Genomic DNA, 114,374 nt, shown 5'->3' on the forward strand with positions numbered 1-114,374 from the left:
CAGGCCGCGCTGTCGGTCGCTTATGGCGCGGGCCTGCGCGTGGCGGCGGTGGCGACGCTGAAGGTTGCTGACATCGACAGCCAGCGCATGCTGTTGCGCGTCGAGCGCGGCAAGGACGGGCGATACCGCAACGCCATGCTGTCGCAAGACCTGCTCTTGTTGCTGCGCCAGTGGTGGAAGGGCGGACGCCAGCAGGGGGGTGATGCATCGCGACGGCTGGCTGTTTCCTGGGCAGCATGCGATGAAGCCCATCAGCACGCGGCAGCTCTATCGCGTGGTCGTCGAGGCAGCGCAGGCGGCCGACATCGCCAAGCGGGTCGGGCCGCACATGCTGCGTCACAGCTTCGCCACCCACCTGCTGGAGGACGGCACCGACATTCCGGATCATCCAGGTCTTGCTCGGGCGCGCCAAGCTAAATAGCACCGCCTTCTACACCAAGGTTGCAACCCTCACGGTGCGCACCGTCACGAGCCCGCTCGACAAGCTTGGCCTCTTCAAGCTGGAAGAGATCTCGCCCGACGGCTGAGCGTGCGCGCCTCGATTGAGGTTGCCGACATCTTCCGCACTGCCGGGCCCGCCTACCGGGCCGTCCATGCAGGGCATCTGACACTGCAGCAACTCAAGGTCATGTCGGCGATCGAGCACTGCCGCACCGCCGCCCTTGGCGGTCACGTGGAGGCCTGCGAGGACTGCGGCCAGTGGCGCATCGCCTACAACTCCTGCCGCAACCGGCACTGTCCGAAGTGCCAGGGTGCCGCGGCGCGGACATGGCTTGCCGAGCGCGAGGCCGACCTGCTGCCGGTCGGCTACTTCCACGTCGTGTTCACGCTGCCGGCCGAGGTCGCCGACATCGCCTTCCACAACAAGGCGGCGGTCGACGACCTGCTGTTCAAGGCGGCATCGGAGACGATGCTGACGATCGCTGCGGATCCGAAGCATCTCGGCGCGCGCATCGGCATCACCGCCGTCCTTCAAACTTGGGGCTCGGAAATGTCGCACCATCCGCATGTGCACATGATCGTGCCGGGCGGCGGCATCGCGCCAGACGGAAGCCGGTGGATATCGTCGCGCCCGGCCTTCCTGCTGCCGGTGCGCGTGCTCGGCAAGCTGTTCCGCCGCCTGTTCCTCTCTCGGTTGGTTGCGCTGCACGATGCCGGCCGGCTCACCTTCTTCGGATCGATGGCGCACTTCACCGACCGGCGAGCATTCCTGCGGCACCTGGCGCCGGTCCGGAAGAAGCGCTGGGTGGTTTATGCCAAGGCGCCCTTCGCCGGGCCTCAAGCCGTACTTGCCTATCTGTCCCGCTACACCCACCGCTTTGCGATCTCGAACCGCCGCCTCATCCGATTCGATGAGGCCGAGGTCACGTTCCGCTACAAGGACTATCGTCGCGACGGCACAGACCGGCAGCAGATCATGACGCTCGCCACCGACGAGTTCATCCGCCGATTCCTGCTCCACATCCTGCCGCGTGGCTTCCACCGCATCCGGCACTACGACCTGCTCGCCGGCGGCTCCCACAAAGCCAGCCTCGCACTCGCGCGCAAACTGTTGAGCGTCGCGCCGCTGCCCGAAGACGGCACTCCGGAAGAACCGACTGACTTCCGCCCGCCATGCCCGTGCTGCGGCGGACGGATGATCATCATCGACGTGTTCGAACGTGGAGGCAGCCGCGCGGGCCGCCGGACGCGTCGGCGACGAACCGGGAGAGCGTCCCATGACGCGGCATGGCGAAGTCCAGCCTTCAGCCACAGGCGCTCAGCCTCCGGCGACGAACCCACGCGCGTCCATGGAGATCATCGGCCTCGACAGGGCTGCGTCCGACCGCACGCCGAGCCGAGGAGGCCGCACGGCCGGAAGACAAGGCGGTCCGTGCATCAATCCCGCCGCTTCTCGCCGGCGGTCGCGCTATCCCCGACACCAGCCAAAAATCGAAATCCCCATAACCCCTCGCCTGTGGCTCGAGGGTTCCTTCTTCGGAGACTTTCGTACGCCTGCCGGCGCCCGAAACTCTTCACGGAATCGGACGGCTGGCTTCTAGGCTCAGATCATCAGAAGCGGACTTAACAGGAGGTCTGTGCGCCTCAGCTGAACTGATCCGAACGCGAACAGCGAAATCGAGAAATTGAAGAGAATAGGTCCGCTCGCCGGGAGCAGCCTTTACGTCTAGGGCTGTCGAAATCCCACGCGCGCCCTGTAGATTCTCCCAAGGTAAGCCAACCGCGCGGGTTTAAGCTCCTCTCGCTTCAATCCCGATGACGTAGCGCGTCGAGCCAATATCTTAATATCATAATTACAGCACTGGACCATTCCTCGGGGGCCTTCAGTAGCGCGGCTTCCCGATCAGCCCACCAGCTGTCTGTCTCACGCTCCAGCAAGATACGGACAAAGCGATGTCCTTCTGGTCGGTGCTTCTGACCTTGATCTTCAGCACCGAACCCGCCCGCAATGCGGCTACTGTTCCTTCATCGAGGGTGAGCGGCACGATGCAGCCGGCCGGCAAGCAGGTTGAGAAGCGCAGCGCCTCAAGGGGCTGGCTGTCATCGATCTGCAATGCGGCGCCGGCGTCGAGCATAAGCCCAAACGGAAGCACGACATTGCCCGCGAGCGTGGCGTCGCTGTTTCGCCTAAGCTCAACAGCCAGGACCCGCTGGCCGTTCTGCTGCGTCTGTTGCTGGGAGACACCGCACGTTACCGTTGATGTGCTGCTTTGACAGGTCAGGCTCCAGTCTTGATAGCTTTCCTGGAGCGAAGTCGCGCCGCCTGGCAGCTTTGAAGTCACATCTTGAGACAAAGCCGCGGTGCCCATCACCATCAAGCCGAGCGTCGCCGCTGCACTGGCCAGCGGGAATTTCCACATGCGCAATTCGATCACCTTTCTTGCGGGTGAGATTTATGCTCAGGAACTCCTGCAGCTTTCGCGCGGACTGCCTGGAAAGGCCGCCCTTGAACTGCTCCGGTCGGCTGGTTCGTGAGGCATAGGCGTAAAGCACGTGAATGCCCATGATTGCGATCAGCTGCTCGATATGGACGTGGCTGACGCCCTCCTTCTTCGTAAGCTCCGCCTTGAGCAGTTTGGCGATGCGCAACGCATTAAAGTCCCGCGTGCCAAGGGGCGGAGGCATCAACTCCGTCTCCACCGGGCCGAATTGCTGCCTGGCCAGTTCCTTCAGGCTGTCGTCCGGGTAGACGATAATTGCGCTCTCCCGCGCCTTCGACAGCCGCAAGCGAGCTTCAAGATGTGCCGGCTTGACGATGATGCTCCCTGCCGCCGCGTCGTAGCGCTCAGCCTTGGCTCCCCCGAGGGAGGCACACACGCCTGGTGCGGCCTCGAGACCGACATAGACAACGTGATCACTTGCCTCGAAGGTGTGTAGACCAGGTGCCATGACGGAACAAGACGCCCTGCCCCGCTGAGTCGCTATCGTCCGCTCATCGGTTGTCGAAGAAACAGATTGCAAGTCCAGTTCGGGTGGATCGAAGCCGGCATCCAGATCGTGCTCAGAAGAAGTCATATCAGTCGGCCTGTGTCACAGCGCGAGGCAGGAAGACATTCACGTTTCAATTAGTGAATCCTAATTTAGAAGACGAACACTCCCATTCACCTTAGTGAGCGCCGTCAGACGTCCCTGGAATGTAAACTATCCCCCGAATGAACCGGTTCCCGATCATTCGCTTTTGATTCAACTCAACAATGGAACAAGGGTCGTGTGCCACACCCGCAGCGGTTGTGGACCAGAGTTGAGCGGCTTGTCATTGACCAGACCCCAACCGCAAAAAAGTGAGCTCGAAGGGTTGCCATGCACTCACGGGGGCGCATATCGGGTCGCGGGGATGCACTGCGGTTCGCTGGGTGCGCGGGCCACAACCTTGATGATGGTGACGGAACATTGAAAAATCCCGAACTTCGCCCAATCGATCTTCCACAGAGCAGCAGCGGCCTCGGAGCCTTGTGACCAGACTATTCGGAGTGCATGGGAATGCGGGGCCGAGGCTGGATTCGGGAACTGCGGCTTGCTGACGCTCAACAGCTCAGAAAGCAAATCGCCCAGTTCGAAATGGAACTACTTACGGAAAGAGAGTCATTCAAACTAAGAAGGCTCGCGGAGCTCGGCTATCACATCCATTCCCGCAAGTTGCGACTTCAACGCCTGGAGCGCTGCATCTCTGCGCTGAAGTGACTGATCTCTAGGAACCGCCGGCGACCGCCGAGTGGTCCGCTCGCGAAAAATAAGCTTTGGGGAGCACGATCCTGCATTCCATGCGCAGCGATCGGAGGCGGCGAGGTTGTAATACGAGTGTCCCATTCCGTTTCTCCTTCGGCCATGATTGGCCACCGGAGAAACGCGGGTACCCCTCGGGGCGTGATCCTGGCTAACCGCAATCTGATCGGTCCCGACATCGTGATCGCGGCGACGGCTATAGTACGGGCCTCGAATCGATGGTGGGCAAGCTTGGCGTTCTGGACGGCAGGGCGTTCCGCTTTTTAACGGCGGCGATCATGATCCGACGCGGCCGGGTCTGTGGTTCACGGGAATGCAGCCAAATGTCCGCGGCTGCTTCGCCGACGCCAGGATTCAGGCGCGCCATCGCAAAGGCCATTGTCAAATCATCGCGGCGCGAAGCGCGCCAGCAGCGGCAAGCAACGCCACAACAACCCACGACGGCATCCGCCATACGACCAGAAGCAGGAACCCGGTTACAGCCAGAGCAAAATCCCCTGGCGTGACGACTGCGCTCTTCCATACCGGATCGTAGAGAGCCATCCCAAGGATGCCGACCACAGCCGCATTCGCACCGCGCATCGCAGCCTGGGCGCCTGGACGCGAGCGCAGGGCGTCCCAAAACGGCAACATGCCGTAAACAAGCAGCGTACCGGGCAGGAAGATGGCGATAAGCGCGATCGCCGCGCCGGCCAGGCCGTTTGGAACGGGGCTTGCCACGCTCCCCAGATAGGCAGCGAACGTGAAGAGCGGCCCCGGCACTGCCTGCGCCAGTCCATAGCCCTGCAGGAAGGCTTCGTTCGTCACCCAGCCCGTGTTGACGACCTCCGTTTGCAGCAGCGGCAGCACCACATGGCCTCCGCCGAATACCAAGGCCCCAGAGCGGTAGAAGGCGTCAAAGAATGCGATAGCGTGACTACCCGTGGCCCGTTCCGTCAGCGACGGAACGACAAGGAGGACAGCAAAGAGTGCTAGCGAAACAGCGCCGCCGCGAGCCGAAACGGGAAAACTCAAATGTCCAGGCACCTTGGTTTCCTCGCCAGGGCAAAGCCATAGCCCGGCGAGGGTTCCAAGGACGATCGAAGCTATTTGCGCGAACGACCCGCCGACGACGACGACAACCGCAATCGCGAGTATCGCAATGGCGGCGCGCTGCTTGTCGGGCGTTAGCGTTCGCGCCATGCCCCAGATTGCTTGTGCTACCACGGCAACAGCCACGAGCTTGAGCCCGTGAAATACGCCGTCCGCGACTGGGCCATGAAGCCCTGCCGCACCAAAAGCGAAGGCCACAATGATCAGTGCCGATGGCAGGGTGAAGGCGAGCCATGCTGTAAGGCCACCTGCCAGGCCACCACCTCTGAATACGCCGAGGGCGAAGGCCACCTGGCTGGACGCCGGACCAGGAAGAAACTGGCAAAGGGCGACGAGATCGCCATACGCTTGCTCATCGAGCCATTTGCGACGCAACACCAGTTCGTTGCGATAGTAACCGAGATGCGCGATGGGTCCGCCAAACGATGTGAGGCCAAGCCTCAGGAATACACGAAAGACTTCGCCTGCGGACCCGCGTATCGGCGCGCCTAGCTGTTGGTCCATTGCGTTGCCCATACGAAATCGCTTCTAATAAACTTGCCGGGGGTCGTTTGAAAGGTGATCCATAATGACGCCAGCCAGTGTTCGGTACATTGTCAACGATGTCGCAATCTCCGTCGCCTTCCACACGCAGCACCTTGGGTTCACCATCGAGCAGGACGCACGGCCAGCGTTTGCGTCGGTGACCCGTGGTCCCTTGCGGCTGATGTTGAGTGGCGCTGCAAGCTCCGGCGCACGGCCGATGCCGGACGGTCGCCGTCCAGTGCCCGGCGGGTGGAACCGCATCCTGCTGCTTGTCGAAGATCTGAAAGAGGAAGTCGAACGGCTGAAAGGCGCCGGGTTGCCATTTCGCAATGAGGTCATCAGTGGAGTCGGTGGCTCGCAAATCCTGCTCGAAGACCGTCGGGGAACGTGATCGAACTGTTCCAGCCCGCCGCTCACTGACAGGTTCTCAACCTTGCTTTTGGAACTGACCGAGGTTTGAAGCTCGTCGGAACGGCCGAATCGGTGCAAGCGGCCGTAGACATGGTCGGAGTTCTGACGGCGTGTATAGGCGCCGTCTTCCGACACGAGGCTTTCAGGGCCAGGCGGCGGGCCTAAATGCCGCCCATTCCTCAGGCTAACAGAATACGGCACCATCAAGCTGCGCATGGGGTTGAACGCGCATCGTCGGAAACTTGGAACCCCCGCTTAGTCACTCGGAGCCGCGTGCGCCGTGGCGGAAGAGCTGTACTTCTAACTCGCCTCCCTATTGACAGACGGGCTGCATGCCGGGCCGCTCCGGCGGGAGCGCAATGTAGCCTTACTCGGCGACGGCAATAAAACAAAGCAGGTGTGCGACATCCAAACATTTGGATTCAACGTCCGGCATAATATGGCTTGAACGAAGTGCAAATGCTATGACCGTCGGATCGACAGAGTTCGGAGACCCATTCGCGGACGCAAGCGGTCCGTAGGCGGAGATGATCCGGAGGCTGCACCAAAGGGGCGATGATGATGGAAGCAGCGCCGCATTCACAGATTGCTGACCACTACGCGCGAGGCAGCCTGGTCGCAGGTATTCGCGATGGTCTTGCCGCCATGGGGAAGACCGAAAGCACGGTCACCGCCGAGGACCTCTCGCCCGTAGACGAGTTTCACATTGGCGGCCGCGCCGCCACGGGAGAGTTGGCAGGGCAACTTGCGCTCACCGCTGCGGATCGAGTGCTCGACATCGGCTGCGGCCTCGGTGGACCAGCGCGACAGATCGCAGCGAAGTATGGCTGCCACCTCACCGGCATCGATCTCACTCGCGACTACGTCGAAGCCGGCAATGTCCTTTCCGGCTGGCTCCATCTAGGGGAGCGCGTCTCGTTGCAGCAGGGCGATGCTTTGCGGCTGCCCTTCCCAGATGGATCGTTTACTGCCGCATACATGTTGCATGTCGGAATGAATATCGCCGACAAGAGCGCACTATTTTTCGGACATTGCGCGGGTCCTATGCCCCGGGGCGCGTTTCGGTGTCTTCGACGTCATGCGCACTGGACCCGGCGAACTGTCTTATCCGCTGCCATGGGCGAGTACGGCAGATACGAACGCGATCGCCGCTCCAGAGCAGTACCGCGACACACTTTCCGCGGCAGGGTTCGAGATCTTGTCGGAACGCCAGCGGCGTGATGCTGCGCTCGAGTACTTCGCACGGCAGCGCGCCCAAGTGGCCATGGGGCGGGCAGTACTGGGCGTGCAAACTCTCATGGGAGCGCGGCGGCCCCAGATGGTCCGAAACATGAGCGAAAGTATTTCAGCCGGCCTGATTGGGCCGGTCGAGATTATTGCCCGAAGGCGGTAATATCTGTTGTCGATTTCAACTGATTCTGGCGGGAAACGCAATGTCTGCTTCGGGTCAGGAATTGAACTAACGCGCCCGCCCCGTGCAAGTCCGCTTTGGTGAGCAGCAGCGCTAACTTCAACGGCCGGAATTGGGCGCATTGCTGCCCATCATTTCGGCTGAAAGCGAAGAGACATGGTCGTCGCGCTGCATCGTGTCACGCGGGTTCTCGAATCGGACCCGAGGTCCGCATCCCGACTACCTTCTGGAATCACCTCTCCGAGACTCTCCGGCGCAAGCGGGGAATGCTTGTGGGGTTGGGACGGGTGACCCGCGGTCGCCTCATTCCAGCCGTATCGCCGAGGAGCGATCTGAGCCCAGGTCGAGTGTGGCCGACCGGACAACGTCCCGACGCTCGTCGAATGGCCCTCACTGACGAGAGAAGCAGCAGGACGATTGGCTTCGACACCCACGCCTAGAATAAAGCGTTGATGACTACCGTGCCACGCAACGACACCATGTCCCGGGGTATCACCAAGGTTTGCTTGCGCGTTCTACGTCGAGGGAAGCGCCAGCCGCTTCTGGCCAGCAACGATACGGCGGAAGAACCACAGAATGGCTGGGCAAACCAGGAGCACGACGGCCCCGAAGTCCAGCGCGGCGCTGGCGGAGCCGATCGAGGTGGAAAGCTTTCCGCCGATCGCCGCTCCAACCGGGCTCCCGGCATAGAAAGCCGTATAGAATATTCCCATTCCGATCGCCCGCGTTTTCCGCTCGAGCACACGTGCTGGAAGGCTCATGATCGCACCGGCGGGGAGGCCGCAGACGGCACCGACGGCAATGACGATGGGAAGCACGTGGCCGCTTCGCGACAGGAGAACCGTTAGCAGGGCAAAGGCGATGCTGCCTGCGACAATGATGGCTTCGCCGCGTTTGGTCTGATCAGCGAGGAAGCCACCAAAGGGAACCGAAATCGCCGCGAGCCAGAGGACGATGCTGATCGTCGATCCAGCCGCAGCCATGGACCATCCTCGCTCAACCAGCATCGATGGCCCGAAACTGAAGATCATCGACAAACCGAGATTGTAGAGACACCAGATTGAGCTAGCGGCAACGACTGCATAGACCGTTTCCGAGGTCAGACTGCCTCGTTCGCCTTCAAGAGAGACCGCCGCCTCCGGCGCGCGGTAGACGAAAGCCATGAGGCCGAAGCCGATCAGAATCCACCCCGCGACGGCAAGGTTGACGAGATGAAGCCCGAACCTCGCTCCGATCCATGGCAGGAGCATGAGCGAGATTGCGATGCCCACCGGCCACGAGTTGACGAAAATGGCCATCGCGGTTGCGATTTCGCGACCAGTGAACCAGTCGGCCACCATCTTGGTCATCAGGACGCTCAAGAGAATGCCGCCAGTGCCCGCAATCAGTCGGCCCGCGATCTGCACGCTCCATAATGCCGACGTAGTCATAAGCAATTCGCCGGCCAGCATCGCCAGGAGCCCCCCGAGGACGGTCGCCTTGTCGCCATAGCGGCGTCCGATCGTGCCACCGGGCAGAGCAAGCAGGACGCCGGGCGCAAAGTAAACTCCTATAAGGATACCGATGTCGGCCAGGCTCGCATCGACGCTTTGGCTAAGCTGTGGTGCGACGGCCCCTACGCTCCCGAACTGAAATGCGAAGGCGGTGCGAGCGACAAACAAGACAGCAAGAATGGTCCAGCGGCTTGGCACTTGAGTCCTCCCGTGGGACTGACAATCCGCGCATGGTTTTCACCAAATGCCTGGCGCACTCAGTCCTATCAATGATGTCTCAGCGCTTGCAGATCATGTCGGCCAGCGGCCCAGGCAAGCGCCTCTTCGAGCCTGTCGTCACCCCAAAACGTCTCGCCATCCACGACGAACGCTGGAGAGCCGAAAATGCCGTAGTTGCGGGCCGCGTCGGTTTCAGCCTTGAGACGCTCATGGGCACCGGGCTCATCGGCCCTTGCAATCGCACGACCGACATCTTGACCGAGGGGGGCTAGCACATGCTCCAGATGGGCACGGCTACCCAGATCCATGCCTTCTAGGTACCACGCCCTGAAGCTTGCGACGGTATAAGCCTCGCACCAGCCCTCTTCGGCCGCCACCATGGCGACTCGGTTGGCCACAAGGTCCGGATCGGTCGGCCAGATGGGTGGCCTGACATAAGGCACCCCGTGCGTCGCCGCGCGTCGCTCCACATCGCGCCACATGTACTTCACCTTTGCCGCCTGGGTGCGGAGGGCGATGTTGTTCTCGGCCATGACGGTGCGGACATTGAAGGGCCGCCATCGAACGGCAACACCCGACCGTTTTGACACCGCATCAACGCGCATCACGGACAGATACGAGTAGCCGCTTCCGAAGAAATAGAAGAAGTCGAGTTGCTGCATTCCCGTCGCCTCCCATCCATGGATGCCGACACTCAGCCAACTCGGCAACAAACCTATGCCTCAGTCGGTGCTGTTAAGGCTGCACATCCGTATCAGCCATGATCCGCCGGCCTGCTGCTCGAAGACGTTGACAGACGTACCGCTGCCAACCTCCAGGCCCTCGGTATACGTCGCCAGACACCAAGCCAGGTCACCAGATCTGCCCGCGTGTATCACTGTCATCTTCTTTTCAGGCGCCTCGTCGTGGCCGTGCGTCCAGGCTGTATGGAGAGCTTCGATAGCATCCCGGCCCCGAGCAGGAGGCGCGTAGGGCGAAAGTAATTCGGCATCGGCCGTAAACATGGCGCCGCATGTTTTGGCGTCGCCAGCACGATAGGCAGCCACATAGGAATTCCAGAAAACCTGCAGTTCCTCGTGAATCGACATCGGACGGCCCTCCGGAAGCCAGTTTGCTATATTAGCGGTTTCTTAGATGTACGACAATTCTCCAATGCTGGTCCGCCGCTGGCCATCTTCCCACCTAGCCGTTATCGCGGTGACCCCGGGGGGTCGGTCTCCGCTTCAGGTAGTATGCGATCTCACACCGCGCGCACGGGTGCGCTTATGGGATATCGCAAAGGCGGGCTCTACGTCGGAGTTGAAGGCGAAGAGCAGCCGTTCACTCCAGAATCTGCCGACAGCGCATAAGTGGACCAGGCGCCGGACGGACCCCCTTCAGGAGAGGCGCCTTCGTGCGCGCAGCAATTGGCGGTAGCCGCGCTCGACCATCTTCAGGCCGTCGCGCACGAGGCGATACGTCTGGTAGCGGAAAGGCGAGTCCTGCCAGTCAGTGGCACTGACCAACTTCCGACCAAACAAGGCCGTCGCGACTTCGAAATGAGATGCCTGCTCCTCACGGCCGTCAAGGCACTGCAGCATATGGCCAAGACGCCGCCGCTGGGCCGAGGTCAAGCGGGCATCGGGAAGGTGTTGCCTGTGGATCGAGCGGACGAATCTCTCGATCGCCTGTAGCCTGTCATGCGCCATGTCATCGAGTGGAATTATGGCAGCCAGCGGCTCGCCTGGTCGCGCGCCGCCGAGAAGCGCCAACTGCACGCCGGCCGGCGAAGATCGCACGTGAAGGCCGACTTCGTCACGCTTTCCCGCGGCCAACCGAACATCGCGGGCGCTGTCTTCCCGCGCGAGCATATCCGCCGGAACCTCGACCAGGTTCACGACCCCAGGGTCGATCTGAGGCGCCCAATAGACCGGCTGCTCGACCGCGGACTGATCAGGCCTGGCGGCGAAACTGCAAGCCCCAGCGCTTGCGCAGCGCACGCATCGCTTTAGCCGAGCGGGAGGCCGCGAAGTCCCGCTGATACTGGGGATTTCGTCGCAGGAACTCCCAGGCAATCTCATCGGCCGCGGCGCCTTTAACGAACGCGTATGCCTGTGGGTCACACCACTGCGATGTATCGGGCTTCATCCGTATCCTTCCCTTCTCATGGATTTGATACGGAGACGCAGCGTTGAGCGAAATCCTTGGATTCCGTCATTGACGAATGAACGAGAGAGATCTCGGCGCCGAGCATCAGGCCGAGACTTTGCGATGCCTACTGGCTGGCCCCTTCCAGTGTCTTGAATGTGTCCGTCCAGGCGCGATAGGCCTCCTCATCGCCCTGGCTCCACGCGCTGAAGGCGCGCCAGGCGGCGAAAGAGGATGCAGACTGCTCGAACAGCGCGCCGATCGACTGGTCGCCTGCAGGCCAGCCGGCAGGCTCGCTGTTTATCGCTTCAGGCGTGAGGCGCCGCAGATCGGCCAGGGCCGAGCGGATGTGGGGCAACGGAAATTCGCACAGGTCTGTGTTGTCAGCCGCTTCTCGAACGATGACTGCAAGCTTGGCGATAACGCCCGCCAGCGATTGGGCAGACGTCACTGCAATCTTATCCAACAAGGCATCGGCCTTTTCAGCCTCGCTCTGCTCCGCCGTCCGGGCATCGAGATAGCGGTCGGCGTCAGCGCCCTCCCCGCGCCCAGGGACTTCGCCGACGGAGAAGAGCGCGCCGCGCTCCAAGAGCCCCTCCTCGGCCTGCTGCTGCCTGACACAGGAGGCTAGCATTCCAACATGAGCGTCGATCCAGGCAAGGGACAGGACGAGTGCTGGATCGGCCGACGGCGGGTCTACGACCGCATGGTCGGCCGAACGCTTAGGGTGTTCTTTGGTGCATGGCGATTGCCTCTCCCGTCCCAGCGTGACGGGAGGCAAAGTCGTGGTATTGTCGGAATCAGCCATGATCCGAGCTCCACACAGCTTGGCTTTGGTCAGGTCGAAAAGGGTGTTCGCGCACCCTCTTCGACCGCAAGTTCGAGACAGGGGTAATATACAAATTGATTGAGGTCAATCATAATATTGGAGACAAGGCGGCGAATTTCAGCGCCGAGCAGTGCCGCGGCGCACGTGCAATGTTGGGTTGGAGCCAAGATGATCTGGCCCGCGCGGCCACCGTCGCACGGCAGACAATCGCTGATTTCGAACGCGGCGCGCGGACTCCGATTGCAAATAATATATTAGCGATCGTGAATGCGCTTGAAAGAGCAGGCATTGAAGTACTTCCCAACAATGGGATCCTCTTGCGTAAGAGCAGCTGATCGCGATTTCTGGACCACCGTCGAATGCGAAAGCCCGTCCGACCGGGGTCGAACGGGCTCGATTGAGAGTTACTCGCCGTTGCGGCGGTTGGGGCGGGACCAGATGAGGCTGTGGCCCTCGCCTTCCTCGTCGGCGAAGAGGTTGGCGTAGATCGGGGCGGTGAAGCTCGGATCGTCGAGCTTGAGCCCGAGATAGTCGCGGCCCTCGTTGGAGCGCTTGGACCAGGCGGCGCCGATTTCGGCCTTGCCGACCACCACGCGGTGGCTTGGAGCGTTCTCGCCGTTGGCCCGGGTGTCGGGGACGATGCGCACGCCCTTGGCCTGGACGCTGAGGGTGACGATCTCGCCGGTGAACTCGTTCGCATTGGTCTTCTTGAAAGTGCCGATGGTAGCCATTTTCAGTCTCCGTTTCTTCGTTTCCGAGCCCGCACCATGCGGCCTCGATGGCGATCGCGGGGCCGGAGGCGACCGCCGCCGCATCGCTTGCGACCGCAGCAAAAGCGGAGGATGGCGGAGGCGCGCGTTTCTTGGTTCCGCGAGGAATGGGCTTTGCCCAGGGGAAGAAACGCGCAACGCGCCCTTGCGGCATAGGCGGTCGAGGCTTCAGCCGTCCTTCGGCCAGATCAGCCGGCTCGAGAGGTCGTTGGTGCACTCTGTGAAATGAAGAGGGAGGAAATGGCGGCACATGCGATTAGAAGACCAAGCCACCGGGTCTCCAAGATGTCTCTCGATCGGCTTGGCATGGGCTGTATCAAGCCCTTATCACGTCGGCATGAGGCGACCGCCACCTCGTCCGCAGTGGCGGCTCGGGACCCGATCCGCGCGAACTGCCGCCCAAGGAACTGCGCAAGCCGCGACATCTACATCCCGGGTCTGCATATTGACAACATTAAGGTCAAGACGGCGGGAGTTCAGGTGAATCGAATTTCTTGCCCGGCTCAGGATCGCAAGACGACCCGAGGCGTTACACGTCGACACCGTGACTCCGCGCCCTGGCAAGAAGGAAGACGATAATGGCAGACAACAAGTCGAAGCGAGGCGCCGCCGACCGTCGGCAAGTCTCCGGCGGTGAAGGCTACGAGGTCAATTACTTTGCCCGCAAGCACGGCATCAGCAAAGAGCAGGCCGAGGCGCTGATAAAGCGGGTCGGCAACGACCGCGACAAGCTCAATGCCGCCGCGCAGAAACTAAAGAAATAGGCCGCGCGCCGGAATGGCGCGTCGGACAATTCGGTTTGGTGAGAGTAAATTCTGTGAGCAAGTCAGCGTCGCGTCGCCTCACAATCAGAGGATCTTCAACTCCCCCTACGAAGCCAGCCTCGCGACGCGCGGCCAAACTCGCGCCACCTGCCTTCCGGCCGGTCCAGCTCGCAAAACTGGTGGACACAGTTCCCCCCGGCGATCGCTGGATTCACGAGATGAAATACGATGGCTACCGCATCCTCGTCGCTGTGGGTGGCGGAGAGGCGCGCGCCTATACGCGCTCCGGTCTGGACTGGTCCGACCGTTTTCCCTCGATCCTGTCCGAGGCACGCAAGCTCAAGATTCGCTCGGCGCTCATCGATGGAGAGGCCGTCGTCACCGACACCGAGGGACGATCCAGTTTCCAGGCGCTTCAGAACGCATTGAAGGGTGCTCCGGCGAGCATTGACTATTTCGCCTTCGACCTGCTGCAGCTCGATGGCGAAGACCTGACCAGGCTTCCGCTCCTGGAGCGCAAGAAGAAACTGGAGGCAATTCTGCCGGCCAGGAACCCCATCTTTCGCTACTCCGATCATATCCAGGGCCGTGGAGAGGAATTGCTGAACCGCTTCTGCGACGCCGGCCTGGAAGGGGTAATCTCGAAGCTCGCGGATTCCGACTATGTCGGCGCCCGGGACGGCAGCTGGCTGAAGATCAAGTGCATCAAACGTCAGGAATTCGTGCTCGTCGGCTGGACGCCGTCAGACAAGGATCGCGCGTTTCGATCGCTGATTCTTGTTTTCAATGATGGCGGAAAGCTGCGCTATGCCGGCAAGGTCGGGACCGGTTTCGATACCGCCGAGATGGCCCGGCTGATGAAGATCATGGCGCCGCTCGAGCAGAAAGCCGCCACGGTCGAGGCGCCGCGCGCGGAGGTTCGCGGCGCCCACTGGCTGCGTCCCAAACTTGTAGCCGAGATCGCCTTTACCGAGATGACCAACGAAGGAACGCTGCGTCATCCAAGCTATCTTGGCCTGCGCGAGGACAAGAAGCCGGAGGCCGTCGTGCTCGAGACGGAACACCGCACAGCAACCCTGCCGTCACCGGCAATCAGCACGATTGCGATCAGCAATCGCGGCCGCGTCATCTACCCGGAATCCAACATCACCAAGGGACAGCTAGCCGATCATTACGCCGAGGTCGCCGACATCATGCTTCCGTGGGTCGGCAACAGGCCGATCAGTCTGGTCCGCTGCCCGCAGGGCCGCGCGAAGAAGTGCTTTTTCCAAAAACACGACGCCGGCAGCTTTGGCGACAAGGTCCATCACGTCGGGATCACCGAGAAGGACGGACACGAGGAGCCTTACCTCTATGTGGACGATGCCGACGGGCTGATGACCTGCGTCCAGATGGGAACGATTGAGCTGCATGGATGGGGAGCCCGCATCGAGGACGTCGAAAAGGCCGACCGGTTGGTGTTCGATCTGGACCCGGACGAGGGCTTGGATTTTGAAGCCGTCCGCGCGGCTGCCTTTCAATTCCGCGACATCCTCAAATCGTTGGGACTGACGACTTTCCCGATGCTGACGGGCGGCAAGGGGGTGCATGTGATCGCTCCGCTGACCCCACAGGCAGAATGGCCGGAGGTAAAGGATTTCGCGTCCCGCCTGGCTCAGGCGGTCGCCCAGAGCGATCCGGCCCATTTTACCGCCGCGTTGTCGAAGGCCCGCCGCAAGGGTCGCATATTCGTAGACTATCTGCGCAACCAGCGCGGAGCGACCGCGATCATGCCGTACAGCGCGAGAACCCGGCCGAGTGCTCCGGTGGCGGCGCCGATCACCTGGGCGGAGATGAAGACCATCAATGCACCCTCGCATTTCCATGTCGGCGACGCTCCCGAATTGAAGAAACGAGCGGCTTCCAAGGCTCTGGCGGGCTGGGGGCGCGCTGATCAATCCCTGCCACATCTGTAGCGCCAGCGGGCAGAGGAGAAGCCACGCCGTTTTTCCAACCCGGCGCCATGGCCCGCCAGGATTCTTTGGAACCTGCCAAGACCGGCCTCGTTTGCCTGAAGCCATGGCAAAAACCGACACGAGGACCATCGCCAATCTTCTGAGGGAATACGCGCATAGGACATCCCTGCGCGGCGGTAATCCCTATCGCGCAAAGGCGTATCTACGTGCCGCTGACAGCCTGGCGGCACTCTCCCAACCACTTGATCGCATCATCGCCGCCGGCGCCCTCACCAGTATCCCGGGGATCGGGGACGCCATCGCGGACATCGTGACGAAGCTCCATCAGACCGGCACGCACCCAAGCCTCGACAAACTGCGGGAAGAGGTGCCGGCAGGCGTGATGGAGCTGTTTGCAATCCCTGGTCTTCGGCCCGACAAGATATTGAAGCTTCACCAGGCGCTCGGCGTGAGTTCGCTGGCGGAGCTCAAAACCGCGGCGAAGGAAGATCGCATCAGGCCGGTCAAGGGGCTTGGTGCCGCGCTTCAGACGAAGATCCTGGAGAACCTGGCTATCGCGCGAAGCGGTCAGATGCAGCTTCATCTCCACAAGGCTGCTGCTCTCCTGGAGCATGCAATGGCATCGTTGCAGCAAGAACATCCGGAGTTCTCCCGCGTCGAGATCGCCGGTGACTTCCGGCGCGGGTGCGAGCTCGTTTCCGCTTTCGCGCTGGTAGCGCAAGGCACGGAGCAGGCCGAGCTCGCGGATGCGACCCTGCGGGTTGTCATCACCGACAAGAAGCACTTTGGCGCCAGGCTCCTCGACGCGACCGGTTCGGCAGATCACCTCAAGCAGCTGAAGACGCTCGCGGCCGTCAAGGGATTTGTCCTGAAGGGTGACGGGCTCTATCGCGGCCGAAAGCTGGTCGCCTCAGCGACAGAAGAGGATATCTACGAGACCATAGGCCTGCAGTTCGTCGAGCCCGAACTGCGCGAAGGCAGGGATGAGATCAGACGGGCGGCCAGCCACGAGCTGCCCGCACTTGTTCGAGACCAAGATCTGTGTGGCATCCTGCACTCCCATACGACAGCGTCCGACGGCACCGAGACGCTCGAGACGATGGCCGAAGCCACGCGCAAGCGCGGGTTCGAATATTATGGTGTCGCCGATCATTCGCAGTCCGCTCACTATGCGGGTGGCCTTTCGCTGCAGGAGATAACTGAACAGCATCGCGAGGCCGACCGGTTGAACCGGCGGTATGGTGGGAGATTCCGTATCCTGAAAGGCATTGAGGCTGACATTCTGGCGGACGGCTCGCTCGACTATCCGGATCATGTCCTGGAGCAGTTCGACTTCGTCGTCGCCAGCGTGCACAGCCGCTTCAAACTGCCCAGGAAGGAGCAGACTGAGCGCATCATCGAGGCGATCGGCAACCCCCGGACGACGATCATCGGCCACATGACAGGCCGCCAGCTGTTGCGGCGCCCGGGCTACGATCTCGACATCGCCAAAGTTCTTCGGGCCTGCGCCAAATTTGGCGTCGCCGTCGAAGTCAACGCACATCCATGGCGTCTCGATCTCGACTGGCGCTGGCATCAGGAGGCACTCGAATACGGCTGCATCTTCAGTGTCAATCCGGATGCTCATTCAATTCGCGAGCTCGATCACATGCACTGGGGCGTTGAGATGTCGCGCAAGGGCGGCGTCCCTGCGCAGCGAGTCCTCAATGCGATGCGCCTGCCGGCTCTGCTTTCCTATCTGGAAAAGCGCAAGCGCGCATCCAAGAGGATCGGTCGACCACGCCTGATGGCGAGGGACGCTATGCTGTAATTCAATTGGCTGGTCTGGTGCGGCCTCCTTCAACAGGTGCACGCTGCGTATATGATATTGGAATCGAGCCAACGGTCCAGCTGACCGAGCTGTTCGACCGACAATGTCCCTGCCGGCAACGGTCTGGTCAATGATTTGGCGGAGACCGACGGATCGAGCCACGCGGCCCAATCCTTGAATGACGATTTGACGGTCATGATAAGGGGCGATGTCCGGAACTGAAGATTGTAGGATCCGGCAGCACGAAGCTTATATCCTGGCGGAATGACATTGCAGGCAAATGGCCCCTGCCGCGGCGCTGACCCGCGCAAGATAATCCATGTCGACATGGATGCGTTCTACGCGTCGGTCGAACAGCGCGACAATCCAGAACTCCGCGGCAAGCCGCTTGCCGTCGGTGGAGCGGCCGCCCGCGGCGTGGTGGCTGCCGCAAGCTACGAGGCCCGCGCCTTCGGCGTTCGCTCCGCCATGCCTTCGGTCACGGCAAAGCGCAAATGCCCCCAACTCATCTTTGTGCCGCCTCGTTTTGACGTCTACCGGGCAGTCTCGGCTCAGATCCGCGAGGTGTTCGCCGAACATACCGATCTCATCGAACCGCTCTCGCTCGACGAGGCTTATCTCGACGTGACGCAGAACCGGCTCAATATTTCGTCGGCCACGACGATCGCCGAGACGATCAGGACAAAGATCCTGATGGTGACCGGTCTCACCGCTTCCGCCGGAATCTCGTACAACAAATTTCTCGCCAAGATGGCGTCCGACCAGAACAAACCGAACGGCCAGTTCGTCATCACGCCACGCCATGGGCCGGCGTTTGTCGAGGGTTTGCCGGTCAAGAAATTTCATGGTGTCGGTCCTGCGACCGCCGCGAAGATGGAGGCGCTCGGAATTGAGACCGGCGCCGATCTCAAGGGCAAGTCGCTCCCTTTCCTGCAGCAGCATTTCGGAAAGGCGGGGCTCTGGTACTATCAAATCGCGCGCGCCATCGACGAACGCAAGGTCGAACCAGATCGGCCGCGCAAATCAATCGGCGCCGAGGACACGTTCGCAGTCGACATATTCGACCTCAATGCATCAATCGCCGAACTCAAGCCGCTGGTCGCCAAGGTCCGGGGCTACTGTGAGGGCAAAGGCGTTCGGGGCCGGACCGTCACGCTGAAGATCAAGTTCGCCGACTTCCAGCAGATCACGCGCAGCCGCACGGTGGCGGTGCCGATCGAACTTCCGGATTTCGAACATCTCGCAGCCGATCTCCTTCAATCGGTGTTTCCGGTGCGGAAGGGAATCCGCCTGTTGGGCGTCACGCTTTCCTCCCTAGGCGATGTGTTGCCGCCGGATCAACGTCAACTGCGCTTCGAGCTTTAGCACTGCCCTGGGGCCAGGACGGAAAGGACGTCCGGCCGCATCTTGTCCGGATCATCGCTCGGGTGGATCGATCGTCGCGGACGATCTGGGAAACCTCTCCTTCATATTCGTCGGCCGCACGACCGTGAGTGTACCGTCGCCGGCGCCTGGTGGCGAGGCTGAAGGCGAAGGCGTTGGCTTCGACGAGGGACATTTTCCCGGCTCCTGTTCTGGAAGCGGGGAGCGATCCCCGCGTGACAGACGCCCGATGTATCCGGCCGAGGGCCGCAATCACCGTGAAGGCAAAGCCGAAACGGCGGCACGCTTTGCGTAGTCCGACCCTTTATGGATTGATGGCATCAGGCCCTCGGACCGGACCAAGGAATTGCGCCGACAAACGCGGGGATAGGGTCCCTGTTCTCCATTCCAGGACGGGATGGGATGTGAACCTCATGGTTCGCCACTTCGCATTCACCGCCGCCAAATCGGCAGGAGCGATCGTTCGATCAACGCGCCGGGAGCGACGAAAAACAAAGCGAATGACTGGAGGCGACTGGCCTTGTGGCGCCGTCATGTGGCGCCGAACCTCATCACCGGAATGCCGAGCCTGCGGGCCTTGTCGGCGAGGTTGTCCTGAATGCCTGAGCCGGGGAAATGAATGACGCCAATCGGCAAGGTGTCGAGCATGGCGTCGTTGCGCTTGAAGGGCGCGGCCTTGCCATGTTTGGTCCAGTCCGGCTTGAAGGCAATCTGTGGCACCTTGCGGCTGTGAGCCCATTTGGCCGCGATCAACTCGGCACCTTTGGGTGACCCGCCGTGCAGCAGGACCATGTCCGGATGCTTGCCATGGACCTGGTCGAGCTTGGCCCAGATCAGCCAATGATCGTTGAAATCGAGCCCGCCGGTGAAGGCGACTTTCGGGCCCGGAGGCAACAGCACCTGACTGTCTGTATGCTTCCTCGCGGCAACGAAGTCCCGGCTGTCGATCAGAGCCGCGGTCAGGTTGCGATGGTTGACGACAGAGCCCGAACGCGGGCGCCAGATCGAGTGTGTGTGGCGCTCGTAATGCTCGGCGGCCTGATCGCGCATCAATTCGAAGGCGTTGCGGCGTTCGAGCAGCGTCTGACCTTGGGCGATGAGGCGCTCGAGCTCGACCGACTTGACCTCGGATCCGTCTTGTTCGCGCTGTAGCCGTTGCTGGCCAAGCTCGTTTTCATCGAGCTCGCGTTCGATCCGCTTGGTCGCGCGATGGAACAGATTGACCGTCCCCCACAGCAACTCCTCGAGGTCGGGCTCAAGGCGTGTGTCGGCCATCGCCACCAGGAGAGCGTCGAAGATGTCGGCGATGCTGGCGGCTATGACCCGGCCTTCGGGAAGCGGGCGCGGATCGGGTTCATCGTCGAAGGGACGGTAGCCGTAGAGCTGAAGCTCGTGCAGGATGTGGTCGATGGATGATGATGCGGGTTGCGGCTCGAAGTCGGTATCGTGCTCGGTGCTCATGGCGGCTTGCCTTCGTGGGACCGGCCGCGCCCATCGCGGCCTTCATGGCGACGAAGGCGATGGACGATCCGGACTTGCACCCGAAGCGCCAGCGCAGGGCCGGAACGGGAGTGAAGGATGGCGAAGCCCGGCTATTTTGGTTCGCGATGGAAAGGCCCGAAGACGAGGTCCCGGGCGGCTCGCCGCACGGGGTGGCAAGGGCCGCCGGAAAATAACGGGGCGCAGCCATTGCCTGTCCGGACCGGCTGGTGCCCGATCGCCCTCTGGAAGGCCGGTGGGCCGGCCCTCGCCTCAGCGAAGGCCCCCCTGCGCACCGAGGTACGCCTAGCAAATGCCACCCCTCCCTTCCCCTTCCGGTCAGGCCGCCAGCTTCACGAAGCGCTCGACATCCTGTGGCGCGATCTGAACCCGCAGGATCCCCCTCAGCGCATTGACGCCGAGTAGACGCAGATCCTCGTTGAGGTCGCCAAGTTTCGGCGTCAGAACCATGGCCTCGATACCGGCCGCGCTGGTGCGTTCAATCAGGGTTGCCACTGCTGCGTCGCCTGCCGGATCATTGTCACGGGCGATGTAGAGGCGCCGCAATGTGTCAGGAAACAGGATTGCGGACAGATGCGCCGCCGACAAGGCTGCGAGTGCCGGCATGGCGGGCAGGACAGTGCGTTGCGACAGCATGGTCTCGATGCCCTCACCGGCGGCCATGACATCGCAGCAGCAGCCGAAGCGGACAGCGTGTCCGAGCAGTTCGCCCATGGCCCGTCTCGGTGTCTCGAGCGGAGCGCGGCCGAGATGGGCTTCGCTAAATCCGCCCGGATCGAGCCAGGTGCGGTGGGCCCCGGTAAGCTTGCCTTTGAGGTCGGTGACCGCCGCGACCATTGCCGGCCAGGTTTCAGTCCGGCCGCGGTCTGAACGGTAGTAGCAGCGAGGATGAAACCGTAGGCTCCCAGTCTCATGCACGGCTGTAATCGCGCGTGCGCGCAAATACGTCTCCACAAGAGTTCCCCGTATCGGCTGCGACATGGAGACCAGCCGCCGCGCCGCTTCAGGGGAACCGCCGGCAGCGGGAACGGCTTGCTCCCACTGGCCCTTTGGTTCGTTCGTGGGCGGCATGGACAGAAAGCTGCGCGCCTCGCCGGACACATCCTTGAAGTCCGTCAGGCCAAGCGATTCACGGATGACGTCCAGAAGGTCGCCGTGCTCGCCGGTGGCGGCGTCGGTCCATTTCCCGGCGGCACCCTTGCCGCAATCCGGTCCCTTGAGACGCACAAACATCGAGCGCCCCGGCGCATTGCGGGCGTCGCCAACCAGCCAGTAGCGGCCCTCACGGCGACCGTTGGAAAGGTAACGGCGGCAAACAGCCTCAGCCTGCCGAGCAAGATGGCTTGCCAGTTCGGATGCATCGCGAGGCAGCATCAGCGGGCCTCCCTCTCACTGATGCGCTGCACTGGCCAACACTCGATAACCTTGGCCGGCACCGCAGGCCCGCTGGCGTCCGCCGGCACAAACATGCGCAGCTTCCAGGATATGATTTCATGGAAGAGTCCGTAGGCGGTGAGCCGCTCGCGCATGGTATCGGTGATGCGACGCACATTGGACTGGCCGAGCACCAGCTTGTTGAAAGGGATATCGCGCGAGGACGACAGCGTGATCTTTTGAACGGCAGTGGTCATTTGAAGGTCTCCGCGACGGGCCGCCGAGAGCCTCTCTCTCAGCCTTGAACCCGTCACAAGATCCCTCCAACCCTCTCCCTCTCCTGCCTGCACAATCCGGCACACCGTTGCTCGACTGCCGAGCGCGCACGCATGTCGGCCTGTACGTTGTCTCCGCGTGAGCCGATGGTTGGAGCGGACAGACGAAGTGCGGCTGGCACTTGATACCTATGCCGATCGGCGGAACGGTGCATGCGCTGTTCGGGTCAGCGAAATTATGCCGCCCATTTGTCGTTGCCTGCGCTCAGCCCGATGGATGCTTCGGCCTCCACCGGCACGTGGCCAAGAAGCCAATCGGCCGCCTTGCTGGCCAGGCTGGCGGCGCGAACGATGGCGCGATTGTCCTCGCGCAAAACCTCCAGCCATGAGCCGATGTAGTCGGCATGCCGAACCGTGGGCACTATGCCCAAGGCGGCGCAGCAGAAGGCCGCGTTGATTTCTGCCACGAGTTCCTCGAACGCATACTTCCTGGAGGCGGTAGAGCCGGATAATTTGCGATCGAGACGTGAACTGTGGCCGGTGGCATGACCGAGCTCATGCAAGGCTGTCCGATGCCAATTGATCGGCTCGAAGTAGGCTTGGGGCGGAGGCACCTGTATATAATCGTGGGCCGGCACGTAAAACGCCCTATCGCCGCCGATACGAAAGTCGATGCCGGTGGCCTTGATCAGCGCCTCGACACGCGGTTCGATCGGGCTAGCCACCGGCAGTACAGCCGAAGCTGCGATTTCGTCAGGTAGCCCTTTACATTGTTCAATGTTGAAAACGGTGAAGCGCTTGAGGAACGGGATGGCTTGAGCATCCTCACCCGTCTCGCGAGCGCGCTTCTTCTCGTGATCCGGGACAAAACGATCGGCATAAACGACCGTTGTCCCGCGCTCGCCTCTACGGACATTCCCGCCGAGCGCGAAAGCCTGTCGATAAGTTATCCAACTCTGCGTTGGGAACCCGCATTCAACGACCGCGCCCCAGAGAATAAGCACGTTGATCCCGCTATACGCGCGATGCGTCCTGGCATTCTTCGGCAGGGAAAGCGACGCGTTTGCGGCGGAAGTTCCCCATGGCTGAACCCAGGGAAAACGACCCCCTTCCAGCTCGGCAATTATCTTGCCGGTGATCTCGTCGTAGAGGTTCGACCGGTCGGCGGCGTGGGTTCGTTTGGTCCGGACATACATCGCGGTTCTCCGCGACGGGCGCCGAAGGCCTCTCCTTCCGCTTTCAACCCGTCGCGAAAAACCCCTCCCATCCTCTAACTCTCCGTCGGGAGAGCTCTGCTTTCCCGACCAAATGAAAAACGGCGTACAAGGCGGAGGCACCGAAATGTCCGTCATTGCGACCAAGTCAGTTCGGTGCTGGAGCAAGTTCGTGGCCCTGAGACCGGTTCAACAGAGGCGGCCGAAGGAGCATCAGCATAGCGCCGCCGCCAGGCGGGATGCGGGACCGACCGCCCCCGGCGAAGGGCGCCGGATCAAAAACGATTGGTGCCATGCCTGCGTAAAATAAGACACTCTTCGAAGAAGGGGGCACCGTTTTTACCGGTCGTCGCGTGATTCCGACGGTCTATTTCCAGTACACCAACTCGGCGCTCAACCAGCAAACCATCCTATTTACACGCCCTGACCGCAATTCACCGCACCGTTTGATCGGATCCCTTCCGGCAGTGGCTATACAATCCAGATCTTGATCCATGAATGGGAAGCCCACGCACAAGGGCGGACACATACCGGGGCGAGGTTATGAAAAGCGACTCCCTTTCCTATCCTTCTCGGGGTCTCTCACGCGAAGAAGCTGCCCGATATGTTGGCGCGGCCATGACAAAATTCGACCAGATGGTTGCTGACCGGCGCATGCCGAAGCCGAAGAAAGTTGACGGCCGCGTGATTTGGGATCGCCTTAAACTCGAAGCGGCGTTTACCGAACTACCTGGAGACGATGACGAGAATATCGTCGACTTCCTGTTTGCAAGGGAATCACCGCAGGGAATAGATTCATTCCGCCATGATCGACAAATGTCCCGGCCTCTCCTCTTACACCGACCTCTCGGCGTTTCGTTCATGGCAGCCTTGCCGGCTCTGCTTGGCTAGGTTGACTCGCCTAGGTGTAGTATTTTCGGCATGTTTTGGGAAAAAACATGTGGCTTGTAGAGGGAAATAAACTATTTGTCTCGCTGGCGGTATGGCAAATCAAAGCTCGATCAATTCGTCCGATACGGTAAGAGGAAACTATATGACCACTGCTCTCGAACATGACGGCCAACTGGATACTGTGTCGATAGCGGCCGACATCGTCGCCGCGTATGTCTCGAACAATCCGCTGCCGGTTGGCGAGTTGCCGAAGCTGATTGGCGATATTCATGCCGCTCTGAAAGGCATCGGCACGACGGCGATAGAGCCTGTGGTCAAGCAGGAACCGGCAATATCGATCAGAAAGTCGGTGACGCCAGACTTTATTATCTGCCTTGAGAATGGGAAGAAGTTCAAATCGCTCAAGCGCCATATCCGAGTTCACTACAATCTGAGCCCTAATGAGTATCGCCTGAAGTGGAACCTTCCAGTCGACTATCCTATGGTCGCGCCGAACTATACGGCCACGCGCTCGGCATTGGCGAAATCAGCAGGCCTTGGACGAAAGGCGGTGGTGCCCGCACCAACCGCGAACGAGAAAACAAAAAAACCAGCGCGCTTAGCAGCCGCAAGAACACCTGCGGCGTCAATCAAGTCACCGCTGAAGAAGACGCGCAAGGCATCCGTCAAAGCCTGAGGGACTGCCCTGGCAAGGTGCCAGGCTGTAGCGGCCTGACCTTGATGAAGCCCCGCCGCGTGGCGGGGCTCAGTTGCATGTCGGTTCAGTCTGCGGCACAGCGGAACCGGATGAGGGAAGAACTGCCCCGACCAAGAAGGTAAAGAAGAGAACTAAGGACCTGGGTCTTGGATCACCGAGGTCGCTGGCACGGAGCCGGGGTGTCGTAGGGAGGCGCAGTTATGTTTCGGATTATCGCCGCATTGGCGATCGGCGGCGTTTTCATGCCGGTGGATCCTGCGTCGGTCGTGCGGCGCCCACAGGCGCCGGTGCCCTGGTCGACGGTTTATGTCGAGGGATGTTGCAAGACTTGTTCGGCCGGTCAGGCATGTGGCGATAGCTGCATCTCGCGAGAGAAGCGATGCCACAAAGCGCCCGGCTGCGCGTGCGATGGCTGAGATGCCGCGATTTCCCGCCCTTGGCGTCTGCCGCTTGTCGGCCGCCTTGCTCTGCCTCACCTTGCCTTCCGTGGCCGAACCACTGGTGGGCATTCCATCAGTCGTGGACGGCGACACGATCGAAATTCATGGACAGCGGATTCGCCTCAATGGCATGGACGCGCCGGAGAGTGCTCAGATCTGCGCCATCGCCTCTGGCAAGAAGTACCGTTGCGGCCAGCAGGCGTCTCTGGTGTTGGCGGATTTCCTCGATGCGCATCGCCCAACATCGTGCATTGGAGTCGACCGCGATCGCTACAGGCGCATGGTCGCTGTCTGCACCGCCGCAGGCGTCGATATCGGCGAATGGATGGTCAGGCAGGGCTATGCGCTTGATTGGCCGAAATACAGTGCCGGCTTCTACGTTGGAGCCGAGCAGGAAGCCAGGACCGCAAAGCGCGGCCTGTGGGCCGGCTCATTCGACAAGCCCTGGAATTGGCGCAGGCAACACTAGGACCTTCGCCGTTCCCTCAGGAGCCGGTTCAATTCCGCGGCAGCTTGTGAATCTCCAGTCTCACCGGACCGCCTCGATCGCAGCTCGTGCAGACAAGCGCCCTCTCAACGGAGCTGAACAGCGCGTCCTTGCCGTATCGCCGAATAAGCGCGGCTGGCTTCACCTCGGCATAGTGCGAGCAGCGTTTGCACCAAGCTCGCAACGTGTGCCATTCGCGCAGATCGCCAAGTGAAACGTCCAACCCGGCATGAATGCTGCCGTTGATGACAGTCTGCGGTGGAACCTTCACCTCGCCCGGAGTGATAATCTTCTCCATGACATGGCGGCTGTTGTAGTGAATCAGCAGCATTCCGGGCCGACGCCGAATGGCCGCCTGCCAAGCTGCCTGGCTGACCACCGCGTCCGGAGATCGGCATATGGTTTCTAGATGGGTTTTCTCCTCTCGATCCCAGACTTCGATCCGGAAATTGTCTTCCGCCGTCTCGGTCATTGAACCCGCGCCTTATGCCAGCCGCGAGAATAGCCGTTCGAGACTGCGGCCCGCGACAAGCCCAGTTCCCGTTCAAGGTCGTTGTTCCTGGCAAGGACATTCAGCAACGCGACCAAGACATCGCCGCCGGCTGCGGCTATGGCCTGCTCAGCCACCTCTTCCAGTTCGGACATAGCTTCGCCGGCCGGCGCGTTCTGGCGCGTTCCCATGCCTCTTTCCTGCTCAGATGTCATTCAGGAATAAGGAACATATTCCTTCCTCGTCAAGAGCAGTCTTGACTCAATGTTCTCTTTTCGTTCACTGTAGCTAAAATAGTTACCGGAGACAGACATGGACCTGGTTTTGACCGTCCCAGGCGCATCGCCTGAGGAGATTTCGCGCGGCATCGCGGCCGCCGAGACGGCTTTGGAGCGCGCCGGTTTCACAGCCGAGGAAGCGGCACAAGGCGCCTTTGCACTCGAAGGCTGGGATATAAACGGCTTTCCGGAAGATGGATTGGACGGTCGAGCCGGCGCCTGCGCACAAGCCTGGGGCCAAGCCCATACCGCCGCCCTGGAGGCGTGCTGTGCCGGCTGGCCTGAAGAACGCAAGCCTCTAAGCGTGGATCTGGAGCTACTGATCGATCCGGAAACCCAACTCGTCGACCGCGTCACCGCGTTGGCGATGCTTCGTGCAGATGTTGAGCGAGGCGGCAAAGACACGCTTAGCGGAAGGGATTCCATCTTGGCCTGGCGCATTGCGGCCGATGTCGAAGATCGGTTCAAAATGCGAGACCTCATCGGCGACCTAACCGTCGTCTTCACCACTCTTTCGCTTTCTCATTTCCACCCTGACGAGCCGGTCGAACCCAAGCGCCAAGCCGTCTGTGATGCAATAAACGCGCTTGAAGCGGCGACGGAAAAGCAGGCCTCGCGCTGATGCGAAGGAGAGATGATGTCCGACCATGTCCTGCCTGGCCAGAAGAAGCCAAAGCTGATCGTCGTCATTGCCTTTGATCGCGGCAACGAGGGCGATCTGTTTGCCGCCTACGGCCCGGCGGATCAGCAAAGCGAGGAAAGGGCAGTTCGCATAGCCAAGGCGCTGGCTACCAGGCATGTCGGCGTCATCGCATGGAGCCGCGATGCCGATCCAGCGCTTGGGGACTACGGCCCGCCTACAACGCTTTTCGTCAGCGGTGACGTACCCGACATGGAATGATCGTCAGGATCGGCCTCGTGTTACGCGCTTTGCGGGCGCACCGTTTCCACTCTAAGCGACCCCGCCGGAAGCGGCCGCAAGAGTTCAGATTCGGGCTTCGTCAGGTTGATCCAGGCAGCCCAATTCTGCGGCTGAAGAACAACGACCTGCCGATTATGAAATGGTGCGACATCGGGCCCGGGATCAGTCGTCAGCATGGTGAAGGTAGGCGGCTTGTTGCCGGCGGCCTCACGCCAAAGCCCTGCGATGGCCATAAATGGAGAGCCGTTGAGCGTAAAGCGATGTTTCGCCTTCGGATATTTCGCACCAGTGAACTCGAAGAACCCGGAGGCCGGAATGAGGCATCGATTGCTGTTTGCGAATTGCCTCCCTTCGGAGCGAAAGTTGAACACCGGTCCCCCCTTTGGGCCCGCCGGCGGAAATCCGAACGTCATCGATGCCAATTCAATCGCATCGCCGGCGCCGCGCATTATTGGCGCCGGGTCATTAATGCGGATGTCATCCGCCTGCGGCAAATCGAGTTCGGTTTGGTGCGCCGGGATTTTGAGCGCCAGCGACGCCATCATCCGACAGTATTCACCCCACAGGACATGCTGTTCATAATCGTTGCACATGGAAGGCTCCGGGCGACCTTCTTAGAGTAAGCCTATCTGGCTCTCGATGAAAAGGCGGCTGCCGCTCAACTCAGCGGGCCCCATTTAGCCAGAATATCCCCTTCGTCGCGGCCTCAATGAATAGCCTGCGGGCGTGATGGGCCTCTTTCAGCCCTTCGAGAACACGCGGTAAGGCTTTCCGGGCCGCAACATCTTTCGAACTGGTCATCGCCGGCCATCGGGCTCCCCCTGGGAGTAGATTAATGATCAGGCGATAGGTTCCGGTTCGCCGGCGAGATCCGTTGCGGCGGGATGCCGATGACAGATACCACGGCCTACCTCGACCATCGTGCAGTGTGCGGACCGCCTTGGCGGGGACAGTCAGTCCCGCGTCCAGGCTTTCAGCCGTCGCTATGCTGACGCTCCTTAGGCTGTCCCGTTCACCACCGCGGCCGAGGCGGAATTCCTCCATCCCACGCGCGAGGCTTGTCCGCCGTTGCGGACGCGCGCGGGATTTCGGTTTATACGCCCTTTGTCTTTTTTGGCGGCGGCCGCCGCTGGACTCGAATTTGCCGTAGAGGGAAGCACGGACCGGCCGCCGGCATGTTTGCTGCGACGCCAAGCTCGTTTTTGGGCTTTGTTGTTTTGGGTGGCTTGTTCTGGCATGCTGGCCTTTGGGAATGCGGGATTCGAATATAGCCAGCCCGTCTTGATGGCAGCTGAAAGATCCTAACGCTGCGCATATGAAGCCATTGATAGTGATCTGCTCGAAGGACGCGGAATTTTATCTGCTCCTCAGCCACATTCTCGAGGTCGACGGCTTCGCCAGTACGCTGGCCGGTTCCATCGATGAAGTGCTGGAGCTTGCAGCGGGCATGCCGGTTCGGGCCGTGGTGCTGGATTGTCGACCGGACAACCAGCTGGGGGCCAAAAGTGCCGGGCTCAAGCAGGATGCTCGCACAGGCGCCCTCCCCTGTGTCGCTCTGGTGTCGCCCGGCGCGGAAGCTCAGCACATTCAGCTGCTGAGGTCTGGCATTGACGAATGCTTTGTCCGGCCGTTTGCCCCGGCCAAGCTGCTCGAATACCTGCGGGCCAGGCTGGCGGTGGGCCAAGCATCGGAACAGGGATCCCGGCGTGGCAAGTCGCTGGCATATAGCGATATCGAGATGCAGCTTGATACCCATCGCGTGCGCTGCGCCGGCAAGGAGATATCGCTCGGGCCAATCGAGTTCAAGTTGCTGCGCCACATGCTGGAAAATCCGGAAAAGGTGCTCAGCCGCGATGAGCTGATCGCCGTGGCCTGGACAAATAGCGCCAGTGTAAGCACGCGCGTGGTCGATGTTCACATGAGCCAGTTGCGAAAGTTACTCAGGCGGTCATCACGAAGCGTTGCCATTCGCACTGTAAGGCTCGCCGGATACGCGCTCGAAGACCAGTCGGCCTGATCATTCCCGCAGCACATATCGAGGAACGCCGGCAGCCGCCCCTGCCCGCCTGGTCGGGCTCTACATTTGTGACCAATATGTAAGAGGAAATAAATGCGCGTCATGTACTCGCAACGTTTTGGAATACAAAAGATTATCAACTTGGTTGTTGCTGTAGACGATCCGGCCTGCGAAAGTATTCACCGAGTAACTTAAGTGGTTGCTAAAGTATATGGAGGAATGCCCATGTCTGAGGGCTCGGGATACGCTGAAGCCATTGGCCATCACGGGGAACTGGTTCAAGGCGTTTTCGAGGATGAGGGCGCGCGGTTGCGACGCGCGCTGGTCTCGCTGCCCTGTCGTCATCTGAGGTCCAAAGCCAGGTTCAGCGCAAACGATAGCGATCACGTGACTGTCTGGCCAGCCTCGCGGGAGAAGGCTCGACGCGCGGCCGAGTTGACCATCAATGCATTCGGCCGGCCCGGCAGCGGCGGCCATCTCTCGATGGATAGCAACATCCCCATTGGCCGTGGCATGGGCTCCTCCACCGCCGACGTTCTGGCAAGCATCCTGGCGGTATTGAATTGGTTGGAGATCGATGCGGCGTCGGATGAGGTCATGCAGCTCGCGGTCAGCGCGGAAACGGCCTGTGACTCCACTTTGTTCAGGCAGCAAGCGGTGCTGTTTGCGCACCGGGACGGCATCGTGATGGAGGCATTCCGCAAGCCGCTGCCGCCGATCGACTTCATCAGCATCGATACCACCCCCCAGCTCACGGTCGATACGCTTGAATTCGAGCCGGCGCGTTACGGTCACCTGGAGATCGAGACCTTTCGGCCGCTTCGAAGCCTGTTGCGAACAGCCATCAAGAATGCGGACGCCCGCATGCTGGGCAGGGTTGCGACGGCGAGCGCGCGGATCAACGAGCGGTTTCTTGCCAAACCACGGCTGAGAGAGATCGAAACCGTCGGTGACCGCTTCGGCGCCATTGGCGTTCAGGTCGCTCACAGCGGCACGGTCGTCGGACTGATGTTCGACGCTAGAGACCAGAATGCATCCGTAAACATCGATCGCGCGGCAGGCGCTCTGCGTCAGTCCAATTTCGAGCCGACGATCTTTCGCCATTGAACGCCTGGCACGCAGGAGTAACCCATGTCGACCCGTGCGCTGATGCGAAAGCTGGAAGATTTCGAGGGCCCGCGCCTTGTGGCGCTCGGCGGAGCTCTTTTCGGCGCCAGCTTCTTCCTGATGAAGCTGCTGCCAGCCCGGTTCATGCTCGAGCGGGCTGTGGAACGCGATCAGTTGAAGCCTGAAGCCACGATCTGCGAATCCTCGTCGGGAACGGCGGCAACGGCGGCAACAACGTCGGCTGCTGCTCGACGCAAACGATCCCGGTGCTCGGCGGTCATGGCGGCAATGGAAGCGCCGGCGTTTCGCTTGTCTCCGGAGCCACATTCACTAACCTCGGGACGATCACCGGCGGCAATGGCGGCAGCGGTGGCAACGACAATGCGGCTCCCACCACGGGCGGCAATGGCGGCAATGGCGGGATAGGCGTCACGCACAGTCAGCGGATGTTAAAAAGCCCGCCACTGCGGAAACAGTGACGGGCTTCATCGGAGCCGGCCAGCGGAGGACGATGCTGGCCAAGGGTAGCAACGCTCCCCAAACCATCAGTTGCATCTAAGCGAACAAGGCCGCCCATCTTTCGAATAGCCGCCTTCGTGCACCAGCACCTTAGCAAGCAATTCCTGTTCACCAGCAACAGCCACGACAGTTCCGTTCGAATTCGGACTTGGCTAGGATCGCCTCGGAGAGATCGGGCCGATGGCAAGTTTCAAAGTTGAGGCGATGAACGGCACGAAGGTGATCAGCACCACCTCAGTGGAAGCCCACAGCCATGTTCATGCCGTTGTGAAGGTCGTCCAGCGACCACTGAAGCCCGGGCGAACATCCGGCAAACCCTGGGTGCGCGTCACCGATCTCGGCACGCGCAAGATCAGTGAGTTCGAATTCGCAAGTTACCGGAACCTCAAGTCTCCAGAATAATTTGCAGCACTAGAGGCCGAGCACTGGATCCAGAAAACCGCGGGATACGGCTGACGCGCTGGGCGGGCTTTCAGGAGCCATCGATGGCCGAATTTGTCGTGGAGGAGTTGACAAGATTGGGGCGCCAAGCGCCATTCAGGCGGCGTCCTCATCGAAGGGTCGACGGTGACGACCGGACGCCAACCCGGTATGATGTCGATACGCGTCACACACGACCAAGGTCAGGTCAGCGACTTTCGCTGATGACCGAATATGATGAAACAGCACGGCAACCGGGCTGCGCCGCTCCTGCCGCGAAATGCGGACCGGCGGTTCGCCGCCGTCAGCATCGTGGAGCGCGCGACGGACATCCGCGTCGCCAGCGTTCGAGATGCGGCCCCTGAACGTCGATTGAAGTGCAGGACTGCCTGCACCGCGACGTGAAGCCGAATTAGGCCGCAATTTCGAGGCTTTGGCGCGATCTTCTGGTCGCCTGGCTTTGCATCATCTTGAGAGTATGAAACACCGGGACACCCGCCAGCGCGGTCGTATACGATCGCGCCAATCTACAACCGCAGAACGTTTTGCTCTTTCGCGAATTGCGAAGAGGCAAATCCCAAGTAGAAGGTGCCGAAGCAATAGGAGTTCCAATAATTGCCGGAGCGGACCAATAGTGTCACTGAGATTGTCGAGCTAACCGCGGGTGTTGTCGCCGCATATGTCAGCAACAACCCCGTGCCGGCCGGCGAACTGCCAAACCTCATTGCGTCTCTACACGCTTCCCTGCCTGGTCTGAGCAAGCCTGCCGCGCCGGCAGTTGAGATGCAGGTCCCCGCGGTCAATCCAAAGAAGTCGGTTACTGCGGACTTCATCATCTGTCTTGACGACGGCAAGAAGTTCAAATCGCTGAAACGCCACCTTCGTTACCTTGGCATGACGGCCGATGAATACCGTGCCAAGTGAAAATTGCCAGCCGACTACCCGATGGTGGCGCCGAACTATGCGGAACAGCGGTCCGCTTTGGCAAAGGCGTCGGGTCTGGGGCGGAAGCCGGTCCCTCGGAAGAAACCTCCTGCCAAACCCACGGCCAAAGTCGCCTGACGCGAACTAAATCCTGCCCTTGTACTGGGCAGGCCACCGCCGGTGTGGCAAAAATGGAGCCATGACCCGCGCATCCATTGCCGAAGAGCTTGAGCGTGCCGCCGACCGCATCGCGGACATGCCGCGGCCGGATCTTCAAGTTATCCTTCGCCGCGCCGCCTTGATGCTGCGAAACGTCGCTGGCGTTCCCCTGGAGCCGGCAACAGAAGACGCGCTGAACTCGATCGCCGGAGAGATGAAGATCGGCCGGTCAGATCTCATTCAGATTGTGTTGCGCGAGTGGCTGGAAACCAACGCCTACCTGCCGGTGCGCCAAATCGATGAGGATAGCGAAACGGATGGGAGCGCTTAGAAACTTCCGCAATGATCATCGCGCCGATCAAACCAACGTGCGCCACCATCTTCCCAGCCCGCCTCTCCCGATTATAGCGGAACTCGAGGGCGATTTGTCCGTTCTTCCGATGTGTGATTCGAAGGAGAAGCCACGATGGATTGGAACCGCGTCGAAGGAAATTGGAAGCAGGTCAAAGGTAAAGTCAAGGAACAGTGGGGCAAGCTCACTGATGATGATATCGACCGCATTGGCGGCAAACGCGATCAGCTCGAGGGCCTGATCCAGGAACGCTACGGCATCGAGAAGGATCGCGTACGCCGAGATGTCGATGACTGGTATGGTCGGCAGGGCTGGTAGATACCAGGTTATGGAATTAGGTTCCGCTTGTCTCAATCGATCTAGATGGACTTCCGGGATCGAACCAGGGAGACTGGCCTGCGCTTCGCCGCATGCCGCTGCTGGCCCTGTACGGTGCGTCGAGCCGCGCACCACGTCGACCCTTTGCCTCCGCCGAAGCTGAAGCTCTGGAGATCCCAATGGGTTGGTTCTTCCTGCGCCCCTGCCAAGCTTGCGGCGCGCCTTGCGGCGGTAAAGGCCAACCAAATTTCAGCCAGCCAGCGGAAGCCCGCATCCAGTCACGCATCGAGCGACGTGCAATGGCCCGACGCTTATGTTAACGCTCGACACGCCGTCCTCCATCTCCTCGCGCCCAGCCGCCTTCCAGCATGCAGCCTAAGCTTCGCGTATAACCTTGCCCACCCGCGCCTGCGCCGGCGTTAGATGCCGGCATTTCTTCATGACGGTCGTAAAGTGGCTTTGGCTAGAGAACCCCGCTCACATGGGCGATCTCCGCAATGGCCATGCGCTTGTCGGCAAGCAGTCTCTCCGCCAAGTCGAGCCGCAGATTGAGAACGTAGTGATGCGGCGGCGCCCCGACTGTCCTGGAGAAAGCCCGCACAAAATGAGAGGATGAAAGCCCGCAAACCGCGGCCATATCGGCAAGCGCTAATTTGCGCGAGAAGTTCGCGCTCAGGAATTCCTGCACCCCGGGCATTGCGGGCAGAAAGCCCACCTTTTTCGTTCATCTGTGGATGCGGCGCTGCATCAGTTACGGAAATCCATTCCGGAAAATCATCATTGCGCCGCATCTTCGACCTTGTTACCTCCCGGTGGGAACACCCTGTGGCGCCTCTCAGCTCCCTCACGAAAAACAATTCGTTATTGTTCGATAGTCCGCGCATAGCATACGCACATTGGCGATCCAGAGAACCCCGCGCGGTAGCCTTCTCGAAATCAGGTCGAAGAGATATCGACCGCCTCACATCCAAGATCCAGATGCTTGCAACGGTACCTCGGCCGTTACGATAGGCGATCTTTCCCTCTGCGTTGTTGTCGCTATGGCCCTCCGACGTTTCTTTGCAGGAAAAGTCTCGTGGCCGGGCTGCTTCTGATTACAGAACCGTTCAAGGACCGCACCGGAGAACGAACCCGCAGCTTCGAAATACAGATCAGTCCGGGGAGAACGTTGAGGTGCCCGGTTGCATAGTCGGGACCGATCCGATGCAGACCGTTGGCTGCGTCGCTCGAGCGTCAATTTTTAATGTGCAGGTCAGACGCAGGCAGATCCCGTCATATCAACTGGACCTGCCTGTGATGTTTTCATCGCTATTGATTCGACCTAGGCGGCACGTTGGAGAAGAGAGCTCCTAGTCCCTCTGCGATCGTCAGGTGCGTGATGACGGCATCGCGAAGCTTCGGGTACGGCAGCTTCGCCAGCATGGCAGTCTGGATGGCAGCCAAGACCTCGCCGGCTTCGGAACCGATCATCGTGAACCCTAGGATACGGTCATCATCCCCGCCCACGACAGCCTTCATGAACCCCTGGGTTTCCTCAGTTGCTTCGGTGCGCAAGACGCTGCTCATCGGCAACTTTGCGACGCGCACGCTGACATCCTGGCGTTGTGCTTCGCCTTCGCTTAGCCCGACACGGGCAAGCGGCGGGTCGGTGAACATCGTGTAGGGCACCAGCCGATCGCGCGTGCTGCGGTTGCCGCCTGCCAGATTGTCCCTGACGATGCGGAAGTCGTCGACGGAGACATGCGTGAACTGCGGGCTGCCGGCGCATTCGCCTAGCGCCAGAACATCAGGCGCGCTCGTCTCCAGCCGCTCGTTGACCCGAATGTAGCCGCGTCCGTCGATTTCGACGCCAAGTTTTTCGAGACCAATTCCGGCAGTGTTCGGCACGCGCCCCGCCGCAACAAGGAGATGGCTGCCCTCCAACGTCGGCTCGCCTGATGAGGTGCGCACGGCCACGCTGATGCCTTCGCCAGAGCGGCCATGCACATTGAGAGGCTCCGCCCCTATAAGGAACTCGATACCTTCGCCAGCAAGAAGCCGACGCATCTCATCGGCGGCGTCAGGATCTTCGCGGCCGACGAGTTGAGGACCGGCTTCTATTACGGTCACGCGGCTGCCGAAACGGCGGTAGGCCTGCGCCAGCTCAAGGCCGACATAGCCGCCGCCGAGCACGATCAGATGCGGTGGCAAGACATCGAGCTCCAGGGCTTCGATGTGTGTAAGCGGTCGTGCCGCCTCAAGGCCGGGAATGCTCGGAATGGCCGCATGCGTCCCGACATTGATTGCGACTTTATCACCAACGAGCAGTCGCGTGCCGCCGCCGTTCAAAGCCACTTCGAGCGTCTTTGGCGCCACAAAACGGCCGCTCCCCATGATTAGCTCCGCGCCGCTGGTTTCGTAGGCGTTGAGATGGAAGGCGACCTCCCGGTCGATCATGTCCTGCTTGCGGCGGCGGACCTGCGCCATGTCGGTCACAGCGGGTCCGATGACCGTTCCGAACTCCGCGGCGTGACGGGTGAGGTGTGCGACCCGCGCGCTCCAGAGTTCATTCTTACTCGGCAGGCAAGCGACGGCTGGACAGGAGCCGCCGATCCATCGGCGTTCCACGACCGCAACCTTCTTTCCCGCGCGGGCCAGGTGCCATGCGAGCAGCTTGCCGCCTTGGCCGCTGCCGAGGATCACCACGTCATATTGTTCGGGCTCAGACATGAGTTCTCTCCGTCAGTTCTGGATGAAGGATATGAGGGAGGCCGACTCCAAGACGCTCCCGCAGTGCCGTCGAAGAAAGGCCGGCCGCCTAACGCTGGCCGCCGGAGGCCGTGATGCGTTCGCCTGTCAGCCAGGCGGATTGGTCCGAAGCGAGGAAGATTGCGACGCGCGCAATGTCATCGGGCCGTCCCAGTCGGCCCATCGGCAAGGTTGCTCCGATATTTCTGGCAGTCTCACCTTCGATGCCTGCCACCGCCAGACCCTCGGTCTCGGTCATGCCGGGTGCGATCGCGTTGACGCGGATATTGCGGCCCACGAGCTCGTTGGCGAGCGCCTTGGTGATTGTATCCACCGCGCTCTTCGAGGCGGAATAGATGACCGAATTCGGCACAGGATTGGTGCTCGAAATCGTACTAAGATTGATTACGCTGCCGCCGGCAGGGCCAAAGGCGTTTACGGCTTCCTGCGTCGTTAGGAGGATGCTCAGCACGTTGGTGTCGAACTGGCGATGGAATTCTGCTTCCGTCACCTCCTCCAAAGGGGCGAAGCGGTACACGCCCGCATTGTTGACGAGGATACTGGGCCTTCCGAACGCGGTCTTCGTTTCGGCGAACAGCCGCTTAACGTCGGCGCTCTTGCTTACGTCCGCCTGGATCGCAACGGCCTTGCCGTGGCCGCCCAGGATCTCGCCCACCACCTTGTCGGCATCGCTCTTGTTCGACGCGTAGTTGACGACAACGGCCGCGCCCGCCTCGGCGAACTGCCGGGCGATTTCCGCGCCTATGCCCTTCGATGCGCCGGTCACTATTGCTACTTTGCCCCTGAGATTGTCCATGGTCTTACTCCTTTCAGCTTTGTGAACCGCCGTTGAGTGGCGTGTTGCTCAGGAGTTAAATCATGCGCAAATCGGCGAGTAGCGCTGCCGATCTCATATAATGTATACGTATTCCGTATGAATGATCGGCTCCAGCAACTCGCGATGTTCGTTCGCACGGTGGAAACCGGCAGCTTCTCGAAAGTGGCCCGAGAGTTCGGATTGTCGCAACCCTCCGTCTCGCGGACGGTCGCGGCGCTGGAAGAACGGCTGGGCGTCAAGCTACTCACGCGTACGACCCGCGAACTTTCGCTAACTGATGCCGGCGAGGCGCTGCTTTCCCGGGCGCGCGAGGCACTTGCTGGGATCGAAGAGGCGGAGAGCGCAGCGCGTGGGGCGGATCAGTTGTCGGGGATATTGCGGGTGGCTCTGCCGGCGACTTATGGGGTGCGGCAGATCGTACCGCTGCTGCATGGTTTCTTGGAGCGGCATCCTTTGCTCAAGGTCGATCTCATGATGTCCGACCGCTACGAGAATCTCGTCGCAGAAGGCGCAGACATGGCGCTCCGCCTGGGCAACCAGCCGGACTCCAGTTTCGTGGCGCGTAAACTTGCCGCTAGCCGCCGTTTGTTCGTGGCCGCGTCTACCTATCTCGCACGACGCGGCACACCGACAAAACTCGCCGAGCTTAGTCAGCACCATCTCATTGGCGGTCCCAGTGATACGGGCGATCAGAATTGGACCGCCCATCGCGAAGGCGTTACCGAGGTTCAGCCCGTCAGCCCGCGCGTGCGAACCCGCTCTGCCGCAGGTGCTATCGCTTGTGCGAGCGCCGGCCTCGGTATTGCGATCGCATCGAGGTGGATGTGCGCGGACGAGCTTGTCTCGGGAGCTCTGGTTGAAATCCTTCCTGACTACAGCCTCGAGCCGGTGACCGCCTTTGTCGTGTTCCCCGCCGGGCGACGCCCTTCGCAGAAAGCCCGCGCCTTCAGCGACTATCTGGAGCAGGCACTGCGCTAAAAGGCAGAGTGCAGCCGCTACGCTGAGATCGACTGTTCGCCTGGCACTTTGCCGCCATTGAGAGCCGCTTCTGGCGCGCGTTCAGCACGCGCTGGAGCCTAGGAGCAGATCCGGCGCCTTCATGATAAATCGAGGTCAACCGGCCGAAACGCTGAACTCCTCTTGGCGGCACTTCACGGCCGCTACTGACCCAGCGAGACCTCCTCGCCGGCCTGCATAGGAACCGGTGAACAGGCCGGCCTTCAAGAAGGCCAGAAGCTCGCCCTGCGGTGTCTCGACGAAGATCGGCAAGCTCCGCACGGTCCTTCAGTTTTTTGGACATTCAGCGCTTTCTGAGGACGTCGCGCTCCATCGCGCTGACGCAATGTGGGCGAGCCACTCCTCCGGCAAGAGCGACACGATGAACGGTGGCAAGTTGCCTGGGATCGTCTCGCGAATGAGCAGCGTGCCGCCTGTTCGGTGAGCAGGCTTCCACCGCCTCTCGAAACCGTCATGGATCAGCTGTCCAAGCGAGATCCCGTGCCAGGCAACGAGAAACTCCAATGCGGACTTGTTGCCGGCGATTTGCCGGCGTCGGCCCGCGCCGAAAGATAGCGTTCTGCCCCTGCCCTTCCCGACACCAGCTGTTCTCACGGGCGAGCGCCCAAACCGCGTCCGCGGCTGCTTGCGGCGATCCAAACTCACCGATGAGACGCACAGCAAGTTGTGCCCGCATCTGCCCGGGTATCGCACTCGCATGGTCGCCGCGCAGCCGGAACGCTTCCAAAAACCCCTGTCGTGGGGACGAAGCATCGGTGCGCAACTCCCCCATGTCATCTCCAACAACAACGCCCATCGTCGACGGGTGGGCTGGCGCCTCATTTTGAATAATCTCGAGGGTGCGTAGGCGGGTGCGCTGGTTGCGTCGCCCGCTGATAAAAAGCCGCCCGTCCGGCGTAGGTCCGAGCAGAATCGCACTTGCCGATGACAGATACGCCGTTGGATAGAGATAACGTGCGATCCGAACGGCATGGTTCAGGATCGTGGTCTCGATGTCATCGGCAGCATCGACATAGATACCGCGAACGAGCTGAACCAATTCGCCTGCTTGCGAGCGCAGATGGGCATCGTGCGACTTCACGAGGCCTTCAGAAACTTGGCTCCTCTGACGTACAGCTGTGGCATGGGCCGTTTCAATTGGTCGTGCGCGCATTCGAAAACGCCGAGGCATGTTTGCAAGGCGGGCGGCGGTGCCCGATCCGTGGTCCAGCCCTGACTTGGCTTCTCGTACCGATCCAGCGCAGTCTCGGCAGGCAGACGCAGAGTGCTCCACCGGCGGGGCAACCCCACCTCGCTATCCTCTGCCAATTCGAGAGCCATTCATATCGGCACGTCTAGAGTGCAGGCTGCTCAACGCAGCCGTTCAACTCCTTCTCTCAACGCAACACCGGTCGCGCCGCGATCGACGATTGCGGCCTCTTGAAGTTGCTTGTCACGGCGCCCTTGCGCCTGCGTCGCCATCCGGGTTTGCGGTCGGCAATGGCAGGCAGACTCGACCGGCATCGCTGAAGTCGCAAGGGCAGCCGCCCTGCCCTACCAGGATCGCTGCAATGTGAGCTGCCCAATGATCTCAGTGGCTCGATTTCCGACAGAGCCCTTTACGACATGTAAAACTGGATTCCCGTGGATCGATCGCAATCGGGCGCGCCAATGAGGATCAAAAATTGCAGCGCCCCTGTGCGGTTTGAGCAGCGCTTGGCGGATGGCGTCCGTCAGCGCTGGGCGGGTTGGAACCGCCCTGCCAGGCACCGGTCCGCTTGTGCCACCCTCGACCTTTGACTGGCGCGATCTTTACTGCGGTAAAAACTTGCCCTTGTCGCAGAGAAAACATGCATTTAGCCACGCAGCGGCAGAGTCCTGGGTTCAGACGACAAGCAGCCGCTATGATCTCGCTATTCGGCAGTAAGACGCCTGCTGGTGGCGTTAACCTTCTGTTAACCCAAAACTTCTTGCCGGGCTGTCCGAATCGGAGCTTAATGGCGCTTGTTGAATAGTTTCTTCGCAAAAAGCGCCAATTCAGGTTTCGACAAGAATGAATATCGCCATGCGGCTACCACGCTTCGAGTTCGATGACAAAATCCTCGAGCAGGGTGCTGAGATATCGCGACGCCTCAATCAGTTGCGCATGGAGAAATTTCCACCCAACGCGACCAAGACGCTGCGTTCATTTTCGATGGCAGAAGTCGCCCACTATCTCGGTGTGTCGCAAAACAATCTGAAGCGGCTACACCTTGAGCGCAAGGGTCCTTTGCCGGAACAGATGCCTTCCGGGCGCCGCTCCTACACGGCCGCGCAGATACTCGAACTTCGCCATTTTCTGGACCAGCATGGCAGGACCGAGGTCAAGAAGTATGTCCCGCACCGCAAACCCGGCGACAAGCTCCAGGTCGTTGCGGTCGTCAATTTCAAAGGGGGCAGCGGCAAGACAACGACTGCCGCCCACCTTGCCCAGCACTTGGCTCTGACAGGTCACCGGGTCCTCGCGATCGATCTCGACCCGCAAGCCTCGCTGTCTGCTCTGCATGGATTTCAACCGGAACTCGACCGCAACCTCTCGCTCTATGAGGCGATCCGTTACGATGACGAGCGCCGGCCGATCTCCGATGTGATCGTGCCGACGAATTTTCCTGGCCTGGATATCATTCCGGCCAATCTCGAGCTGCAAGAGTACGAGTATGACACGCCGCTCGCTATGCAGGACAAATCCTCCGCTGCCGGCCGGCAGTTCTTCGTCAGGATTGCAAACGCCTTGTCCGAGGTGGACGACCGCTATGACGTGGTCGTCGTCGACTGTCCTCCGCAACTTGGCTATCTGACTCTAACGGCCATGTCGGCGGCGACGTCCGTTCTGATCACCGTTCATCCCCAAATGCTCGACCTGATGTCGATGAGCCAGTTCCTTTTGATGCTCGGCGGCATCTTGAAGACCATCAAAGCCGCTGGCGCGGCGATCGAACTCGATTGGTTCCGCTATCTGATCACGCGGTACGAACCGACAGACATTCCGCAAGCCCAGATGGTCGGCTTCATGCAGTCCATGCTTGCTGGCCAGATCCTCGAAAATCCCATGCTCAAATCGACAGCGATCTCGGATGCGGGCCTGACGAAACAGACGCTCTATGAGGTGGAGAAGTCGTCTTTTACCCGCTCAACCTATGACCGGGCGATTGAATCGCTCGACGCGGTGAATTCGGAGATCACGACACTTATTCACCGCGCCTGGGGACGGACATGACGACGCGGTTTACGGCAGTAAATAGTGGCAATTTTTGCCGTGAATTCAGTCCATTAGCCGCGAATCGGAGCGATTGAATGGCACGCAAGGACATTTTCGGAAGTGTCATGGGTCCCGCATCGGCAGTCGCCGATGCCCAGGACGTCTCGAGCTACGCCGTTCGTGGTGCATCACGGTCGATCATACAGTCGTTCCAGGAGCTCTCGAAGGGCTCAGTCGTCGATCTCGATCCGGATTTGGTCGACACCTCATTCGTGTCGGACCGTATCGACGATGACGATGAAGCGTTTCAGGAGCTGCTGGTTGCAATTCGGGAACGTGGCCAGGATTCTCCTGTGCTGGTCAGGCCCCACCCTGACATTTCGGGACGTTTTCAAACTGTCTTTGGCCACAGGCGCGTCAGGGTTGCCCGGCAGCTGGAACGGCCTGTGCGCGCCGTCGTCAAGAAGATGGACGATAGGGACCATGTCATCGCCCAAGGCCAGGAGAACGCCGCCAGAGCTGATCTGTCCTTCATCGAACGGACGCTTTTTGCCGACCGCATCCTCAAGCGGGGCCATTCGCCTGATACGGTGAAGTCGGCCCTCGCGCTCGACGATACGACCTTCTCGAAGATGCGCTCCGTGACCAGCACCATTCCAGAACAGGTCATTTTGGCGGTAGGGGCTGCCAAAGGCGTTGGCCGAGACCGCTGGTGGCAGCTTGCCAAGCTTATGGAACATCCTGGTGCGGCGGCGAAGGCCATGGAGTGCGTGAGCCGCGCCGATTTCGCGCAGCAAGGCAGTGAGGCCCGTTTTGCCCGTCTGTTCGACCTTGTGAGCGCCTTAGAAAAGCGCCCACGCGCAGCAGCGAAGCCCAAGGAGCGGGCGTGGATGCCCCAGGACAAATCCGTTCAGGCCAAGATCACCGACACGGGAAAAGTGTTTACGCTTGCCTTTAAGTCCAAGGAAGCATTGCCCTTCGGTACATTCATTGCCGGCAAACTCGATGAGCTTTTCGAGGCATTTCGGGAGTCGGAAATGGCGAAGAAAACAGGAGACTAAGACCGCAAAAGAAAAAGGCCCCCGAACGTCACCGTCGCGGAAGCCCTTCTCACGTCTGTAGCAAGCTGAGAATCGCATTTCCCCGAATCACTGTCAAGAGTCGTGGCGCCGTTTCGGCGAGCAGATTTCTTTTGCCTGATTGAAAGGTGAGGGAAATGGAGAGTGGGTACGCGACGACGCCCTTTGGGCGGCGGCCGATGACGCTTGCGCTGGTGCAGGCGAATGCGGCATCACGGGAGATCCCGCAAGGATCTGCTGTCGAAAAATGGCAAGTCTACCGTTGGCTATGTGAAGGTAAGTCCATCATCGGCGTGGGTGACCGCGCCCTGGCAGTGCTGAACGGGCTGTTGTCCTTCTACCCGGATGACCAGGTCAGTGAAGAAAACGGCTTGATGGTTTTTCCGTCGAACGCACAGTTGTCGCTGCGCGCGCACGGCATGGCCGAGTCCACGCTTCGGAGGAATCTGGCCGAGCTGGTGAGTTGCGGGCTGATTGTCCGCCGCGACAGTCCGAACGGCAAAAGGTTTGCTCGCAAGGGGCATGGCGGGAATATTGCGGAGGCATTTGGGTTCTCGCTGGCGCCGCTGCTGACACGGGCAGCGGAATTCCAGCGAGCGGCGGAGCAGGTCCGGTCCGACGCTCTGGCGCTCAAGTTGATGCGCGAACGGATCACGCTCCATCGACGCGATATTCAAAAGCTTGTCGAGGCCGCGATCGAGGAGGGCGCCGCGGGCGATTGGGGGGCGGTCTGGAGACGGTTTAGGGCTATCGTGGAGGCAATACCGCGCAGGGCCGGCCTGTCCGATCTGGAGAGCATCGTTGCAGATCTCGCCGAGCTCCACGATGAAGTGGATAGGATGTTGGAAAGCTTTATGAATTCCACGAATCCTAGCGCCAATGAATCCCATAATGAGCGGCAGCAATCTGATTCAAACACAGACTCTACTTTTGTATTTGAACCAGCTTTCGAAAAAAGCAGGGCGGCGGCCGAGCCAGCATCTCCTCCGGCTGAGAAGCCGAAAGGCTACCCAATTGGACTGGTGCTGCGCGCTTGTCCCGAAATTGCGGACTATGCCGTTAACGGGATCGGAAACTGGCGCGATCTGATGATGACTGCCGCCCAGGTGCGGGGATACCTTGGCGTTTCGCCCTCAGCTTACGAGGAGGCCTGCCATGTGATGGGCCAGGAGGTTGCCGCGATCGTGATTGCGTGCATCCTGCAAAGGGCGCAGCACATCAATTCGGCCGGCGGCTACTTGCGTGTGCTGACCGACAAGGCGAGGGCGGGAGAGTTTTCGGTCGGACCGATGCTCATGGCAGCCCTGAAGGCCAATGGGGCAACAGCAAGAATGACCGGATGATGATGAGCACCACAATTTGTGCGGGCGCTCGACCAAACGACCGCTCTGCCTGTAGATGCTTAGCCGACTTTGTCGTGTGAGACCTTGCCCCCTGCATGTCATCGCACGACCGGGCAACATTCTGATCAACCCAGCTTATGCCGTTTTTTACTGGGCCGCGGCTGTTTGGCTCCTGATCAGGGCAGGGGAGGGGCGTTACAGTCCTGAAGCCACCGGGCTCAAAAATGCTCCAGCCGGCGGCAGAGGCGCGACGGGTGTTTGCCGAACTCGCTACCTCGACATGCTCGCGCGCACGGTCGGCTCGATCGGCGTCCGTACTCGGGCGGTGGCAGCAGCCCGGGCTTGAAAGCTGCCGAGAACTGCCATATCTTTTGCACAAGAAATATGCCTCTCAATATGGTAGGACGAATTCTGTGGCCCCTGCATTCAAGATCCTCGAGCAGAATGGACCTCTCATCTTGTCCTATATGGACCGGAACGGGAAGATTGCGATCGAGCAGGTCGCGGACGGTTTTGGCATGTCCAAGGGCCAGTTGGCCCAGACCGCCGGTCTTGCGCGCGAGACCCTTTATCGCTCAGAGCGCAGCGCTGCGGTAAAGACACAGGGGCGTCTGCGGGAAATGCTCGAGATCATCAGTCGCGTGACGGATTGGGCGGGTGGCAAGGAGCAGGCGATGGCTTGGTATCGGGCTCAGCCGCTTCCAGCATTTGGCGGACGCACCGCTGAGGCGCTGGTGAAGGATGGCAAGGCCGCAGCGGTCCGTGATTATCTCGATCATATGGCCGTCGGTGGTTTCGCTTGAGGTTCGTTGGAACCTGCTACCGGGCACACGATCCACGTTGGGCATTCAAGCCGACTTCCGGCGAAGGGGCGGCGATCAGAGGTGCGCGATTAAATCCCAAAGGCGTGCCGGCGCTCTATTTGGCGCTGACCATCATGACAGCGGTCAAGGAAGCCAACCAGGGGTTCGCGCACCGGATCGATCCTTGCGTGCTGTGTTCCTATGAGATCGACTGCGATGACATCGTGGATTTGACAACGGACGAGGCGAGGGGAGAATTTTCTATCGCGCTCGAGGACATGGCCTGCGCCTGGGCGACGGCGCTTAGCGACGGAGAGCGCCCGGCGTCCTGGTCCGTCTACGACAGGCTGCGGCCTCGGAATATTGCCGGCATTGTGGTCCCAAGTTTCGCGCCGAGCGCCGAGAAGGAGGATCGTAACCTGGTCCTTTGGGACTGGGGTCCGGGTCTGCCGCACAAGGTAGCCGTATTCGACCCAAGCGGCCGGTTGCCGAAGGACCAGCTGTCCTGGAGATAACGCACTTTTCCGCATCCGAAGGGCAGGGGAGGGGCGAGCCCGGCCTATAGTCCGCTCGCCTTTGTGAGGTTGACACGGAAGCGATCGCGTCGGCGCTGATAGCGGCGAGTCATTTCAGCCGAGGCATGGCCGAGCTGCTTTTGCACATAGCGCTCATCGACTTCGGCCGAGGAGGCGAGGCCAGCGCGTAGCGAATGTCCGGCAAAGAGCTTTGCTCGTTCACCTTCCGACAGATCGCCGCGCACGCCGGCCGCCAGCGCAGTGCGCTTGACCAGGCGCGCGACCTCCTGATCGTTGAGCCGATCGGCGCCGACCGCCTTGCCCTGCTTGGTGACGCGCCTGAAGAGGGGACCGTGCGCGATACGGGCGAGCTTGAGCCAGGTCTGCACCGCGACAACCGGGCAGGTGGCATCGGACGACCCGCGCCCGACTTCAACCTCCCGCCAGCCGGTCTTGCCGCGAAGCGAAACCAGCATGCCCTTGTCGAGGATATCGATCCAGCCGCGGCCGTCCTCAGTCTGGTCGCGGCCGACGTCCAAAGCCACGATCTCGGAGCGCCGCAGGCCGCCGGCGAAACCCAAGAGCAGCATGGCGCGGTCGCGCAGGCCGCGCAAGGTTCCGCGGTCGAGTGTTTCTAGCATAGCGGTCAGATCCTCGGGAAGGATCGCCTCCTTCTGCCGGGGCGGGGCGGCGTGCTTGTTGCGGATGCCGGCCATCACGGTGGCGATGTGCCGATCCTTGCGGTCCAGCGGCTGGCCGCGCTGCGTGTAGTTCCAGGTCAGGGATGACAGGCGGCGCTCGATCGTCGCTACCGCCTTTTTGTCCCTTCCAGTGCCCGAAGCCTGCGCGGTGATATAGAGGCCGACGGTCTGCGGGTCCGGCCGCGATGGATCAAAAGACTGGCGCCGGCACCAGGCGCAAAAATGCTTCCAGTCGGCTGCGTAGGCGCGACGGGTGTTCGCCGAACTTGCTGCCTCGACATAATCGCGCGCACGGTCGGCGAGCTTTTCGAGATGCGTAGGCAACGATGTCTGTCGCGGGTCAAGGACCGACGGGAGAGGGGAGGGGCCTTCATCCGACCGCCCCATCTCCATGACGACGTCGACAATGTCCGGCAGGTCATCGGCGTCGATTGCGTCGGTGGACACCATCAAATTACGGGCTTTGCCCATCCAGCCTCGTCCATTCTAATGTCGCAGCAATGCGATTCTTGCGAGCGAAGGTGCGGCCAAAGTCCGGAATTGTCCACCGCGAGCTGTGTGACGGAATAGCTGAGGGAATTGTGTCCGCTCCGGTCTTGGTATCGCATCAGCGGGAGCGCAACGGGCCTGTCCGATCCAGGGATGGCCTCTCAAGGGTGGTCTCTCCTTGTTTTCATGTTCAACATCCTATTCCGTTCAACAGATGGAGATCCCAAGATGACCATACGTGGCGCAGCGACAGCCGCAAGCGAGGAGCGGATCGCCCACACCCGCAACCGTCTGGTGCTTGAGCAGGCGAGGGCGGTCGGCCTGCTTGGCGCGGCCAAGAACACCCGCCTTTCCGGCAGGGTGTCGTCGGAATTGATCGAGGCGGCAGAGAAGCGCGCCCATGTGAGCTCAGACACCGAACTGCTTGAGCTCGCCTTGTCGCGGCTGGCGCTCGAGGATGATTTCGGCGCCCGGCTCGTCGGCCGCAAGGGCAGCATCTCCGCGGACATCGATCTTGGCATTTGATCTAGGCGGCGCACTGCGGTCCCTAAAACCTCAGCGGCGCAGCGCTGGGCTGGAACGGCGACCGGATTCCGCCCTGTCCTGGGCAGGTGACCAGTCGCCCGTCGGCGGCGTATTGCTCCTCGACACCAGCGTCTATCTGGATGTCCTGCAGGGACGCACGCCCGAAGCGGTCGATAACCTTCTGACCTATCGGCTCTGTCACCACTCGGCCGTCTGCCTTGCCGAGCTCAGCCATGTGTTCGGCCGGCTCGATCCGGCGCACCCGACGACAAAGTCGGTCCCGGGAGCCGTTGCAGATACGATTGAGGATATTCCGGCGCACCGGCTGCATGCACCCGACGCCAACGCTTGGGAACGCGCCGGCATGCTGGCCGGCCTGTTGTTCCGGCTGAACCATCTGCCGAAAGGGGAGGGGCATGAGCGCCGCTTCCTCAACGATGCGCTGATCTTTCACCAGGCCGGTATGCTTGGGGCGACGGTCCTGACCGGCAATGTTGGCGATTTCGATTACCTCAGCCAGCTTGTTCCGTCGGTGCGGGTGATCTTCTACCGGGCAGCGCCAGGTTTGCGCCCGCAGGCGTAAAAGCGTCAGTGGGATGCACCAGCGCTATCGTTAGCCGTTCCAGGAAAGACCGTCGCGCTGTGGGATGGTCCGGAGGGTCGCTGGGCGTGAATTTTGGGCTTCTGCTCGACGAAAACGGCCATTCGTCCTTGTAGCCCACTAACGAACGATAATGCAACATTATCATTCGTTTGATATGTGCGACAAGTGCGGCGGTTATGTGCAAATAGATTGCTAAAAGCGCCGCCGTGATTCATCGTGCTTGCGATGATTCTGCGACCCAAACCCTCTCTGTCTCGCCATGGCGTGCTCGGCGGCGCCCCTTCGATCGCACCGATGGCAACGGTGCCGGCTTGGTTGCGCCGGGCCATCCCCGATGCGCAAAGCGGTGCAGGAAAAGATATTGAGGACGTGGCGCTCGTTGCCGGCGCCGCCATCGGCGCACTCGATGCGGTGGTTCGGCGGCAGGAGCGGTGGGCCGGCGCCTGGCGGCAGCGGCTGGCAATTTCGGCGGCCGCGGCAACGGCAAAGCAGGCCGGCCGCGTCGAGGACGAAGCGGCCTTGCGCGATGCCGTATTGCTCACAAGACCGGGCGACAACGTCGGTCCCGCCGGCCTTTTCCTTCTTGCTTGGCGGCGGCTGGCATCTCGGCCAGCGCACGATCTGCTGACGGAGAAAAATGTCGAGGCGGTGCTGGAAGATCTAGGTCTCACGCTCAACGATGAGGCGGTCAGCGACCTGACGGACGATCTGCGACAGCTTGCCGCCAACACCGGCACGGTCGAAACGCTGGTCGGAGTCTTCGCGGTCGCGGAGCGTTACGGCTTCCGGCGCGTTCTCGGAGCCTGGCTTGCCGATGTCTTGCTCGCGCAGCGGCTAGGCTGGACACATGCAATCCCTTTGTTGGGCGCCGAAGTGACCTTAGTTGTGGGTACGGGCCGGGCGCGTCGACCAGTGACTGCCGCTCTGGCTGCCGGCGCCGAAACGGAAGCCGATTGGGCCAAAAGCCTGCTGGCCGCGCAGGCGCGCGCTGCGCTGCGCGCCATTGATCTTTTCGCCGAACTCGAGCGCCGCGCGGAACGGCTGCTTGCGGTTGCGCCGAAACTCAGGGCCAAGGCGGCGGACGTCGTCGTGGAAAAGCTGCTCTCTGACGACTCGATCGTCGCCTCGGAACAAATCGCCGGCATGAGCGATCGCGGCCTGCGCCGCCTGTTTGACCGGCTGGTCGAGCTCGGTGCCGTGCGTGAATTGTCCGGCCGCGCCACCTTCCGCATCTACGGGCTGTGAAGACAATGGCGGAGAGTGCACGTAGGCGAGGAGGGAGCCGGCTAGATGACCGTCGATCAGCTGACCAGCTGTTTGACCGGGAGCTGGATCACCTGCCGCCGGAAGCGCGCTGGCGCGAATGGATGAACCGCGTCGAGGCCACGATCTTTGCGGCCAGCGAGCCAGTCGACCGCGAAATGCTCGCCCGCATCGTCGGGAAAAGCTGCAGCATTGATCTTCTCATCGACGACATCCGCGAGGAGCTGCGCGGCCGCCCTTACGATCTGGTTTCGGTCGCCGGCGGCTGGAAACATTTGACCCGGCCTGCCTATGCAGACGCCATCCGCGCTGCTGTAGGTGGAAGTGGGAAGACGGCCGACCTTACGCAGTCGGAGGTTTTGGTGCTGATGTGCATCGGCTACTTCCAGCCGATTACCCGCGCCGAACTGTCGTCGTTCTTCGGCAAGGAGATCAGTCGCGATTTTATTGGTCATCTGCGCGGTGCCGGCCTGATCGCTTCCGGTCCGCGCAGCCCAACGCCGGGCGCGCCCTACACCTACGTGACGACAAAAGAATTCCTGCTGGAGTTCGGGCTCGACACGCTGCGCGACCTGCCGGATTTCGAAGCCCTCGAAGACGCGGGGCTGTTGTCGAAGGAGAAGCTGCTGGCGGGCGACATCATGCCGGAATTTTCAATCCAGCAAAACTCCAACGGCGAGATCGAAGATTAAATGCCCGCTAGCTATTAGCATCCACGCAGATGGTGGATGGTGCTCGCTCCAAGCGTGAGAAATCGTTGACGGGCGAAAGCGGTTAGGAGTTGGATAGCTGCGCAGGGGGAAGAGCCATGCCGCTCAATCTACGTATCGGGATACTTGTCGTCGGATCGCTCGATTGGGAGAGCAAAAGCTACGGCGGGCATTTTGTCGGAAAGCCGGATCAAGTTCGCATGAAGTGGCGGGAGACACGCCTAAAAGCAGACAAGCGGTCGATCCAATACGTTCGTGTCCCGATCCGGTATGGCCGGCGGTCCTCTAGTCGTGGCAACACCTATACGATGGTTTTCTCGCCTGAGCTTGGTCCACGACTTGGTATTGGCAAAATCTTCCGCTGTCGCAATCCTGCCAACGGCATCGACGATTTGGTGCAGGAGGCCAAAGAACTCTGGAGAGCGGAGCAGCCAAATGGCAACGACGTAATCTCCGCAGGCTGGGGATGTGTCGCGATCCTGACGTCGCCCGGCTTTCTCGACCACGAGGACGCTGCGGATCGAACGAAGCTGCTGGAAGATTGGGCTGCCTTTACGGAAAAGCAAAGCCGTTACGCTGATTTCGCATTTTCCGCCGCCGACCGCGCCGCCGCCGGGGATAGGCCTGTGATTGAAAATGGCCGCCTCAACATCCCTTGGCCGAACTTCAGAAACAACTGGCCGCTCTCGCTGGACGTGGTTCTGCTGACAGCGACCAAACCGAAAATTATGCTGAAGGGAGCATACTGCACCGCGCAAGAGATCGCCGACGCTTGGAAAAAGAACAAGAAGGAAGATTACTATTTTCGCAACAATTTGCTTGCCGGAATTCGAACGGCAGACGATGAGGAAATCAAAACGTATCTAGACGGCTGAAGTGTTGCCGTAGTGCCTTAGGGTCGCATCGCGTCATAGGTTTTGCCAAGGTGCCTTGCGCTGCTGGCTGGACCAACCCAAGCGCCCCATCGTGAGAGAAGGGAGACGCAGTCAGCAAGCATGATCGGAAGAGCTTGCTTGGTCCCGACATGAGGATCGCATCCTCGATGCCGGGTGCTCCTTTTCGAAGTGAGCCTAGTGCACCGTCGAGCCAATCAGGTCCCATGCCGCGGCCAAGGTGATAATTTCGCGATCCAGTGCTGAATAGATTTTGCTTGCACAACCTGATCGTAAGCGAGCTGCAAAGCCGCCAATCGCCTTCGGGGAGTTCGCTTTAGCTCTCAGCTTCCCCGATGTGACTAACGCCGCGGCTAGGCCACGTCGGACGGGGGGACACCCGCCATCAGATCTCTCAAAAGGGGAGCAAGGGTTGGGAGGGGACAACCAAAGATAATACGGCGGCTAGGAAGCCAGGCGCTTTGCAGAGCGACAACCCAGTAGCGAACCCTCTTTTCGCCCTCGATGCGAAACCCAAATATCGGCCCGCCGCTCATGCCAACGACACTGGAGATCTGCAAGCCGTCATCGATCTCTCCAACAAATCGCGGGTAGGTGGTCTGGCGCGTGCCAGGCGGGAGCGTCTCATGTCGCAACACGCGAAACATGGTAGGCGAGACTGCGCCGTTTCCCGAAGCGTCAATCGCGGGCGATGTGAATTCCTGAGGCAGACCCAGCATCGCGTAGCCATCAAAGCAAACTCGGTGCTGGTGAATCCACCGCTCCTCATCGAGTGCTACTGTTCCGTTCTTCGCCAGAAGGTTGGTATAGTAGGGACGCAGAGGAATGGCACCAAAATCGAGCCCCTGTTCATCGTCATCGACGATGTAGAATGGCTCGTTTCTCACATCGAACGGAATTGGATTGTCTGTGACACGGCCTTGAGCGAACGTGTCAGCCAGAACGACATCGATGACTTCGATCCTGTCATCGGCGAGTTTATCCTTGAGATCGGCCAGAACGTGTCCTGCGGTGACGAAGCAGGTGGAGCCTGCGATGTCGATCAGCGTGCCATTGTATGCCGCAAAAGAGAGCGCTTCCTGTTTGGAAGCGCTTACTAAACGATAGGTCACGCAGATCGCCACGAGATGACGGCCGAAAAACTGCAGGCCGTCGCTTTCGCCCCACTCCCGGGTATCGCTGGTCTGATCCATCTGCCGGCTTGAATCCTTCAAGCGTAGCAACCTGCACGATTGGACCTGGCTAGGCAACCTTTGCGGCACACGCGCATCTTGCCTGCAGCGACAGTGCCGCGCGCCAAGCAAGCCCAGCGGCGCGGTCGTCCGCCTCAGGGAATCGATATGGTGGATGTTCTCGTTGCAGCTAATAGGGCCGTGTGGGTCGCAAGGTATCGGTGGGAAGAAAATGCCCGCGGACCCAACGCACCAAATAGTCGACGAGAAACGGTAGATCTTGCACATGCCGTTGAATCGTACGCAGCAACGCAACGTAGTCCGATCGCCCTTTGATCAAGTGCTCGAGCAACAATCCGGTCGCAGCCTGCCGGAATGGGTAAGTAGAACCATCCGACCAGAGGTCACGAAGACACTGTAGCGCCGCCAGCACGTGGGATTTTGGCTCCGCGCCTCGCCCACCTATGACCTCGCACAAAGTCCGGTACAAATATCCCGGTGCCTGGCCTTCGGCGGCGTCGAGTCGAAATGCGCGAGCCAGAGCAATGCCCGAAACTCCAATGTATGTATGGCCGCTATCTACCAAGTCAGCTGACCAGCGAATGAACGTGTCGAAGTCAATATGGCCGTGTTCGGCCGCGACCCCGAACACTTGATGAAGCCATGCACTACGGCTCCATCCCATAATGTGCGCAAACTCCCTGATAGGCCGATCGTCGCTGATCAATAGATGCTTGTTCTGGATGGCCAAGGCTACGCTGTCGAAGAAGTCGCTCTTCCCACCCTGCAAGAATTCAATCAATTCCTTGGGCAGTTCGTCGGTCAGAAGCAACGGACAAACGTGGGCATTGGTTTCGACCCACGCTATCGCCTTGTCGATATCTTCGAGCCAGGTCTTGACGATCTCCGGAGCGACTTCCGTCGCAGCGATCCGTCCGTTGTCGTATTGAGCCGTCTTGAGGCCGTCTTTGAGAGAAAATTGAATTTGTTCACGACGGGCAAGCAACCGGTCAGATACGCTCTGAGGCAGATGAATTCGACCACACGTTGCCTCGATAGTCTCGAGAGCCCTCAACCGCCAGCCTGTCCAGAATGCCAAGAGATCCAGCGTGCATCCCTGGATCGCGTTCTCACGGACGGCGATTGCGGCGGTATCTCGTTCAGCCTCGTTGCCGATCGCGACTTTCAGCGGCACTCCCTGGGACGCCAGCCCAGCTGCGACCTCGATCGTGTCGACGCCGATGCGATGCGCGAGCATAGCAAGTGGCCACGGTCCGTTCGTGTAGGTTTCCTGCTCCTGCTTGACCCAGTCAAATCTTTGCTTCAACTCGGCGATCAGGTCATTGAGTCCGTCGGGTCGCTCAATATCGATTGACACCTTCCGAAACCCAAATATTTCGGGAAAGCGGCCCTCATGATGCTCCATCACGTAGTGAAGTCGGGCGACGTACTTGTGGCGAAGCGCTATAATCTGGCCCGGCCTGCCAGATGGATCCAGGAACCGATCACCGCTTGAAAGTCCTATGAGTGCTCGGACGAGCGGATGGTCAGGCTCCCAGGATTCATTGTCGAGTCGACGGAGATCGGGATCCGGCTCGACCACCAGAAAGAGCCGCTCGCCGTCGTCGTAGCTGAGGTCCACCGCAACGTCAGATGCAACGACTCTAGCATTCCACGATCGATCTTCGTTGTCGGTACGGCCTTCCTCGATGACGAGCGCCGAAAGCGTCATCCATGCCTGCGATCGATCGCGGTTCTCGAGAAAGAGGCGATACGCAAGAGCCGCCGCCCTATCGAGGTAGCCAAAGTGGCCAAGCAAGCTTGCAATTCGAAAGCGATCCTTAAGGCGTCGGTATCGAAGAAATTCCAGGGGGTGATCGAGTTCGGCGACGATCTCCGTCGATTGATTCTGACGGAGCAGGATTTCAATTCTCAGAAGGCGCGCGTCCGCATCCGAAGCATCGAGACTCAAAATCCTTTCGACGGACGCACGCGCCGTAGAGAGGTCGCCAACGTTCCACGCGTGAGTTGCGGTTGCCCAAAGTACGTCGGGTGTGTCGCGCACGATTGGTGCTGCACGCTGGAGCGCATTCCGAAAAGCCTCATCCCGACGGGCCGCGGCGAGGCACTGCAGATACATCGTAGTCAGGGGACCGGGACGGTTCAGGTCGACAGCGCTGTCCAAGAGTGCGGCAGCTTCCTCCGGCAAGTCGTTGTGGCGAAGCTGGTCGGCGACTTGATATCGCGTGACGACATCAACCGTGTCGGGCAAGCCCTCCACAATTTTTCGCAGGCGAGTCGTGATCTCATCATTACCAACGCCGGTTTTCTTGTCACAGCGGATAAGGAGCAACTCAGCCTCGACTTTATCCGTGCCCAGCTGTCGAAGGGCTTCCACCGCCTCCCGCACCCTTCTTTCGTCATCGAGAACAAGCGCGAGTTCGCCGATGAGATGCCATCGTGAGCTTGCCAAGGCAGGGCTCAGCTCGTCCGGATCAATAGCCAACACCCGACCCAATGCTCCCGAGGGGTCATCGAGTGCGACTAGGTCAGCGGCGAGAAACTGGTTCTCGGGATCACGATCGCCTTCCAGCGTCGCCAAGGCATCCTTCGGTCTGCTCTGGCCAATCAGAGATAACGCGAGAAGACGTCGCAGCTGAGGCTCGCCGTGAACGACGGCGGCTGCGCGCTTAAGCAGTGTCTCGCATTCCGCGGGCCGATCCCCCAGCCGCAGGAGGACGCCAGCGTTGTTCAGATAGGCAACAAGATCATGTCGATCGGCAAAGCCGATTTCCAGCATATGTTCCGCAACTGCCTTCATATCGTTGGCCGCGGTGTTGAGTTCATCGGGACTGATCGGGCTACGGGCTCCCGGAACGGTGGCGCCGGATGTCACGACTATAGAGAGCGTTGCAACGGCCCCAATTCGCTTGAATTCCGCGACCTCGGGATGCTTTCGTGCAAGCTGACGATTTCGCTCTGCCCAATCGGAGACGTTTCGACGGCTGTAAAATTCTGCCAGACCGAGATCCGCATGAGTGCTATCGACGAGATCCGGCGGGATGAGCGAATGTGGGTCGCCGGCGAAATCTGATCGCGCCGCTGCTTGGAGTAGATAACCTATCGCATGATCGGCACGCGGCGTACCGGCCAAAGCCTTTTGCGCAAGATCCATGGCCTCGGAATATCGTCCCTGAATCGTCCGGGCCAAGGCGAGATTGGCATTGGCATTCGGATCATCAGGGCGGATCGAATGCGCCGTTTCGAACCGCCGTGCCGCGTCCGGCTCCCGGCCCAGATCGAGAGCCGCCGCGCCCAGGTTGGTTTCAATCCGAAAGCGGGCCCACGGCTTCTTGTCCAGGACCTCCTTCTCTAGCAGCCCAAGAAGTGCCTTCTCCGCAATAAGCGGCTGATCCTCTCCCAATAGATCGCGAAATGTATCGATGCGGGCATGCAACGCCGGATCCTCGCTGGAGAGACTGCTATTCGATGAGCTATCTGTCGGTAAGGAAACAAATCCCATTTGCCGAAGCTGTTCGCCGACTTGCAAGGCAATCTGTCCCGCCAAGTCGCCTGGAGCGCGGTCTCCCGGTAATGGCTGCTGTGGGGCAGACGTGGATACCGAAGCCGGGAAGAAAAAGGCGTACGCCCGCTCATGGAGGGCGATCAGGACCTGGAGCGCTCCCCAACCATAGAGTGAAACCGTCAGGTCGTGGCCCTCTTCCCGCAGGGCTTTCTCAACGGCAACCGCTGCATCGGTCGCATGGGTATCGTCTTCCGCGGTTGTGGCAAAAATGATCTCCTTCAGTGCTGCCTCGAGTTGCAGCGCCGCCCGGCAATCGGAGAGGATTTTCGCCTGCTTGAGCGGCTTTGTGACCCTTCGGCATTGGACGCCGACATAGTGGTTGGGATCGCCATTGCGACGTCCGATTACATCGATTCCGCGCTGATCCTGCCCGCCGCGGCCGTACTCAACGGTGTTCGGGTCGTTCAGCTCATCGCGAAACAAGATCACACACCCGCGCTGCAGCGCCTGCCAATCCTTAGGTTTTGGGATTTCGTGGGCAAGTCGCGTTGATAGCGGCACACTCTGGTCAGATGGTTGCCGGAAGACGCGGCTGGGGAGGTCAACAAGTACCTCGTTGCTGTTTCCCGATTTGCCCTGGTCGCCCGTTTCAGCCATCAGAAGCTGACGCCTACGATCTTTACGCCGATCCGGTCGGCGAGTTCGAGCAACTCGGAATAGATGTCAGAGTTGCCGGTCAAATCGAGCGACGCGCCGGACTGCACCAACATGTTTGCCGGAATTCGGTCGCCAAACAGCATCACCGCGAGAGCCCGGTCGTCCTGCCGAGAAATCCAGCAAAGTCCCTGGATATCTGGGCATTGTGCGTGAATGGCTTCAGCCCAGGGGCGTGTTGCAGGATATCGGTCCTTCTCAGTGTCAATAATCTGGCTGCGCTTGATGCCGAGTTTCCGCAACGCGGTGACGCTCAAATCAGCTAGGACCAAATCCCTCCGTGGCACCACCTGCGAATAGACTTGATCGGCTAGTTTCACCTTGTCGTAAGTCTTCAGGCCTGCGGTGAATGGCACATCGTGGAAGACGGTTTCCATGGCCGCACAGTCGAAGGTCGTACCGCCATAGAGAGTTGGGACACTTGCCCCATTTGCACGCTTTATCGGGCTGAATCGGGCGTTGCCTTTAAAGCCTGGATTGAATTCCGCGCCGGCATAGAGATTCAAATGTATGCGATGGATAGTTTGGTCCGCTGGCCATATCGCTCGCGTTATGTTGTCGTGCAAATCGTTCGATGGGACGGGAACTGGTGTTGTCAGGGGTCCCCGTCCAATCTTTGATTTAGCCATGGAGTGCGCCTACCAACTCATCCTCGGCCGCCGCAAGAACGCGCTCGGGTTGCGCAGCGAGCACATCTTGCGGACGCTTGCCTCCGAGGAAGCTATTAACGGATGCAAACCAATAGGCGAGCCCCCAGTCATCCTTCTTCCCGTGTAAGACGCTCAGAATTTTAGCGAGCGTTTTCATCGGCCGATATCCGGTGGCGGAATCCAGAGCGTAGCCAGGGAAATAGTCTATACCCCGATGCCGAACGGCAAAGATCTGACCCTCTTTCTTCCACTTGTTTGGCTGTGCACTTGGGTTGCTTGTGCTGAACCCAGCCATCTTAGCGATTTGGGGAGCGGTTAGCCAATCGCCGCTTTCCAGCACGGCCTTTCTTGCCTCGGCCGCCATCCGCGCCTCGACAAGCATATGCTGTGGGGGCGGAACCTGAGGGACCAGGGCCTCAATTATCGAGTTGATTGCCTCACGCTGGCGACGCATCAGGATGGTTCGAACCAACGGCGCAATGCTGACGACCGTGTCGGCTAGCGCCCGAACTGCGGGTTCGCTCCCATGCTCGAACGTTAGTGCGATGACCTGCTCCGCTGTCAGCCGATCAAGTTGGTCGCCAACCTGCTTAGGCGTTCCGGTGAGTGCGCCAAATCCCGATAGTTCGATGGTGTCATTAGAAAGTGCCATGATATCCAACTCCGTTGGTTTGGTGAGGGTGATTACATATATAGCATGATAACCGATCTCATCAAGAGTGTCGACTTGAACTCTGGGCTGCCGCTTCATCCGGGCGGTCGGCCTTTCGGGTGATCGGGTGCGCCGCCAAAATTTATCCTGGGCTCACTGCCTTCCGATTCGTCTCGTTATGGCCGCACGTGATATGTTCGTGGTATGTTCGGCACGCATCAGGTAGAGTGTCGGGCAGCGACCTACGGTATCAAGCTAGAATGGTGCGCACGGAAAAAGCCCGATTACGACCGAGCGATTGCGCGGTTTGCGTGTTCGGACGCCGAAGCCGACACCTGGCTGGAGGGTTTTGCCGACGACACCTACCAAGCCAAAGAGCTGCGGTCGACGCGGACGCGGCCGATCACACCATCGAAGAACCCGGCGAGCAGTACTTCAACGCTGCCAAGGATGAAGGCCGTCGTGAAGCTTCGTCGGGGAGGCGGCCGCAAAATATCGGAATTTCGCCCCCGGAAAATCCGACAGGCTGCCGCTGAACGACGTCCCGCAGTGTTTCGTCGTCATAAACTGATTGTACTGCCACAACACCACACGGTCGCCTCCCACTGCACGGCACAAGCCACAAGCGCGCTGTTCCTAGGTAAATTCCAGCAAATTTAGATGGAACTTATCGTGAACATACACTAACACTGCTTAAGTCGTCGGAATTTTTTTGAGGGAAATCATGGCTCGGACTTGGAATCGTGATCGTGCTGCGAAACGCATTCAAACTAGGCTGAGTGAAGTCCGCCTCGAGGACATTGAGATCCGTAAATACGTTCGCGACATAAACCTCGACAACCTTCCGCGCACGGTAGCTTATCGCGTGGATGGCGTGCATTTGTATGCCGATATCGTCAATCTCGATGATATGTTGAACGTAACGACCGTGGAGGGTGAAACCTGCCACAAACGGACCTTGCGTTTTCTTAACCTCCATTATCGCGCGGTGCATCGAATTCTGCAGGAAGTCGACGCGCTTTTCGTTGATTTTCACAATCAGCGCTTACATTCAGTGGTCACCAAGCCGTACGACACTGAAGACGGGCGTATCCATCGCGCCGTGGCAATTGGTCAGTTGATCATTGATGTCCTGAAGCGAACAGGTGAGGACGCCGACCACCCTGCGGCGAAGGTTCGAGTGGGTATCGACAGTGGGAAGGCCGTTGCCGTCAGCAATGGCCGTCGCGGCCACCGCGAACCACTTTTTTTGGGTGAACCCGCCAACCATGCAGCCAAGCGGGCTGGGGGAGGGAAAGCTACCGGGATTTATCTGACGAACCTCGCGCGCAAAGTGATTGGATTGAAGGACGTCGACAATCCAGACGTCAATCCGCTTTCGGCGTCGGAAATCGAAACATCGCAAAAATCAGCCAATCTGAGCGTGACAGCAGATCAGATCGTCTCTGAGTGGAAGACTGACTTGACCAACAACCCAATTGGTTCTTTCAGCTTCAGCGGTCACACGCCGCCGTACAGCACTCTCGATATTGAAACGCTGTCGGTCCGGAATTCGCGCCGGCAAGATGCCGCGACAGTTTACGGCGACATCGACAACTTCACCAACTACGTCAGCGCAAACATTGGCGACGACAGTGGTGCAAAGCACGTCGTGCGCGCTCTTCATGTCATTCGCAGCGAGCTCGATGCCGTTCTTCACAAAGACTTTTCAGGCCGGAAGGTTCGTTTCATCGGCGATTGTGTGCATGGCCTTCTAGTCGAGGGCACTGCTCAGACTACCGATAGCGAGACGACGATCAGCAATATGGTGCTCTGCGCCGGTGGGATGCGAAGCAGTTTCGACCTGGCAATCGAGAAACTGCAAGATGACGGCACTGATGCGACAGACCTTGGGCTTGCTGTTGGGTTCGAATTCGGACCGATGACAGTCACGAGACTCGGGGTAAAAGGCGCGCTTGTCCGGTGTTCTGTAAGCCGGGGAGTCATACAGGCGGAACGGGAGCAGCATCGTTGCGGAGAACATGAAACCGCTATCGGGCAGAATGCTTATGACAAAGGCAATGATGCAGTTCGCGGTATTTTTGGTTCGAGGCGGAAGCGCGCCAATTTGGACTACGATGTAGCCGTTACCGAGTTGTCGTCCAAGGGCGACAAGGTCGCCAAAGCAGCGGCGGCCTTTGCAACCGCCGGCTTACTGAAACCAGCGTCGGCTCCCGCAAGTCCCTACAGTTTTCAGAATCGCCCGACCGGACCAGCCAAGAAAGACGGCTTTTCTTGATCTGGTATTTTCAGAACGCGGATCGATCGCGGCACGAGCGGCTCGCCATCGAAGCGCTCGTTGGGGAAGTCCAATGGTTACGCCCGCTCGATTGGCGAATCGATGAACATCTTCGTTTGGTTTGGGACGCCGACATCTTGATCGGAGAACGCATATTTCCGATTTATCTTCGATATCCCAACCATTTTCCTCATTCACCGCCGCTCGTGATGCAACGAGGCGATACGTCTAGATGGTCCAGCCACCAGTGGGGAGCTGGCGGTGAGTTATGTCTTGAAATTGGCGCCGACAACTGGAACTCGGATTTTACAGGCGCAGATATGGTTCGAAGTGCCTATAGTCTGCTTGAAATGGAGGTGGAGCGAATACCAAGCTCCGAAATTCCATCTCGGCATCAGACGACCCTCGGCCAGGACCTTCGTTGGACGGTGAGCCGGCTTGCAGCGACGACATCTTTGCTGGAATTTGCCGCCACTCAAGACGTGCCCCTGGAAGGGAAGGTCGACTGCATAGTACACGACGAAGCCGTCATATATTACGCTTCACTTTTTGCTCGGAATGGTGCCGAAGTCTGGCGTGACGCGTCAATCCCAAAGCCCCTCCGAGCGGAATCCTTCAACATCGACGGGGTTCTAATTCCATGGCCGTCGGCAACGAGCCTTCCAACCATTGCGACAGTTAAAGACTTTCGCGCTGACTTGGCTGCCCAATGGTTCCCGCTGGATGATAATAGAAGGGTTGTCCTGCTTATGCAGGGCAAAGCGCTTCACGCCTTTCGGATGTATGGAGACTCCGTTTCCAAGGTGACCATCGTCGGTCCCGAGCTAGTCGTGGATCGACTGGGCGAGGACCATCGCTCTCTCTTGGAAAGGAAGGTGGCTATCGTAGGCTGCGGATCACTCGGTAGCAAGGTTGCAGCGAGCCTTGCCAGATCTGGCGTTGGGAATTTTCTTCTAGTCGATGATGACGTTCTTATGCCCGGTAACTTCGTGCGGCATGATCTCGATTGGCGGGATATCGTGACACACAAAGCAGACGGCGTTGCACGTCGCGTCCAGTTAGTGAATCCGATGGCCCAAACTGACATTCGTCGACAGCGGCTTGGCGGACAGGAGTCGAGCGGTAGTCTCGAAGGGCTCATCGAAGTCATCTCGCAGTGCGACCTTATTGTTGACGCGACATCTAGCGCAGAGGCGTTCAACTATCTGTGCGCCGCCGCCGAAAGTGGTGCGAAGCCAATGATATGGGCGGAAATTCACGGCGGGGGTATCGGCGGCCTGATCGCTCGTCATCGGCCAGGCATTGAGCCCGGCCCAGCACTGATGCGGCGAGTGATCGAAAATTGGTGCGCCGAGAAGGGACTCGTGGTTGAGCGCCCCGAAAGGTCATATGAGGATCGAAATGTAGGCATTCCTTGGGTCGCAGATGATGCAGATGTGTCTGTTATCGCAGCTCACGCCTCGCGATTCGCGATCGACCTGTTGATCCCTCGCTCGCCATCCATTTTTCCACACTCAGTATATTTCATCGGGCTTGCGGAAGGATGGCTGTACAGTGAGCCGTTCCATACGGAACCTGTTGACGTCGGACTGGCCTCTCAGGTTATTGCGGAGCAGAACATTCTCGACGAAGCCGACGTAGCTGCCGAACGGGCACGTATTATCCAAATACTTGGGAGATCATTTGGTCAAACTCCTCCTGCCGGATGATATAGCGTCGCGGCTCAATATCGCGCTGGCGAAAGCTAGACGCCAGGAGATCGGTGGTCTTATCGTCGGCGAGCACGTGACGGACGAAACGTTTCGGATTGTCGATATTTCAATCCAGACGAGCCATGGCACTCCCACACATTTCGAACGCGATCCTGTATTGCACGCGGAATTCCTGCGAGAATTTTTCGAGCGAACAGGCAGAGATTTTGAGCGGTACAATTATCTGGGTGAATGGCACTCGCATCCGAGCTTCGACCCGATCCCAAGTGCCGACGATGTCAGGACGATGCGATCGATTGTAAGCGACCCGAAAGTAGGCGTGAATTTCGCTGTCCTGTTGATTGTCCGTCGTACCGGCTCCACGAGGCTCGCCCTATCGGCGACCGCATTTTCCCAATTACTTCCTCCTGAGTCGGTGACCGTCGTCGGTGATGTTGGCACCGCAGCAAGGAAGAGGAGCCTCATGGAAGCCAGTCTGGATTGGCTCAGGAATTTGGTGTCTTAACGCCGAGTTGCCGCACGATTTTTCGGATTTGCGTGCAAACCGGTCCAAGGCGTGACGCCAGCGTGCTGGGATCGCCCGTTGCGAAAGACGCTGGCGTCAGACCATGGAGGTCCGACGGAAGGTTTATCCCCGTTTGGCGCGGATATACTAGGATACTGCGACGCCGACCAAGGCGTCCCATGAACATGCCAAGCTCAAAGAGCACGTTGTCTCGGATGGCAGAATTGCGAGCGCCTCGGCTGGTTTCGACGATGTCCTCGAATAGTGCGACCGCTACACCGAAATCGCTTTCGGCCACGGCTAGTTCCAGAGATTCAAGCGGATAGCCGCCCGCCCAGAAGACGCCGTTCGGCCACACGGTTGCAAGTACGTCATGCTGGAGACCGGTCTGGATTTCATTCGCAACGTCGAGCCCCTCCACAGACGACATTATAAACATCCTCGGCTTCTCGTTGGGGGTCGTCATGAGTCGATTGCGATCGAATAGCCGCCGCGACAACTCTTGGGCTACGGATTTCCAGATCAAACCCGGAAACTTGTCAGCCAAAGCCGAGAATTCTGCCCCCGACATCTTTATCGCTACGACCGTATCTTCAGCGAACACTGAGGCGGACCGCCGCTGGGAAGGCTCTATCGCGGCCATCTCGCCGACGTGCGCACCGGCCTTTAGAGTTCGCACCTCTTGACCTTTGACCACTACAGAGACGCCGCCGGCGACAAGAAAGAACACGTCGTTGTCCTCACCGCCTTCGGCAATGAGCGTATCCGCGGCCTTGTATTCTACGAGCTCGCCAGCCGTCGCGATTGCCTCAGCGACCGCTGCGTCACCACTGTCAAACTGCCGCTTCAGACTAGCGATAAGCGCCGAACTGTTGCCGCCTTCAAACCGCTCTTTCATATTCCCTCCCGGCAATGCATTTGTCTGAATCCTATGTATGTATTTGCTGGGCCTACAGGAAATGTTCGCGAGGGTACGAGGCTATGGAGTGGCCGGAGACGGCCAAATTATGAGCCGCGTGGTCCTAGGTTGCCAAAACTAGTGCCGACTGCTGAAGATTCTACGAGAATCTAGACGAAGCGCCGTTCCGGTAGATTGCCGATCTTCACTCGATGGTCCAACGCTCCCGTTGAGACGAGGTAGCCCATAATGCCGTCCTTTGATTTGATGAATGCCAACGTAGACTGCCCACTCGGGAACGTAATTTGTCCGGACGCGATCTCCAGCGCTGCGCTTTCTCCGGCGTAGTAATGGAACGTAATTGGGCGCTCCGTAACCTCAATCTCCAGTGCGTAAGTGCATGTGATATCCTTCACTTGGAAGCGCTGGCCCAGAGCGTCGATGACGTACAGTCCGTCCATCGGAGCAACGATTTGACTGTTGAGGGTCTGGCGGGTCGGATTGCGGGCCTCCGGGGGCAATTTGTCCATGATGAGGGATTGAATACCCTCGCCGGGGTAGGGCAAGCCGTCAGACGTATAGACTGCGGATGGATTCGTGACCTTTCGCCCGTTTTCCACCACGCCAACGCAGGCCCCGATCGCGGTGAAGTTGTAGAATTGGCCGACGATGGTGACGGTGCCAATCCATTCAAAGGATTCCGCCTCGGCCAAGTCCATGCATGTCAGGTTCAGTGCCTTTGCCTTGGTGCGGGCGGTGCGTGTAAAGCCGTTCGCAGCAACAACGATTCCGCGATGGATTCCAGTCTTTTCACACTTCTTAGCGAAGGCCTCAATCTGAGGAACTCCCACCTTTCGCCCTTGGTCCCTGCATTCAATGGCCGTCAGGTTGGGCCCGTGATGAGTACGACGGATAATCACCACGTCATGTTCGCGAAGCCGCCCGGTGTCCTTGTCGGGTAACCGTAAGGAGGAATCCACCGTCACGCCGTCATGGTGCGCGAACATACGCTCCAGGGTGGCAACGAAATTATGGAATCGCTGACCAGGTCGTTCATGAGAGGCGGTTTCTTTCACGGCGCAAATAGTACCACCATGGTGTCAGCGTTGCATCCCGTCTAAGACTTTGGGCTGGAGTTTATCCGCGACGATTGGCGAAGAACGTGTTTCTGGCCCATGGGGTCAGTCGGAGGAACGAGTGTCTGTCGGCGACGGTGCGACGCACCGAAGCTTGGCCGAGAATGAAGTCAACACGGGTTGAGGCTGACCGAGCGCCGTCGCCTTCAGGGTTGCGGGGATCCTTGCTGCGACTTTGGCTTGTTCGGCGAGCGTTGCGGGCGCCTCATGGGCTTCTCAGTAATAACTATGATTGAAGAGGTCGAGACCCCAGAGGAACATGTCTGAGTCAAGCGACGGCCCTGATCCCACGTCAGGGAGCATCGCAACATTTCGATGAATGGAAACGGGGGTTGTTCCTGGTTTGTGCTCAAAAAGCCGCATAAATGGCAGTCTGGTGCGACGTCCGGAATTATTGAGCATTTCACGGGGTAACCAGTCCGGAATTATGGGTTGCTGGCGGGCGGGCGATTGAAAACAGGAGAGTTTTCTGGCTGAGGGTAGGGGTTTCCGATCAAAGATCGAGTTTACTAATGGCCTCAATGACAGTTAATTCTGGATTGGCATTAAGCGATTGGATTTGCGTAGAATATAGCCGCCCTTATTGGTAAACCCGCTCACGGTCGACAACGGATTGGTCGACCCAAGACGACAGGATTGGTAAAACCTGAGCACCGAGGTTCAGCTCTATACTTCCTCCCCAATCGCTTGAGACTTGAGCCAGATGGCGTCAGTATCTCAGCGTTGGCGCTTGCGCACGACGGCGACGGCCTGATTAATTCCGGACAGCGACAGATAATTCTGGACGGCACACCATGCGGAGGCACTTCGCTTTGCGGTCCCAAACCATCACTTCTCAACCAAGCTGTTGCTCTGGCTACAAGGGCTGTGAGGTGCGGACCTGTGATTTGTCAAATGCAGGAATCCCTCGCTATTACTTGTCCCCGATGTGCAAGGAAGGCCTGCTCGTGAAGGTCGGTAAGGGCGGTATCGCGCCGCAGTGGTCGATGCGCCTGCTGTTTCAAGGGCCTCACGCATCTTGTCGACACTGCTGACCCGAGCATCCTGGCCGGCCTCAAAACGATTACCGTAGTCCCTTCACTCCGGCCGCCTTGACTAGGCCGAGAGTGCTTCTAAGCGCGTCATGCGCTTGCGATCTACATCGCTTTGGGGTCATGTCCTTCGACCCGAATGCAAAGCTTGCCGCGCCATATTCGTCCTTGACGCCACAGCTCATGAACGAGCGACGCCAAATGCAGGAGCAGACGCCTCAGAGTTTGGCCAGCGTAGCCAGCATCGCGATAGTCCGCAATGTAGTTGTCGACGTGAGGGAGTGAGGCCGCAGCCTCCACCTCGTGGCCCTTACGCTGCAGTTTCTTGACGGTGCGTGCTCTTATATAACGTGAGCCGCCAATGACCACAATTTTCATGTTGCGTCTCCTTGCCAGCATTGAAACCAAACATGCTCGCCGTCGTGCGTGCCGTTCCCGGTCAGCGTTTCGCCACTATCCTTTGCCGAGATCGTGAGGAAGTCGTGCCCGGAAGCCATTCGTTTCGTCTGGAGGTCTATCGCCTCGCGCTGGAAGGAAGCGCCGGCCTCCTCAAGCGCGATGTGGTCAGCCGAACTGCAGGCGAAGGAACTGTAGTAGAGTTTCACGATCTTTCTCTTGTCTGAATGCAGATGACGTTCCGCAAATGGAGGGGCACGAGCCCGTTCGGCCACTTGGCGCCGGTCGTTCCGGATAGCGCGTTGGAAGGCTCGCACTTGGCAGGAAAGACGGCTACGGTGCAGACAGGTAGGTATGCCTATGCCGAGGTGTGAGCGCGCCGAGACAATTGTTCTTTGATTGCCGCGCGCGCCAAGCCTGGCGTGAGAAATGGTCGCCGGAAGAGCCAAGACCGCCTGTCGCCGCATGGCGTTCTCGGTTATCAGGCCAATCCTTCGCTGAGGAAATAATAAGCGAAAGTATCGGGCGCACACACTGTTGGCACAATGACTGATATCCCGCCTCGGCCCCCATGGTGCCACTTGAGCAAAGAGATGACCACGGCCGCAGACATGCCTGCTCGATTGCCGCCGGCGCGATGAAGCACTTTCCAGCAACAGAGACCTTCATCATGAGCAATCCTGGCGAACCCGAAAGACGGCCCGCCGAGCTGGTGTTACCTGTTGAAGACCTTGCTACGGTCGAGGTCGATTTCTCTTCGCTGGTGCCCGGCACATCTGTGGTCGCGCAATGGCGCGGCAACCGGCGTGAGCATCGTCAGCGCTTGGCGCAGCACCTATCACGGCTCGCGAATTCACACTGCATCCTAGTGCGGCCATGCCAAAGCCGCGTCCTATGAAGCCTACTGGCCCTGGAGCTCGAACCAGCGAATTGATGTCCGGTGGCGTTCCCGGCTTCCCCCAGTAGGTTAGTGGGCGCCGCCGGCTGCTATATGACCCGGCTTCTTTAGCAACAGGACGGCCGACAACGCGATTATTAAGCTAACGCCAAGCAGGAAGAAGGTGTCGTTGAAGGCCATGACGAAGGCCTGCTGGCGTACCCTCAGCGCGATCGCAGCAATCGCTTTTTGTGCAGCGAGCGCCTGGTCGTTGATACCATGCGAATGGAAATAGGCGGTGAGCCGCACAATGCGGACGCGCGTTGCCTCTTGAAACAGGGATACCGATTGTACCAGCACGTTCGAATGGTACTGCTCGCGCTTGGTGAGGAAGGTTTGCAGCAGCGCGATGCCGACGGCGCCGCCGAGGTTGCGGGTCATATTGAACAGGGCCGAGGCAGAGCCGGCATTTTCCGTCTCGATGCCTGACGTGGCTATTGCCGAAAGCGGCGCCAATATAAGGGCTTGGCCGATGGCGCGCACGATGTTCGGCCAGAACAGCTGGTCGCCGGCATATGCTCCGCTCATGTGGACGTTCATGAAGTTGGATGCGGCAAACAGGGCGAAGCCGATCGCGATGACGAGACGGATGTCGAAGCGCTGCATAAGGCCAGGTACAAGCGGGATCAGGACAAGCTGCGGCAGGCCGGTCCAGGCGAGCACCATGCCGATCTGCTCGGCATTGTAGCCCTGAATGCGGGCGAGATAGACGGGTACGATGAAGACCGATCCGTAGAGCGCGACACCAAGCAGGAAGTTGGCGAGGACGCCGAAGCCGAAGTTGCGGCGTACCAGCAGTCTGAGGTTCAGCAGCGGATGGCTCGAAGTCAGCTCGATCCAGACGAACAGGGTCAGCGACACCGCGGCGACGATTGCCAGCCGCGCGATAAAGGGCGAGCCGAACCAGTCGTCTTTGTTGCCTTCCTCAAGTATGGTCTGCAGGGCCGCCAGTCCGATGGCCATGGTGACAATGCCCGGCCAGTCGCCTTTGGCGAGCAGGCCAAGCCGCATCGGTTGGCCGTCGAGCGAAAACCACAGCATGCCGACCATCAGCGCGCCCGGCACCAGGTTGACGTAGAAGATGTATTGCCAGCCCCAGTTCTCGGTGAGATAGCCGCCGATGGTCGGGCCTATCGCTGGCGCGAAGGTGGCCGACAGCGCGAACAGGGCCAGGCCGATCGGCTGCTTGGCTTTCGGCAACATCGTGATGACAATGGTGAAGGCGAGCGGGATGAGCACGCCGCCGGTAAAACCCTGGATCGCTCGTAGGACAATCATCTGACCTAGATTGGCGGCGAAGGCGCAGGCGACCGAAAAGACGAGGAACAGCACCGCGTTGGTGATCAGATAGATCCGCAGCGAGAAGACCTGAGACAGCCAGCCGGTCAGCGGGATCACCACAATCTCCGCTATGAGGTAGGACGTCGAGATCCAGCCACCGTCATCGATGCCAGCCCCAATCGCCCCCTGGATGTCGGCAAGCGAGGCATTGACGATCTGAATATTGAGCACGGCCATGAATGCTCCGAGAGCAGAGCCGACCACCGCCACCCAGACCCGCAGCGAATTGGCGGCACCAGCAGATCCGGCCGCGTTCTGGACGTCGCCGGCCGACGTCGGAAGCGAGGAGACGGCGGTTTTCATTGCTGCAACTCCTCAAGCGCCAGTAAGAACGGCGCCAGTGTCAATCATCGCGAAACTGAGGAACGACCGTCGGCCAGCACGGCCGCTTTGGTGTTAATGGTCGGCTCGACGGACATGCCGGACCTGAGCAGCCCGTCGAGCTTGTGATTGTCGATGGAGATCCTCACCGGGATACGCTGCACGATCTTGGTGAAGTTGCCGGTCGCGTTGTCGGGCGGCAGCAATGCGAATTCCAGGCCGCTCGCCGGCGACAGGCTGTCGACCTGACCAGTCAATTCGACGCCAGGGAAGCCGTCGACGGCGACGCGCACCGGCTGCCCGGGACGCACATGAGCGAGCTGCGTCTCCTTGAAGTTGGCGACGACATAGACGGCATGCAGCGGCACCACAGCCATCAACTGCGTGCCTGATGCCACATACTGTCCAACCCTGAGCGTGCGCGCGCCGACCGTGCCGTCGACCGGTGCCGTGATTGTGGCATAGGAAAGGTTCAGTCGGGCCTGATCGGAAGCTGCCTCGGCGCGATCCGTTTGGGCAACGGCACTGTCGCGCTCGGTGGCGAGTACGTCGATCTTAGCCTTTGCGGCGGCTAGGGAAGCCTGGTCGCGCTGCAACCCGGCGATGAGTTGATCGGCCTGGGCGCGGCTTGCTTCGGCTTTCTGCGCAGTACCGGTGCCGCTCCTTGCCAACGTCGCATAGCGGTCGGCGTCGGTGCTGGCGAACGCCAGCGAAGCTTGCGTTGCGGCGACTGTCGCCTTTGCCTGCAGGATCAGCGACTGCTGGAGCGCGATCTGTGCGTCGAGATTACGGACGGCCGCCTCGGCGGCCTCGACCTCGGCATCAGCCTGGGCGAGCGCGGCACGGAAGTCGCGGTCATCGATGCGGGCGAGAACCTGCCCGGTCTCGACAGTCTGGTTGTCATGCACCGGCACATCGGCAATGTAGCCCGATATCTTCGGCGCCACCGTCGTGTAGTCGGCTTTCAAATAGGCGTCGTCGGTAGACTCCAGATACCGGCCTGCGGTCCAGTAGCCATAGCCCCAATCACCTCCCGCGGCTGCGCAAATCAGAAACGTCGCCGCGAATGCGATCCGCTTGAGGCGGCGGCTCCTAGATACCGCCGCAGTGACGTCGCCGGGAGTAGCTTCCGTACCAACCGGCAAGGCACTCGGCTCTTCCGCCGAGGGCCGAGCTGGCTGCTCGACGAAGGCAGCCGGCCGCGGCTGAGGCACGGCCGCGCCGGGTGCGTTGGAGAAGTTGGTGGTCGCGGGCATCTCGGACATCTCATTCGTCCTGACGTTCATCGTGCTTTGCGCAAGAGCGGAATGCCCCTGTGCTCAAAAATCGGAAGCCGGACAGGTAAGAAGCTCGCCTGCCTCTTCGTTGGCTGCAGAGAGAAACCGGAAAAACCCCTGCTTTCGTCGTCCGTACCTCGTCCGGTTGACACGGCTCGAAGTACATATTGCGATATCCGAGCCGAAAATCATCTGCACCAGCGTATAGGGAGGTGGCTGCGATAGCAGCGATGAAGATGGTCGTTCTGATCGTTCTCTTGCTCCTGTTTGTGAAGGGGGATTGCCTGCCGATCGGAGCGGCAGCCAGACTGGGCTCTTGTCGGGGGGAGGCGGCGCGAGCCTACGACCTGACTAGGGTGAGCAGGTCAGGATTTGATAGTGTCGGCCTGCGTCGTGCACATGCCGTGCGGAAATTTCTCATAGACCTTGAGTGTTGCTCGCTTCAGTGTTCGCGAGAGTAGCGCCGAGTCATGGATCGGAACGATCTAGTCGTCGTCGCCATGCATCACGAACGGAGACAAGTCGATTGACTTGGAGGTGTTCGGTGAAGTGGGTCTCCGAAAAGGCCTTGATGAATTGAATCTGGGCATTGGCGGCGCCCATCATGTGTGAACGACGCTCGCAATGGCTTCGCGTCGGATCGGTTGAACACTTAGAACGGGCCGCTCGCAAAATCGAGATAGAACTGCGCCCGACTTGCAGCGCTTGGCTCAGCCCGTCAAAAACTTCGATAGGCAAACCACTTGGATTGGCAGGCGTCTCAAGATCGGTGGCACTGCCGGAGGCCGGCATCGCGATCACCCTGAAGCCGGCATTGCGATACACGCTGTGGACGGCCGATCTTGGCAGCTTGGAGGCGAGCGGGCATTTGGCCTTTGCCCCGAACGAGTGTTGCGGCAAACATTACGAAAATACCGGCATGGCGAAGATGAATTTCACGGGGAGTTCCGGGGACTGCTCAGCGTAGTTGAGGCGAGGCCCGAGGCTTTCTGTATGTCGGTGAAGGCATGCGTTTTTAACGGCTAGGTTTTCGATTTCTCCGCGTGAAAGGCTATAGCTTCAATCGGGACGTGTAGGTGCCTCACCCGGAGGTTTGGTCACTCACATCTCATGGATTTCCATGAGGTGCGGCTGCGGCGTGGTCCGGTTAAGATCGGAAAAACGAATTCACGAGCCCAGATGGTCAATGATGAGAGTTAAAGAAGGCGCTGACAGTCTCCGCCTTTCATTGTCCGGCAGGAGAAGACAATGACGACAGCGTTCAACTCGCTTGGCGAACCCGACGCGGAAGCGTTGCGGGCGGCTCGGATCATTGAAAGCGTGGTCGGCAATGGGTGGGCGACAGACGCGGCCGGCAGATTCAGCTATGTTACTCCCAGCACGCTATCGCTTCTCGGCACGACGCTGGAGGAGTTCAACACTTCGTCAGAAGGTGGCCCCGCGGGTTGGAAGCGGCTAATCCATCCAGACGACTATGACCGAGCCGTGGCCGAGTGGCGTCGCTGCCTGCAGACAGGTGAGCACTACAATGTGGAGCACCGCATTTTGCGCGCGAGCGGTGCTTACGGTTGGAGCCGAATCTCCGGACAGCCGCTGTGCGATAGCGAAGGTAACGCCGTTGCATGGTATGGCACATTGATTGAAGGCGATTCGCCGTCCGCAGCCACAGAGCGATCCGCTGACGTGATCATTGCGGCCGAGAAGGAAGCAGCCTCCGACGCTCACCATTCCCTGAGACTGGTCCATCCGGACGACCGGACAGCGGCGGCGCACGCAGTCGCCCGCGCGTTCTGGACAGGTGTCCCCCAGGTAACGAGGCACAGGCAACTGCAGGCCGACGGAAGTTATCGCTGGAACGAGACCCGATCGGAGCCCGGCTACAGTGTCAGTGTGGACATTGATGATCTGGTGACAGATGGGGAGCCGCTTTCCGGGGCGAACCTGGATCACTTGGTTGAGAACAATGCCGGGCCAATTCGATCGGCGAAAATCGTTGAAAGCATATTCGGGAACGGATGGGCGTTCGATGCGGCGGGTAGATGGATCTACCTGCATCCGTTCGCGCTGAGCTCCCTCGGGGTGACGCTGGAGGATCTGAACGCTCCATTGAACGAGGGGTACACCGCCTGGAAGCGTTTGCTTCATCCAGACGACTATGAGCAGATCGCGGTTACCTGGCGCCATTGTCTGAGGACCGGCGATCATTTCAATGTCGAGTTTCGCTTTCGGCGCGCAAACGGCACCTATGTATGGGCCCGAACCGCCGCGCGGCCCGCGCGCGACAGCCAGGGTCGTATCACGGGATGGTATGGAATCGCGCTCGACAACGATGTCTACAAGAAAACCGTGGCGGAGCTGCGCGGTCGGGAGCGGGAACTTTCTCAGCTCGTCGACATGGTCCCAGTCCAGATCAGACGGCTGACGCCTGAAGGCGAGCCGACCTTCTTCAACAGACGTTTGCTTGACTTCTTCGGTCTCGACGGTGTGGCGGATCTGGACAAGCCGGGGATGAGCCGGCAGGCGGCGGCCATACAGTCCCTCGTCTATCCCGAAGATGCGGCACGCCTCCTGGAGACCGTCCGCCACTCTCTGGCTACCGGCGAACCATACTCCATGAAGTATCGAATGCGCCGTGCGGACGGAGCGTACCGCTGGGTGGATGGACGCGGCGAGCCGCTGCGTGATCACAGCGGCGCGATTGTTCAGTGGTATGTGATCTCTATCGACGTCGACGACGAGATGCGCGCACAGGAAGCGTTGCGCGACCGGGAGCGGGAACTCTCGCAACTGGTCGACATGGTGCCGAGCTTCCTCTGGCGCCTGTCTGCGTCGGGCGAGCCGGTCTTCTTCAGCAAGCGAATGGTTGAGTATCTCGGCCTTGACGTAGGAGGATACGAGAATGTCGGAGGAAATGGCCTGAAGGCGGCCATTGCGGCTGTCGTACATCCCGATGACGCCGCCACGCTGGAAACAGCGATCAACCACTCGGTCACCACCGGGGAAAGCTTCTCCCTGAACTATCGCCTGCGTCGTGCTGACGGCGTCTTCCGATGGATGTCGGGCCGAGCGGAACCGATGCGGGACGAGTGTGGGACTGTCGTCCAATGGTACGGTCTTTCGCACGACATCGACGACCAGGTGAGGGCAGAAGAAGCGCTGCGGAAAGCCAACCGGCAACTGGAGCAAATGATTGACGCTGTGCCCGTGAATCTCCTGAGCTTTGCCCCTTCAGGCAGGATCACCTACACCAGCAAGCGATACCTGGAGAAGGTCGGTTCGCCACCGACGCACATCAATAATTTCGATGCCCTGGCCCGGGACCTGGCCCATCCTGAAGACTTTCCGACAATGTTTCGGAGGGCTTCGAATGGCTTTGCGTCCGGCCAGCCTTTCGTGAACCGCTTTCGTCGACGCGAGAAGGATGGCGTGTACCGCTGGATAGAAGCACGAGCGCAACCGTTAAGGGATACCGATGGCGCGATCGTTCAATGGTATATGGCTTCAATCGACATCGAAGATGAGATGCGGGCGCAGGAGGCATTGCGCGAAAGAGAGCGCGAGCTTCAGCAGCTTGTCGATGCCTTGCCGGTCCACATCTGGAGCTGGACGCCCGATGGCAAGCTTGCGTACGTCAATAGGCGGTCTTTGGAGGAACTCGGCATCTCCGGGGCAAACTTCGAAGACTTCACGAGGGTGGCTCGAGATCTGATTCATCCCGAAGACGCTCTCGAGGTGCTCAATAGGTCAGCCAGCTGCCTCAAAACTGGCGACTCCTTCATCATGCGGTATCGCCGGCGTTGGAAAGACGGCAGCTATCGCTGGATAGAAGGGCGTTGCGAGCCTCTGCGCGATCGGGACGGAGCCATCGTTCACTGGTACCAGGTCTCCATCGACATCGACGAGGAGATGCGCGCACAGGTGGCGCTGCGCGAGAGAGAACGTTCGCTGTGGCAGCTGGTTGAAACGCTGCCGGTGATGATCGATTGCGCCGCACCGAATGGTGAGCCGATATATCGAAGCCGTCAGCTCCGCGAGTTCCTCGGATATGAGTTGGAGGTATTGGACGGTAAGGGAAAATCCCGCCTTTCCGGGACACTCGACGAAGGCGTTCATCCTGACGACCTGGCGGGCGTCAAAGCGAACTATGCTCATTCGTTGGCCACTGGCGAACCGTATGCGCGGAGGCACCGTCTGCGTCGCTTCGATGGCGAATATTGCTGGGTCGATACGCGCGCGGCACCGATGCGCAATGCAGAAGGGGCGATTGTTCAGTGGAACGTCGTCTGTCTGGACATCGACGGTGAAGTTCGCACGCAAGAAGAGCTGCGCCTGGCGCAAGAGAGACTTGCACGCGCGAGCCAGGCGGCGAGTCTCGCCGAGCTTTCAGCCTCTATAGCGCATGAGGTGAACCAGCCTCTGGCGGCTGTTGTCGCCAATTCATATGCCTGCCAGCGTTGGCTCACGGCCGATCCGCCAAATATCGAGCGGGCGCAGAAGACTGTGGAGCGTATTATCCGTGATGCCAACTCAGCTGCGGATGTCGTCAGCCGTATCCGCGCCTTATTCAAGCAATCGGCAGACGCGATGGCTTACACAGCACTCGACAGCGTCATCGCGGAGGCGCGCGACCTCATCGCCGAGGAGGCGGTGCGGCGCCGTGTTCGTCTGGATATCGATGTCGAAAGCGACCTTCCTATTGTCGCGCTCGATCGGGTGCAGATCCAGCAGGTTATGGTGAACCTCATCCGCAATGGGATCGAGGCGATGGACTCTGTTACCGGTGACAAGGTTCTTGGACTTCGCGTGGGCCGTATAGGGGACGCGATCCAGATCGAGATCAGCGATTGTGGCCCGGGCATTGAGTTTCCTGACCGAATATTCGAGCCGTTCTTTACGACGAAAGAGCATGGCATGGGCATGGGACTCGCGATCTGCCGTTCGATCGTCGAGTCCCATGGCGGACGGTTGTGGGTGGAGAAGAACGACCCGCACGGAACGGCGTTCGTCTTCACGATGCCAGTTGAAATGAAAGCGGCAGCATGACGCCCCACGATCAAATGGTCTTCATCGTCGATGACGACGTGCGTATTCGGGAAGCGCTTGGTGAGCTTCTGGAGTCCCATGGCATGCGCGCCGTAGCGTTCGGATCGGCCGGCGACTATGTCCTTGCCGACAAGCCGGACGTCCCCGCCTGCCTGATCCTCGATGTGGAATTGCCTGACATCAACGGTCTAGATCTGCAGAAGCAGATCGCCGAGGGCGATCATCCGCCGATCGTCTTCATAACGGGGCATGGCGACATCCCGTCCTCTGTGCGTGCGATCAAGCACGGCGCTGTGGACTTCCTGACAAAGCCTTTCAGCGATACGGACCTCATGGTCGCGATCCGGGCAGCGATCGCCCAGGACCGGGAAAGGCGATCAGAGCGCGCCGAACTCACCGTGTTGAGGCAACGCTATCAAGAGCTCACGCAGCGAGAACGCGAGGTGCTGCCGCTCGTTGTGAGTGGCCTGCTCAACAAACAGGCCGCGGCTGAGTTGGGGATCAGCGAGGTCACGCTGCAAATCCATAGACGGAACGTGATGCAGAAAATGGTTGCGGCATCACTCGCTGATCTCGTGCGCATGGCGGAGCGGTTGGAGATACCGATCAGCCACTCTCGACGAACGGGAGGGAACGGAGTGTGAGCAAGGTGCGACCTGTCGTGGCGATTGTCGATGACGACCCAAGATTGCTCGAGTCGCTCGAGAACCTTTTGGAGTCTGCGGGCTATGCTGCCCGCATCTTCTCGTCGGCGGGATCACTGCTCGTCAGCGGGCTGTCTGACGTGGACTTGCTCATTACCGATATCGGGATGCCTGGTACGGACGGCTTTGAACTTCGTGACTTGGTCAAGAAGACGCGTGCGGACCTGCCGGTGTTCCTGATCACCGGTCGTCACGAGATAGCCGATCAGCACCGCGCCAAAGGCATCAGCGGGTTTTTCCGAAAGCCCTTCGATGGCCAGGCCCTGCTTGCGGCTGTGAGCGACGCTTTACGCAACCAAGAACCGAGGGATGAACATGAGAGTTGACCAACCGCTCTTGCAGAGATCGACGCCGGTGTCACGGCAGCGGAACGCCGAGCCGCAGCAGCCGCTCGTCATCATTGTCGATGACGATGCGTCTGTTCGGGAGGCACTGTCGGAGTTGATACTGTCGATGGGCTTTGAACCGGTCTGCTTCGCTTCGACCCGAGAATTGCTCGACGCTGACGTCTTGGACAGCCCCGGTTGCTTGATCCTCGACGTCCGCATGCCAGGGGCAAGCGGCCTGGATCTACAGCACCATCTTGCGTCAAACGGCAATCCCAAGCCCATCATCTTCCTGACTGGGCATGGCGACATACCGATGACTGTCCAGGCGATGAAGGCGGGCGCGGTGGATTTTCTCACCAAACCGGTGCGCGACCAAACACTCCTTGACGCCGTGATCGCGGGCATTGCGGTGGATGCCAAGCGGCGGGCAGATGCGGTGGTCGTCAAGCGCAACATCGAGCGTGTCGAGACGCTGACCCCGCGCGAGCGCGAGGTGCTGCATGAAGTGGCGCGTGGGCGCCTCAACAAACAGATCGCTTTCGACCTCGGCATCAGTGAAGTGACCGTCAAGCTTCACCGCGGCAATGTCATGCGCAAGATGGAAGCAGCTTCCATCGGAGAGCTGATCCGGGCCTGGGAAACGCTGCCCCCGCCGATGCGCGAGGCCGGCGCGGCCAGGACTTTCGAAAGGGTGAACCTCGCCTCCGTCCGATAGGATCGCCCAGCGGCTGGCGCTTCTCCGTTAAGAGTAGCCTGCCCAGGACGATCCGGACTCAGACAAATTTTCATGAAGTTTAGAGCGATGATCGCCGCGTGTAACCTGGTGTTGAGGCTACACTACCAAGCTCTTGCCGCGCATCGCCAGCTAACGGCGGCGCATTGGGAAAGCTTTGGAGCGGAGTATCTCCATCACGGCGACTATCGCTAATGTTGTGCTTCAGCCAGCCGCGAAGCTTAGTATGCTGGTGGCAGGAATTCGATCAGGGCCCTTGTGACGGCGGCCGGCTGCTCCTCCGGAACCCAATGGCCTGAGCCTTCGACTACTACGGCCCGTACGTTTTCGGCGACGTGGCGGAGATGGCCTTCGTACATCGATGCCAGGCCACCCGAACCGCTTATACCGAGTACCGGCATCGTCAGCTTGTGTTTTGCAAAGGCTTTGTTCTGTTCTTCGTCACGCGGGAAAGCCCGGTAGTACTCGAAGCCTGCGCGCAATGCGCCAGGCTGGGCATAAGAACGGCCGTAGACTTGGTCGGCTTCGGTGTCGAACGCGCGAGTATTTACCCCCTCTGCATTGTGAAACCACTTTAAATACTCAAGCTCGCGACCGGCAATGAGCATTTCCGGCACGTCGCGTACGGAGTGGAAGCGAAAATGCCAAGTGCGAGGGCCTTGGATCAATTCGTTCCACGGTTCGATGCCTGGCAGCGGGACGTCAACGATTGCCAGTGTGGTGACTTCCCCCGGGTGCTGCGCCGCATAGGAATAAGCGACCATGCCACCCATATCGTGACCGACGAGATTGAGGACCGGACCAAGGTTCAGCTGATTGACAAGTGCTCGAATATCCTCGGCAATCGCCGCCTTTTCGTAGCCGGCCGCAGGCTTGGCGGTGTCCCCCAAACCGCGCAAATCGGGCGCAAGTACCGTGTAACCGCGCGCCACCAGTTGCGGCATTACAAAGCGCCACATGTATGAGGTCGTGCCCCAACCATGCAACAACACCACGGTTTTCGGGCCGCCTGCTGCCAGCAAATAGTGATAGGCCACACCGTTAACGTCGGCCTTGCCGTCGACGATACGTGCCGACAGGTCGGTCGATTGCCCGAGCGGCACGCCGGAGTGCGGTGCGCTGGCAGAAGTCGATGGCCCGGCAGCAAGAACCGCAATGAGGAAACCAGAAAGAAAGCTAAGGCGCATAAAGCACTCCGGGGTTGTGAGGTACAAAGTGCTCCAAGAGCGGCAAATGCCGTGCAATTTCTATAAGGCGAAAGCTTTAAAGCCTTTGTCGTTATAATAACGCGTTGTACACCTAAGCATATTGCGCTCTGGCCGGCGGTGAGTTGATTACTCAACATGAGGACCACGTAGGCGAAACCTATCGCGGTCCGTTCGGGCGGTGACTTGCTCGCGATCAGCCGCTCCTCGTTTTGAGAAGAATCCTCATACGGCTTGATAGGTCGTGTTTGTGACAGCCGCACGCGGCACGTCGCGCACGAACCAACGTCATCGCATCATTTGCCCCATCTCAGCGACAGTTCCAGCACCTCGGCGTACCTACCCTGCACCTTGGCATCGTACGACAGATGCTTGCGTAGAATAGGTTCGCGGGGCGGATCGGCGCATCTTCTCCCTCGCAAGCCATCACGATCATCGGGCGTCGCCGCTCCTTCGCCCGCTCCTCCCCCCGAAAGCGACGGTGCAGGTCGACCCGGTGATCGTGATGGTGAGCCGACCCGAGAAGCCGCTCACCAAGGATGGACACGATGAGTATGGATGGACTTTTCACCCTCGGTGCAACCCGCCGCGACGTCTTGTTGGCCAGTTTTTCAGCAGCGGTCATAGCCGGACTGCCAGTCGCTTCGTCATCCGGCGCCCAGCAAAACCCACATGTTCCCACCCCTCAATCAGGACGCAAAACAATGAGCACCATCACAACCAAGGACGGTACGGAAATCTATTACAAGGACTGGGGTAGGGGTCCGCCAATAACCTTCTCACACGGCTGGCCGCTGAATTCCGACGCCTGGGATGCACAGATGCTCTTTCTGGCCCATAATGGCTTCCGCGTGGTTGCTCATGACCGGCGGGGCCATGGCCGCTCCAGCCAGGCCACCTCCGGCAACGACATGGATGGCTACGCGGACGATCTTGCAGCCGTGATCGAGGCGCTGGATCTCCGGGACGCCACGCTGGTCGGGCATTCAACCGGGGGAGGCGAGGTCGCTCGCTATATCGGGCGGCACGGGACGGAACGCGTGGCCAAGGCTGTTCTTATCGCCGCTGTTCCGCCGATCATGGTGAAAACGCCGGCCAATCCGGAAGGTCTGCCGATCGAAGTGTTCGACGGCATAAGGGCCGGCCTCCTCAAGGATCGCTCGCAGCACTATCTGGACCTCGCACAGCCGTTTTATGGTGCAAACAGGCCAGGCGCCACGGTCTCCCAGGGGGTTCTGAATCAGTTCTGGCTCTGGAGCATGCAGGTCGGTCTCGTGAATGCATATGAATGCGTCAAAGCGTTCTCCGAAACCGACTTCACCGAGGACCTCAAGAAATTCGATATACCGACCTTGATCCTGCATGGCGAGGACGACCAGATCGTCCCGGTCAAGGATTCGTCAGTCAAGTCGGAGCGGCTGATCAAGGGCGCAAAGGCCATATATTACCCCGGCGCGCCCCACGGGATCACGGCCACACACCAGGACCAGGTGAACGCCGATCTGCTCGCCTTCATCAAGGGCTAGTGCTCTCAAGCGGCGGTCATGGCTGGCCGCACAACACCGGTGCGGCCAGCCTGACTATGAAAACTCAGCATCGATGGCTCCTGGAGATGCTTTCTGGTCTCAGCCGTCCGAGTTCACGCTGAGAACTGCGGTTGGCAACTGCGGCGGCTCTCGTGAAAATCATCAGAGGCAATGCAAATGGGTATACTTTCAGGAAAGACCGCGTTGATCACCGGGGGAAACAGTGGGATTGGGCTATTCGCCGCGAAAGCTTTCGCGTCGGAGGGGGCGCAGGTCGTAATCACCGGCCGGAGACAGCGTGCGGTCGAGGAGGCAGTCTCCGAGATCGGAGCCGGCGCACTGGGCATTCAGGGTGATGTAGCCGACGTGGCGCACCACGAGGATGTCGCGCGACAGATCCATCAGAGGTTTGGGGCGTTCGATATCTATATGGCGAACGCCGGCGTGAACACCATCACGCATTCGTCGGCAGTTTCCGAAGCCGAGTACGATGCGCAGTTCTCTATCAATGCGCGCGGCGTCTTCTTTGGTGTGCAGAAACTGATCCCGCTGATGCGCGATGGCGGCGCAGTCATACTGACGGGATCAATCGCCAGCGAGAAGGTCTTGGAAGGCCATGCCGTTTATGCAGGCTCCAAGGCAGCCATCGGCGCCTTCGCGCGCAGTTGGGCGATAGAACTGAAATCGCGTCGCATACGCGTCAACGTGCTCAGCCCCGGCCCCGTGGATACGGCTATTCTCGACAAACTGGGTGTCCCGGCCGAAATGCGAGCATCCTTCGAGAAGTCCATGGCCGAAGCAATTCCCCTTGGTCGAATGGGCCAGCCGGAAGAACTGGCAAAAGCCGCTCTGTTCCTGGCATCGGACGCAAGCAGTTTTGTCACCGGTGTCAATCTGCGGGTCGACGGCGGAATGGCATTGCTTTGAGCTGGGGTAGCCAAGTCGCTGCCGTTTGACGGTCGAGCGTCGATCGCCATCCCACTCGGCCAGATCCAAGGTGAAAGGTGGTTTTATAGCTCCCCGGTCTCAGAACCTGTGTCAGGGCCCCCACGCACTTTCAAGGTCCTTTGGAAAGCGTGAAGAGGACCGGGGCGACGCCCCGGTCCTTCCAGGTTCTACAATTTTCGGGTGCTAGTGACCCCAGATGCCCTGGCCCGGGTCCTTGCTGGGAGCAATCGGCTTGCGCACGGTCTCCTGCACGCCGGCATCGTTGCCCGTCTTCCTGATCGAGGAGGTGTGCATGCTCTCGGAAGAAGTTGCGGGTTGCTGGACCGAGTTTGATCCGTAGTGATCGCTTCCGGCGACGGCGTTTCCTGCTGCAACAAGAAGGATTGCGGCAGCAAGAGATGTGTTCTTCATTTTGGTAACTCCATGGTTAATTTTGGATCGTATTCACAATAACAATATAAATGCTGCGTCATTGCGGAACGATCAGACGATGTGGCTGTTTGATCCATACGAAAGCATGGGCTGTGAAGGCCTAAGGTCAGGGGCAATGTCGTTCGCGGTGGGAGTCTTGCCGTTACGCCGGGGCGGCAGTGGTGTTTGGAGGCAGCAGCTCCATGGATTTGTATTGGTCACGAACCCCTGCGCTGCCGGCGATCCGCGTGCGGAATACCCAGGTCACCTGATCGCAGCGATGACCCACCCTGCACCTTGGCATCGTATGACCGACCATTCCGCACAATAGGTCGGCGCCCCGGATCGGCGCATCCTTCTCCACATTGGTCAAACGGAAGGCCGACAAAGGAGAAAGCAAATGCGAAATGTCACTGGAATCCTGGCGCTGGCCGCCGCGCTTGCCGTCGCGGGTGGCGCAACGGCGCAGGCGGCCGGAGCGAAGCCCAAGCCGACGATCGTGCTGGTGCACGGGGCCTTCGCCGAATCGTCGAGTTGGGACGCGGTCATAACCAAACTCGGCAGGGACGGCTATGTGGCGAAGGCGGCAGCCAATCCCCTCCGCAGCGTCGCCAGCGATGCCGCGGCGGTCTCGGCCATCATCCGGTCGGTTCCCGGACCGATCGTGCTGGTGGGGCATTCCTACGGCGGACCCGTGATCACCGAAGCCGCCAACGGCAATCCCAATGTGAAGGCCTTGGTATACGTGGCCGGATTCGCGCCGGATAACGGCGAATCGAGCGCCACCTTGTCCAGCATGTTTCCCGGCAGCACTTTGGCAAGCGCGCTTGCTCCAGTCGCGTCGCCGAACGGCGGCCAGGATCTCTTCATCCAGCCGGACAAATTCCGAGCCCAGTTCGCGGCTGACGTTCCCGAAGAGCAGTCGTCGCTGATGGCCGCCACCCAACGCCCGATCGCGCAGGCAGCCCTGGCCGAGCCCTCGGGCGTAGCTTCATGGAAAACGCTGCCGTCCTACATGATCTACGGCACCGATGACCGAAATATCCCGGCAGCCGTCATGAGCTTCATGGCCAAGCGCGCGCACGCCGTGAAGACGGTCGTCATCGAGGGTGCGTCCCACGCGCTCATGGTCTCGCACCCCGACGAGGTCACCTCACTTATCGAGGACGCCGCATCGGCCAGCGAGTAGCTCGCCGGAAAGCCGACATTCGACCAACACCCCGCAAATCAACACCCTCAACAAAGGAGATTGGAAATGAAGATCGTCGTCATCGGCGGAACCGGGCTGATCGGTTCCAAGACTGTGGAAAGACTGCGCAGGAAGGGACACGACGTGCTTGCGGCCTCACCGAATTCGGGAGTGAACACCGTCACCGGAGAAGGGCTGGCCGTCGCTCTTGCCGGGGCACAGGTCGTCGTCGATCTCGCGAACTCACCGTCATTCGAGGAAAAGGCCGCGCTCGAATTTTTCGCGGCATCCGGGCGTAATCTTCTTGCAGCCGAAGCGGCCGCCGGCGTCCGCCATCACGTCGCGCTGTCTGTGGTCGGCACCGACCGGCTGCAGGACATGGGGTATTTCCGCGGCAAACTGCTTCAGGAAAAGCTGATCAAGGAGTCCGCTATCCCCTACACGATCGTGCACGCCACACAGTTCTTCGAGTTCACCGCCGCCATCGCAAACACCGGCGCCGTAGGGGATACCGTCCACATGTCACCGGCGTACTTCCAACCAATGGCAGCCGACGACGTTGCCGATGCGATGGCGGACGTCGCCCTAGCAGCGCCAGTGAACGGCACGATCGAAATTGCCGGCCCCGATCGCGTTCGTATGAGCGAGCTCGTCGGTCGCTTTCTAAAGGCCACCAACGATCCGCGCAAAATCGTCTCGGATCCTGGCGCTCTCTACTACGGTCAAGTGGCAATCGACGATCAAACGCTTGTCCCCGGCGAGAACGCGCGTATCGGCGCCGTCCACTTCGACGACTGGCTCAGCCGATACACGCCACCGGCGTAAGTACTGAACGCCGGTTTCGCGACCCATCAGACCAGCATTCCCTAGCTCTCATTCCAACAAGGATATCGGACATGATCAGGAAACTCCTCTGTGCAGCGCTCGCCGCCGCATCCGTCACCGCAGCAATGGCCAAAGACGCGGACAGCGTGAAGCTCGTCTACGACCACGCCCTTCCAAATGTGCCCGGCAAGAGCTTGAAAGCCGTGCTCGTCGAGTACGGGCCGGGCGGGACATCGCCGGCGCATACCCATCCCAGTTCCGCGTTCATCTATGCCACGGTGCTGGAGGGGGCGATCCGAAGCCAGGTCAACGGTGGGCCCGTGAAGACGTACCGTGCAGGCGAAAGCTTCTCGGAATTTCCGGGCGACCATCACGCCGTCAGTGAAAACGCCAGCAAGACGGAACGCGCTCGCCTGCTTGCGATCTTCGTCGTCGATACCAACGAGACCAACCTGACGACCTACGCGAAATGAACTGGTGACGCCCTTGCCAAGGTAAGGGCGTCAAACCGACACACAATCGGCGAAGGAAAGGCACTGACATGGATGCGATCGCCAGGCGCACGCTTGCAGGGGTTTCGGTCCCCGATACGCCGCTTGTCGGCCGGGCGATCGAACATGCCCGCCAGCTATGTGAACCGTATTTGTTCAACCACGTGGTTCGATCATGGCTTTTCGCCGTCCGCATCGCACAGGTCCAGAACATCGAGCACGACGGTGAAGTTGTTGCCGTCGGAACCCTGTTGCACGACGTCACGCTCAACGAGACCTTCGCCGGGCCGCGCCGTTTCGAGGTGGAAGGCGCCGATCTGGCTCGCGCCTTCGTCCGGCAAGGCGGCTTCGACGAGCGTCGTGCTCAGTTGATATGGGACAGCGTCGCACTCAACTCGACGCCGTCGATCGGCCTCTACAAGGAGGCCGAGGTGGCGCTGTGCACAGCCGGCATCTGCCTTGATGTCGTGGGCCTGCAATACAGTTTCATCTCTTCCGCCGAGATAGCCAGGATCGTCGGCGAATTTCCGCGTCTTCAAATGAAGCGGCGGATGACGCGATGCTTTTGTCACATCGCCAAGGTGAACCCGGAAACGACCTACGACAACTTTGCCCGGGATTTCGGTGAGCGCTTTGTGGCCGGCTACAAGGCGCCGTCTTCCGTCGATTTTGTGATGAACACTCCCTTCGAAGAGTAAGCGAAACCTCGAACCTGATCTCTCCGGCTGCGGCCGCGAGACGCCTCAAGAGGGCATCATGCGAATTGACAGTCTACATCCAGAAACATCGGCGCGCCTTGCGGCGGTCGACCTCGACACGTCGCTGCGGGCAGCCGCGCTATGGCTGTCCAAGCCGGCCATAGGCCTGGTTGTCGTATGCCATGGCAGTGGCGAGGCGGCAGGCGTGCTGAGCAAGTCCGACCTTGTCCGTCATCTGGCGAATTCGGGGCCGGCGGAAGCGCCGGTATCGACACTGATGAGCCGGTCTTTCGTATCCTGTGGGCCCGATGACGACCTGCATTCGGTCTGGCAGACCATGACAACACAGCGGCTCCAGAACCTACCGGTGCTCGGCGGCGGCGCCAAGCCGATAGGCGTCCTCGATATCCGCGACGCGATGAAGGCGCTCTTCCAACAGGAAGAGCTCCAGGAGCGGCTGCTCGCCAACTATATCGGGGGCGTTGGCTACCAATAGAGGAGAATCTCGCGACGGTGCGATGAGCACGAAAGAGCGGGAGATCTGTCTCGCGAGATGTTTGGTCCCCCACTGGCGATGGTCCGCAGATCGCGGGACATATACTGCAATATGGTTTGGCTTCTTACTCGATCTAATCGACCACTCCCGTCCTCTATTGTACCGTCTTCAAGCAACTGAATTCTGCGTGAGCAAACATGAGGGTTACAATGTCTCGTCCGGAAGTGAAAGTGGATGTCTTCGACAGCCCGCCCGAGATTCCACGAGATGGCCTGCCCATTCAGCTAGCGACCGCCGGCATCGTTCATGACCTTGGCAATCTCATCCAGGTCGCCTCGTCGGCATTGAATCACCTGGCCCGTGACCCGAGCGTCTCGGCGGCTCCAGCGCTTGGGCATGTAATTTCGGGCGCCAGAACTGCCCTGGAACGAGCCGGCGCGCTTGTCCGCCAGACTATCAGTTCCGCCCGAGAGAGCCGCAGAGAAAGCGAATATGCAAATGTCGGCGCCTGTCTGGCTGAAATCGAGACCCTCATTCGAAGTGCGTCGGATCCCAAGATCCGCCTCGAGGTTCGAGTGACGCCGGACTTGCCTTCAGTGAGGTGCAATCGCCTGGATTTGCAGAACGCGATTCTGAACCTGGTATTCAACGCGCGCGATGCATCTCCCAACGGAGGCCTGATCTCGATAAATACCGCAGTGGTCTTTGATGGCTCCTCAGCCGCTCAGGTGGATATCACCACCGCCGACCACGGTGTGGGAATGACCGCCGAGACGATTGCCTTCGCATTCGATCCCTTCTTCACCACAAAAACGGAGGGCCTCGGCGGCGTCGGCCTGCCAATGGTCAAGCGCTTTGCCGAAGAGTCAGGCGGAAGCATCGATATTCAGAGCGCGCCCGGGGCAGGCACAACTGTCACGCTACGTCTGCCCGCGATGCGATAGCGACCGGGCAAGCTACATCCAGCCTCACGCAACGCACATCGAGAGATAGAGATGCACGCAAAGGTCACAGAAAACATTCAGCAGCATCGGTTCGAGCTCCCGATCACCGGTCAAGCCTTCGCAGTGGCCTACTATTCGCTCCAAGACGGCAAGGTAGTGTTGATACATACCGAAGTGCCTTTGGAATTTTCCGGACAGGGGATCGCGTCGCGGTTGGCGCAAGGCACCTTCGAATTGCTCCGCAAAACGGGCCGCAAAGCGGTCTTGAAGTGTCCCTTCATGAGCGGCTTCGTCGCCAGGTATCCGGAATACACCGATGTCGTTGCAGGGTGATCAGGCCCCGAATACAGCTGTTTGCAAAAAAAGGTCTGAGTCGAGATGGACGACCAATATAATTTGCAGAGGTTCGTCAACGCTCAGGATCCGGTCTACGGCGACGCCCTGGCTATACTGCGTCGAGGCGTGATGTGTACTCCATACATGGAGTTGATCTTCCCGAGGTTGGCTGCCGGGCTAAGCGACACTGACGCCGATCCGTACGCGATCACATCACTCGACGAGGCAGGCGCTTACCTCCAATCGCCGATACTGGGCGGTCGTTATCGGGAATGCGTCGGCACACTGCAACGACTTTCCAATCTAAGTGCTCGCGCGGTCTTCGGTGATGAAGATACAAAGAAATTGCACGCGTCCCTAACGCTGTTTTCCGAAGCAAGTAACGACGAGTTCCTGCTCAAGACCATCTTCGACGTCTGGTTCGACGGTCAAATCGACGAGGGCACGATGCGCAAACTCTACTCGATGTCATAACGCCGCCGGCGACCGGCGGATGTGGCCACCGCCGAAACCGTCACCGCCCTATTCTTCCTGTGGCAGAGGCATCAACCCGTGTTCGCCTGGTACGTCGGGGAAGCGGCCTTCGCGCCAGTCCGCCTTTGCCTGCTCAATCCGTTCGGCTGAGGAGGAGACGAAGTTCCAATGAACATAACGTGGTTCGGAAAGAGGCTCGCCGCCGATCAGCATCAGCCGCGCGGCATGGAAGGCAGGCGCCTGGAGCACGATCTCAGCGTCCGGCTCCAGCATGATCAATTCGCCTTCACCGAACGTGCCAAGTTGGCCCATGACTTCGATCTCGCCGGCGACAACATAGATCGCACGCTCGAGATATCCGGGTTTCACCTGATATCGCGCACTGCTGGTGAGCACGATTTCGGCGCAGACCAGGTCGGAGTACGTCCTTGCCGGAGACACCAACCCGTCGGAAACCCCGGCGATTAAAGTGAACTCGACCCCGTCGCCACAGATCCGTGGGATTTCGGGAGCGCCATAATGTGAAAAGTGGGCGGCAACTTCTTCGTGCTTGGTGGGGAGGGCCACCCAGGCCTGAACGCCGAAGAGATTGCTTCCTGGTGCTCGGGCTTCTGGCGACGTGCGTTCGGAATGGACGATGCCGGACCCGGCCGTCATCCAGTTGACCTCGCCGGGGCGGATGGTCTGCACTTCACCGAGATTGTCGTGATGGATAATCTCCCCGTCGAACAGATAGGTCACGGCCGCAATCCCGATATGCGGATGCGGCCCCATGTCGAAACCGCGACCTGCGTCGAATACCGCGGGGCCGAAATGGTCGAACAATATGTAGGGACCGATCATCAGGCGGTTCGAGGAGGGCAGTACGCGCCGTACCTTCAAACCGTCGGCAAAATCACGCATACTCGGCTGCCTAAGTGGGTCGATGCCGACGATGTCGCTTTGGCGGATGGTCATGAATCTAGTCCTTTCGAATGCCTGGTCGACCACGTGCTCGAGCGTGCTCCAATGGGGCGGTGTGGAAGACAGCCTGAATGGCTTTCAGGAGCGCAAATTTGGAGCTCTTGTGCTGCTGGCCGGGGATGCCGGTTTCGCCATAGGCCAACGTCCCCCTCGACAGGGTTGCCGCAAGATCTTCGGCCATCTCGGGCCTGTCGTGCAGGAGCGGCGCGAACCTCTGCTGGTGTATCTCGTAGACCAAGACGTGGGTCATCGCCCGCAATGTCGACGTCTCGCCAATACCTGCGAGCAGGCCGGTCTCGCCGAAGAAGTCGCCAGGTGCAAGCCGGCCAACCTCCTGCACGTTAGCATTGCTTTGGACATGTTGCCGGACGATGACGCCCTTCCGGACAATCATGAGGGATGGCAGCATCTCTCCTTGTTCTGCAATGACGTCGCCCTTGCGGTAGCTGCGAACCAGGATCGTCGCGGCAAGCGCCTCCTGCTCGGCATCCGTTAGCGTCGAGAAGATCGGTATGGCCTTGATCAGGTCGATCGCGGCGAAGCCTTGGGAGGTCGCCGTCCCGTCGATTGGCTGGGAGGTCATGGCAATCGAAGCCGAAAGTGGCGCTGCCAGCAGCACCCCGACCGACCTTGAATGGCGATAGACCAGATCGAAAATTTCGTTCCGAGCTGTAATCCGCTGGTCAAGGCTGGCGACGCGAAATGACAGCTCGATCCCGATTGCCGCCGCATCCAGGCTTGTGATGGCTACCACGGGCGAAGGGTCTTGGAGGATCGAGTTGCAGCTCAGGAGGACCATGCGCATCGTGTCTACGATGATAGCCGGCGTCTTGGTCAGAGTCATCTTTACCGTCACGGTAAGTCCATGGCTCTCGTCTGGGCCGCTAAGGTTTGTTACCCCGATTTTGGCGACAAGGCTGTTCGGAAGTGCGATGACGTTGTGGGCCGGGGTGAGGAGTTGGGTCGAGCGCCAATTGGTCTCTACGACGCGGCCCTCGGTTCCGTCGTTCAGAATGATCCAGTTTCCAAGCACATAAGGGCGGCCGAGGTTAAGCGCGATTCCCGAAAATACGTCGCCAAGCGTATTCTGGAGCGCCAAACCTAGCATGACGGCAAAGACGCCCGACGTGGCGATGAGCGTTCCGACCGGCACGGCAAAGACGAACGCCAGGATTGAAAGGAGCATTCCCGTATAGATGATGCCGACCACGACATCCTGCAGGAGGCGTGCCTCGCGCGGCTGCCGCTCGAACACGATATAGATACGGACAAACCCAATTAGCGCCCAGGCAAGATGGACCCACCACAGCAGCTTGACCGATCCGATGAGGATCGCTCCACTGGTCGTCCCATCGCTTCGTGCGGGCTCGTATGGGACGACCCGCAGTTCGAGAACCATGATCGACATTGCGAGGAAAAAGACGAGCTGGACGATCAACCTCGCATTGGCGAAGCGTCCCGGAACGAGGTTCCAAACGACGATTCCGGCGAGGCCGAGCGACACGATGTAGATCAGAGGTGAGTTCCACCAGTTCATCACCGGACCCAGATCGACCATGATCGCAATCCCTGTTTTTCATCATTCGGAGCAGAGCGGTTGCTGGCGCTCGACATAAAGTTGTCTCGTCGCCTCGACGCAACGGTTCGGTCCAAAGCGTGTTGCTATCGGCGCCTTTGAGACGGGCTGGCGAGACACGATCATCGCCTCTTCCCATCTACGTTTGGTCGCCGGCCACGGCGATCGCGCCTTTGCCGCCGGCCCCCTTGTTCTTCTCGAGCACCGCTTCAGTGATCGAGTTGGGCAGCCGCCGTGGCTTCTCGATTAAGCCTAGCACCGGCAGTGCGATCAGGAAGAAGGCGAAGTAGTAAAGCGTCGCCAACTGAGACATGACGACGTAATTCCCTTCGGCCGGCCGCGAACCAAGCCAGCCGAGAAACAGTCCGTTGGCGACGAAGAGCCAAAAGAACACCCTGTACCATGGCCTGTAAACGGCCGAGCGAACCTTGGACCGGTCGAGCCACGGCACGACGAAAAGCACCACGATCGAGCCGAACATGGCGAGCACGCCACCAAGTTTGGAATCGATCGGCCCGACATTGAAGGTGATGGCGCGCAGGATCGCATAGAAGGGCAGGAAGTACCATTCCGGCACCATGTGCGCAGGCGTCTTGAGCGGATTTGCGACGGTGTTGTTGTCAGGATGGCCGAGATAGTTCGGCAGGTAGAAGACGAAATAGGCGAAGAAGAACAGGAACACGATGATGCCGAACGCGTCCTTGACGGTCGCATAGGGTGTGAAGTCCACGACATCGGTTTTTGATTTCACATCAATGCCGGCTGGATTGTTCTGCCCGACGACGTGAAGCGCCCAGACATGCAAGGTCACCACACCTGCAAGCACAAACGGCAACAGGTAATGCAACGCAAAGAAGCGATTCAGCGTCGGATTGCCGACCGCGAAACCGCCGAGCAGGAGCCGCTGGAACCAGTCGCCGGCCAGTGGGATGGCCGTGAAAAAGTTGGTAATGACGGTGGCTCCCCAGAACGACATCTGTCCCCAGGGCAGCACATAGCCCATGAAGGCGATCGCCATCATAAGCAAGAGGTTGGTGCATCCGAGCACCCACAGCAGCTCACGCGGCGCCTTGTAAGAGCCGTAGTAGAGCCCGCGGCAGATATGGATGTAGGCGGCAATGAAGAAGAAGGAGGCGCCGTTCGCGTGGAGAGAGCGCAGCAGCCATCCCGAATTCACGTCGCGCATGATCTTCTCGACTGAATTGAAGGCCAACCCGGTATCTGGATCGTAATGCATGGCAAGCACGATCCCGGTCAGGATCTGCGAAACCAGCATGACCGTGAGAATGCCGCCGAACGTATAGGCGTAGTTCAAGTTGCGCGGGACGGGATAGACGATGAAGCTATCGTGCACCAACCTCGGCAGCGGCAGGCGGGCGTCGAACCAGCGTTCGATACCGGTCTTGGGCGTATAGGTCGAATTTTTGTCGCTCATCGAAATTGCCCCATCTCAGCCGATACGGATTCTGGTGTCGGAAATGAATTGGAACACCGGCACCGCCATGTTCTCGGGCGCTGGGCCTTTGCGGATGCGGCCGGCAGTATCGTATTGCGAGCCGTGGCACGGGCAGAGCCAGCCTCCGAACTCGCCTTGCTGACCAACCGGGATGCAGCCGCTATGCGTGCAGACCTGGACCATCACGATCCAGGCTTCCTTGCCCGGCGCTGTGCGGTTGGCGTCGATTGCAGGCGCATCGGCCGGCAGATTGGCGTTACGGGCGACCGAATCCTTGAGCTCGGCCAAGCTGACAGCTCTGCCGTCCTTGATTTCCTTCTCCGTGCGGTTGCGCACGACGACGGGCTTGCCGCGCCATTGCACGACCAGCGACATTCCCGGCATCAGCGAGGAGACGTCGACTTCCACCGCGGCCACAGCCTCGGCGGGCAATGCGGCAGTGCCGGTTTCGGTCTGGGATAGCTCGGCCATGACGACGACTCCTCTGATTGGAAAGCTGCTTCAGTGCGTCGGCGTGCAGTCGGAAAACCCGGCCGCGGCCTTTCGCCGTTCGCGTTTGCTCATTTCGAGTTGAACTATGCCGGCCGCAGCGGGATGTGGGCCATCGTGCCAAGGGCCCATGTGTCCAATACTTTCGTTTATGAGCCCTGAGCGAAGGACTGCGGGACTTTCGAGGACGCCAGGCGTAGTGGATGCGAATCCTTGGTTGTTGCCGTTCCCCACTTGAGCGGGATTCCGGCATTGCACGGGCAATCGCAGAACGATTGCTTGGCTTGATCATACCTCGGCATAGGCACGCCTACCTGTCGGTGTCGTAGCCTTCCTCCCCGGCAAGTGAGATCTTCTGGAACCTGATGGACGCCGCTGGCAAGTGCCCAGCTAGGCGGGCGCCGCCGCCGGACAATTGCGAAGCTTCGTCAGGATTCAAAAAGGGAAAACCCGTGAAACTTTACTATAGCCCTCTCGCCTGCAGCCTGGCCGACCACATAGCACTGGAGGAGGCGGGTGCCGCCTTCGAGCGCGAAACGGTCAATCTCAAAACCAAACGAACGGGCTCCGGTGATGATTTCACCACGGTCACGCGCAAGGGGTATGTTCCTGCCCTCGTGCTGGATAGCGGGGAAACGCTGACAGAAAATATCGCCGTCCTCGATTGGATTGCGTCGCAGTACCCGGCACTGGGAGTGGAAGGGCCAATGGGCCGTACCCGCGTTCTCGAAGCGCTGACCTACGTCTCGACCGAAATACACCGAAGCTTCAAACCCATGTGGCACCAAGGCAGCGATGCTGAAAAGGCCAAGGCGCGGACCACGATTACATCGCAACTTGATCTCTTCGCGGACGGTCTCAAGACGGATTTTCTGTTCGGCGAGAAACCCAGCGTAGCGGACTTCTACCTTTTCGTGATGCTTCTTTGGGCAGTCCGCTTCCAAGTCCCTGTTCCAGCTCCTTTGGAAGCGTTGCGCGCCCGAATAGCGGCCCGTCCGGCCGTTCGCATCGCAATGAAGCGCGAGGGCCTTGTCTAAGTGCGAGACCGGCCGCGTGTCGTGTCAACCTTCAGCCACGACACATTACGAAGGAGTTTGTCCATGCTTCTGTTCCTGCAGAACCTCCACCTGATCGCTACCAAGCGCGGCGACGGGCTACGCCCCGAATTTCTAAGCATGGAAGGCGAGGCGGGACTCGGCATGACCTTCCCATGTGATCGCGTCATTCCAGCTCAATGTATGTCTGAACAGCGCTCGGCGGAGCCACCGACGCCTCGGCTGTCCAAGGGGGTTGCCAAGGCATGCCGGCCGGGAACGCCAAGCCGATGAATGAAGCTGATGCCGGTGCCGCGCCATAACAGGTGGCATCCGGACGGTGCCGTGAAAGAGGTTGCAAGAATGGAAAATACAAGACGGCCGGGACAAATTGATCCCTATCGCAGGGCGTTCGTCGGCGTTGCTGCAATGGGTCTGGCTGCTGCTCAGTTCGCGACAGTTCGCTCAGCCGAGGCGCAACGCGTTTCAGGGCTGGACGGAGCAACGGCAGGACCATTGCCGGCTGCCTCGTTCGCAGCGCTCAGGCAAATCGACGCCGGCCTGCTGAACGTCGGCTACGCTGAAGCTGGTCCGTCCAATGGTCCCGTTATTATCCTCCTTCATGGCTGGCCCTACGACATCCACAGCTTTGTCGATGTCGCTCCCCTGTTGGCGATGGCGGGATATCGCGTGATCGTTCCCTATTCGCGTGGCTGTGGCACCACGCGCTTTCTTTCAAGTCAGACTGTCCGCAACGGCCAGCAGTCTGTGCTGGCTGTCGATGTCATCGAATTGATGGACGCGCTGAACATCGGCGAGGCAATCGTCGCCGGCTATGATTGGGGCGCGCGCACAGCCTGCATCATAGCGGCGCTCTGGCCGGAGCGTTGCAAAGCTCTCGTTTCGGTCAGTGGCTATCTGATCGGCAGTCTCGCGGCAAACAGAATGCCGCTGCCGCCGAAGGCCGAGCTCCAATGGTGGTATCAGTACTATTTTGCGACGGAACGCGGCCGGGCCGGCTACGAACAATACCGGCGCGATTTTGCAAACCTTATCTGGCGGATCGCCTCGCCGAAATGGGATTTTGATGACGCCACCTTTGAGCGCAGCGCGGCGAGCCTCGGCAACCCGGATCACGTCAGCATCGTCATTCACAATTACCGCTGGCGGCTCGGGCTTGCCGAAGGCGAACCGGAATATGACGGCCTGGAAAAACGGCTGGCCGAGAGCCCGTTGATCACGGTGCCGACCATCACCCTTGAGGGGGATGCCAATGGCGCACCCCACCCCGACAGCAGTTCCTATGCCAAGAAATTTTCGGGCAGATACGCGCATCGGACCATCACGGGCGGAATTGGCCACAACTTGCCGCAGGAAGCCCCACAGGCTTTCGCCCAGGCAGTCATAGACGTCGGCGAATACTGATCGGGCGAACTCGTGACCAACTGATGCGGAGATGATCCGCGAATTGGGTAAATCCAACTCCGCCCCTCCGGCCCTATGCCGGTCGACCAGTGGCGTTTCGATCAAGATTGAAAGGGATCTGTTGTGGATTCGACATTGCCATCCGCTGTTGCTCAACCGGTCGTCGCGCAACTGACGCGGGCCGCGATATTTCTTGTTGTGACGGTCATTTCCGGACCAGAACACGAAGCGACCGTGCGCGCCTTATGTTGCGATCTTTCCACACTTCTGCGCGCGGTCGGCTCCCGTGACCTCGAGGGCCGGCTCTCGTGTGTCATGGCGTTTGGTTCCGATGTCTGGGACCGCTTGTTTGGAGCCCCCAGACCGAAGGACCTGCATGCATTTCGCGAAATCCAAGGTCAGCATCATGCCGTCTCGACGCCGGGCGACATCCTCTTTCACATTCGTGCATCGCGTATGGACCTTTGCTTCGAACTGGCGACACAGATCATGTCGCAGCTCGACGGCGCAGTCTCCACGGCGGATGAGGTGCACGGCTTCAACTATTTCGATGACCGCGACCTGATCGGCTTCGTCGATGGCACAGAGAACCCGGTGGATGAGCGCGCCGTCAAGGCCGCGATCATCAGCGAGGAGGACCCCTCATTTGCCGGAGGCAGCTATGTGATCGTGCAGAAGTACCTGCATGATCTGAAAGCATGGAACGCGCTTCCAATCGAGGATCAAGAGGGAATTGTTGGCAGAAAAAAGCTCTCAGATATCGAACTGGACGATGACGTGAAACCGACCTCGGCGCACAATGCGCTGACCACGATCGTCGAGGACGGAGAGCAGTTGGAAATCGTACGCGACAACATGCCGTTCGGCGACGTCGGCAAGGGTGAGTTCGGTACCTATTTCATCGGCTACGCCCGTTCTCCGCGCAGAATCGAGCAGATGCTGGAAAACATGTTCATCGGCCGGCCGCCAGGCAACTACGATCGGTTACTGGACTTCAGCCGCGCAGTCACTGGCACATTGTTCTTCGTCCCGTCGACGACATTCCTGGAGAACCTTGCAACGGGGGAAGTCATCTCGACCACTGGTCCGGGCCTGTCGGGTTGACCTGTTTGGAGTAACCGTCAACAGGTTCCCCACCGAATATGAAACGCACGAACGACACCCCCACTTTGGCTTTCCAACGCTACACTGGCCTTGGGCGATGAACGGAAACGGTCGATGTTTCCGGTCTGTGCTCGAAAGTCGCATAAAACGCAGTCTGGAACTTGGTCTGGTATTTTTCGCTGCTGACATTCGGTCAGCTCTATCCTTGAATTCCATCTGGTCCGGCGCCGCAGATGATGGCACAGACGCACTCGCCTGAGCTGAACCGCACCCGACCCTCCGCAATTGCGGCAACCGCGGCAGCACCGCTTAGATCAGCCGCAAGGCCCATCTCGAACCACAAGCTTTTGGCGGCGCACAGCATCTCGGAATCGTCGACAAGCACGATCTCATCGACGCTATCGCGCACAATGTCGAAGATGCGATCGTCGGTTTTGGCGCAGGCCATCGTCGCGACAGATGTCGTGATCTTGTCCAGGGCCACATTGTGTCCGGCTTCGAGGGCGCGCAGCAGCACCGGCGAGCCTGTGGCCTCAATTCCAATAACGCGCACATGCGGCGCCAGCGCCTTGATCGCTGTCGCCACGCCGCTGACCAGCCCACCGCCGCCCATGGCGACCAACACTGTCGTCACATCCGGCATCTGGTCGAGGATTTCGAGGCCGACCGTGCCTTGCCCGGCGACCACAGCCGGGTCGGCGAAGGGATGGAAATAGACGGCGCCGGTTTCGCGGACGAAGGCTTGCGCGGCCTCGTTGGATTCGTGCCAGGCCGAGCCGACAATGTGGGTGGCCGCTCCCCAGGCGCGCAGCTTCTCGATCTTGGCCGGCGAGGCGTTGGTCGGCAGGAAGATGGTGGCCGGCACACCGGCCATGAGGCCCGCGCGGGCGGTGGCTATGCCATGGTTGCCACCCGACGCGGTGACGATGCCATGCTCCAGCGCGGCGGGGTCGAGCGAGAGCAGCCTGTTGGTGGCGCCGCGTGCCTTGAACGATCCGGTGACCTGCAGCAGTTCCAGCTTCAGCAGCAGGTCGACGCCGCCGGCCAGCGGCGTCTTGAGGTTGCCGGCGGCAATCATCGGCGTACGCCTGACATTGCCTTCGATGCGCGCGGCGGCAGTACGGATGTCTTCCAGCGCGATCACGCCAGCTCTCCTTCATAGCGCGTAGCGACGGTGACGCAGCAATTGCCGACAACGACACGGCCGGGCTGGCGGCGGCCATAGACGATGCCGTCCGAGAGGTAGCGCACGGTCTCGGGCGCGCGGCCGGGGTCGGCCAGGTCGTGGATGCGGCCGGCGTCCTGGCCAGCATGGACCTCGGCGCCCAGCGCGTGGAACGGTTCGAACACGCCATTGGTGGTGGCCAGCACATAGCCGTCATGGCCGGGAATGCGCAGGATGTTTTCGGGCCTCGCGGCAGGCGGCCTGCCTGTCGGCGGCAGCACGCCGAGGTGGCTCAGCACATTGCGCACGCCCTTGCGGCAGATGCCGAGCGCGTCGAGCGAGACCGTGCCGGCGCCGGCCATCTCGGTGCCGACCGTGGTCAGCCCGGCCCGCACCGATGTGGCCGTGGAGGTGCGCGGCTCGCCGAGATTGTCGATGACGACGGTGAGCGGAGCATCGAAGGCGAGCACCGCCTCCGTGTTGCGCTTGCGGTGGGCGGCGTCGGGCGCCGGCTCGATGATGGCGCTGGGCAGGATGTTGAGCGAGGAACCGCCGGAGTGAAGATCCATATAGGCATGCCCAAGCGGCATGACGACGTCGCTGACATAGGCCGAGATCTGCTGGGTGATGGTGCCGGTTGGATCGCCTGGGAACGTGCGGTTGAGGTTCAGCCCGTCGACGGGCGAGGTGCGGCGGCCGGCCAGCACGGCCGGCAGGTTGATCGCCGGCAGGAAGATGATGCGGCCGCTGACCATGCCCGGGTCGAGATCGCGGATGAGTTCGCCGAGCGTGATCGGCCCCTCATACTCGTCGCCATGGTTACCGGCCTGCAGGATGACGGTCGGCCCGCTGCCGTTCCGGATCACCGCGAGCGGAATGCGGGTCGCGCCCCAGGCGTCGTCATGCGGCGAATGCGGAATGTCGACGAAGCCGATCTGCTTGCCGGAACGGTCGAAATCGATGGTGGTGCGGGCGGTGGACATGCGGGCCATGTTTCTCTTTGAAACTCTAGGGGATGGAGGTGGCGAGGGAGAGGCGGCGAGGGCGGAAAGGCCCCCGCCGCCGAAGAAGTCAGATCGGCGGCAGGGTCGGCAGCGTGGTGCCGATCCACTTCTGCGACAGCGCCGAGAGCGAGCCGTCGAGCATGCCGAGATGGATGTAGGTGTCGAGCCAGCGAAGCAGCTCCGGGCTGCCCTGCTGGATGCCGATGTAGCAGGGCGAGAATTGCAGCATGAATTTGGGTTTCAGCTGCACCTTGGCGTCCTTGTCCATCAAATCCTTGGCCACGACATCGGCGGTGGCCAGCAGTTGCGCCTGGCCGGAGGTGAAAGCGGCTGCGGCGGTGGCGTCGTCGTCGAAGCGCACGATCTTGGCGTTGGGCGCGGCCTTGGTCAGTTCGAGATCCTGCGTCGTGCCGCGCGCCACCGCGATGGTCTCGTCCTTGAGCTCGGCCGGGCTCTTCACCGTGATGCTGTCGGGGCCGAAGACGCCGATCGAAAGCGCCGCATAGGGCGAGGTGAAGGCGATCTGCAGCGCGCGTTCCGGCGTCGCGCCCATGGCGGCGATGACGATGTCGAGGCGGTCGGTGACCAGATAGGGCACGCGGTTGGCGCCGGTGATCTGCTGCAGTTCGAGCTTGACGCCCAGCGCCTCGGCGATCTTCCTGGCCATGTCGACATCGAGGCCGACCGGCTCGTTCTTGGCGTCGACCGAACCGAAGGGCGGCACGTCGATCGGCACGCCGATGCGCACCGTGCCAGCGGACAGGATTTTCTGCAGGTCGGCCGCTCGCGCCGGCATTGCCGAGACGGCGCCGGCCAGGAGCACGGCTGTGACGATCCTGGTGAGATGCTTGAACATGGAACTTCCCCTTTTTCTGGTTGGACTTTCTTTTCCTAGTGAAGGACGGCGCTCAGGAAGCTCCTGAGTTCGGCCGTACGAGGCTCGAGCAAGGTCTCACGCGCTGGCCCATCCTCGTGGATGCGGCCCTCATGCATGAAGATCACGCGGTCGGCGACGTTCTTGGCAAAGTTCATCTCATGGGTGACGAGCATCATGGTCATGCCTTCGCTGGCGACGCTTTCGAGCACGCGCAGCACTTCGCCGACCAGTTCGGGGTCGAGCGCCGAGGTGATCTCGTCGAACAGCATCAGGGTCGGCTGCATGGCCAGCGAGCGCGCGATGGCTACGCGCTGCTGCTGGCCGCCGGACAATTCGTCGGGATAGGCAAGCAGCTTGTCGGCGAGGCCGACCTTGGCGACCACGGCGCGGGCGACTTCGCGGGCGGCCGGCGTGTCGAGCTTGCGCACCAGCTTCAGCGCCAGCGTGACGTTGCGCTCGACATTGAGATGCGGGAACAGATTGTAGCTCTGGAATACCATGCCGGCGCGCTGGCGCAGAAGGTTGAGGTCGGCCCTGGGCGCGGTGACGTCGATGCCGTCGACGACGATGCGGCCGGCCTGCACCTTCTCCAGCCCGTTGATGCAGCGAAGCATGGTCGACTTGCCCGAGCCGGAGCGGCCGATGACGGCGACGATCTCGCCTTTTTCCACGTTGAGCGAGATGCCCTTCAGCACCTCGATGGCGCCGAAGCGCTTGCGGATATCGGCGATTTCAACGAGCGACATGAAGTCTCCTTTCCAGCATGCGGGCGAGCTGGGAGAGGGAAAAGCAGATGACGAAATAGATGGCGGCGGCGGTGAGGTAGACCGGCAGCGGGGCAAAGGTCGCGCCGCTGATGATCTGGCTGGCGCGGGTCAGTTCGACGAAGCCGATCAGCGCGGTGAGCGAGGTGTTCTTCACCAACTGGACGAGGAAGCCGACGGTCGGCGCGACGGAGATGCGGATCGCCTGCGGCAGCACGACATGGCCGAGGCGCTGCGCGTAGGTGAGGCCGAGCGCGGCACCCGCCTCCCATTGCCGCTGCGACACCGATTGCAGGCTGCCGCGCCAGATCTCGCCGAAGAAGGCCGAAGCGTAGATCGACAGGGAAAGTGCCGCCGCCGTCCAGGCGTCGACCGAGAGGCCGATCAGCGGCAGGCCGAAGAAGAAGACGAAGAGCTGGCCGAGTAGCGGCGTGCCCTGGATCAGGTTGATCCAGGCGATGGCCAGCCAGTTGAGCGGCTTGAATGGGATGACGCGCAGGACGGCGACGACGATGCCGAGCAGCCCGCCGCCCACCGTGGCGGTGAGCGCCAGCAGCATCGTCCAGCGCGCGGCCTCGATCAGGTAGACGATATCGGTGCCGCCAAATTCGCGGATCATCGGCGCGGCCTCCTGACGAAGACCATCCAGTAGACGCCGGCGAAGAAGGCCCGGAAGCCCAGGGTCAGCACGAGATAGGAAATGGTGATCAGCGTGTAGGTCTCGAAGGAGCGGTAGGTGCGCGAGTCGATGAAGGCGGCCTGGTGGAACAGCTCGGTGGCGCCGATGGAGGAGACGACGCTGGTGGTCAGCATGATCAGCACGAACTGGCTGGCCAGCGCCGGGTAGATGGTCTTGACCGCCTGGAACAGCACGACATGGCGGAAGGTCTGGCCGGCGGTGAGGCCGAGCGAGCGGCCAGCCTCGACCTGGCTCTGGCGCACCGACTGGAAACCGGCGCGCAGGATCTCCGCGCCATAGGCGCCCATGTTGATCGACAGCGCGATCAGCGCAGCGGTGTTGGCGCCAAGCTTGATGCCGATCGAAGGCAGGCCGAAGAAGACGATGAACAGCTGCACCAGCAGCGGCGTGTTGCGCAGCGCCTCGACATAGACGCGAGCGCAGGCGCGCAGCGGCATCAGCGGGCTGATCGAGGCCATGGCGACGATCAAGCCGATGGCAAGGCCGCAGAGCATGGTGACGACCGAGAACTGCAAGGTCAGCAGCACGCCTTGCACAATCTCGGGGATATAGCGCAGCAGGACATCAAATTTGAAATTATAGCTCATGGAAGTAGAGCGTCCCCCTATGCAACTCCAGGCAGATCGCTATTTTCCGCTCGGATTTGCTGGACACCACGCTATCGTCGCTTCATATGTGACGTCAAGCGTCATCTATGAAGCGGATGCAAATGACGGACGACAAGCTGAATTACAGCGCGCCGGCCCTGGAAAAGGGGTTGGATATCCTCGAATTGCTGGCCAATGCCGGCCAGCGCATGGGCACGCGCCAGATCGCCGAGGAACTGGGGCGATCGAAGAACGAGATCTTCCGCATGGTCCATGTGCTGCTTGCGCGCGGCTACCTCCAGCGCGATGAGGGCGGCGAGGGGCTGATGCTGTCGAACAAGCTGTTCGGGCTTGGCATGCAGACGGCGCGCGCCCGCGACCTGGTCAGCACGGCGGCCCCCATCGTCGAGCGCTTCGCCGAGGAGGTGCACCAGGCGGCGCATCTGGTCGTCGCGCATCGCGGTGAAACCGTCATCATCGCGGCGGCATCGGGCGGGGCGGACATGAACTTCTCGCTCAAGCTCGGCTATCGCCGGCCGCTGGCGGATGCCCATTCCGGCCTGGTGCTGATGGCGTTCCAGCCCAAGCCCGTGCGTGACCGGATGATCGCCGAATGCCTGATGCTGATGCGTGAGCCGCCGGACCCGACGACGCTCGCCGCCGAACTCGACGCGGTGCGCGAGCGCGGCGCCATCATCCACGAGAGCCGCGACATCATCGGCGTGACCGACGTCGTCTGTCCGATCATCGCCGGCGACGGGCGCGCCGTGGCCTGCGTGACGGTGGCGGCGGTCAGCCGACGCAGCGCCGCGCCCAATTTCGAGGCCATGCTGGCGCGGCTGAAGCTCGCTTGTGCCGAGATCGCGCATGAGCTTGGAGGGTAGGGAGGCTCAGCCCGCGACGATGATGTCGCGCGGCGTGCGGGACAGCACCTCCGCACCGGCCGTGGTGACAAGCACATTGTCGATGATGCGGGCGCCAAGGCCTTCGGCGCCGATATAGACCGGCGGCTCGATGGTGACCACCATGCCGGCCTTCAGCATGTGCGGGCTGTCGCCGATCATGTGCAGCGGCTCGGCCCAGCTCGGCGGAAAGCCTGGCCCCAGCGCATAGCCGGACGTGTGGACACGGCAGGCTTCGAGCCCGGCCTCGCCGATGACGGCGCGGGCCGCCTGGTGCGGCACGGTTGCCGGCACGCCGTCGCGAATCGCCGCGATCATGGCGTCGCCGGCGCGCAGCACGATGTCGTGCAGTTCGGCCATGCGCGGCGTCGGCTTGCCCAGCGCGAAATTGCGGCCGATGGTGGCTGTGTAGCGGTTGAAGGTGGCGCCGAATTCGAGATTGCCGAAATCGCCATGTTCAAGCCGGCGCGCGGTCGGCGCGCCGTGGCTGTAGGCGGAGCGCGGGCCGGAGACGAGGTTGATCGGGCTGGCGGCGATGCCGCTGCCGTTGCGCAGCAAGGTCTCGTGGATGGTGCCGGCCAGCGCCAGTTCCGACAGGCCCGCCGCGAACTCGCCGGCAAAACGCTCCATGCCAAGGTCGGCAAGGGCCGCCGCGCGCCTGATATAAGCGATCTCGGCCGGCGACTTCACCAGCTTCAGGCCGGCGATCAGTTCCGTCGCCTCGGCAAGCAAGGTATCGCCGATGACGGCGCGAAGGCCGAGACAATGATGTGGGTGAAGATAGTAGGCCGGCACTTCGAGGCCGACGCGCCTGCCTAGCACGTCGTGGCGCCGCGCCACGTCGGCGAAGGCCGCGACCGGATCCTCGTTCTCGCCGCCGCCGAAGCCATGCACCTCGTCGGCAGCTGAATCCGTTTCGAATTCGTGCACTTCGCCCTGGCGTGTCAGCACGACGAGCGGCTCGTTGCGCGCGCCGACCAGCAGGCATTGGAATTCCTGGTAGCTCTTGGCGTCGCTGCCGGTCAGCCAATGGATGGAGGCGGGGTGAACGGCAATCAGCCAGTCGAGGTCGCGTGCGGCCATGGCGGCGCGGACACGCGCCAGACGATCGGCGAATTCGGCGGCGGTGAAATCGTGTTTCGACATTAGCCTCGCGTCACCGCCATCGCCTCGATCTCGATCAGCAGGTTCTCGAAGGCAAAGCCGGCGACGCGGATCGCAGTCACCGCCGGACCGGGCTCGGGGAAGAATTCGCGCTGCACGCGGGCAATCACCGCGCGCGTCGCCTCGATCCCGGCCCAGCTGCCTTCGGCGTGATAGTAGATATAGAGCTTGGCGACGTCGCTTTCGTCGAGCCCGCCTTCGGCCAGCGTGCGGCGGATGAACTCGAAGACGTTGCGGGTCTGCGTCTCCATGTCGTCGCCGACGGCCTGCGCCTTGTTGTCGGCCGAGATCTGGCCGCCGATCAAGGCGAGCCCGCCAATCTTCCAACCTTGCGTGAACTGGGTGTTGGGAATGCTCCAGTCCCAATGGTTGGCCGGCTGCAGGCGCTGCTTGTCGTCGCCGAGCATGCCGATGCCCTCGACCTGGATCAGTTCGCCGGCATTGCCCATGCCCTGGATGCGCAGTCCGGCACCGGCCGCCGAAGGCACCGACATGTAGCGGCGGCGCACATTGGTCATCTTCTCCCAGTAGTCGGTGACCTCGCGGCCTTCGCCGAAAAAGCGGAAATAGGTGTTCTGGCGCATCAGGCTGTGGCGGTCGCCGCCGCCCGACCGCAGCATGGTGTCGAGGTTGCGGAAGGCCTCGTCGGTCTGCACCTCGATGTCGCCGAGCCCGAGCACATTGCCTTCGGCATCGAGCGAGCGCTGGCCGCCGACAAACAGCATGTCGCCGACCTTCCAGCCATGGACGAAGGGCAGCTCCCTGCGCCAGCGCCAGTGACCCGGGGGGTCGAGCAGTTCGCGCTTGCCGCCGATCACCACCCAGGCGTCGACCATCAGCAGCGCGCCCTCGCGGTCGAGGCCGCAGCGGATTTCGGTGGTGGTCGGGCCGGGAGCGGTGAAACAGCCGGCGCGCACGGCATCGAGTTCGTCGAGCAAGGCGCCCACGGCATCGGCCTTGCAACTGAAATAGATGTTGTGCTTGACCACATCGGTCATGCCGGCGCCGGCCTGGGCGAGAAGGGCCGCCAGCCGATCGAAAATGACGCGCGCCTGACCCGTTATGCCGGTTGCGACGATATTGCCGCTGACGTCCGTCGCCATCAGCCCGCCGATGAAGACCAGGTCACCGGCGCGGACGGCCTGCGGCGCCGATCCTTCGATATCGCTGAATGTCCGCATCCGCACCACGTATCCTCCCGCTGATTTTCTACTTACTTACCTGCAAGTCAGTGTTCCGTCAAATGCTGGGGATGCAGCAAAGCTTCGGCGTCCACGGCCAACGCATTTGGCTATGATGGAAGCATGGACGAGACCGACACCAGACAGGCGATCAAGGATACGGCGCTGGAGCTTCTGGTGCGCCACGGCTATCGCGGCACCAGCTTCGGGGATATTTCGGCGGCGCTCGGCACGACGCGCGCCAACATCCACTATCATTTCGGCAACAAACAGGCGCTCGTCGACGAGGTGCTTGACGACTACATGCAGGCGACGCTGAGCGGCTTGCGGGCTGTCTGGTCGCATGAGGGGTCAAGCCTCGAGGAGCAGGTCGAGGCGATGATCGCCTACAGCCGCGCCCGCTTCCGGCATTTCAACCCAGCCGGCACAGAAGGGCAAAACTGGAGCCTGATTTCGAGGCTGCGGCAGGATGCCGACCTCCTTGATGCCGACGGCCAGAAGATGCTCGGCCATTTCAGCGCGGAGCTCTCGGCGTTGTTTGCCGGCGCGCTGTCGGCGGCGGGCCGGCGCGGCGAGTTGTCGCCGAATGTCGTGCCCGGCGACGCCGCGCTGCTGTTCGCGGCGATCGCCGACAACGCCGCGCCAATTACACTGGGCGAAGGTGGCTTTGACGCGTTGGAGAAGACCTATCGCAGCCTGATACGGATGATCCAAATCTGACTCACCGAAACGACAATGTGAAACCCCATGTTATAGCAGTGAGCCTCGCTTCCTCTGACATTCTGTCTGAAGAATTGGTCGTCTGCTCGGCTTACCTTGAGACATTCTCGGTTGCTGGCTTAATCAGCCCCGCAAGTGTGATCTTGGTCATGAGCTTGTGCTTGGACTTGTCGTGGTGGCGATAGTCCTTCCAGCGGAAGCTGACCAGAACTCCATGATCCAGGCTCACGAGGCGGCTGTTGGCGATGGCGACGCGGTAGGTGTAGCGACCAAGGTAGGCGAGGACCTGTTTTGGACCGCCGAACGGGGGCTTGGCGTAAACGACCACTCGATCCGCTTCAGTCCAGCCAGTTGGGCGCAGAAAGTAGCAGGGTCGGCCAGGCTAGCGAGATCGCTGAAGAAGCGAAGCTGGCCGGCGTCGAAGGCGTCTCGGAGGCGCTCTAGGAATAGGCGGTGACAATCGGGCGGTTACTCTATGCTGATGGTTTCGTCAGGAGAGCTCCTTCTATAACGACTCCGGAATTCACGTATTTCCACAGCGCAACAAACAGTTTCCGAGCGAGGGCGACCATGCCGCCTTCTTGCACCGGCCACCATTCGGGATGACTCGCGCCCTGAACCACTGGCTCAGTGCGAATTGGGTTGATGGGGCACCCAGACCCACGCAACCTAGACAAGCGTCGGCCGGAGCCTAGGATTGCCGGACTTCGAGACTCCCTGCTCGCAATTAATTAATCTGCCCACTCTGCTCAACCGGCCACGGTCTTCCTCCTCCGGCGTTGGCACTCGCAACATTGCGCAAACCCGAGGCTCCCGCGGTTGTGGCCAACAACGAAGCTGACGGTCTGCTTTCAGCGCAGAAAGCAGTCATTCCACCGGTGGCCTCCACTGCCCAGATGTAGCAACAATCCTCGAATGGCAAGGGAAGCCTCGAGCCAGAAGCTGGCGGGCTCCTACAGGGACGTGAGGGCGCGGTCCCAATATGGATTCTGAAGGGTCGAGCGCAGGCGCATCTGCTTCCACACGCCGTATTTGTAGAAGTCGAAGTCGATGCTCGAGGTAATGTTCTGGACCATGCACCACAGCGACCATTTCAAGTCGCCCAGCATCTGGTAGACAAACATGCGCGCCTTGGTGCTGGCTTCGACGCGACCGAAATAACATTCGATCGCCTCATCCTGCATCACGTCGCTCAGGACCATTTCCCCACACCAGGTGGCGAGATCGCAGCAGCGGTCGTTGTTCGACGCGTATTCGAGGTCGACGATCAGGATCCTGTCTTCAGTCAGCAGGAAGTTAGCTGGTGCCGGATCGTTGCAGCAAGGAACGATGTCCAGTCCTGACGCTTCCAGCGCGGCGCGAGCGGTGCGGTACTTCATGTGAATGGTAGGAAAATCGTGCGGGAATGCCGCCCCGAGCTCACGCAATTGAACGATATGTTCATCGATCATGTCAAACAGGGTCTTGGTTAAGCGAAGCGGGGCAGAATTGTTGAAGGTGCGGAACAAGTTAATAGTGGGCGCCCTAATCTCGGCGGAGTGGAAGTCGCGGGTGGTGCAGGGACGAGACCGCTCTACAAAGTCGCTGATTTCCACGCCGCGGTCGCTGAGATCACTATAGATCCGAGGCCCGATGCCAAGTTCGTGCGCGCGCCTGCCGGCCTCGAGCGAAGCTCTCCGATCGATAAACTTCTCGGTCCCGGGGCCTGGCATCTTAAGGAAAAACGTCTGACGCTCACCTCCGATCCTGACGTGCCAGTTAGAATTGCTAAAGCCCCCGAAGATTGGCCGGTAAAAGATGTCTTTGCCCTGCCATGGGGGTACCAAGGAAAGCATTGTTTCCAATGCCAGTTCGGAGGCCGATTGGCCTTCTCCGCACTTCCGTTCCATGAAGGGTTCTCAGAGCATTCGGGCGTACGAGCCGAAATCGAGGCTTCCGAGCGCGGCGCGGCAGCGGATGAAGCGCCAGAACCCGTAGCGGTAAAACTCGACATCCTTGCGCTGCGAGGTGGCGTCCATCACGAGACCCCAGAGACCCCATGCGAGATCGTCGGCGATCGCGTAGAGACGCACGCGACGGAGACTTGCCGGCCTCGGCGTGCCTTCGAACATTTCGAGGGCCGGGAGGAAGTCCTTCTCGTCTTCGAAAACCTCGTTGATCAGGATCCCGATCTCATAATAGGGGTCGACGTTGCCGGCACCGTCGAAGTCCACGAGCTCGATGCGACCATCCGGCCCGATGAGGATGTTCGAGGCCAGGCCGTCGGCATGGGAGGGCACACTGTCGACCCCCGATGCGGCGATCATGCGCTCAAAGCGCAAAACCTGCTCGAACAGGACCGGAAGGTCGGGAGGAGCCTGGGCCACGAGCCGATCGCATTCCTGCTTCAGCGCGCGGATCCGGTCGAACGGCGACACCGGGATCGTGAAGCGCAGTCCGCCGTGGACCCTGCGCTTAACACCTATCACCTCATTGAGGACGTCCAGCTTTTTCAGGTCGCTGACACGGGCGGTCGCCCAGCCGTCGCGATATTCCATGATGCAGGTCGCGCGCCGCGCATCGATGGCAAGGATCTTGGGCGCGCAGCCGAGGCCGGCCGCTTTGCGCTGCGCATCGAAGGATGCGGCCGCATCGATGAAGCGGCGCTGGTCGGGCTGAATGGTTTTGAGCAGGAGCGACGGATGCTGGCCATCGACCGACAGAAGCAGGCGGGTGCTGTCCACGCCACGATGCGACGGGACGAGAATGCCCGGCTCCATCTCCTGTGCCGATCTGCACAGCTGCGGTCCGGCACCAGAGCAGGCGGGCTCGTCGGGCGTCACAAGACAGAGGTCGGCCGGCGCCGTGAGGTCATCCGCAAAAAGGGAACGGACTTCTTTTGTTGCGGACGGGAGACGATGAATGTCCATCGGGCCGATGCGGCGATCCATACCCTTTCGCGACAGACCAATTTCCATGAAGCCAGCGGAACCCTTGTAATCCAAGCAAGCACAACCGACCAGCGACGGCCCGTCCACGAAAGGGAGCGGGGGACAGGCGCGCCAGCAGGAAACGCAATGCTATATCTATGCGGGCGTGAGTAAAGTGCCGACGTGCCTATCGGCGCCGAGATGCACTTAAACGCGGATGAGGTCGACGCCCAGTTCGGCGAAGCGCTGGACGAATTCTTCGCCGACACCCTTAGTGGTGATGACATGTTGGGCGTCGGCAAGGCCGAATGCACGAACCGAGCCGAAGCGTCCGAACTTCGATCGATCGGCTACCATGACGGTGGTGCCGGCCTGACGCCTCGCCTCATCGTGCAGTGCAACCTCGTCCTCACCAAAGCCCATGAAGCCGTGATCGACATGGACGGCGCTGGCACCCATCAAAGCCAGGTCGAACCTGTGCCCTTTCAGCGCGGTAATGGTAGAATGCCCGAATGTGGCCTGATATTCCGGCACCATCGGACCGCCGAGCACGCGGACACTGGTGCCCCAGCCGTGGGAGAAAAAATGCGCCGCAATGGCGATGGAGTTCGTGAAGATCGTCAGGTCTGCATGCTTGTCAAGGTGCTTCACGCAGGCCAGCGTAGTGGTTCCCGAACTGACGAAGATCTTCATACCGTTCTGGATAAGGCTGGCAGCCCTTTCGGCGATCAAGTTTTTTTCCAGCGCATTGACCCGGCTGCGCTCGCCAAACGGCTTGTCCCCCTCTTTTGGCGTCAGTACCGCACCGCCGTAGACGCGCCGAGCCAAGCCATTTGTTTCGAGTAGACGCAGATCGCGCCGGATGGATTCCGGACTGACTTCGAGGCGATCGGCGAGCAGATTGACACTCGCGCGCTCATTCGCGCGCAGTATTTCCAGGATTTTTTCCTGGCGAAACTCAGAAAATCTCATGGACCGAATCTGCCTGTGACCATTTGGGTCTTTCCGGACTTAACATATCCCCGAGCACGTCGAACACTGCGAGATGCCGGAAGACCGAAAATCCCGGCGCCAAGCTAGTCGACATGCTCAAACCAGTCAAATCCGTCTTAGTCGCTCAACAGTCCTAGGGTCTAACAGCCTTGAGATTTAGACCTGTTCGGGACTGGGCACTCGCCGAGAGTAGGCCAAGCCGCGCTTGACCACAGGCAAATGTGTCGATATTGGTGTTTTTGACCGATTTGTGTGTTTTGAGAAATTGGATCGGTTTGAGGATGGATCTGGCGTCCAGTCAGGATTTGGAAGGCTCGTCTGGCAATGGCGAATAAGTGCCATGCTGCAGGTCGAAGGATGGAGTTCAACGGGCCGGCGCCGAGCGGGTCCTAGAAAACTAAACCGCACATCGGCAAAACAACCGCCGATACAAAAAGGGGAACAGGATCAATGATTACGCGTAGAGACATTATGGTTGGCGCGGGCGCGCTTGGCGTGGCCGGCGTGCTCGGCAAGCTCGCGGTGCCGGCCAATGCGCAGGGCAAGAAGTCACTCGTGCTCGCGTCGATGGGGCCCGTCACGGGTAATTGGGATCCGACTTCCCACACGACCCTTGGTCAGGGCAATTTCGAAAAGTTCGTCTTCAATGCGTTGACGCGTGCCCCGATGCGGGACGGCGAGGCGGACCTGCTCGAACCCGCGCTGGCGGAAAGCTGGAAGCTGATCGATACCAACACGTTCGAGTTCAAGCTGCGCGACGGCGTGAAATTTCACGACGGCAAGGAATTCAGCGCCGAGGACGTAAAGGCGACGCTCGAATACTCCTGCGACCCGGCCCGCCCGGCGGCTTCCTTTTGCCCCGGAAAGGTCGATGTCGAAATTGTCGATCGCCTTACGGTGCGACTGCACACCGAGAAGCACGGCTATCCGGCATCGGCTTGGTGGTTTATTTCAAGCGTGATCCCGATCCTCTCGGCGAAGGATGTTGCTGATCCGAAGATTCTCCAAAAGCGTCCGAACGGCACGAACGCCTTCAAGTATGTCGAGACCAACGGCGACAAAAATATTCTTCACGCCTATGACGACTTCTTCGGCGGGCGTCCGAAGATCGATGAGGTCGTCTATGCCTATGTTCCGGATGCCAACACGCGGGTTCTCGGCCTCTTGAACGGCCAGTACCACATCGCCGAACGTCTCGAGCCGGAACAGTACGCATCGCTCGCCGGAAATCCGAAGGTCACCACTCGCAAGGGTCTCACGACCGAGAACAAATATCTGCATTTTCGCTGCAACAAGGCGCCCTTCGACGATCCGCGCATCCGCCTGGCGGCATGCCATTCGATCGATCGCAAGCAGATCCTCGAACTGATGGGCGAAGCGGCGCTCGAGTCAAGCTGTTACGTCTCCCCGATGAAGTTCGGCTTCACCGACATCAAGGGATATCCAGACTACAATCCCGAGGAAGCGCAGCGTCTGCTGGCCGAAGCCGGCTTCCCGAACGGGGCGGGGCTGCCGCAGCTCGAATATATCACTTCGATCGGCTTCTATCCCAAGACCAAGGAGTATGGCGAACTGATCGCCGCGATGCTCCAGGAGCAGGGCTTCAACGTGCAGTTGACGGTGCTCGAGCCAGCGGCCTGGGAAGTGGCGATCTATCGCCGCGCCGACGGTCAGGGCCAGGGCCATATGTGCGACGTCGGCTGGATGACGCCGTCGCCTGAGCCGGACCTCGTCCTGCGGCCCAACTGGCACTCCAGCGCGGCGCTGATTTCGGGCATCAATGATCCCGAGATCGACGCGGTCCTGGACAAGGAGCGCAACGCGCCCAATCCGGAACAGCGGCTGAAGATCCTCACCGAGGAAACCTTCCCGACGATGGCCAAGAAAGTCCCAAGCTTCTCACTGTTCTCTGCGCTCACCTTCCACGGCGCCGCCAAGAACCTTGAAGGCGCGGTCTACCTGCCCTACGGACCTATCGACCTGTCGAAGGCGGATCTCGTCTAACCTTTGGCCCAGCAGCGTCGCCATCCGGCGGCGCTGCTCCTTCGTGAGCCTGCCGTTATGCTTTTTGCAATAGACTTCTTCGTTCGCCGTCTTGCCCAAGGCGTGATCATTGTGGCGGGCATCGCCCTGTTGATCTTCACCCTGCTGCGCGTGGTGCCCGGCGACCCCGTGCGGCTGATGCTCGGCCCGATGGTTTCGCAGTCCGTGGCGGAGCAGACGGCCAAGGAGCTCGGCCTCCGGGATCCGATAATCGTCCAGTTCGGGCGGTATATGACCCAGATCGTCCGCGGCGATTTCGGCCGATCCTTCGTGCGCAGCGCCCAGGGCGGCAGCACTGGAGGTTCGCGCGGCGAATCGACCTTCGATGCCAGCAACCGGGCGCCGGTCATTGATCTGATCGGCGCGACATTGCCCTACAGCCTGCTGCTGGCCGGCCTGGCCTTCCTGATCTCACTGTCGATCGCGGTTCCGCTCGGCATCTGGGCCGGCCTTAACGCGGGCAGGGCGCCCGACCGATTCGCGCTTTACCTGAGTTCGGTCCTCGTCTCGCTGCCCAATGTATGGCTCGGACTGGTGTTCATTTATTTGTTGTCGGCCAGGACTGGCTGGCTACCTGCAATCGGCTACGAGAACTGGACCTATGCGATCCTGCCGGCCTTGGTCCTGGCGGTGGAACTGATTCCGATCATCGTCCGGTCGCTCTCGGTTTCGGTCTCCTCCAACCTCCTCGAGCCCTATGTCTATGTTGGCCAAATCCGCGGGCTGACCCGACGGCGCATGATCTCGGCGCATGTTCTGCGTAACTCCGGGATACCCCTTCTGAACGTGTTGGGCATCCAGGCGGTCGGCCTGATCCTCGGCTCGCTGTTCGTCGTCGAATACCTCTTCAACTATCCGGGGATCGGCCTGCTCATGATCAATGCGGTGTTCCAGCGCGATTTCCCGATCATCCAGGCGATCGCGATCTTCGCCTGCGCCGGGCTCGTCGGTGTGAACATCCTCGTCGATTTCGCATCGACCACGATCGACAGAAGGCTCCAGTACTGATGTCCGAACACACCATCGTCGACGCGGAAGTCAGCGTTCCCCCAAAAGCCCGAAGCCTCGGCGCTAATATCTTCCTTCAAGCATTCAAGACGCCGGAGTTCCGGGTCGGGGCGGTCATTTTCATCGCCGTGATCCTGCTCTCGGTCGCCGCGCCGGGGCTGCTCGGCCTTTCCGCGACGAAATTCAACGTCGGCCTCAAGTTCTCGCCGCCCTGGCCTGCCGAAGGTTCGGTCTGGCCTCATTTCATAGGGACCGACCAGTTGGGCCGCGATCTTCTAGCCCGATCGCTGATCGGCCTGCGGAACGCCCTGATGATCGGCATTACGAGCGTCATCGGCATGTTCGTTCTAGGTTCGGCGGTCGGGATGGTGGCCGGCTATGTCGGCGGCTGGACCAACCTGATCCTGATGCGCATCACGGATGCGCAGATGTCGATCCCGGTGATCATCCTCGCCATCACCATCCTCGGCGTGACGCGGCCGACGCCGCTGACGGTCATCCTCGTCTTCATCCTCGCGGGCTGGCCAGGCTACGCACGCGTGGCGCGTAGCGTCACCATGTCCGAGCGGCGCAAGGAATATGTGCGCGCCGCCAAGATCCTCGGCGCATCGGACGTCCGGATACTGCTGGTGCATATCGCGCCGAACATCCTGCCCCCGATCGCATTCGTCGCCGTGCTCGACGTCGCGCGCATGATGATCTTCGAAGCCATCCTCGGGTTCATCGGCATCGGCATCCAGCCGCCCACGCCTACATTCGGGACGATCATCGCCGACGGCACCAAGTATCTCCTGAATGCGTGGTGGATCACCACCATTCCCGGCCTGCTGCTGGCGATATCGCTGTGCAGCATCAACCTCATGGGCGGTGCCCTTGAGCGCTCCCGCAACAAGCTACTCCAAGGTGTCCTATGAGCGGGGAGAGTGTAAGCATTCTCGAGATTTCGGGCCTGTCGGTCGATCTAGCGTTGCCAGGCGGCGCAAGGCGCGCTGTTCTTCAGGACGTCAATCTCTCGGTTTCCCAGGACGAGGTCCTCGGCATCATCGGTGAAAGCGGCTCGGGTAAGACCGTCCTGTCGCGCGCACTCGTCAACTGGATAAGCCCGCCGCTGGTCGTGACCGGCGGGACGATTGCCTACCATGGCCGCAACCTGTTCGATCTCGCGCCCGCCGAGATGCAGAGATTGCGAGGGCGCAAGGTGGCCTATATAGGCTCCGACCCTGGCAGCGCACTCGATCCGACCATCCCGGTCGGACAGCAGATCATCGAGAAGCTGCGCGCCGTCGAGCCGGGCATTTCGACTGCGGAAGCCAAGGCGCGCGTGCTTCGTGTCCTCGACGCGGTCCGCATTCCTTCCCCGGCGCAGCGCTTTCACGAATTTCCTTTCCAGTTCAGCGGCGGGATGATGCAGCGCGTGCTGATTGTCGATGCCCTGGTCACCAACCCTGACCTGCTCGTCGCTGACAACATCACGCAGCCGCTCGACGTGACGGTCGCCGCCCAGATTCTTCGCCTACTGAGGGATCTCCAGCGCGATTTTCGCACGGCGGTCATCTTCGTCTCCTCGGCGCTCGGTGTGGTTAACGAGATCGCAGACAACGTCCTCGTGCTCGCCGATGGCCGCGTGGTCGAGTGCCAGCAGACCCGTAAACTGATCGACGAACCCCAGCACAACTACACGCGCAACCTCATCAAGAGCGTGCCGCGCATCTGGGGCGCCGAGCAGGTCACCGCCGCGCCGGGCTTGGCCAAGGACGACACACGCGAAATCATCCTTTCGGTCCGCGACGTCTACCGTTCCTACGCAACCAAGGACCGTGAGAGGCTGTTTGCGTACCGGGTTGTCCAGGCCGTCCGGGGCGTCTCGTTCGACGTCTACAAAGGCGATAATCTTGGCATCGTAGGCGAATCCGGTTGCGGGAAGTCGACGCTTTCGCGTCTACTCAGCCGCCTCGAAGCACCCAATCGCGGCCAGATCCTGTTCAAGGGCCAGGACATCGCGCATCTCGGCCGAAAGAAGCTGCTTGATCTGCGCCGTCGGTTCCAGCTGCTGCTGCAGGATCCCTACAACGCCATCCCGCCACATTTGGCCATTGGCCGGACGATCGCCGAACCGCTGCGCATCCATGGCGGAATGAGCGCCAAGGAGATCGGCGAGAAGGTCGCCTACACGATGAACGAGGTGGGGTTGCGCCCCGAGCTGACGGACAAACTGCCGGTAGGGCTCAGTGCGGGCCAGCGGCAACGCGTCAACATCGCCCGCGCCATGGTGCTGGACCCGGAACTCCTGATCCTCGACGAGACGCTGTCGGCACTCGACCAAGTGGAACAGGGCAAGCTGCTCGATCTTTTCGAGCGTCTGCAGGCCCGCCACGGCATGACCTACATCTATATCTCGCACGATCTGAGCATGGTGCGCCGCGTCTGCAATCGCGTGGCCGTGATGTATCTCGGTCGCATCGCCGAACTCGCCGGCAACGAGGCGACGTTCTTCGATCCCGGCCATCCCTACACGCGAGCCCTGCTCAGTGCGGTTCCGGCGATCGAGCACAAGCCCTACGACACGGCGACCTATCTCCTTGAAGGCGAGCCGCCGGACCCCATCGACATTCCTTCCGGCTGCACCTTCCGCACACGCTGCCCGTTCGCTTTTGACCGCTGCGTCACGGAGGATCCGGCGCTGCTGAAACGAAGCGACGTGGATTACGCCGCGTGCCATCTCGTCGAGGCCGGCTTGTCGGCGCCAAGGCTGATGCCGGCGGTCGATCTGAGCGGCCCGTAACAGCGGCGCAGTCCCTGACCGTCCTGGGCGCCCCTGACCCCGGCGCGGTGCCCCGCAATCCCGATGAGGCAAGCGTATCATGGAATTCGACTATATCGTCGTAGGTTCGGGCAGTGCGGGTTCACCGCTCACCGCCAGGCTTGTCGAAAAGGGTGCGAGCGTCCTTCTCCTCGAAGCGGGCAAGCGCGAGAAGCTCCACCTGACGCGCGTACCGGCCGCGCTCATGTATACGATCGGTAACAACCGGTACGACTGGAACTACGTCACCGAGCCTGATCCGAGCCGTAACGGACTGCAGGAAGCCTGGCCGCGCGGGCGGGTTCCGGGTGGTTCGTCGGCCATCAACGGGATGATCTTCATTCGTGGCGCGGCCGGCGACTACGACGCTTGGGAGGCGCTGGGAAACAAGGGATGGGGCTGGGCCTCCGTGCTTCCCTATTTCCGCAAGATGGAGACGGCGGACGACGACAGGGACAATTCTCACCGCGGCGGGATGGGTCCGCTCCGGGTTTCATCGCTGCGCTGGAAACACCCACTATCGCAGAAATTCATTGACAGCTTCGTCAATGCCGGCGTGCCCCGCAACCCGGACCTGAACGGGAGCTCGCATGAAGGGGTCGCCTGGAATCAAGGGTCCACGACAGGGGGCTTGCGTCATTCGGCGTTCGACGCCTTCGTCCTCCCACGTCTCAAGGACAATAAGTTGACCTTCATGGACGACGCGCTGGTGGAGCGTATCGTCATGGAGGGTAAGCGGGCCTCGGGCGTGGACATCATGCGCGGGGACAAGACAATCCGGGCAACAGCACGCCGCGGTGTGGTCCTGTCTGCAGGCTCCATCAACTCGCCACAGCTCCTAATGCTTTCGGGCATCGGCGATCCGGCCGAACTGAGTCGCCATGGCATCGAAGTGCGCGTCGCCAGCCCCGACGTCGGGCGCAACCTGATGGAGCATCCGGGCCTCTATGTCCGCGCCGAAATGGACGTCAAGACGGGCAATGCCTATGCGTCGGCCCTGGGCCGGCTGCGCGCCGCCGGGCAGTGGGCGCTGTCGCGCAGTGGCGTGCTGAGCGTGCCGACCGCGCAGGTGCTCGCCTTCCTCAAATCCACACCCGAGCAGGAGGTGCCCGACCTCCAGTTCCACCTCTTCCCGTTCGGCTATTTCAGCGAAAGCGGACGCCTGCGCGTCCCCACGCGCAATCTCGTCACCATTCTGGCGAACGTGAATTACCCCAAGAGTACTGGCCGTCTGGAACTACGCAGCAGCGATCCGCGCACGCCGCTCGCGATTTATCCGCGGCTCCTCGACCACCCAGACGACCTGGACTGCGTTCTACGCGGACTGGCCTGGATTCGCCGCCTTGCTTCGACGCCGCCATTCGGAAACCACGTGCGCGAGCTGATCGACGTGCCGCCCGAGGGGGCCGGCCGCGATGCGGAGGAGCAGTATGTGCGCAAGGCAACGGTCCCCTTCCTTCACCCGGTCGGGACCTGCCGGATGGGGATCGACGATAAGGCGGTGGTGACGCCGGAACTGCGCGTGCGCGGCACCGAGAGGCTGTGGGTGGCGGATGCCTCGATCTTTCCGCGCCACATCGCGGGCAACACCAACGCGACTGCAATCATGATCGGCGAGCGGGCGGCGGATCTCATCCATCCCTGATCCCAGGCAAGCCGGAACAGGAGCCAGACGGGCAATGACCAGGAATTTCAAGCACAATTTCATCGGCGGCAGGCGCGTCGACCCGCTCGGCCCGGAGTCCATCGAAGTTCGTTCGCCCTACGACGGCAGCCTGGTCGGCACGGCTCCGCTCGCCGCACAGGCGGACATCGACCTTGCCGTCGACGTGGCGCGCAAAGCGTTCGACGAAGGGCCGTGGCCGCGCATGCCGGTAGCCGAGCGCATCGCGGTCATCCGTAAATTCACCGACCTCTACGAGGCGCGGTCCACGGAATTTGCCCGACTGGTCACGGCAGAAATGGGCGCTCCCGCGTGGTTCGCCGCGGCGATCCAGGCCCTGATCCGTGATCAGGGCCAGGCTTATCTGACCGCGGCCGAACACTATCCCTGGGAAGTGAAGCGCGAGGGCTTCCCGAAAGGGACGTCCATCTGGATCCGCGAACCAGTCGGCGTGGTTGCCGCCATCATCCCCTGGAATGCACCGCATCAGGTCGCGCTAGCGAAACTCTTTCCGGCTCTGCTTGCCGGATGCACGGTGATTCTGAAATTGGCGCCGGAGACGGCGATTGACGGCCAATATCTGGGCGAACTTTTCAGCGAAGCCGGACTGCCGGACGGCGTGCTGAGCATCCTGGTAGCGCACCGGGAAGTGAGCGAGTATCTCGTCACGCATCCGGGAGTGGACAAGATCGGCTTTACCGGGTCGACCGCCGCCGGAAGCCGCATCGCCAGCCTCGCCGGTGCGCAGCTGAAGCGAGTCAGCCTAGAACTGGGTGGCAAGTCCGCGGCGCTCGTCTTAGACGACGCGGATATCGGCGAAACGGTCGA

General features: G+C 60.5%; 106 protein-coding genes and 9 pseudogenes (1 of these 115 running past the window's edge). 59 read left to right on the forward strand and 56 right to left on the reverse strand.

The genetic code is table 11. The features are described from left to right. Together FJ490_RS24485 and FJ490_RS24490 are read left to right on the forward strand one after the other, a co-directional pair. Positions 1-527: pseudogene (locus FJ490_RS24485) on the forward strand (tyrosine-type recombinase/integrase); the annotation flags it as partial. Between the two features lie 2 nt (positions 528-529). Continuing rightward, positions 530-1,666, forward strand: a pseudogene (locus FJ490_RS24490) (IS91 family transposase); the annotation flags it as partial. Positions 1,667-2,324: 658 nt separating this feature from the next. Here FJ490_RS24490 and FJ490_RS24500 read toward each other — a convergent pair. The 3 genes from FJ490_RS24500 to chrA all read right to left on the reverse strand — a co-directional run bounded on the left by FJ490_RS24500 (position 2,325) and on the right by chrA (position 5,820). Then, on the reverse strand, positions 2,325-2,723 hold the full coding sequence (locus FJ490_RS24500) for an invasion associated locus B family protein (protein ID WP_224656334.1): 399 nt from the start codon (positions 2,721-2,723) through the stop codon (positions 2,325-2,327). Then, positions 2,635-3,516, reverse strand: coding sequence for a hypothetical protein (locus FJ490_RS33240; RefSeq protein ID WP_224656336.1), 882 nt, complete (start codon positions 3,514-3,516; stop codon positions 2,635-2,637). The genes FJ490_RS24500 and FJ490_RS33240 overlap by 89 nt, the downstream gene beginning before the upstream one ends. A gap of 1,089 nt (positions 3,517-4,605) precedes the next feature. Then, the gene (gene chrA / locus FJ490_RS24510; RefSeq protein WP_246679082.1) at positions 4,606-5,820 is read right to left on the reverse strand and encodes a chromate efflux transporter; all 1,215 of its coding nucleotides are present in this window, start codon (positions 5,818-5,820) and stop codon (positions 4,606-4,608) included. A gap of 64 nt (positions 5,821-5,884) precedes the next feature. Between chrA and FJ490_RS24515 the strand changes: the two are divergent. After that, positions 5,885-6,261: pseudogene (locus FJ490_RS24515) on the forward strand (VOC family protein). Between the two features lie 570 nt (positions 6,262-6,831). On the opposite strand, the gene FJ490_RS33245 reads toward FJ490_RS24515, so the two are convergent. From FJ490_RS33245 to FJ490_RS24550, 7 genes are all read right to left on the reverse strand, one after another. Beyond that, positions 6,832-7,152 carry a hypothetical protein gene (locus FJ490_RS33245; protein WP_246672802.1) on the reverse strand — a complete coding sequence of 107 codons (321 nt, stop codon included), beginning with the start codon at positions 7,150-7,152 and terminating at the stop codon, positions 6,832-6,834. 1,026 nt (positions 7,153-8,178) lie between these two features. Continuing rightward, positions 8,179-9,354, reverse strand: a complete 1,176-nt coding sequence (locus FJ490_RS24525) for an MFS transporter (protein WP_140565810.1) — start codon at positions 9,352-9,354, stop codon at positions 8,179-8,181. A gap of 68 nt (positions 9,355-9,422) precedes the next feature. Further along, entirely contained in the window at positions 9,423-10,037 is a 615-nt protein-coding gene (locus FJ490_RS24530; RefSeq protein ID WP_140523034.1) for a 2-hydroxychromene-2-carboxylate isomerase, read from the reverse strand. 60 nt (positions 10,038-10,097) lie between these two features. Continuing rightward, the gene (locus FJ490_RS24535) at positions 10,098-10,463 is read right to left on the reverse strand and encodes a nuclear transport factor 2 family protein (protein WP_140523036.1); all 366 of its coding nucleotides are present in this window, start codon (positions 10,461-10,463) and stop codon (positions 10,098-10,100) included. Between the two features lie 288 nt (positions 10,464-10,751). After that, positions 10,752-11,252 (reverse strand): DUF2285 domain-containing protein, encoded by a 501-nt coding sequence (locus tag FJ490_RS24540; RefSeq protein WP_140523038.1) that lies wholly within the window; start codon positions 11,250-11,252, stop codon positions 10,752-10,754. Between the two features lie 55 nt (positions 11,253-11,307). Further along, on the reverse strand, positions 11,308-11,502 hold the full coding sequence (locus FJ490_RS24545; protein ID WP_140523040.1) for a DUF6499 domain-containing protein: 195 nt from the start codon (positions 11,500-11,502) through the stop codon (positions 11,308-11,310). A gap of 127 nt (positions 11,503-11,629) precedes the next feature. Then, positions 11,630-12,310, reverse strand: a complete 681-nt coding sequence (locus FJ490_RS24550) for a hypothetical protein (RefSeq protein WP_224656331.1) — start codon at positions 12,308-12,310, stop codon at positions 11,630-11,632. Positions 12,311-12,405: 95 nt separating this feature from the next. Between FJ490_RS24550 and FJ490_RS24555 the strand changes: the two genes are divergently transcribed. Beyond that, positions 12,406-12,666 (forward strand): helix-turn-helix transcriptional regulator, encoded by a 261-nt coding sequence (locus FJ490_RS24555; protein ID WP_224656332.1) that lies wholly within the window; start codon positions 12,406-12,408, stop codon positions 12,664-12,666. A 69-nt stretch (positions 12,667-12,735) separates the two neighbouring features. Here FJ490_RS24555 and FJ490_RS24560 read toward each other — a convergent pair whose 3' ends face one another. Next, on the reverse strand, positions 12,736-13,062 hold the full coding sequence (locus FJ490_RS24560; RefSeq protein WP_042643545.1) for a DUF736 domain-containing protein: 327 nt from the start codon (positions 13,060-13,062) through the stop codon (positions 12,736-12,738). A 617-nt stretch (positions 13,063-13,679) separates the two neighbouring features. Between FJ490_RS24560 and FJ490_RS24565 the strand changes: the two genes are divergently transcribed. The 3 genes from FJ490_RS24565 (at position 13,680) to FJ490_RS24575 (ending at position 17,630) form a co-directional block, all read left to right on the forward strand. Then, complete coding sequence (locus tag FJ490_RS24565; RefSeq protein ID WP_140523042.1) at positions 13,680-13,865, forward strand: DUF3606 domain-containing protein; 186 nt, start codon at positions 13,680-13,682, stop codon at positions 13,863-13,865. Between the two features lie 53 nt (positions 13,866-13,918). Continuing rightward, a complete protein-coding gene (gene ligD, locus FJ490_RS24570) occupies positions 13,919-15,820 on the forward strand; it encodes a DNA ligase D (RefSeq protein ID WP_224680367.1) in 1,902 nt (633 codons plus the stop codon). Between the two features lie 103 nt (positions 15,821-15,923). Then, the gene (locus FJ490_RS24575) at positions 15,924-17,630 is read left to right on the forward strand and encodes a DNA polymerase/3'-5' exonuclease PolX (RefSeq protein ID WP_140523044.1); all 1,707 of its coding nucleotides are present in this window, start codon (positions 15,924-15,926) and stop codon (positions 17,628-17,630) included. Between the two features lie 29 nt (positions 17,631-17,659). Here FJ490_RS24575 and FJ490_RS24580 read toward each other — a convergent pair. Continuing rightward, a pseudogene (locus FJ490_RS24580) lies at positions 17,660-17,846 on the reverse strand (hypothetical protein); the annotation flags it as partial. A 48-nt stretch (positions 17,847-17,894) separates the two neighbouring features. Between FJ490_RS24580 and dinB the strand changes: the two are divergent. Beyond that, on the forward strand, positions 17,895-18,995 hold the full coding sequence (gene dinB / locus FJ490_RS24585; RefSeq protein ID WP_140523046.1) for a DNA polymerase IV: 1,101 nt from the start codon (positions 17,895-17,897) through the stop codon (positions 18,993-18,995). Positions 18,996-19,544: 549 nt separating this feature from the next. Here dinB and FJ490_RS24595 read toward each other — a convergent pair. The 4 genes from FJ490_RS24595 to FJ490_RS24610 form a co-directional block, all read right to left on the reverse strand. Further along, positions 19,545-20,474: a DUF2493 domain-containing protein gene (locus FJ490_RS24595; protein WP_140523050.1), complete on the reverse strand. Its 930-nt coding sequence runs from the start codon at positions 20,472-20,474 to the stop codon at positions 19,545-19,547. Positions 20,475-20,831: 357 nt separating this feature from the next. Next, positions 20,832-21,887: a toprim domain-containing protein gene (locus FJ490_RS24600; protein WP_140523052.1), complete on the reverse strand. Its 1,056-nt coding sequence runs from the start codon at positions 21,885-21,887 to the stop codon at positions 20,832-20,834. Beyond that, positions 21,887-22,144: a hypothetical protein gene (locus tag FJ490_RS33250; RefSeq protein ID WP_140523055.1), complete on the reverse strand. Its 258-nt coding sequence runs from the start codon at positions 22,142-22,144 to the stop codon at positions 21,887-21,889. The genes FJ490_RS24600 and FJ490_RS33250 overlap by 1 nt, the downstream gene beginning before the upstream one ends. Before the next feature lie 254 nt (positions 22,145-22,398). Next, on the reverse strand, positions 22,399-23,358 hold the full coding sequence (locus FJ490_RS24610) for an ArdC family protein (protein ID WP_140555422.1): 960 nt from the start codon (positions 23,356-23,358) through the stop codon (positions 22,399-22,401). A gap of 561 nt (positions 23,359-23,919) precedes the next feature. On the opposite strand from FJ490_RS24610, the pseudogene FJ490_RS24615 reads away from it, so the two are divergent. From FJ490_RS24615 to FJ490_RS24625, 3 genes and pseudogenes are all read left to right on the forward strand, one after another. Beyond that, positions 23,920-24,169 (forward strand): annotated as a pseudogene (locus FJ490_RS24615) (hypothetical protein). A gap of 240 nt (positions 24,170-24,409) precedes the next feature. Further along, complete coding sequence (locus tag FJ490_RS24620; RefSeq protein WP_140523057.1) at positions 24,410-24,943, forward strand: MucR family transcriptional regulator; 534 nt, start codon at positions 24,410-24,412, stop codon at positions 24,941-24,943. Between the two features lie 438 nt (positions 24,944-25,381). Then, positions 25,382-25,873, forward strand: a complete 492-nt coding sequence (locus FJ490_RS24625; RefSeq protein WP_140523060.1) for a thermonuclease family protein — start codon at positions 25,382-25,384, stop codon at positions 25,871-25,873. Positions 25,874-25,901: 28 nt separating this feature from the next. Here FJ490_RS24625 and FJ490_RS24630 read toward each other — a convergent pair whose 3' ends face one another. Together FJ490_RS24630 and FJ490_RS24635 are read right to left on the reverse strand one after the other, a co-directional pair. Beyond that, positions 25,902-26,363 carry a hypothetical protein gene (locus tag FJ490_RS24630; protein WP_140499776.1) on the reverse strand — a complete coding sequence of 154 codons (462 nt, stop codon included), beginning with the start codon at positions 26,361-26,363 and terminating at the stop codon, positions 25,902-25,904. Beyond that, positions 26,360-26,572: a hypothetical protein gene (locus FJ490_RS24635; RefSeq protein ID WP_140499774.1), complete on the reverse strand. Its 213-nt coding sequence runs from the start codon at positions 26,570-26,572 to the stop codon at positions 26,360-26,362. The genes FJ490_RS24630 and FJ490_RS24635 overlap by 4 nt, the downstream gene beginning before the upstream one ends. A gap of 121 nt (positions 26,573-26,693) precedes the next feature. Between FJ490_RS24635 and FJ490_RS24640 the strand changes: the two genes are divergently transcribed. Beyond that, positions 26,694-27,281, forward strand: a complete 588-nt coding sequence (locus FJ490_RS24640; protein WP_140499772.1) for a hypothetical protein — start codon at positions 26,694-26,696, stop codon at positions 27,279-27,281. Between the two features lie 15 nt (positions 27,282-27,296). Next, complete coding sequence (locus tag FJ490_RS24645; RefSeq protein ID WP_140523062.1) at positions 27,297-27,560, forward strand: hypothetical protein; 264 nt, start codon at positions 27,297-27,299, stop codon at positions 27,558-27,560. 20 nt (positions 27,561-27,580) lie between these two features. Here the strand turns inward: FJ490_RS24645 and FJ490_RS24650 are convergent, their stop codons facing one another. Together FJ490_RS24650 and FJ490_RS33655 are read right to left on the reverse strand one after the other, a co-directional pair. After that, on the reverse strand, positions 27,581-28,174 hold the full coding sequence (locus FJ490_RS24650) for an SOS response-associated peptidase (RefSeq protein WP_140523065.1): 594 nt from the start codon (positions 28,172-28,174) through the stop codon (positions 27,581-27,583). A gap of 70 nt (positions 28,175-28,244) precedes the next feature. Beyond that, positions 28,245-28,625: a DUF982 domain-containing protein gene (locus tag FJ490_RS33655; protein ID WP_224656320.1), complete on the reverse strand. Its 381-nt coding sequence runs from the start codon at positions 28,623-28,625 to the stop codon at positions 28,245-28,247. Between the two features lie 271 nt (positions 28,626-28,896). On the opposite strand from FJ490_RS33655, the gene FJ490_RS24660 reads away from it, so the two are divergent. After that, positions 28,897-29,598: a response regulator transcription factor gene (locus FJ490_RS24660; protein WP_140523067.1), complete on the forward strand. Its 702-nt coding sequence runs from the start codon at positions 28,897-28,899 to the stop codon at positions 29,596-29,598. A 225-nt stretch (positions 29,599-29,823) separates the two neighbouring features. Continuing rightward, complete coding sequence (locus FJ490_RS24665) at positions 29,824-30,705, forward strand: GHMP kinase (RefSeq protein WP_140523070.1); 882 nt, start codon at positions 29,824-29,826, stop codon at positions 30,703-30,705. Between the two features lie 170 nt (positions 30,706-30,875). Here FJ490_RS24665 and FJ490_RS32815 read toward each other — a convergent pair whose 3' ends face one another. Beyond that, positions 30,876-31,142, reverse strand: coding sequence for a hypothetical protein (locus tag FJ490_RS32815; RefSeq protein ID WP_181166228.1), 267 nt, complete (start codon positions 31,140-31,142; stop codon positions 30,876-30,878). 262 nt (positions 31,143-31,404) lie between these two features. Between FJ490_RS32815 and FJ490_RS24680 the strand changes: the two genes are divergently transcribed. From FJ490_RS24680 to FJ490_RS24695, 4 genes and pseudogenes are all read left to right on the forward strand, one after another. After that, positions 31,405-31,626 (forward strand): hypothetical protein, encoded by a 222-nt coding sequence (locus tag FJ490_RS24680; RefSeq protein WP_140499723.1) that lies wholly within the window; start codon positions 31,405-31,407, stop codon positions 31,624-31,626. A 633-nt stretch (positions 31,627-32,259) separates the two neighbouring features. After that, positions 32,260-32,706 (forward strand): annotated as a pseudogene (locus FJ490_RS24685) (MucR family transcriptional regulator). A 61-nt stretch (positions 32,707-32,767) separates the two neighbouring features. Next, the gene (locus FJ490_RS24690; RefSeq protein WP_140499721.1) at positions 32,768-33,058 is read left to right on the forward strand and encodes a hypothetical protein; all 291 of its coding nucleotides are present in this window, start codon (positions 32,768-32,770) and stop codon (positions 33,056-33,058) included. Positions 33,059-33,193: 135 nt separating this feature from the next. After that, positions 33,194-33,397 (forward strand): CsbD family protein, encoded by a 204-nt coding sequence (locus tag FJ490_RS24695; protein ID WP_140499719.1) that lies wholly within the window; start codon positions 33,194-33,196, stop codon positions 33,395-33,397. Between the two features lie 463 nt (positions 33,398-33,860). Here FJ490_RS24695 and FJ490_RS33255 read toward each other — a convergent pair whose 3' ends face one another. The 3 genes from FJ490_RS33255 to FJ490_RS24710 form a co-directional block, all read right to left on the reverse strand. Then, positions 33,861-34,112, reverse strand: coding sequence for an AraC family transcriptional regulator (locus FJ490_RS33255; protein WP_224646664.1), 252 nt, complete (start codon positions 34,110-34,112; stop codon positions 33,861-33,863). A gap of 593 nt (positions 34,113-34,705) precedes the next feature. Then, complete coding sequence (locus FJ490_RS24705) at positions 34,706-36,106, reverse strand: mercuric reductase (RefSeq protein WP_140523077.1); 1,401 nt, start codon at positions 36,104-36,106, stop codon at positions 34,706-34,708. An 88-nt stretch (positions 36,107-36,194) separates the two neighbouring features. Continuing rightward, complete coding sequence (locus FJ490_RS24710; RefSeq protein WP_140499716.1) at positions 36,195-36,941, reverse strand: glucose 1-dehydrogenase; 747 nt, start codon at positions 36,939-36,941, stop codon at positions 36,195-36,197. Between the two features lie 117 nt (positions 36,942-37,058). On the opposite strand from FJ490_RS24710, the gene FJ490_RS24715 reads away from it, so the two are divergent. Next, complete coding sequence (locus FJ490_RS24715) at positions 37,059-37,940, forward strand: LysR family transcriptional regulator (RefSeq protein ID WP_140499714.1); 882 nt, start codon at positions 37,059-37,061, stop codon at positions 37,938-37,940. A 490-nt stretch (positions 37,941-38,430) separates the two neighbouring features. Here the strand turns inward: FJ490_RS24715 and FJ490_RS24720 are convergent, their stop codons facing one another. Continuing rightward, positions 38,431-39,060, reverse strand: coding sequence for a HipA domain-containing protein (locus FJ490_RS24720; protein ID WP_210239470.1), 630 nt, complete (start codon positions 39,058-39,060; stop codon positions 38,431-38,433). 951 nt (positions 39,061-40,011) lie between these two features. Here FJ490_RS24720 and repA point away from each other — a divergent pair. From repA to FJ490_RS24745, 5 genes are all read left to right on the forward strand, one after another. Continuing rightward, the gene (gene repA, locus FJ490_RS24725; protein WP_140499712.1) at positions 40,012-41,214 is read left to right on the forward strand and encodes a plasmid partitioning protein RepA; all 1,203 of its coding nucleotides are present in this window, start codon (positions 40,012-40,014) and stop codon (positions 41,212-41,214) included. A gap of 77 nt (positions 41,215-41,291) precedes the next feature. Then, on the forward strand, positions 41,292-42,257 hold the full coding sequence (repB, locus tag FJ490_RS24730; RefSeq protein ID WP_140499711.1) for a plasmid partitioning protein RepB: 966 nt from the start codon (positions 41,292-41,294) through the stop codon (positions 42,255-42,257). 155 nt (positions 42,258-42,412) lie between these two features. Beyond that, a complete protein-coding gene (repC, locus tag FJ490_RS24735) occupies positions 42,413-43,618 on the forward strand; it encodes a plasmid replication protein RepC (RefSeq protein WP_140523080.1) in 1,206 nt (401 codons plus the stop codon). 467 nt (positions 43,619-44,085) lie between these two features. After that, on the forward strand, positions 44,086-44,421 hold the full coding sequence (locus FJ490_RS24740; protein WP_181165405.1) for an MbcA/ParS/Xre antitoxin family protein: 336 nt from the start codon (positions 44,086-44,088) through the stop codon (positions 44,419-44,421). Then, positions 44,418-44,936: an RES family NAD+ phosphorylase gene (locus tag FJ490_RS24745; RefSeq protein WP_140729066.1), complete on the forward strand. Its 519-nt coding sequence runs from the start codon at positions 44,418-44,420 to the stop codon at positions 44,934-44,936. The genes FJ490_RS24740 and FJ490_RS24745 overlap by 4 nt, the downstream gene beginning before the upstream one ends. A gap of 44 nt (positions 44,937-44,980) precedes the next feature. Here FJ490_RS24745 and FJ490_RS24750 read toward each other — a convergent pair whose 3' ends face one another. Then, on the reverse strand, positions 44,981-46,108 hold the full coding sequence (locus tag FJ490_RS24750) for a site-specific integrase (RefSeq protein WP_140523089.1): 1,128 nt from the start codon (positions 46,106-46,108) through the stop codon (positions 44,981-44,983). 246 nt (positions 46,109-46,354) lie between these two features. On the opposite strand from FJ490_RS24750, the gene FJ490_RS24755 reads away from it, so the two are divergent. The 5 genes from FJ490_RS24755 (at position 46,355) to FJ490_RS24775 (ending at position 50,103) form a co-directional block, all read left to right on the forward strand. Then, positions 46,355-46,651, forward strand: coding sequence for a hypothetical protein (locus FJ490_RS24755; protein WP_140523092.1), 297 nt, complete (start codon positions 46,355-46,357; stop codon positions 46,649-46,651). Next, entirely contained in the window at positions 46,641-47,234 is a 594-nt protein-coding gene (locus FJ490_RS24760) for a type II toxin-antitoxin system VapC family toxin (RefSeq protein WP_140523095.1), read from the forward strand. The genes FJ490_RS24755 and FJ490_RS24760 overlap by 11 nt, the downstream gene beginning before the upstream one ends. 246 nt (positions 47,235-47,480) lie before the next feature. Further along, a complete protein-coding gene (locus FJ490_RS24765) occupies positions 47,481-48,500 on the forward strand; it encodes a DUF1403 family protein (RefSeq protein WP_140523097.1) in 1,020 nt (339 codons plus the stop codon). Between the two features lie 5 nt (positions 48,501-48,505). Next, positions 48,506-49,210 carry an SMC-Scp complex subunit ScpB gene (locus tag FJ490_RS24770; RefSeq protein WP_181165401.1) on the forward strand — a complete coding sequence of 235 codons (705 nt, stop codon included), beginning with the start codon at positions 48,506-48,508 and terminating at the stop codon, positions 49,208-49,210. Positions 49,211-49,326: 116 nt separating this feature from the next. Next, the gene (locus FJ490_RS24775) at positions 49,327-50,103 is read left to right on the forward strand and encodes a hypothetical protein (protein WP_140523100.1); all 777 of its coding nucleotides are present in this window, start codon (positions 49,327-49,329) and stop codon (positions 50,101-50,103) included. A gap of 371 nt (positions 50,104-50,474) precedes the next feature. Here the strand turns inward: FJ490_RS24775 and FJ490_RS24780 are convergent, their stop codons facing one another. The 4 genes from FJ490_RS24780 to FJ490_RS24795 all read right to left on the reverse strand — a co-directional run bounded on the left by FJ490_RS24780 (position 50,475) and on the right by FJ490_RS24795 (position 56,934). Continuing rightward, positions 50,475-51,314: a hypothetical protein gene (locus FJ490_RS24780; RefSeq protein WP_140523103.1), complete on the reverse strand. Its 840-nt coding sequence runs from the start codon at positions 51,312-51,314 to the stop codon at positions 50,475-50,477. A gap of 169 nt (positions 51,315-51,483) precedes the next feature. Next, entirely contained in the window at positions 51,484-55,476 is a 3,993-nt protein-coding gene (locus FJ490_RS24785) for a tetratricopeptide repeat protein (protein ID WP_140523105.1), read from the reverse strand. After that, entirely contained in the window at positions 55,476-56,162 is a 687-nt protein-coding gene (locus FJ490_RS24790; protein WP_140523108.1) for an RES family NAD+ phosphorylase, read from the reverse strand. The genes FJ490_RS24785 and FJ490_RS24790 overlap by 1 nt, the downstream gene beginning before the upstream one ends. Continuing rightward, a complete protein-coding gene (locus tag FJ490_RS24795; RefSeq protein ID WP_224656323.1) occupies positions 56,155-56,934 on the reverse strand; it encodes a hypothetical protein in 780 nt (259 codons plus the stop codon). The genes FJ490_RS24790 and FJ490_RS24795 overlap by 8 nt, the downstream gene beginning before the upstream one ends. Before the next feature lie 625 nt (positions 56,935-57,559). On the opposite strand from FJ490_RS24795, the gene FJ490_RS24800 reads away from it, so the two are divergent. The 3 genes from FJ490_RS24800 to FJ490_RS24810 are packed head-to-tail and all read left to right on the forward strand — an operon-like array spanning position 57,560 to position 61,330. Continuing rightward, the gene (locus FJ490_RS24800; protein ID WP_224656322.1) at positions 57,560-59,113 is read left to right on the forward strand and encodes an adenylate/guanylate cyclase domain-containing protein; all 1,554 of its coding nucleotides are present in this window, start codon (positions 57,560-57,562) and stop codon (positions 59,111-59,113) included. Then, a complete protein-coding gene (locus tag FJ490_RS24805) occupies positions 59,110-60,822 on the forward strand; it encodes a ThiF family adenylyltransferase (RefSeq protein WP_140523110.1) in 1,713 nt (570 codons plus the stop codon). The genes FJ490_RS24800 and FJ490_RS24805 overlap by 4 nt, the downstream gene beginning before the upstream one ends. Continuing rightward, positions 60,797-61,330: a Mov34/MPN/PAD-1 family protein gene (locus tag FJ490_RS24810; RefSeq protein WP_181165402.1), complete on the forward strand. Its 534-nt coding sequence runs from the start codon at positions 60,797-60,799 to the stop codon at positions 61,328-61,330. Before FJ490_RS24805 ends, FJ490_RS24810 begins: the two co-directional genes overlap by 26 nt. Here the strand turns inward: FJ490_RS24810 and FJ490_RS24815 are convergent. Continuing rightward, on the reverse strand, positions 61,311-62,228 hold the full coding sequence (locus FJ490_RS24815; RefSeq protein WP_140523116.1) for a TIR domain-containing protein: 918 nt from the start codon (positions 62,226-62,228) through the stop codon (positions 61,311-61,313). The genes FJ490_RS24810 and FJ490_RS24815 overlap by 20 nt on opposite strands. Before the next feature lie 170 nt (positions 62,229-62,398). After that, positions 62,399-63,304 carry a restriction endonuclease gene (locus FJ490_RS24820; protein WP_140523118.1) on the reverse strand — a complete coding sequence of 302 codons (906 nt, stop codon included), beginning with the start codon at positions 63,302-63,304 and terminating at the stop codon, positions 62,399-62,401. A gap of 854 nt (positions 63,305-64,158) precedes the next feature. Here FJ490_RS24820 and FJ490_RS33660 point away from each other — a divergent pair. Beyond that, the gene (locus FJ490_RS33660) at positions 64,159-64,398 is read left to right on the forward strand and encodes a type IV toxin-antitoxin system AbiEi family antitoxin domain-containing protein (protein WP_347439601.1); all 240 of its coding nucleotides are present in this window, start codon (positions 64,159-64,161) and stop codon (positions 64,396-64,398) included. 102 nt (positions 64,399-64,500) lie between these two features. Here FJ490_RS33660 and FJ490_RS24830 read toward each other — a convergent pair whose 3' ends face one another. The 5 genes and pseudogenes from FJ490_RS24830 to FJ490_RS24855 all read right to left on the reverse strand — a co-directional run. Further along, the gene (locus FJ490_RS24830; protein WP_140523121.1) at positions 64,501-64,773 is read right to left on the reverse strand and encodes an SDR family oxidoreductase; all 273 of its coding nucleotides are present in this window, start codon (positions 64,771-64,773) and stop codon (positions 64,501-64,503) included. After that, on the reverse strand, positions 64,770-65,000 hold the full coding sequence (locus FJ490_RS24835) for a hypothetical protein (protein ID WP_140523124.1): 231 nt from the start codon (positions 64,998-65,000) through the stop codon (positions 64,770-64,772). Before FJ490_RS24835 ends, FJ490_RS24830 begins: the two co-directional genes overlap by 4 nt. Before the next feature lie 758 nt (positions 65,001-65,758). Then, positions 65,759-67,372 (reverse strand): MDR family MFS transporter, encoded by a 1,614-nt coding sequence (locus tag FJ490_RS24845; RefSeq protein WP_140523129.1) that lies wholly within the window; start codon positions 67,370-67,372, stop codon positions 65,759-65,761. Positions 67,373-67,416: 44 nt separating this feature from the next. Further along, entirely contained in the window at positions 67,417-68,655 is a 1,239-nt protein-coding gene (locus FJ490_RS24850) for an HlyD family secretion protein (RefSeq protein ID WP_140523132.1), read from the reverse strand. A gap of 352 nt (positions 68,656-69,007) precedes the next feature. Beyond that, positions 69,008-69,429: pseudogene (locus FJ490_RS24855) on the reverse strand (alpha/beta hydrolase); the annotation flags it as partial. 486 nt (positions 69,430-69,915) lie between these two features. Here FJ490_RS24855 and FJ490_RS24860 point away from each other — a divergent pair. From FJ490_RS24860 to FJ490_RS24875, 4 genes are read left to right on the forward strand one after another with little or no spacing between them, the layout of a single operon-like run. Next, positions 69,916-73,710: a PAS domain-containing protein gene (locus FJ490_RS24860; protein WP_140729067.1), complete on the forward strand. Its 3,795-nt coding sequence runs from the start codon at positions 69,916-69,918 to the stop codon at positions 73,708-73,710. Next, entirely contained in the window at positions 73,707-74,354 is a 648-nt protein-coding gene (locus tag FJ490_RS24865) for a response regulator (RefSeq protein WP_023767341.1), read from the forward strand. Before FJ490_RS24860 ends, FJ490_RS24865 begins: the two co-directional genes overlap by 4 nt. Next, positions 74,351-74,740: a response regulator gene (locus tag FJ490_RS24870; RefSeq protein ID WP_013896619.1), complete on the forward strand. Its 390-nt coding sequence runs from the start codon at positions 74,351-74,353 to the stop codon at positions 74,738-74,740. The genes FJ490_RS24865 and FJ490_RS24870 overlap by 4 nt, the downstream gene beginning before the upstream one ends. Beyond that, a complete protein-coding gene (locus FJ490_RS24875) occupies positions 74,730-75,458 on the forward strand; it encodes a response regulator transcription factor (protein ID WP_140523140.1) in 729 nt (242 codons plus the stop codon). The genes FJ490_RS24870 and FJ490_RS24875 overlap by 11 nt, the downstream gene beginning before the upstream one ends. A gap of 239 nt (positions 75,459-75,697) precedes the next feature. Here FJ490_RS24875 and FJ490_RS24880 read toward each other — a convergent pair whose 3' ends face one another. Beyond that, a complete protein-coding gene (locus tag FJ490_RS24880; RefSeq protein WP_140729068.1) occupies positions 75,698-76,663 on the reverse strand; it encodes an alpha/beta hydrolase in 966 nt (321 codons plus the stop codon). A gap of 566 nt (positions 76,664-77,229) precedes the next feature. Here FJ490_RS24880 and FJ490_RS24885 point away from each other — a divergent pair. After that, the gene (locus FJ490_RS24885) at positions 77,230-78,207 is read left to right on the forward strand and encodes an alpha/beta hydrolase (RefSeq protein ID WP_140523145.1); all 978 of its coding nucleotides are present in this window, start codon (positions 77,230-77,232) and stop codon (positions 78,205-78,207) included. 177 nt (positions 78,208-78,384) lie between these two features. After that, complete coding sequence (locus FJ490_RS24890; RefSeq protein WP_140523148.1) at positions 78,385-79,134, forward strand: glucose 1-dehydrogenase; 750 nt, start codon at positions 78,385-78,387, stop codon at positions 79,132-79,134. A gap of 204 nt (positions 79,135-79,338) precedes the next feature. Here FJ490_RS24890 and FJ490_RS24895 read toward each other — a convergent pair whose 3' ends face one another. After that, the gene (locus FJ490_RS24895; protein WP_013896614.1) at positions 79,339-79,566 is read right to left on the reverse strand and encodes a DUF680 domain-containing protein; all 228 of its coding nucleotides are present in this window, start codon (positions 79,564-79,566) and stop codon (positions 79,339-79,341) included. Positions 79,567-79,984: 418 nt separating this feature from the next. Between FJ490_RS24895 and FJ490_RS24900 the strand changes: the two genes are divergently transcribed. The 8 genes from FJ490_RS24900 to FJ490_RS24935 all read left to right on the forward strand — a co-directional run bounded on the left by FJ490_RS24900 (position 79,985) and on the right by FJ490_RS24935 (position 85,019). Further along, positions 79,985-80,755 (forward strand): alpha/beta hydrolase, encoded by a 771-nt coding sequence (locus tag FJ490_RS24900; RefSeq protein ID WP_085984582.1) that lies wholly within the window; start codon positions 79,985-79,987, stop codon positions 80,753-80,755. A 66-nt stretch (positions 80,756-80,821) separates the two neighbouring features. After that, positions 80,822-81,580, forward strand: a complete 759-nt coding sequence (locus FJ490_RS24905) for an SDR family oxidoreductase (RefSeq protein WP_140523151.1) — start codon at positions 80,822-80,824, stop codon at positions 81,578-81,580. Between the two features lie 71 nt (positions 81,581-81,651). Continuing rightward, complete coding sequence (locus FJ490_RS24910) at positions 81,652-82,053, forward strand: cupin domain-containing protein (RefSeq protein WP_140523153.1); 402 nt, start codon at positions 81,652-81,654, stop codon at positions 82,051-82,053. Positions 82,054-82,121: 68 nt separating this feature from the next. After that, on the forward strand, positions 82,122-82,769 hold the full coding sequence (locus FJ490_RS24915; protein ID WP_140523156.1) for a hypothetical protein: 648 nt from the start codon (positions 82,122-82,124) through the stop codon (positions 82,767-82,769). Between the two features lie 58 nt (positions 82,770-82,827). Further along, a complete protein-coding gene (locus FJ490_RS24920; RefSeq protein WP_140523159.1) occupies positions 82,828-83,265 on the forward strand; it encodes a CBS domain-containing protein in 438 nt (145 codons plus the stop codon). 209 nt (positions 83,266-83,474) lie between these two features. Beyond that, positions 83,475-84,209 carry an ATP-binding protein gene (locus FJ490_RS24925; protein WP_140523162.1) on the forward strand — a complete coding sequence of 245 codons (735 nt, stop codon included), beginning with the start codon at positions 83,475-83,477 and terminating at the stop codon, positions 84,207-84,209. Between the two features lie 51 nt (positions 84,210-84,260). Beyond that, complete coding sequence (locus tag FJ490_RS24930; protein WP_140523165.1) at positions 84,261-84,542, forward strand: GNAT family N-acetyltransferase; 282 nt, start codon at positions 84,261-84,263, stop codon at positions 84,540-84,542. Between the two features lie 45 nt (positions 84,543-84,587). Then, the gene (locus tag FJ490_RS24935) at positions 84,588-85,019 is read left to right on the forward strand and encodes a DUF1810 family protein (RefSeq protein WP_140523168.1); all 432 of its coding nucleotides are present in this window, start codon (positions 84,588-84,590) and stop codon (positions 85,017-85,019) included. 48 nt (positions 85,020-85,067) lie between these two features. Here FJ490_RS24935 and FJ490_RS24940 read toward each other — a convergent pair whose 3' ends face one another. The 4 genes from FJ490_RS24940 to petA all read right to left on the reverse strand — a co-directional run bounded on the left by FJ490_RS24940 (position 85,068) and on the right by petA (position 89,485). Further along, positions 85,068-85,976, reverse strand: a complete 909-nt coding sequence (locus tag FJ490_RS24940) for a pirin family protein (protein WP_140523171.1) — start codon at positions 85,974-85,976, stop codon at positions 85,068-85,070. A 4-nt stretch (positions 85,977-85,980) separates the two neighbouring features. Beyond that, positions 85,981-87,540, reverse strand: coding sequence for a mechanosensitive ion channel family protein (locus FJ490_RS24945; protein WP_140729069.1), 1,560 nt, complete (start codon positions 87,538-87,540; stop codon positions 85,981-85,983). Positions 87,541-87,697: 157 nt separating this feature from the next. Beyond that, on the reverse strand, positions 87,698-88,993 hold the full coding sequence (locus FJ490_RS24950) for a cytochrome b N-terminal domain-containing protein (protein WP_140523177.1): 1,296 nt from the start codon (positions 88,991-88,993) through the stop codon (positions 87,698-87,700). 15 nt (positions 88,994-89,008) lie between these two features. Beyond that, on the reverse strand, positions 89,009-89,485 hold the full coding sequence (gene petA, locus FJ490_RS24955) for a ubiquinol-cytochrome c reductase iron-sulfur subunit (RefSeq protein WP_023767325.1): 477 nt from the start codon (positions 89,483-89,485) through the stop codon (positions 89,009-89,011). Positions 89,486-89,955: 470 nt separating this feature from the next. Here petA and FJ490_RS24960 point away from each other — a divergent pair, with 470 nt between their 5' ends. The 3 genes from FJ490_RS24960 (at position 89,956) to FJ490_RS24970 (ending at position 93,066) form a co-directional block, all read left to right on the forward strand. Further along, positions 89,956-90,540: a glutathione binding-like protein gene (locus FJ490_RS24960; RefSeq protein WP_140523180.1), complete on the forward strand. Its 585-nt coding sequence runs from the start codon at positions 89,956-89,958 to the stop codon at positions 90,538-90,540. Between the two features lie 360 nt (positions 90,541-90,900). Beyond that, positions 90,901-91,962: an alpha/beta hydrolase gene (locus tag FJ490_RS24965; protein ID WP_140523455.1), complete on the forward strand. Its 1,062-nt coding sequence runs from the start codon at positions 90,901-90,903 to the stop codon at positions 91,960-91,962. A 123-nt stretch (positions 91,963-92,085) separates the two neighbouring features. Continuing rightward, on the forward strand, positions 92,086-93,066 hold the full coding sequence (locus FJ490_RS24970; protein WP_210239471.1) for a Dyp-type peroxidase: 981 nt from the start codon (positions 92,086-92,088) through the stop codon (positions 93,064-93,066). A 199-nt stretch (positions 93,067-93,265) separates the two neighbouring features. Here FJ490_RS24970 and FJ490_RS24975 read toward each other — a convergent pair whose 3' ends face one another. From FJ490_RS24975 to FJ490_RS25000, 6 genes are all read right to left on the reverse strand, one after another. Further along, the gene (locus tag FJ490_RS24975) at positions 93,266-94,210 is read right to left on the reverse strand and encodes a threonine/serine dehydratase (RefSeq protein ID WP_140499646.1); all 945 of its coding nucleotides are present in this window, start codon (positions 94,208-94,210) and stop codon (positions 93,266-93,268) included. Continuing rightward, entirely contained in the window at positions 94,207-95,223 is a 1,017-nt protein-coding gene (locus tag FJ490_RS24980) for a succinylglutamate desuccinylase/aspartoacylase family protein (protein ID WP_140499644.1), read from the reverse strand. The genes FJ490_RS24975 and FJ490_RS24980 overlap by 4 nt, the downstream gene beginning before the upstream one ends. A gap of 79 nt (positions 95,224-95,302) precedes the next feature. Then, positions 95,303-96,091, reverse strand: a complete 789-nt coding sequence (locus tag FJ490_RS24985; protein WP_140729070.1) for a transporter substrate-binding domain-containing protein — start codon at positions 96,089-96,091, stop codon at positions 95,303-95,305. Positions 96,092-96,126: 35 nt separating this feature from the next. Further along, positions 96,127-96,858, reverse strand: coding sequence for an amino acid ABC transporter ATP-binding protein (locus FJ490_RS24990; RefSeq protein WP_140499643.1), 732 nt, complete (start codon positions 96,856-96,858; stop codon positions 96,127-96,129). Continuing rightward, positions 96,845-97,495 carry an amino acid ABC transporter permease gene (locus FJ490_RS24995; protein ID WP_140499641.1) on the reverse strand — a complete coding sequence of 217 codons (651 nt, stop codon included), beginning with the start codon at positions 97,493-97,495 and terminating at the stop codon, positions 96,845-96,847. Before FJ490_RS24995 ends, FJ490_RS24990 begins: the two co-directional genes overlap by 14 nt. Continuing rightward, the gene (locus FJ490_RS25000; protein ID WP_140499639.1) at positions 97,492-98,163 is read right to left on the reverse strand and encodes an amino acid ABC transporter permease; all 672 of its coding nucleotides are present in this window, start codon (positions 98,161-98,163) and stop codon (positions 97,492-97,494) included. The genes FJ490_RS24995 and FJ490_RS25000 overlap by 4 nt, the downstream gene beginning before the upstream one ends. Before the next feature lie 122 nt (positions 98,164-98,285). On the opposite strand from FJ490_RS25000, the gene FJ490_RS25005 reads away from it, so the two are divergent. Then, the gene (locus tag FJ490_RS25005; RefSeq protein ID WP_181165404.1) at positions 98,286-99,047 is read left to right on the forward strand and encodes an IclR family transcriptional regulator; all 762 of its coding nucleotides are present in this window, start codon (positions 98,286-98,288) and stop codon (positions 99,045-99,047) included. A 6-nt stretch (positions 99,048-99,053) separates the two neighbouring features. On the opposite strand, the gene FJ490_RS25010 is transcribed toward FJ490_RS25005, so the two are convergent. Then, a complete protein-coding gene (locus FJ490_RS25010; protein WP_140523182.1) occupies positions 99,054-100,211 on the reverse strand; it encodes a Xaa-Pro peptidase family protein in 1,158 nt (385 codons plus the stop codon). Then, positions 100,211-101,410, reverse strand: a complete 1,200-nt coding sequence (locus FJ490_RS25015; RefSeq protein WP_140523185.1) for a RidA family protein — start codon at positions 101,408-101,410, stop codon at positions 100,211-100,213. Before FJ490_RS25015 ends, FJ490_RS25010 begins: the two co-directional genes overlap by 1 nt. Positions 101,411-101,533: 123 nt before the next feature. Between FJ490_RS25015 and FJ490_RS25020 the strand changes: the two genes are divergently transcribed. Further along, positions 101,534-102,130, forward strand: a complete 597-nt coding sequence (locus FJ490_RS25020; RefSeq protein ID WP_140499631.1) for a TetR/AcrR family transcriptional regulator — start codon at positions 101,534-101,536, stop codon at positions 102,128-102,130. A gap of 91 nt (positions 102,131-102,221) precedes the next feature. Here the strand turns inward: FJ490_RS25020 and FJ490_RS33260 are convergent. The 5 genes and pseudogenes from FJ490_RS33260 to FJ490_RS25040 all read right to left on the reverse strand — a co-directional run. After that, positions 102,222-102,455, reverse strand: a pseudogene (locus FJ490_RS33260) (transposase); the annotation flags it as partial. Positions 102,456-102,603: 148 nt separating this feature from the next. Beyond that, positions 102,604-102,862: pseudogene (locus tag FJ490_RS33265) on the reverse strand (IS110 family transposase); the annotation flags it as partial. Positions 102,863-103,083: 221 nt separating this feature from the next. Beyond that, a complete protein-coding gene (locus FJ490_RS25030) occupies positions 103,084-104,019 on the reverse strand; it encodes a choline/ethanolamine kinase family protein (RefSeq protein WP_140729071.1) in 936 nt (311 codons plus the stop codon). A 9-nt stretch (positions 104,020-104,028) separates the two neighbouring features. Next, positions 104,029-105,114 (reverse strand): phosphotransferase, encoded by a 1,086-nt coding sequence (locus FJ490_RS25035; protein WP_140523191.1) that lies wholly within the window; start codon positions 105,112-105,114, stop codon positions 104,029-104,031. A 132-nt stretch (positions 105,115-105,246) separates the two neighbouring features. Beyond that, positions 105,247-106,011 carry a DeoR/GlpR family DNA-binding transcription regulator gene (locus tag FJ490_RS25040; protein WP_140729072.1) on the reverse strand — a complete coding sequence of 255 codons (765 nt, stop codon included), beginning with the start codon at positions 106,009-106,011 and terminating at the stop codon, positions 105,247-105,249. A gap of 471 nt (positions 106,012-106,482) precedes the next feature. Between FJ490_RS25040 and FJ490_RS25045 the strand changes: the two genes are divergently transcribed. From FJ490_RS25045 to FJ490_RS25070, 6 genes are all read left to right on the forward strand, one after another. After that, entirely contained in the window at positions 106,483-108,036 is a 1,554-nt protein-coding gene (locus FJ490_RS25045; protein ID WP_140523193.1) for an ABC transporter substrate-binding protein, read from the forward strand. 57 nt (positions 108,037-108,093) lie between these two features. Continuing rightward, a complete protein-coding gene (locus FJ490_RS25050) occupies positions 108,094-109,083 on the forward strand; it encodes an ABC transporter permease (protein ID WP_140499621.1) in 990 nt (329 codons plus the stop codon). After that, complete coding sequence (locus FJ490_RS25055; RefSeq protein WP_140499619.1) at positions 109,083-109,997, forward strand: ABC transporter permease; 915 nt, start codon at positions 109,083-109,085, stop codon at positions 109,995-109,997. The genes FJ490_RS25050 and FJ490_RS25055 overlap by 1 nt, the downstream gene beginning before the upstream one ends. Then, complete coding sequence (locus FJ490_RS25060; RefSeq protein WP_140499617.1) at positions 109,994-111,865, forward strand: ABC transporter ATP-binding protein; 1,872 nt, start codon at positions 109,994-109,996, stop codon at positions 111,863-111,865. Before FJ490_RS25055 ends, FJ490_RS25060 begins: the two co-directional genes overlap by 4 nt. Positions 111,866-111,944: 79 nt before the next feature. Then, positions 111,945-113,528 carry a GMC family oxidoreductase N-terminal domain-containing protein gene (locus FJ490_RS25065; RefSeq protein WP_140499615.1) on the forward strand — a complete coding sequence of 528 codons (1,584 nt, stop codon included), beginning with the start codon at positions 111,945-111,947 and terminating at the stop codon, positions 113,526-113,528. Between the two features lie 34 nt (positions 113,529-113,562). Next, positions 113,563-114,374: the 5' portion of an aldehyde dehydrogenase gene (locus FJ490_RS25070; protein ID WP_140523199.1), read on the forward strand. It continues 625 nt past the right edge of the window; 812 of the gene's 1,437 nt are visible here — the first part of the coding sequence; the start codon lies at positions 113,563-113,565; its stop codon lies off the right edge, out of view.

The sequence above is a fragment of the Mesorhizobium sp. B2-5-11 genome, from assembly GCF_006440835.1.
Classification (GTDB): Bacteria; Pseudomonadota; Alphaproteobacteria; order Rhizobiales; family Rhizobiaceae; genus Mesorhizobium.

Coding starts and splice junctions, on each gene's coding strand:
- petA (WP_023767325.1), bottom strand. CDS start 89,485: ATGGCCGAGCTATCCCAGACCGAAACCGGCACTGCCGCATTGCCCGCC.
- FJ490_RS24535 (WP_140523036.1), bottom strand. CDS start 10,463: ATGTCGATTCACGAGGAACTGCAGGTTTTCTGGAATTCCTATGTGGCT.
- FJ490_RS24800 (WP_224656322.1), top strand. CDS start 57,560: ATGGCTCGGACTTGGAATCGTGATCGTGCTGCGAAACGCATTCAAACT.
- FJ490_RS25065 (WP_140499615.1), top strand. CDS start 111,945: ATGGAATTCGACTATATCGTCGTAGGTTCGGGCAGTGCGGGTTCACCG.
- FJ490_RS24750 (WP_140523089.1), bottom strand. CDS start 46,108: ATGGGCAAAGCCCGTAATTTGATGGTGTCCACCGACGCAATCGACGCC.
- FJ490_RS24645 (WP_140523062.1), top strand. CDS start 27,297: ATGTCCGACCATGTCCTGCCTGGCCAGAAGAAGCCAAAGCTGATCGTC.
- FJ490_RS24640 (WP_140499772.1), top strand. CDS start 26,694: ATGGACCTGGTTTTGACCGTCCCAGGCGCATCGCCTGAGGAGATTTCG.
- FJ490_RS24950 (WP_140523177.1), bottom strand. CDS start 88,993: ATGAGCGACAAAAATTCGACCTATACGCCCAAGACCGGTATCGAACGC.
- FJ490_RS33660 (WP_347439601.1), top strand. CDS start 64,159: ATGCGGAGGCACTTCGCTTTGCGGTCCCAAACCATCACTTCTCAACCA.
- FJ490_RS24625 (WP_140523060.1), top strand. CDS start 25,382: ATGCCGCGATTTCCCGCCCTTGGCGTCTGCCGCTTGTCGGCCGCCTTG.
- FJ490_RS24550 (WP_224656331.1), bottom strand. CDS start 12,310: ATGGCTGATTCCGACAATACCACGACTTTGCCTCCCGTCACGCTGGGA.
- dinB (WP_140523046.1), top strand. CDS start 17,895: ATGACATTGCAGGCAAATGGCCCCTGCCGCGGCGCTGACCCGCGCAAG.
- repC (WP_140523080.1), top strand. CDS start 42,413: ATGGAGAGTGGGTACGCGACGACGCCCTTTGGGCGGCGGCCGATGACG.
- FJ490_RS24965 (WP_140523455.1), top strand. CDS start 90,901: ATGGAAAATACAAGACGGCCGGGACAAATTGATCCCTATCGCAGGGCG.
- chrA (WP_246679082.1), bottom strand. CDS start 5,820: ATGGACCAACAGCTAGGCGCGCCGATACGCGGGTCCGCAGGCGAAGTC.
- FJ490_RS25055 (WP_140499619.1), top strand. CDS start 109,083: ATGTCCGAACACACCATCGTCGACGCGGAAGTCAGCGTTCCCCCAAAA.
- FJ490_RS24890 (WP_140523148.1), top strand. CDS start 78,385: ATGGGTATACTTTCAGGAAAGACCGCGTTGATCACCGGGGGAAACAGT.
- FJ490_RS24980 (WP_140499644.1), bottom strand. CDS start 95,223: ATGGCCCGCATGTCCACCGCCCGCACCACCATCGATTTCGACCGTTCC.
- FJ490_RS24530 (WP_140523034.1), bottom strand. CDS start 10,037: ATGCAGCAACTCGACTTCTTCTATTTCTTCGGAAGCGGCTACTCGTAT.
- FJ490_RS24910 (WP_140523153.1), top strand. CDS start 81,652: ATGATCAGGAAACTCCTCTGTGCAGCGCTCGCCGCCGCATCCGTCACC.
- FJ490_RS24860 (WP_140729067.1), top strand. CDS start 69,916: ATGACGACAGCGTTCAACTCGCTTGGCGAACCCGACGCGGAAGCGTTG.
- FJ490_RS24765 (WP_140523097.1), top strand. CDS start 47,481: ATGATTCTGCGACCCAAACCCTCTCTGTCTCGCCATGGCGTGCTCGGC.
- FJ490_RS24990 (WP_140499643.1), bottom strand. CDS start 96,858: ATGTCGCTCGTTGAAATCGCCGATATCCGCAAGCGCTTCGGCGCCATC.
- FJ490_RS24600 (WP_140523052.1), bottom strand. CDS start 21,887: ATGCTGCCTCGCGATGCATCCGAACTGGCAAGCCATCTTGCTCGGCAG.
- FJ490_RS24575 (WP_140523044.1), top strand. CDS start 15,924: ATGGCAAAAACCGACACGAGGACCATCGCCAATCTTCTGAGGGAATAC.
- FJ490_RS24690 (WP_140499721.1), top strand. CDS start 32,768: ATGACCCGCGCATCCATTGCCGAAGAGCTTGAGCGTGCCGCCGACCGC.
- FJ490_RS24905 (WP_140523151.1), top strand. CDS start 80,822: ATGAAGATCGTCGTCATCGGCGGAACCGGGCTGATCGGTTCCAAGACT.
- FJ490_RS24995 (WP_140499641.1), bottom strand. CDS start 97,495: ATGATCCGCGAATTTGGCGGCACCGATATCGTCTACCTGATCGAGGCC.
- FJ490_RS25045 (WP_140523193.1), top strand. CDS start 106,483: ATGATTACGCGTAGAGACATTATGGTTGGCGCGGGCGCGCTTGGCGTG.
- FJ490_RS33250 (WP_140523055.1), bottom strand. CDS start 22,144: ATGACCACTGCCGTTCAAAAGATCACGCTGTCGTCCTCGCGCGATATC.
- FJ490_RS24775 (WP_140523100.1), top strand. CDS start 49,327: ATGCCGCTCAATCTACGTATCGGGATACTTGTCGTCGGATCGCTCGAT.
- FJ490_RS24935 (WP_140523168.1), top strand. CDS start 84,588: ATGGACGACCAATATAATTTGCAGAGGTTCGTCAACGCTCAGGATCCG.
- FJ490_RS24845 (WP_140523129.1), bottom strand. CDS start 67,372: ATGAAAACCGCCGTCTCCTCGCTTCCGACGTCGGCCGGCGACGTCCAG.
- FJ490_RS24945 (WP_140729069.1), bottom strand. CDS start 87,540: ATGGTCGATCTGGGTCCGGTGATGAACTGGTGGAACTCACCTCTGATC.
- FJ490_RS24895 (WP_013896614.1), bottom strand. CDS start 79,566: ATGAAGAACACATCTCTTGCTGCCGCAATCCTTCTTGTTGCAGCAGGA.
- FJ490_RS25005 (WP_181165404.1), top strand. CDS start 98,286: ATGACGGACGACAAGCTGAATTACAGCGCGCCGGCCCTGGAAAAGGGG.
- FJ490_RS24880 (WP_140729068.1), bottom strand. CDS start 76,663: ATGCGCCTTAGCTTTCTTTCTGGTTTCCTCATTGCGGTTCTTGCTGCC.
- FJ490_RS33245 (WP_246672802.1), bottom strand. CDS start 7,152: ATGGAGCCAGCCGGAAAGGACATTGCCGGCTTCGACGTAGTCGCGAGT.
- FJ490_RS24940 (WP_140523171.1), bottom strand. CDS start 85,976: ATGACCATCCGCCAAAGCGACATCGTCGGCATCGACCCACTTAGGCAG.
- FJ490_RS24925 (WP_140523162.1), top strand. CDS start 83,475: ATGTCTCGTCCGGAAGTGAAAGTGGATGTCTTCGACAGCCCGCCCGAG.
- FJ490_RS25040 (WP_140729072.1), bottom strand. CDS start 106,011: ATGAGATTTTCTGAGTTTCGCCAGGAAAAAATCCTGGAAATACTGCGC.
- FJ490_RS25050 (WP_140499621.1), top strand. CDS start 108,094: ATGCTTTTTGCAATAGACTTCTTCGTTCGCCGTCTTGCCCAAGGCGTG.
- FJ490_RS24885 (WP_140523145.1), top strand. CDS start 77,230: ATGAGTATGGATGGACTTTTCACCCTCGGTGCAACCCGCCGCGACGTC.
- FJ490_RS25015 (WP_140523185.1), bottom strand. CDS start 101,410: ATGCGGACATTCAGCGATATCGAAGGATCGGCGCCGCAGGCCGTCCGC.
- FJ490_RS24715 (WP_140499714.1), top strand. CDS start 37,059: ATGAATGATCGGCTCCAGCAACTCGCGATGTTCGTTCGCACGGTGGAA.
- FJ490_RS24755 (WP_140523092.1), top strand. CDS start 46,355: ATGACCATACGTGGCGCAGCGACAGCCGCAAGCGAGGAGCGGATCGCC.
- FJ490_RS24610 (WP_140555422.1), bottom strand. CDS start 23,358: ATGTATGTCCGGACCAAACGAACCCACGCCGCCGACCGGTCGAACCTC.
- FJ490_RS25000 (WP_140499639.1), bottom strand. CDS start 98,163: ATGAGCTATAATTTCAAATTTGATGTCCTGCTGCGCTATATCCCCGAG.
- repB (WP_140499711.1), top strand. CDS start 41,292: ATGGCACGCAAGGACATTTTCGGAAGTGTCATGGGTCCCGCATCGGCA.
- FJ490_RS24630 (WP_140499776.1), bottom strand. CDS start 26,363: ATGACCGAGACGGCGGAAGACAATTTCCGGATCGAAGTCTGGGATCGA.
- FJ490_RS24620 (WP_140523057.1), top strand. CDS start 24,410: ATGACCACTGCTCTCGAACATGACGGCCAACTGGATACTGTGTCGATA.
- FJ490_RS24780 (WP_140523103.1), bottom strand. CDS start 51,314: ATGGATCAGACCAGCGATACCCGGGAGTGGGGCGAAAGCGACGGCCTG.
- FJ490_RS24650 (WP_140523065.1), bottom strand. CDS start 28,174: ATGTGCAACGATTATGAACAGCATGTCCTGTGGGGTGAATACTGTCGG.
- FJ490_RS33240 (WP_224656336.1), bottom strand. CDS start 3,516: ATGACTTCTTCTGAGCACGATCTGGATGCCGGCTTCGATCCACCCGAA.
- FJ490_RS24695 (WP_140499719.1), top strand. CDS start 33,194: ATGGATTGGAACCGCGTCGAAGGAAATTGGAAGCAGGTCAAAGGTAAA.
- FJ490_RS24770 (WP_181165401.1), top strand. CDS start 48,506: ATGGCGGAGAGTGCACGTAGGCGAGGAGGGAGCCGGCTAGATGACCGT.
- FJ490_RS24635 (WP_140499774.1), bottom strand. CDS start 26,572: ATGGGAACGCGCCAGAACGCGCCGGCCGGCGAAGCTATGTCCGAACTG.
- FJ490_RS25010 (WP_140523182.1), bottom strand. CDS start 100,211: ATGTCGAAACACGATTTCACCGCCGCCGAATTCGCCGATCGTCTGGCG.
- FJ490_RS24930 (WP_140523165.1), top strand. CDS start 84,261: ATGCACGCAAAGGTCACAGAAAACATTCAGCAGCATCGGTTCGAGCTC.
- FJ490_RS24875 (WP_140523140.1), top strand. CDS start 74,730: ATGAGAGTTGACCAACCGCTCTTGCAGAGATCGACGCCGGTGTCACGG.
- FJ490_RS24680 (WP_140499723.1), top strand. CDS start 31,405: ATGGCAAGTTTCAAAGTTGAGGCGATGAACGGCACGAAGGTGATCAGC.
- FJ490_RS24850 (WP_140523132.1), bottom strand. CDS start 68,655: ATGTCCGAGATGCCCGCGACCACCAACTTCTCCAACGCACCCGGCGCG.
- FJ490_RS24865 (WP_023767341.1), top strand. CDS start 73,707: ATGACGCCCCACGATCAAATGGTCTTCATCGTCGATGACGACGTGCGT.
- FJ490_RS24595 (WP_140523050.1), bottom strand. CDS start 20,474: ATGAGCACCGAGCACGATACCGACTTCGAGCCGCAACCCGCATCATCA.
- FJ490_RS24920 (WP_140523159.1), top strand. CDS start 82,828: ATGCGAATTGACAGTCTACATCCAGAAACATCGGCGCGCCTTGCGGCG.
- FJ490_RS24565 (WP_140523042.1), top strand. CDS start 13,680: ATGGCAGACAACAAGTCGAAGCGAGGCGCCGCCGACCGTCGGCAAGTC.
- FJ490_RS24790 (WP_140523108.1), bottom strand. CDS start 56,162: ATGGCTAAATCAAAGATTGGACGGGGACCCCTGACAACACCAGTTCCC.
- FJ490_RS25030 (WP_140729071.1), bottom strand. CDS start 104,019: ATGGAACGGAAGTGCGGAGAAGGCCAATCGGCCTCCGAACTGGCATTG.
- FJ490_RS24785 (WP_140523105.1), bottom strand. CDS start 55,476: ATGGCTGAAACGGGCGACCAGGGCAAATCGGGAAACAGCAACGAGGTA.
- FJ490_RS25060 (WP_140499617.1), top strand. CDS start 109,994: ATGAGCGGGGAGAGTGTAAGCATTCTCGAGATTTCGGGCCTGTCGGTC.
- FJ490_RS24560 (WP_042643545.1), bottom strand. CDS start 13,062: ATGGCTACCATCGGCACTTTCAAGAAGACCAATGCGAACGAGTTCACC.
- FJ490_RS24705 (WP_140523077.1), bottom strand. CDS start 36,106: ATGTCTGAGCCCGAACAATATGACGTGGTGATCCTCGGCAGCGGCCAA.
- FJ490_RS24545 (WP_140523040.1), bottom strand. CDS start 11,502: ATGAAGCCCGATACATCGCAGTGGTGTGACCCACAGGCATACGCGTTC.
- repA (WP_140499712.1), top strand. CDS start 40,012: ATGAATATCGCCATGCGGCTACCACGCTTCGAGTTCGATGACAAAATC.
- FJ490_RS25020 (WP_140499631.1), top strand. CDS start 101,534: ATGGACGAGACCGACACCAGACAGGCGATCAAGGATACGGCGCTGGAG.
- FJ490_RS24815 (WP_140523116.1), bottom strand. CDS start 62,228: ATGAAAGAGCGGTTTGAAGGCGGCAACAGTTCGGCGCTTATCGCTAGT.
- FJ490_RS33655 (WP_224656320.1), bottom strand. CDS start 28,625: ATGGAGGAATTCCGCCTCGGCCGCGGTGGTGAACGGGACAGCCTAAGG.
- FJ490_RS24665 (WP_140523070.1), top strand. CDS start 29,824: ATGTCTGAGGGCTCGGGATACGCTGAAGCCATTGGCCATCACGGGGAA.
- FJ490_RS24830 (WP_140523121.1), bottom strand. CDS start 64,773: ATGAAAATTGTGGTCATTGGCGGCTCACGTTATATAAGAGCACGCACC.
- FJ490_RS24740 (WP_181165405.1), top strand. CDS start 44,086: ATGGACCGGAACGGGAAGATTGCGATCGAGCAGGTCGCGGACGGTTTT.
- FJ490_RS24660 (WP_140523067.1), top strand. CDS start 28,897: ATGAAGCCATTGATAGTGATCTGCTCGAAGGACGCGGAATTTTATCTG.
- FJ490_RS24985 (WP_140729070.1), bottom strand. CDS start 96,091: ATGTTCAAGCATCTCACCAGGATCGTCACAGCCGTGCTCCTGGCCGGC.
- FJ490_RS24710 (WP_140499716.1), bottom strand. CDS start 36,941: ATGGACAATCTCAGGGGCAAAGTAGCAATAGTGACCGGCGCATCGAAG.
- FJ490_RS24915 (WP_140523156.1), top strand. CDS start 82,122: ATGGATGCGATCGCCAGGCGCACGCTTGCAGGGGTTTCGGTCCCCGAT.
- FJ490_RS24795 (WP_224656323.1), bottom strand. CDS start 56,934: ATGAAGCGGCAGCCCAGAGTTCAAGTCGACACTCTTGATGAGATCGGT.